Below are 111558 nucleotides of genomic sequence, written 5' to 3' on the forward strand. Positions count from 1 at the left end.
TCGCAAACCATTCTAAAAATCATTATTAAATCTTTATTTTTGCGACCGAAAAGCCGCAACTAACTAAGGCAACAACATCATGGTTAAAGATTTATTCGAAAGAATACAAAGCAATAAAGGCCCGTTGGGCAAATGGGCATCACAGGCCGAAGGATATTATGTGTTTCCGAAACTCGAAGGCGATTTGGGCCCGAGGATGCAATTCCACGGCAAGGAGATTTTGAACTGGAGCATCAACGATTACCTCGGTTTGGCCAACCATCCCGAAGTGCGTAAGGTAGATGCAGAAGCGGCAGCCGAATATGGCGCAGCCTATCCGATGGGCGCGCGTATGATGAGCGGCCACACGACTTTGCACGAACAATTGCAGAATGAACTCGCGGCTTTCGTACAGAAAGAATCGGCGTATTTGCTCAATTTCGGGTATCAGGGCATGGTGTCTACGATTGACGCTTTGGTCACGAAAAACGACGTGATTGTATACGATGTGGATTCGCACGCCTGTATCATCGACGGGGTTCGTTTGCACATGGGCAAGCGTTTCACATACAAACACAACGATGTGGAAAGCATCGAAAAGAACCTGCAGCGCGCCACCAAAATGGCCGAGGAAAACGGCGGTGGGATTTTGCTCATCACCGAAGGCGTTTTCGGGATGCGCGGACAGCAGGGCAAATTGAAAGAAATCGTTGAATTAAAGAAAAAATACAACTTCCGTTTGCTCGTGGACGATGCGCACGGTTTCGGTACGCTGGGTAAAACCGGTGCCGGGGCAGGCGAGGAGCAGGGCTGCCAGGATGGAATCGACGTGTACTTTTCGACCTTTGCCAAATCGATGGCTTCGATCGGGGCGTTTATCGCGGGAGACAAGGACGTGATCGATTATTTGAAATACAATTTGCGTTCGCAGATGTTCGCCAAATCGTTGCCGATGATCTTTACGATCGGTGCGCTCAAACGTCTCGAAATGCTGCGTTCGATGCCGGAACTCAAGAACAAGTTGTGGGAAAACGTCGATGCGTTGCAAAACGGCTTGAAGTCGAGAGGCTTTGACATTGGCGATACCAACACTTGCGTGACGCCGGTTTACCTGAACGGTTCCATCCCGGAAGCGATGATGCTCGTGAATGATTTGCGCGAGAATTACCACATCTTCCTGTCGATTGTCGTGTATCCGGTGATCCCGAAAGGCATCATTCTTTTGCGCATGATCCCGACGGCTTCGCATACTTTGCGCGACATCGAGGAAACCCTGGATGCTTTCGAGGCGGTACGCGAGAAATTGACCAACGGAACGTATCTCAAGATCGCTTCGGAGAAAACCGTGGACATGAGCGAGGAAAAATAATCGGCACAACGCTGATTTTGAAATAAAAGAAACCGCTTCTTGAGGAGGCGGTTTTTTTATTTTTAGCTATTTTGTGTTTTTTTCTTTTGCCAAAAGTACCTTTTCGGGAGATGCTTCTTAAGTTGTTGCTGGTATATTTTTTTGTAAGCCGCTTTATCGATGTTATCATTTTCAAAATTTCGATGGCTTTCCTTGAGTGCCTCGCTTATTTTTTGGTATTTCTCAAGCCGATTGGAGAATTCTTCGCTCAAATAATCCCGTTTAAGTGCCTTGCCGACTACTTTTCTGAAAGGTTTGGATGTAATCAGCGTTTCAATGAGGTAGCGTTCCCAGCTCTCAAATACCGGCCCTTGTTTGAAGTAGCCAAAATTCTTGAACACGCTCTCAAAATTGTTCAATTTATAGTAGCAGAAAGCTTCTACTTTGTCGTTGATCTCTTTATCCAAAGGAGCTTCAATGACCAGACTCGTACAGTTCGATAAGTCTACGGCGCCGTCGATCTGTAAAGCCTGTTCGTTGTCTTGGGCCGGAGTTATAATAACGCTTATTCCTTTTTTTAGGAAGAAAACCTTCTGTTTTTCTCCGTCAATGATAAAATCTTTTTCGCTCTTGATCACCGTTTCATCTGCTTCGCCGGTCACCGTGATTTCATTTTTAAACAAAATATTTTCGATTCCCTTTATGGACATTTTGGAATGGCCGTCAAGATTAAGGATGGGCTGGGAGTCGAGTTTTACTGCTTTGGTGTCATAGATTCGCCACAGTTGAGGGGTCGCTATCAATTGCTTGTCAACCTCGCTCAGGAAATCGAAGTTTTTGAATCTTCCGGTTCTCCTGAAATTGAGGAACAGCAACGGAAGTCCCACAAAGTTAATCAACAGCGAAATCCACTTGGTGTAGTCGATGCTTTCCTTTTCTTTCAATTTGGCCTCTATTTTAGCGATTGAATTGGGGTCTATGGAAATTTGGTTATTGCAATTTGCAATCGTTACAGTTATCGAATCTTGTTTGCAATTGCTGCAACGCGCAGTACATTGTTTGCATTGTTGCGCAAAACTAACCGCGCAGTACAATACAATCAGCAACAGTATAATTACTTTTTTCATATCGGGAATGTGGGGGGTGGGCCGGAAATGCTTTGCGAATGGCAAGTTGATGCATCTGCAAAGCCTTTACCGACCGGGTTGGTAACGGGTTTGGGCTTACTACACTAAATAAAGGCTGTATTATCGGGACATGTAGACCAAGACCAATCCCAAACCGGCCAAAAGCAAATGCAAAAAGGCCCAAAAATAATGCAATGGAAATTTACGGATGATCCAGAAAAACTTGGTGTTGTGTTGGTCTTTCCCGGATTGGCGGATGCCGTACAAATCGTCATCGAGTTTGCCTTCGAGTCGTTTTCGGTAGGCCGAGGCCACTTCCATATGGAACCGGAACTTTTCATATTGCTTGATGGTAAAAACACAGCCAAAAATCCCGATGATGATCAGGAAATAGGCCAACGGGCATTCTTCTTTGGCTACCCCGCCTTCGGCCAGGAATGCCAAAATTCCGCCAGTTACCACAATGAGGAAGTTGGCTACGTTGGTTCGCTCCATTTCATGCTGCTTGCCTTGGGCGATGTGCTCTTGGTACATGGCCCAAAGGAAATCCTTTGAATTTTCCATTTTTGTTTGGTTTTAATCGTTAGAAACTGGTGGGTTGTATAAAAGCCAACTGGCGAAATTGGTTTTTAGACTAAACTCGTGGAGCAGTATCATACCAGCCAATCAAATATATAAAAAATGCAGAATCTACAATGGCTTTGATATTAATTTAATCAGTATATTTTGTTGACTTACAGATGTTTGTGTAAATTCTGACAAGTATTTTTACTCTAGCCAGACGGCGCAGCGGTTAATGGCCGTTTCGTATTTTTCATCGTTTGTGCAATATCATAAAGTATTCATAAACCACCAGTCGATGCGTCCATCTTTGGTTGGCAAATTTCGAAAAGCACAACAGCGAAAGGACGATGAGTGTTATTTTTCCCGCCATTTCCAAATTGGGGTAGAAACACAAATACACGCAGAGCAGGCACAGCGAACGGAACAGTTTCGAATTGGCCTCGTATTTTTCCAATTCGCTTACCAACGAAGGCTGCTTGCTGCGCAGGTAGGCATCGGCAATCCTTAAAATGTCGGTATGTTCGGGCAATTCTTTGGCGATGGACTTCTCGGCGTCCTCGATAAAATGCAGGTGTTTCTTTTTCTTGCGGGCAAACACCGTCTTGTTGTATACCGGATTCAAAAGCAAGGCGCTGATGTGGTGGATGAAATGTCCGTAGATATACGAAAGCAACACAAAACACACCCAGCCAAAAGAGCTGATCTGGTCGTTGCCGATGATGGTAAGATAGTCGGGCACTTCGGCGTAGACAATTTTGGGAAGCGTCGCAAAGAGCAGCATCCCAGGAACGATAAAGGCCAGGAATTCGACCAATCCGAAAAAGAAATCATTGGGTTTTACGGTCATGATGGGTTAGTGGTTTGGTATTGGTAAAAGGATTCGTCAGTCTTTCAAAGGCGGTGTCAGGCCATGCCTGCTGTTGTCCCCGCCATCGCGGCGATGAGGTAGTTGGAAGCATAAACCCCCAGCAAAACAACCAAAAGCTCCTCGGGTTCCTTGTAATGCGTGATGTCGAAATGGCAATTGAATTTGCTCCAATTGAACCGCGGATGGAACTGAAAAAGGATTTCCTTCTCGCTGTTTTCAATCACATAACTGTTGTTCAGCAGCCCTTTGGGTTTGAGGACCAACTGCTGCTTGTTGGGAAAAGCAAATACAATTTGCCCACGCCAATTCATTTGCAGATTGGCTATTTCGGTTTTGTTTTGGGTTACGGTGATGCTGGTTCCAAACAGACCCACGGGTTTGATCTCGTAAGGCGTGGCATCGCCCAATGTGATCGTTGCCTTGAGGAAAAGCAAATTTTCATAGGCCAGTTCGCCCAGTATTTGTTCATTTTCCAAGAGTTGAAAGGTTCTCCGGTTGGTCGATTTGGCTTCCATATCATTTTGGTTTACAAGGTTAAGCGCGGCTTTTGATTGCCCAAGGTAAGCATTAATCGGCTGCGAATCCTCAAACAACACCCAAAAAATCGATGTAGGCACCGTGCAAAGGCGGTGGAATAAGCCATTTATTTGTCTATTTTCGCGGCAAAATCGACTGAACCTACTATGAAAAAAATGATTTTTATGGCTGCGGCCTCGTTGCTCGTCGCTTCTTGCGGAAGCGCGTTTTACACCAAAGAATTTACGCATCAAACCTCGGGCGTCGATTTCTCGAACGGCAAATGGCTACTCGGCGATATCCACATGGACGGCAATTACAAGGCCGAATTCACCAAAATGGTCATGGCCGATTTCGCCCAACACCTGCAGGGCAGGATCGTGAATTCGCTCGACCAGAAATCACTTTTGTTGTCGCAAACCGTGCCTTTAAATCCGAGCAAGTCGGTCATGGCCGATTTGAAAAAAGGAACGAATTACGATTACTACATCAACATCAAATGCGCCGACCAAAGGGTTCACTCGGACAAAGACCTCATTGAGAGCACTTACTACATCAAGAACATGACCTATGGCGTGGTGCAGTTGGAAATCTACGATTTGAACCAAGGTGTCATTGTTTATTCCCAAAGAGTTCATGGAAGATATGACGAACATGCAGGCGTGAGCTCCAAGCCTTCTCGCCAGTTGATTTTCGGATGTTATGGGCGGATCATCAACGACATCGATAAAAAATCCTGATCCATGTTGGATTTGTTGGGGTACAACAGCATTAAAAACGCCTCGATGGGCGGTTCGTTTGTTTAAGGCCGGATGCCCTTGCGCACCATGCGGACGATGTAAGTAGAGGTTGACAAGTGGTTTGACAAATATTCCATAAAGCCAAAAAACCACTCCAAATGAAGTAGTTGCATTTAAAATTTCATCGGCTTTTCATGGATGACACAATCGATGATAGCCTCCAATTTTTTATGGATGTTTGCTGATATGATCCATTTTTTCCAATCGATCATTTGTTTCGTGACTGTTTTCCAAATCTCATGGCTTTGGTTAAAATGGGTTGTACCCAATAAAAAAGTTGCTTCCCGATCTGCTGACGTCATCGAAGATTCTCGGTTTGGATTGTAAAATGGCGCGAGGTTTTTGGCGTCCTTTTCCATATCGATGCTCCAGTCGACGACAAGGCCGATGTCCTTTTCATCGGCTTTGTTGTAAACGAGAAGCAGCAGCAACGCATGGATAAAAAAGGCATTCACCGTAATTTCGTCAATGCAATAGCGGTCTTCTTCATCGGCCAAATACAACGCCAGCTCTTTTTTGTAATCGGATACAATGCGCCAAATAATCAATTCCTGCGCAGATTCAGTGGCGATTTCGAGTACAGTTAGGCTTTCAATCAATGTGGCCAATTCGGCATTTTGGTCGCCGATGGTTTCATGATCGGAAACTTCTTGCAGGATCAGCAACAAGGCCGAACTGAAGGCGCACACCAAATGTTCCTCGCGGTTGGCAGGTAAAATCCAGCGCGTCAATTCGAGGCATTCGGTCACGCCAAAATCGACCATTGATGGTAGTTGTTGGGAAGTTGCGATTCCTTTCAGAATTTTAAAATTGCCTTCCTCGCCATAACCGTAATCGGCCGCGGCAATCTTGCGCAGCATTTCATCGGTCATCAAAACCGACAATTCTGAAAGGATTTTTTCAAATCCAGAATCCAGTCTTTCCAATAGTTCCAATGGAATTTTTGGTGCGGGCATAAGGTCGTCTGGCTGATTCATATTCAGATAAAATGATAAAACGCGCTTCGTTTGGAGCGGTCTTTTAATGCAACCGATTTTTACCGCCCTTTTTTCATCGCTTTGGCTACTTTTTCTGCAAACCATTCGATGGTTTCCTGTGCTTTCGGCTCGTCGGCACCGATGACTTTCAAGGTCGAAAAAACATTGTCGTAGACATAATGAAAAGGTTCTTTTCGGGTAACGGCAATGAGATTGTCCAACAATGCGCCGGTATTTTCAGTGGTCCAAAACGGCTTGATGTGCGGCCAGGCTTTCTGCATCCGGAATACCGATGCGCCGTAATCGCGTGCATCCATACGCTTCAAATCGAGCACTGGGACCAGTTCGTCCTGCAGTTGCGAAACGGCCTCGGGATGTTGTGCCGACAGGTTTTCCATCAACGCGAATATGGGATAATAAGGTTTGAAATTGATGAACCTGCGCGACAATCCTTCTTTCATCGCCGCGACGAGCTGTGCGACGATTGCCTCGGAAAAGCCGCCCTGGTATTCGATGCGGTGCAATTTCGAAAAGGATTCATAGACCACATATTCGTCATTATCGTTAAGCTTGGCAATCCAAGGCAAAACCATTTCGGTTAGCCCGTATTTGGCCATGATCAGACCAGCTTTATAAGCAACCGGGCCGGTATATTTTTCGACGTAGATCTTCAACAGATGCTTGATGGATTGGTAAGTGGCATCGTCGAGGCCATCTGCCAGGTAGGAATCCAATATTTTTTTGAGCAGGTTGTCTTTTAGCCGGCGGTACTTATTTTGGTAGATTTCCATCCACTGGGCTTGCTTTTCGTTTCTCTTGTCGTTGGGGAGGTTTTTGTACGGATTTTTTTTGTCGTCGAGCGCGGGCAACAAGGCTTCCAGCCAATACCGTTTGTCGGCGTTGTTTTCGTTCAGGACATTTTGCAGGATGTCTGCTTGTGTAGTTAATTCTTCGACAGTAGAATCGATAAAAAGTTCCATAAATAATTAATTTAAATCTTCCGAATTAATTTCTTGCAGACCGTCGCGCGCGATCATATTGCCCACATTGATCGAACCGTCCGGCTCGTAAAATTCCTTGAACTTGATCATGCGCACCATGCGGTTGTATGGCAGCACGCATTTCGGCCAGGTTTCGTCGTGGTCGGCAGGGTAGAACAGCAGCGGCGTGTTGGGCGAGATCCACAGGATTTCGGTGAAATCGAACGCCTTGTCCATGATGTTGCGGAATTCGATGAACATGTAATCTTCGGTGGCCGCAGCGGCAAGGAAGAAATTGAATTCCTTCAAGACCTTCGACATGTTCGCCTTCTTGATCCATGATTTACTGATGACGAATTCGCCGATGTTGTACAAAATGCCTTTCATCATGTGGATGCAGATTTCGCCGTACCAACCCGAAGGATGTACGTCGACTTCCTCGTGGATGCCATTTTTTAACGCCTCGATCATTGGGAACAAAGACTTGCCGACTTCATTGAGTTCGCTCGTCGTCGCACAAAAATCGATGTATTCCTGCGGGTTGATGTGATTGGCCACGATCGAACCGATGATGTCAACGGCGTCCTTCGATTCGTCATGCGAAAAATAGACGAACTCCATTTTCTTGTCGTCGTCTACAAACACATCGTCGCGCGTTTTCTCGATGCGGTCTTCGGTGCCGAAAACGCTCGGGAAATCGGCCAAAGTCGCGTCTTCGTTGTTGAGTAAATTTTGGATGAGTTTGAGGTAACGCTTCCCGAGGCGTTGCTTCAATTCAGGGGATTTTTCGGCCTGTTGCAGGGCTTCGTTGATTCTGTCGAGATCGAATGATTCGAGCGCTTTCGAGAATCGGTTGCAATTGTTCTTTTTCCATTGGATAGTTATTATTTTTAGGCAAAATGCCACATGTTGTATGCGTTCGATTCCCATTGCATGCCTTCGCGCAACGGATGCAAAAGTCCGGGCGTGAGCACTTCGAACACCATCGTATGTGGTTTTTCTTTCGTGAAAGATACGACTTTAAAATGTTTGGCCGATTCTTCCCAAAATTCTTGGTATTTCGGGCGCAGCAATAGCATCGTCTGTCCGCCGAAACGGAAAATATTCGTCACTTTTTCGCCCTCGTATTTTTGCACATCGGGATAACCTTCGGCTTCGATGATCTTGCGGCCGCGTTTCATCCAATGCCAATCTTCAAGTGCTGCGGCCATCGGATGGTTGGCATTGTTGACTTCAGGGAAAGCGTTTTCCGATTGGATGAATTGGTGGAGTTCGACGAGATAGCCGAGGCAATATTGCTCGAGTCCACCGTCATCGGAAATATCGGGAATGTCGTCGCGCAATTTGTCGATGTGGAGCGTAACGGTATTACCGTCGATCTTGGTGCAGCTCAGTTTGTAATGGTTGCTCATGGTTTTAAGTTGGTTTTTGGGTTTTCGCAAAGCTATCGAAATGACTTTTTCAGCCGATACCATTCACAACATTTTTGGCACAAAAGTTCGGTCACAGCCAAAGCCACGTTTCCCATGTTTTGAACCTCGGTTTTGCGGCATAGGATTCATCTTTAAAAGAGCGAATGTATTGACTGGCGCGGTGTCGGGCCCAATCTTCATTGATGACATTGTTTTCGTTGTCCATGCGGAGCACGTTGCAGAAAATGGCCGTCAGCATTTCCATACTGTTGCCGTAATCGATGACTTCGTCTGCGTAATCAGATTGGTAATCTTTGAGCGGAATGGTGTCGAGTTTACGGTTGCCGAGATCGAGCATGAATCGCGTGATCACCGCGCGCCAGTTTTTGCTTTCGCGGATTTCTTTGATGCTAAAGGGAAGCATCGGTTTTTGGTTGTGGCTCTTGGCGTATTCCAAAATCGGATTGTCTGTTGTGGTTTGTTCCCTATGGTTTCCATCGGCCTCATACGAACCAAACAACTTGATGCCGAAAAGATGTCCGAGTGCCTCCGATTGTTCGTAAACGAAAGTCATGTCTTGCTCGCTCGGCAATAGCAAGGTTTCGTTTCCGATGTAATACCCAAAAAACCGTAAATCGGCGGTAATGTCGTGGGACAATTTTTTACCTTTTCGGGCGTCAAATGGTTTCATAATCAAATAAAATTCAAATTACAATCCGACTCAGTTCGGTATGATTGCCTACCCAGAGCGTACCGTCGGGACGAATGCCCATCATGCTGCAACCTTTGCCGATCTTTCCCCATTTGTAGGCGACCGGCGCTTCCATCGATTGCATAATCGAAAAATACCGTTCGCGTGCCCAATCAAACAAAATGATGCGGTCGCGCTTGACATCAATGATGGCCAACTCCGCGTCCTTGAAACCGCCTTTTTCCCCGAACAGGTATTCTTTGCCGTCTTCGAATTTCCCATCCTTGAGTTCATATTGGAACACACCGCCCCACCAACTGTCCATCCAACTGCCCTGTATATCCGAATCGCGATCGCAATACGGTTGCACCGTCGTCAGCACATTGTTGTGAAATGAAAGTGCAATGGGCGGATACTCGTCGACATCGCGTTCGAGCGGATAGAGTTGCACCTCTTTTACATCGTCGAGCGCAACAATTGCCACATCTTTATACGCTGCGATTACCAGATGCTGGTCGTTTACCGTGAGCGCGTCGACATATTTGGTAAACACAAATAGCGGCTCGAACTGATGGTTTTCGAGATTGTAGCGCAACACTTCCAGGGTTTGGTTGTTCCAAATGAAAATGGTCTGCAACTTGGGTGAAAACGCATACGGAATCGCGGTAAAGTTGCGGTCGGTTTGGTCGAACTTTCCTAGCAATGTGCCGTCGGCGGCAAAATGCAACACATGATAGCGGTAGGTTTCATGGATTGTAGTGCTGGTCTTTCCGGTCAAAAACAATGTGCCATCGTTGCAAATGTGTACGTCCTGACGGTAAAAATACTCGTCCGAAATCACATTGACATCAGCGGTGAAAATGGTGGCAATCGATTGGTCCTCGGGATAAAATTCGCATACGATCAAATCTTCGGCATAAACATGCGAAAAATAAAAAAGCAACCGGCCGTCGGCGGGCATCTTGAACCAGTTGATCCAAAAATCGAATTCCCACGGCATCCAGGCCGATTCGTTTTTGTACCGAACTTCGCCTTTTTTCGAAATGAATTGCTTGAAATCGTCGATGCCTTCAAAATAATCGTAGGCGTCAAATACTTTGGTCTGCTCCATGATTATTGCTTTTTGAGGTTGTCAATCCATTCGATCAGGTTCGGGAAATCGCTGCCGTTGCGGTTCATCCAGTTCAGGAAATCCTTTTTCTTTTTGCGTACCATGATGTTGTCGAAGTCACGCCCGATGTCGGCAATCGGTTCGGCGCCCATGATTTCGCATTGCTCGAGTTTGTTTTGGATGATCTGGAATTCGTTCATCAGCGCGAGGAATTCGGCGTCTTTTTCGGGTTCGAGTTCCTGGTAAATGCGTTCGTGGAATTCGGTACGCCAATATTCATACTCGTCGGGAATTTGCTTGGTCAATTGATACACTTTATAGTTGAGTTCGAACAATTTCATGTACAATTGCTCGAAACTGCCGAAACGTTCGTTGATCGCGGCAAAAACTTCGGGTTCGCTTTTTCTGAATTTGAGGTGGTTGAGTCCGTCCATGGTCAATCGGTTTTAAGCCATAAAATTTGTGTAGGCATCGGTTTTTTGAGCTGCGAAAAAGTACCGATGAATTCGGTTGGGGAAATCGCGGTCGTTGCTGAAATCAGCCATTCGATGGGCATTTTGGTGTCGATTTCCTGTAACAGTTTTCCGTCCTTATCGTACACGAAGTAGCTCCAATTTTTGTCTTTGTTCGCTCCGGCCGCCACGATTTTTCCGTCGGGCATTTGGACGAGTTCATTATAGAAATCGGGATATTGCCAATCGGGCACTTCGATTTTCGAGACGGTTTGCAAATACACATCGGTTTTTTCGAGCATGAAGAATTTCTCGTCGGGTGCGGTGTTATAGGCAAACCAATAGTTTCGGTCTTTGGTTAAGGCGAAATTCGTGAGGTTGAACCAATATTTATTTTTGAAATAGGGTTCGAAATTTTCCGAGGTCAGTTTGCCGTTTTTGAATTGGTACAAACGCATCGCCTCGGTCGTGCCTTGCCCAAACGGAAAAGTCGTCGCGCCGAAATACAAAATGCCATTGTCCAAGGTTGCCGAAGTCAATTCGGTATGGCAAGCCGAAGTGGTTGCTGCCGTTTCACTGATTAGAACCGGTGTTTTGAAAGTCGGCTGGAATTTGGTTTGGTGCATTTGCGTGGCGGAAAATTCAAAGACCACGGCAGTTTCCAATCTTTTTTCGAAACGTTGGCCGTTGTCTTTGATTGCGCTGACGACAAACTTTTTTCCGTCGAGCCATACATCGCTCAGGTGGCAACTGTAGTCGGTTTCGATCGGAAACAGCGGATGGGTTTTATTGTTCGCATCCACGCGGTACAAGGCCATCTGCCACGCACCGAACAAATCGGGGCGTTCCGGTCGGTATTCCTTTTGCGAACCGCCGATCCAAAAGACATCCTGCGCTGGATCGTACAGGACTTTGGAGGCGAAGAAATGGTTGTTTTTCCAATGCATCTTGACGTTGAGGTTTTCATCGGTCAGCAGCAGAATCGCAGTGTCGTATTTTTCCTTATCCGAAATCGAATCTTTCCCGGCGACTTTTTGCAAAAGCACCGTCGTGGCAAACAGGAAATTTCCTTTTCCGTCTTTGGCTACTGATTTTACACGCAGATTGTAGCCGTCAAATGCGAGTTTGCGCGGTGTCTGCGAAAGCGCGGCCATTGGAAACAACAGTAGGAGGAAAAGGAATTTTTTCATTATTGTAGCGTTGCGATTCTTTTTTCGAGTGCGGCGATGGGCTCGGCGTAGGCTTCGAATTGGCCGTAATCAGCTTTGAGTCTGTCGATGAGGTCACTTGAACCCGATTGTTGGAAATCTGCGGGTTTCATAAACGCCACATACCAATGATGGTAGTGGTCGAAATGAATGTAATACGTTAAAAATGTCTCGAGATCGAGATCAAGCGGCGCCAGAAACATCGAACCGTCGTAAAAATAGAAGCGATACGGTTGTTCGGCATCGTAAAAATCGACGAGGATGTGCTGGCCGCTTCCGGTAAAGAAAAGCAATTCTTTCAGGCGCGACAACAAGTTGAATGCGTCCCAGCCGTGTTGGTCCTGGGAATATTCCTCGAGCCAGGTTTGTTCATAGAATGCGTATTTCTTGGCGGTTTTATGGACGACTTCGGGGTTGTTTGCATTGAGCTCGGGATGGTTGGGCTTGAATTTATCGAACAGTCCCGACAGGTCGTTGAGTTTGCTGCGCCAACTGAAATTCTCGTTTGCCGAACACCGCACATTGCGGATGAAATAGTCCTTGAAATCCTGTGGCATCGGTTGGCCCAAAACGGTTTCGGCCTTTTCCATCCACTGTGTCATTTGTTTTCGGACGGCCGCGAAATCATCGGCGGTGTAAAAACTGGCTTTCCGGAATTTTGGGTCCATCTGCGCATTGAGTGTTTCGGCCAGTTGTTCAAATTTTTGGAGGTCGAGCATGGTTTGTTTTTTTAGGGTGTTGGAATTTGAAATTTAAGAAAAAGTACAGTTTTTCTAGAAGGGCAGTATTTTGGGAAATCGTATTTTGCTATTAATAGGGCAGGGGAATAGGGTTTATCCCTAGCAAACAATCCTCAGATTGCGATACAGTATTTCTGTACTTTTTGTTAAACTTCATGTGGGTTATTTCTTAAAATGGATTTCGGTTTGGTACGGCGCATCGTCATCCGAAAAATCGACGCCACGCAAATAATATTTCCCGTCGGATTGGATCAAATTCGGAAGCAAAGGCCCATCGTTGTTGCGGTAATCGACTTTGGCCACGGTTTCCCATTTTCCGTTTTGCAAACTGTACAGGAACAAATGCGCCATCGAACTCGTGAACCATCCGGGCACGAACAACAGTTCGGAAATCCCGTCATTGTTGAGGTCACCCGCGTTTTCGATCCGGCCCCAGACGCTGTTTTCAGAAGTGATTTCAGGGAGTTTGCACGAAAAAGCAATGCGGTTGAAGCAGTGGTTGTCCAAACAACCGAATTGGTATTGAATCTTACCTTTCGCATCAAACGAAGCCATCGTCGGCGGGGTGTAGATGAAAGCGGTATCGGCAATTTTATCGTTGTTGAGGTCACCCAGTGCAATCGTATCGGTCTGTGCCGCGAGCAACGAATCTTTGGCGGTTGATACGGTTGGGTTTTTATTGTCGATTTTTTTCGACTGCTGGCAACCGAAAACAAACATTAACCCGATAAGGAACCAATAGTTTTTCATCTAATATTTAAAATAGCGGATGCCGTTTAAAAGACAGGCATCGGGTTTGCTGCCGCGGTTTTCAAAGTCGAATTTGACACCGCTTTCCAAAACGATTTCATCGTATTCGTCCTTGTGGACGATTTCAAAATCGATCTGTTGTTGCGCCAAATAGTCCTTCAAATTTCCCAAAGTCAGCGGTTTGCCGAAATGCAGAAACGAAGTATCGACCGACACTTTTTCATTGATGGGATACGGCGCGTTTTCCTCAAACAGATAATACAGGTTGTCGTTTTGGATCGCGTACAATTGGTCGTCATCGGTTGAATAAAACAACTCGAAACCGTTATAAAATAGGACGGCGCTTCCACTTTTAAAATCATGGACTTGACCCGGATCGCCCAGCCAATGGATCACGTCATCTTTGGTCATGCCAATAACGACCGGACCGAAATTTCCGGTCAGCAAAAAATCCTTCAAGTCGATCGTTATTTTTTCCATTGTGCGAGTCCAGCCTTGGCAATTTTCGTTTCTTGTTTGGTTGTCAAATCTAAAATATAAATGTCGCTTTCCCAGGCTTCCAATTTGTTTTCTTCGGAATCCCTGCCGAAAAGGACGAACTTTCCATCGGCTGAAATCACCGGATGGGCAAAAATACCTTCCTTAACGATTTCAACCTTTTTGTCTTTCAAACCGATTTTGCGCAGCGAAGCGGGTTCTTTCTGAAATACCGGCACGAAAGTGTACAACACATAGCTGCCCGTCGGATCGAGCTGCGGTTGCAGGTTGCCGCCACCGAATCGCGGATCGAACGATGGATTTGGCAGCAAGATATCCGATTGGACGCCGTCGACATCGGTCATGTAATTAAGGCTGCCGTCGAGCGAATAGGCAATTTGGTGCCCGATGCGGTGCTCCGAATAAAAGTTAGGCTTGTTAAACTTGAGTCCGCGATAAGAATAAGTGTAGCCAAGGTAAGGCATCGTCGTATCCGAAACCACTTTCTGGCGGAATTCCAGGTCGATGTCGCATACTTTGATGTTGAGCGTTTTTTCCCATTCGAGCGCTTCGTATTTGACTTCGCGCGACACGCGGCTTTTACCCGTTTTCAAATCGACCGACACATAATAGTCGTGGTAATACAATCCTTTCGATTCTGAAGAAGTGCCCTGTTGGCCAACGATACCAAACGTGAGCGTGTCATTTTTCAAGGTATACGGCTCATCCAGAAAAATCTGGAAATCCTGGCATTTGTAAATCAGTTTTTCCTTGGCAGTCTGGAAATCATATTCATACAAACCGTCCTTGTCCTTGAACAAATATACCGATTGCTTGGGATTTTCGGCAGGAATCGATGGGCTGCAACTTTCAAAAAAGGTCAGTATCATTATTGCAAATAAAGGAACGTATTTTTTCATTTTACCACTTTTCTAAAAATTTTACGAACGATTTACTTTTGCGTCGGTTGAGCAGTTCGGAATCTTCCATCCACGGATGGTCGTCGTAGGCATCGTAGACTTTCCCGAATGTTTTCGACGAACGGTCGCAGCCGATCAAATAGTCGTGCTTGTCCGACCACGAGGCAAAATGCAGCCACATCGTATCAGACTTTTGGTTTTCGTTGTGCTTCCTGCGCCACAACAATTTTTGGTCGTACCAATTGTAATAATCGGGGAGATGGTCCAGGATTTTCTGTGCATCATACAACACTTCCCATTCGTGCGGGATTTGCAACGGCGCGGGGCAAAGCATCAGGAAAATCCTGAAATCTTCGGGCAAAGCGAAATTTTGTTCGACATAATCGGCGTCGAAATAGTTTGTAAAAATTGCTTTGACTTTTTCTTCAAATGTGTCGATTGACAACGGTTCATAATCGACCTGCCAGTGTATTCTTCCTTTGGCGGGAAAAGCCGCGAGTGCCTTTTCGATTCTTTGTTGAAGTGTGGTATCCATTTTAATATTCTCGGTGGTAATCGGTAATCCAGAGTGGTATTTCAGGTTCGTTGATGCGTAGCGTTTCAACCCATTTGCCGTTGTCCTTAATCCAGATATCATCTTCCACTTCCCTCGAATTGGAATGATACGTCCAAACCAACTGATTGTGTTGGTGCAGCATGTCAGAATCCAACAATCTTTTGCTCAGGATACACAGTTCGCCGTTGCAGAATCCTACCGCCACATTGGTATGATAGATCGTATCGTCTATAAGCACATGGTCGGAATCCAGGAAACAGCAGAAAATGATATCGTTGTCGGCCGTAATTCCCTTGGCGAACATCGCCCCTTCGTATTTTCGGATCAGGAAAATTTTCTTCTTTAATATTTTCTTGAGTTTCTTCTCGCTTTCTTCCCGCGAATCCATGTCGGTAAACCGCTCAAGAAAATGCGTGGTTTGTCCATAACGTTGGAACGGCGCATAAAACGTTTGCAGATGAGCTATGTTTTGTTTGTGCTGTTCGTAAGTAATGTCATGGTCGTGCAGTCCGATTTTGGCCAAGTACAACGCATCGGCATAATCAGAAATAAACTGTTGGACTTCTTCGATTGTTTTCATTGGAATGGATTGAATTGTGGCGGATTGAAATTCGGAAAAGTTTTCTTGAGCAAATCGTATTGCGGAACAAATTTTTCAGGATGCCCATAAAATTCCGGCTCATGCAAATGGTGGCGGAAATCATAAGTGCCGTAATACGCAAAAATCAATTCGACGTATTGCGCAATCGTGAGCGGAAGTTTCGGCAATTCCTTTGAACCGCCATGGTTTACGCCGTCATCGGGCACATAATACAGCGCATAATCATTGCCCTGGTCGAATAAAATCGTCGTGTAATAATCCATGCCCTCGAACGATTCAAAGATGCGGTGTTTCTTGATGGTTTCGATGTCATCTTCCTCGTACCAGTCGGCGTAGAGTTTGTCCTCGGTTTCATTGTCGAGCAGGCTTTCAAGTGAATGCAACTGGAAAAAACCGGACAGGTTTCCCGCCTCGGTTGCGAGACTCCAGCGGAAATCGAGTCCGTCGATCGAAGCGAACAATTCAAATAAATCGTCCGGGATCGAAAAATTTTCATCGTCGCGGTAATAGTCGCGCATGCCTTCGGTCATGGCCATTCCGGCATCTTCGTATTCAATCGTGGCGCCCGCATCGAGCAGTTCTTTTTTGAGGTTTTCGTATCGTTGCTTGAAAGTCATCGGTTTATTTTTTGGCGCAATTTAATGGTTTTCGGATGGTTTCCAAATGTATACGATTGGCTGTTTCGTTCGTTGCCGTTTATAACGTTTTTCGCACATTTAAGTTTATTATTGGCAGGGAAACATCGGGATGTGTATTTTTGTTCCAAATGTCTGCCCATGCGTTTGCGCCCTTTCTTTGTACCGTTGCTTTTGTTGTGCCAATTTGTTCTTGGCCAGCAGTTGCAATTCGAAAACCTCGGACAGCAATTGCATTTGCCTTCGCAGGAAACCTACAACATCATGCAGGATGGCAAGGGCTACATCTGGTTCAGTACGGAGCAGGGTTTTTGCCGCTACGATGGCGTCAATTTGAAAGTCTTCGACCGCAAGAACGGATTGCCCGAAGGGGCGGTGTATTCGGTGGCCGAAAATCCGAAAGGACGGCTTTGGCTGGCCACGAGCAAAGGCCGTATCCTGATTTGTGAAAACGGAATTTTGCGCGAGGCGCCTTTTTCAAAAGCGCTGGCCGAAATGCTCGAGCCAATGGGCACGGTACATGCGCTGCATTTTATCGGGGACCAACTTTACATCAACTTCATCAGCCAGACCTTTGTCGCCAACCTGAAAACGAACCGCGTTACCGAAATCCCCAAAAAGTTGAGCATGTCGTTTTCATTGCTCAAAAACGGCAGCCAATTCATTCCGCTCAGCGCTTTGCACAGCGCCGATTTCAAGACGGTCAGGGCCACCGAAAATGATCCGCTCACGCTCAACATCAATGATGGGAAAACAGTAGAAACCATCAAAGTTCCCCGAAATACGCTCGTACCTTATCCGCGCAATATTTGCAGCAATCCGGGCCAATATGGTGCTTTTTCGATGGCCAATTGGATCGTCAGCCATAAAAATAAAAATTACCACTTTCGCGAAATGCCGCAACGCATTTTGTCGGTGCATGTCGATCGGGACGGCGGACTTTGGGTGGGCACGCTCAAGGAAGGGCTGTATTATTTTCCGAACGGCGATTTATCGGAACCACCGATCATAAGCCTTGGCGATTATTCGATTACGGGTATTTTGGAAGATGCCGAAAAAAACATCTGGTGCACCTCGCTAGAAAAGGGATTGTTCTTGTGCAAGAACAAAAATGTCGTCAATTATTTCAACATTCCCGATTTGGCGCGCCCGGCGGATATGCTCAAAGCAATTGGTCCTAAAGTCTATGCGTCGCGGGGCATCCAAATGTTTACGTTTGAAAACGGATTGCCTGTGCAACAAGCCGTGAAGTATTATTCCAAAGAAAGTCTTTCCGATATTGTTGAATTTAAAGGGAATTTGTACCTCTGCGGACAAGAAATCATTGGGCGCACCAACAACAACTTTCATCCGATAACGATTATTCCGAAAGCCAATTCGATTTACATGGGCGCCATCAAAATGGAGCCGGTGGATGACGAGCTGTACCTGACTTTTCCCGGTGCCGTTGGACGCATCGACCATGGCTTTGTCAATCCGCTGGTCAGGATCCCGTCGCGTTCGCGTTGCCTCAAATCGTATGCGAAGGATAAATTTCTTGTGGGGTGCAGCGAAGGATTGTATGACGTGAACCTCAAGGACAGCATCGTGACCAAAATCCCAGGGATCATCCATATCGTCACGCAAATCCTGCAAACGGGGAATGTTTTTTGGATTACCACCAAAGGCGGCGGATTGTACCGGTATGACGGAAAAACAGCAACGTCGATGAACCGTCAACTTCAAATCCCATCGCTGATGGTGTTCGATGCCGTGGCTTACAAAAATGATATTTGGCTCGGAACCAATGAAGGTTTGGTAAAGCTTTCGCCTCAAAAAGACAGTTTCAAAACCGATATTTTCGAAACGGCACACGGATTACCGGCAAATGAAATTTACAAAATGGCCGTCAATGGGCAACGTATTTTTTTGTCGACCGTAGAAGGCGTTTGCACTTTCCAGCCCGATGTGCTGACACACAATATTCATGCGCCTCAAATTTATTTGCAATCCCTATGGATCAACGATGCAAAGGCAAGCGTCATAAAAAACCGCAAACTCGCTTACGACCAAAATTCGCTGCGGTTCATTTTTGACCGGCTGGCTTTTAAAGGCGAACCGAAATTGTCCGTAATGCTCAAAGGCCGCGACAAAGTTTTCCGCGAGCAGCAAGGCCATGAAGTGATTTTGGAAAACCTCGATCCAGGCCCATACCAATTGGTCGTCTATGCGGTCAACAGCGACGGATTGAAAAGCGCGCGGCCCGTGGTTTTCGATTTTGAAATCGGGAAACCGTTTTGGAAGGAACTTTGGTTTTTACTGATTGTTTTATTGATTTCGCTGTTGATCCTGTACGGCATCATCCGCAAGATCACACAGAAGGTCAAGGCGCGCGAAGCCGAGAAAACGCGCATCAACAAACTCATCGCCGACAGCCAGCTTACGGCCTTGCAGGCGCAGATGAATCCGCATTTTATTTTCAATGCGATCAACAGCATCCAGAATTACATCCTCAAGAAACAGGAAACCGAAGCCTATACTTATCTGGCCAAGTTCAGCAAACTCATCCGCTTGGTGCTGCACAATTCGCAGCAACAGATGTTGCCGTTGCACGAGGAACTCGAAACCATCAAATTGTACATCGAGCTCGAGCAACTGCGTTTCAGCGACAGTTTTGATTTTGAATGCGTCATTTCGGATGAAGTCGACGAATTCGAGACGATGGTACCGGCGATGATCATCCAACCGTATCTCGAGAACGCGATCTGGCATGGACTCATGAACCTCGATGGCCAACGGCGCGGAAAAATCAGCCTGCGGTTTGCAAAAGAAAATGAACTGCTGCGTATCGAGATCACCGACAACGGCATCGGACGCCAATTGTCCGAGCAATACCGCAAGGAAAATACGCACCAACCCGTGGCGATGAAAATCACCGAACAGCGCATCATGATCGTGAACCAGCAATACGAAAACCAACAGATCAATGTGGCGGTCACCGACCTATTCGATTCCCAGGGACTGCCGTCGGGAACGCAGGTGGTGCTGTGGCTTCCGCTTTCTAATTTCGAATGATATGAACGAAAAAATCAAGGTCCTTTTGGTGGACGATGAAAAAGACAGCCGCGAAGTGATGGCCAAGTTGCTTTCGCATTATTTTTCAGAGATCGAAATTGTCGGTCAGGCCAACAGCGCGGAAGCGGCTTACGCCTCGATTGTGGAATTAAAACCCGATTTGGTGTTCCTCGACATCCAGATGCCCAAGGCCAACGGTTTTTCGTTGCTCAAGCGGTTTGCCGAAATCCCGTTCGAGGTGATTTTCGTGACGAGTTTCGACCAGTATGCGGTCAACGCGATCAAGTTCAGCGCGCTCGATTATTTGCTCAAGCCCGTCGAAATCGCCGATTTGCGCGAAGCGGTGGCCAAGGCGATCAAGATCATCGGGAAGAAACAAAGCAGCAGCCTGCAGGTCATCAATTTGCTGCACGGGCTGGAAGACAATGTACAGGAAAAGAAAATTGCGGTGCATGCCGGCGACAAGGTGCGCTTTATCCCCTCGGGTGAAGTGGTCTACATCGAAGCCGATGGCCGCTACTGCCGTATTTTTACCAAAAGTGTAGAAACTTACGTCACGGCCAAATACCTCAAGGATTTTGAGGCTTATTTTGGCGATGATTCGGCTTTTGTACGCATCAGCAAAACGTATCTGCTCAATACGGCGCACATCGAATCCTACAGCAAGGGCGATCCGTGCATCATCCAGATGGTGACCGGAAATTGTTTTGAGGCGTCGCGCAGGAAAAAACAGGAAGTGCTTGAAAAACTGCAGGCCAAGTAATAGCTTTTGTTAGATAAAACTTACTTTAAAACCAGGCGACTGCTAATCACCGAATTATTTGGTATTTTGTCGAAAATTAAATGGGCATCCGCGTTGAAATAAATACATTTATTTGGGTTGTACAAAATACCACCAACCGATAATTCCTACATGCGGTACTGCTTTAGCCAGAAGCGACTGCACATAGGGGCTATCGGTTTTTTTTAGTTTCATTTAAATTGAAGATACGATGAAAAGCTTAACAGAAAAACGCAACAGGGGCGAAGACACCAAACGGATACTGGCACTAGATGGCGGCGGAATCCGTGGGATCCTTACGCTGGGCATGCTCAAGGAAATCGAAAATCAGGTCAAGGCCAAGGGGTATGACAAACTCTGCGATTATTATGATGTGATGAGTGGTACGAGCACGGGCGCCATCATCGCTTCGGCATTGAGCCTGGGTAAAACCGTCGATGAAGTCACCCAACTTTACCTCGATCTGGGAAAGGAAATTTTTGGCAAGGGAAGAAGAATGAAAATACTCAAAAGGAAATGGACCATTTCAAGGGCATTTTTGAAAGAAAATTATTCCTCCAAAAAAATTGAGCAATACCTCAAGGACAATTTGGGGGAAGACATCCTGATCAGTAACGACACCGACATCAAATGTGGGTTGATCATCAATACCAAACGCGCGGACACTTATAGTTTGTGGACAATCGGCAACCATCCCAATGCCACTTACGCCAAAGCCAACGCGCATTTCAAGCTCTGGGAATTGTGTCGTGCCTCCTCGGCTGCCCCGTATTATTTCATGCCCAAATTGCTGCATCCCAAAACAAGCAAGGGCGTTTCGCTCGATGCGGTGTACATCGACGGCGGACTCAGCCTGGCCAATTCGCCGGCCTGGCAAGCCTTTCTGGCCGTAACCGTTCCGTCTTTCGGATTCGATTGGAAATCGGGCAAAGATGCGATCTACATCACCAGCCTCGGGACAGGCAACGGGGTCAAGAAAGAGGACGTGAACAAACTGCTCAAGAGTTGGGGGGTCGAATGGTCGTCTAAATTGTCCGATTTGTTCATGGTGGATGCGCTCGAGATGAACCATGTCATTTTGGAAACGGTAGGCCACAATGCGGGCCCGAAACACATCACCGACAGCCAATATGGGGATTTGAGCAACTATAAAGTCATCAAGGACGAATGCAAATTATTCACGTTCGAAAGACACAATGTCAAGCTCACCGTCGATGACCTCAAAGGGCTGGGGATTAAAGTAACCCAGCAGCAGGTCGATTCGCTCAAGGAAATGGATTATTTTGAAAATATGGACCAACTGCTCGAGATCGGGAAAGCTTATGCCGCGCAGAACATCCACAGCATCCTTTAAAATAAATTGGATTTGGGATGTATCGAATACCCATTGGCAGACAAAACTCAAGATTGATTTTTGCAGGGATAAAAAAAAGGATTACATTTAAATCCTAAAAAATCAATCATCATGAATCAATCTACCAAAATGATTTTGATTTCGGGAATGTCTGCGCTCGGTCTCCTGTCCTGTAAAAAGGAAGCCGAAGCACCGAAATCTCCAGAAATCGCAGCCGAAATACCCGCCGTCGAGGAATGCTACAAGGGCATCCTCAAAGAAGACACCATTGCGATGACACTCGTGATCAAGGACAATGAAATCACCGATGGCCAACTCAGTTACCATCTTTTCGAAAAAGACAAAAACGACGGCACGCTCAAAGGCCAGATCAAGGGCGATACGATTTTCGCCGATTACACTTTCCAATCCGAAGGCCAGCAGTCGGTCAGGGAAGTGGCCTTCCTCAAACAGGGCAATGCCTACATCGAGGGCTATGGCCAAATGAAGGAACGCGGCGGCAAGATGATTTTCGTCGACGCCAAGCATTTGAAATTCGACAGCAAGACGATTTTATCCAAGGCGGAATGCCATAAATAAACGTCCAAGCCAATAAAAAAGAAAGCCTCTCCACAACCGGAAAGGCTTTCTTTTTTACAGGTGTTTGATATAGGTGCGCCGGCGTTTGTGGATCACCGGATTGAAATTCTTCCACAAATTCTGGATCGAATTGTTTTCTTCCAATTCAGGCGTACGGATGCAGGTTTCGATGCCGTTGGCCTTGAAGCTCTTGTAATATTCGGCCATGATGACCGCCGTTAGCCCTTTGTTCTGGTATTCGGGTTGTACGCCGATGAGGTAGAACAAGACTTCCTTCGTATGTTTTTTGGCCCACAGCAAATGCAGGAACCCGAATGGGAACAGCTTGCCTTTGGTTTTTTGCAATGCTTCGGAAAGCGACGGCATCACGATACAGAACGCGAGCATCTTGCCATTTTCATCCTCGACAAATTTGATGTATTCGGGATTGATCATGCCGATGTATTTCTTCTTGAAGTAGGCGATCTGCGTATCGGAAACCGCCACAAACGAGGAGAGCCGCGCATAGGTTTCGTTGAACAGTTCAAACATGCGGTCTACATAAGGCATGATGTCCTTGGTGTTCGTAAAATTGATGGCCTTGAGGTTGTAGCGTCTGCGAATCATTGCATCCGCCTTGAGAATCGGCGCAATCATTTCGTCGGTGGGCAGTTTGAATCGGCTTTCGAGCCATTCCTTTTCCTTGACGAATCCCAATTGCTCGAAATGGTCCTTGTAATACGGGTAATTGTACCAAGTGATCATCGTGCCGATTTCATCGAAACCCTCCGTGAGCACGCCCACCTTGTCGAGGTTTGAAAAACCCATCGGGCCTTCAATGTTGTCCAGGTTGTGCTTGCGTGCCATTTCATGGGCTTTTTCGAGCAAGGCCCGGGTCACTTCGATGTCGTCGATGACGTCGAACCAGCCAAAACGCACTTTGCGTTTGCCCAATTGGTTCACTTCGGCCCAATTGACGATGACCGCCGTACGGCCTACGATCTTTCCTTCTTTGCGGGCGAGAAAAAAATGCGCTTCCGCATGCTCGAAAGCCGGATTGACCGACGAGTCAAAGGATTCGAGTTCCTCGTTGATGATGGGCGGAATCCAATAGGGATTGCCCTTATACAAGCCAAAAGGGAATTGGACAAAATCGTTCATTTCCTTTTTGGTCTTGGCTTCTGTGATGGTAATCATAAATTAGTTGGATGGTGTCGGACTGCTGTTTTCTATTTCGTCGAGACGTTTCTTGGCCTTGTCTTTTTCCTTCTTTTTCTTTTTGTCTTCCTTGGTTTCTTTGCCTTTTTCTTTCGGGATGCGCAGGAATACTTCGCTGTACATTTCATCGAAACGCCATGAAATACCGATGTTTCCCGTCAGTACCGATGGTGTGCTTTTGACATTGGCGCCAATGGCCGCATCGATCTGCACGTTTTTCATCGGCAAGAAAGCGGCACCGCCGCGGAATACGGCATCCGAATAGAAATCGCTCATGTAACCCTGGTGTTCGATAAACCCGGACCATCTCGAATTGAATCCGTAAGTGACCGTGATGATGTAGTCAAACGATTCGCGCTGCGTGGCCAGTTTGTCGGCCAAGATGTTCATGACCAAAACGTACCTGCCGAATTGGTTCTGCGTCAAGATCCCAAGAGTCGGGCTGAATTTGTTTTCGTCGGGATAGGTCGGGCGGTCGTATTTGCCATCGGCAAACGACAAATTCCCCGCAGCATAAACGCCCACGGCCGGAATCAACTGCCGCCAGCTAAAACTGTGGTTGGCTTTCCAACTGTACAGGTTGGGCTTCTGCTCGTAATTCTTCCACGGGTCGTACACGAGGTATTTGGCTCCAATGGTGACCTCCCTGATACCGGAATTGCGCCGCGATTTGAGCGTATTGAGGTTTTTGTAGACTTCGTTCTGGTATTCGAGCGTGGCCATGAATTCGAGTTGTTCGAAAAAAGCGCCGTAACGCAAGGCCAGGTCGCTCGTGATGCCTTCTGCATTATATTTGGTCAGGTCGTGTTCCTCGCGGAAAACCCCCATCCCGAGTTCGGCCTGCAGTACTGTTTTGCCTACCGAGAAAGCCGCCATCGATTTGCCGGGGCGGTTCGAATTGATCACATCGGTGTACTGCGCATGGATAAAAGTCGTGGAAAATAAAAGTAACGTTAGTAGTAAAGGCTTGATTCTGGACATAGATCAGGTTTAAGTTTGAAAATGATAACGCAATTCAAATGTACTATATTTTATTATTTATTTAAGACGCAATTCGGACTGTTTTACTAATTTTGAAAAAAATATTCACCATGCACGAGGCATCATTTTCGGGTACTTTAAGAGTCATATTCTACATTGTTGCGTTTTATTATATCTTCAAATTTCTCGCAAGATTGTTCTTTCCGGTGCTGGTCAAAAAGGCAGTAGAGAAAGCCGCCGAGAATTTCGAGCAACAGCAACGTCAATACCAACAGGGCAGTTACCAAAGTACCCGCACTTCCAATAACGACGAGATCATCTACACCAATACCAAGTCCGACAAGCCGCGCGAAACCAAGAAAGTGGGTGAGTACATTGACTTTGAGGAGATTAAATAATTGGTCAATTAGAAAATTAGTCAATTAGATAATTGCAAATTTTACAGTCTCGATAATTTTCTCATTGCCGAATTGTCTCATTTTTTTGGCGTTCCCTTTCACGCCGGCCTATGCACCTGCTGGCTCCTCACTAAAACAGTCCACTGGACTGTTTCTTTACGTTCGGCCCTGGACCGGGCTATCGGCTGCACGCGGTGCTTGCCTCTATCCCTAACGCGGACTCAATAGGTGCTTTGCACGGAAGTATTTAGTTTCATTCAACATTTCATACCTGAAGCCCACCGGGCTTTTCTTCCGCTATCGCTCCAGACAATTCGACCTGCGGTCTCGAGTCTCCTTTTAATTTGCTGCGCCAGTTCGCTGCGCTCGGGTCAAATCTAACGCGGACTCAATAGGTGCTTTGCACGGAAGTATTTAGTTTCATTCAACATTTCATGCCTGAAGCCCACCGGGCTTTTCTTCCGCTATCGCTCCAGACAATTCGACCTGCGGTCTCGAGTCTCCTTTTAATTTGCTGCGCCAGTTCGCTGCGCTCGGGTCAAATCTAACGCGAACCCGAATCATCCAACATCTTCTCATTTTCCAGTTGCCCCATTTTCTCATTGGCTCATTTCCTAATTATCTAATTTTCTAATTGACCCATTTTCTAATTCCGAAAACCCGTTTTTTTACCTATTTTTGGTCTTTATTTACGGAACACGCCTTTCACATGAAAATACTCAACCGCATTTATCCCCATGCGCTGGCCATTCTTGGCTTTGTGCTCGTTTCCCTCATTTATTTTTATCCGGTGCTCCAGGGCAAGAAAATATTCCAGTCGGATATCGCCCAGTTTACCGGTATGGCCAAGGAACAAAACGATTTCCGCGCTGCCGAAAATGCCGAACCGTATTGGACCAATTCGGCTTTTGGCGGAATGCCGACCTACCAGCTTGGGGCCAATTACCCGAATGATTTTATCGGAAAACTCGACGATGCGTTGCGTTTCCTGCCGCGTCCTGCCGATTACCTTTGGTTGTATTTCATCGGGTTTTACATTCTGTTGTGTTCGCTGCGCATCAACATGCTCAAGTCGTTTTTCGGGGCGCTTGCCTTCGGATTGTCGACCTATTTGATCGTCATCCTCGGCGTGGGCCACAATGCCAAGGCACACGCGATCGCCTACATGCCGATGGTCATCGCTGGGGTAATCCTCGTGTTCCGACAGCGGTACGTAGCCGGTGGGTTGCTCACGATGGTCGCCGCTGCGCTCGAAATCAATGCGAATCACTTCCAGATGACCTATTATTTGCTGATCCTGCTGCTCGTGCTTTCGGTCTATTTCATCGTCGGATTGGTCAAGGAGAAAAACTTCAAGGCCATCGGTTTGGCTTTGGCGACTTTTGCTGTTGCCGGACTATTGGCCATCGGTTCCAATGCGACGAACATCATGGCGACTTCCGAATACGCCAAATGGAGCACACGCGACAAAAGCGAACTCACTTTTGACCCTGACGGCAAGCCGAGCCAGACGCAAAACGCGATGAGCAACGAATACATCACCCAGTACAGTTATGGGATTTCGGAAAGTCTGGACCTTGTTTTTCCAAGATTGTTTGGGGGTTCGAGCGAAAAACTGGGTGCCGACAGCAAGATGTATGAATTCATGGTCAGCCATGGTGTTCCGGCTGCCGATGCCAAAGATACGGCCTTGCCAACCTATTGGGGAGATCAACCGCAGGTGGCGGCGCCGGCCTATATTGGTGCAGTCGTATTTTTCCTTGCCGTTTTGTGTTTGTTCATGGACCGCCGCAAAATCAAATATGCTTTTTTAATCGGGGCGGTTGTTTCGTTGATGCTTTCGTGGGGTAAAAACCTGCCTACGCTCACGAATTTCTTTATCGATTGTGTCCCGATGTACAATAAATTCCGTGCAGTTTCTTCGATTCAGGTATTGCTCGAATTGTGCATGCCGGTTTTGGCCATCATGGGGTTGCAGGCGTTTTTCGCGCCGGTAATCGATGGCAAACCGCAAGACCGCCAGAAAGAATTATTTAAAGCATTGGGAACCTGTTTCGGAATTATTGCCGTGTTGTTCCTGGCCAAAGGTTCGTTCTCGTTTTCGGGGCCGTCCGATGAAATACTGATGCAGCAATACGGGCCTGTTTTTGTCGACAACCTCAAAGACGACAGGAAAAGTTTGTACTCGGCCGATTTGCTGCGTTCGGGATTTTTCTTTGCCGTGGCCGGGCTCGTACTTTGGCTGTACCTCAAGAACCGTCTCAAACAAATTCCCGCCATCGTACTGGTCGGGTTGCTGATGGTCGCCGATTTGTTCTTCATCGACAAGAATTACGTTGACAGTTCAGATTTTGTGAGCGCGAGCGAAGTCGATGTACCGTTTGCGCAAACCCAGGCCGATGCGTTGATCCAACAAGATACCACGCACTACCGCGTGTTTGAGGTCGAAGGCAATATGTCGAGCGCGCGCGCTTCGTATTTCCACAAATCATTGGGCGGATACCATGCGGCCAAACCGAGAAGAATGCAACAGATTTTCGATTACCAGATTGTCAAAAACAACATGGAAATCATCGACATGCTCAACATCAAATACATCATCCAGACCGATACGACCGGAATGCCATACCCAACACAAAATCCGCAGGCCAATGGCAATGCGTGGTTTGTCAAAAGGGTACAGTTCGTCGAATCGGCCGACAAGGAGATGAAAGCGCTCGACCACATCAAGACCAAAGAAGAAGCCGTGGTCAACAAGGCCGAATTTGGAAACAAGCTCCCGACGGGCAATTTCGTAAAGGACAGCCTGGCCAAGATTTCGGTGGTGACCTACAAGCCAAACTACCTCAAATACGTATCGAACAACAACCATGAAGGTTTGGCCGTATTTTCTGAAATGTATTACGCCAATGGCTGGAATGCGTTTATCGACGGCAAGAAAGCCGAGCACATCCGCGCCGATTATGTCTTGCGTGCCCTGTTGGTCCCGGCCGGAAAGCACACGATCGAATTCAAGTTCGAACCCGAAGTCGTCAAGAAAGGCAGCACGATTGCATTGGCGAGCGCAATCGGGATGTTGTTCCTGTTTGCGGGCGGTATTTACGTCGAACGCCGAAAACTGTGGTTTGCCAAAGAGCAGCAATCCTAAACTTTTATTGGCGCTAAACGAGCGGCTATGAAAAAAGTCCTGATCATTACGTATTATTTTCCCCCGGCGGGCGGTCCGGGCGTACAGCGCTGGCTCAAATTCGTCAAGTATTTGCCCGATTTTGGGATCCAACCCGTGGTGTATGTTCCCGAGAATCCGACCTATCCGATTGTGGACGAAAAATTGGTCGGCGAAATTTCGGATCAGGCCATCATTGTCAAAAGGAAAATATTCGAACCGTATGGACTGGCGTCGGTTTTCTCGAAAAACAAGACCAAAAAAATCAGTTCGGGCATCATCCCGAGCCAGAGAAAGCAAAGTTTCCTCGAGAAGATTTTTTTATGGATCCGCGGCAACCTGTTTATTCCCGATGCGCGTGTGTTTTGGGTCAAACCGTCGGTGGCTTTTCTGGAAAAATACATTGTAGAAAACGATATTGATACGATTATTACGTCGGGGCCGCCGCACAGCCTGCATTTGATCGGATTGGAATTAAAAAACCAATTAAAGTTGCGATGGATCGCCGATTTCCGTGATCCGTGGACGACGATTGGTTACCATAAATCGCTGCGTCTGTCCGGATCTTCGGCCCAAAAGCACAAAGATTTGGAACGCGAAGTTTTGAATGCGGCCGATACGATCCTGGTCACGAGCAAAACCACCAAAACCGAATTCGAAGCGATTACTTCCCAGCCCATCGAAGTCATTACCAATGGCTACGACGTAGAGAAAGTCGATAAGCAGCCGCTCGATGAAAAGTTTACGCTTGCACACATCGGTTCGTTTTTATCTGACCGGAATCCACGTATTTTGTGGAAATCGCTCAAGGAATTGATCAAAGAAAACAAAGACTTTGCGCGTGATTTCGAACTCAAATTGATCGGTGCGACGAGCAAGGAAATCCTCGACACTTTGGAAGAATTCCGTTTGACAAAATACGTGAACAACCTCGGTTACGTCTCGCACCAGGAAGCAATCGCACACCAGAGAAAATCACAGGTTTTGCTGCTCGTCGAAATCGATTCGGAGGATACCAAAAGCATCATCCCGGGCAAATTGTTCGAATACATGGTTTCCGAAAGACCGATTGTTGCGATTGGTCCCGAAGGTTCCGATTTTGCCGAAATCATCACGCAAACCAATACGGGCGTGTTTTTTACGTACGACGAAAAGGAAAAACTCAAAGGACAAATCCTGGGTTATTACGATCAGTTTTTACAAAAGCAATTGCGTTCGCATCCCGTCGGTTTGCAGCAGTATTCCAGAAAAAACCTGACCGCGCAACTGGCCAAACTCTTAAAGCAATAGCATGGGCATCGTCATCAACCAATCGATCAAGAATACGATCTGGACCTATGTCGGGTTTGGGATCGGTGCGGTCAATGCGTTGTTTTTGTACACGAATTTCCTCGGCAAAATGCATTATGGGATCACGACCTTTGTGCTTTCGGCAGCCAACATCATGATGCCGCTGATGGCCTTTGGCGTGCACAATACGTTGGTTCGTTTTTATACCAGGTGCAAGTCGGAAGCGGAACGTGAGGAATTCCTGAGTTTTATGCTGTGGATGCCGTTGCTGTTGATTGTCCCGATATTATTGCTTTGCGGTTTGTTTTTCGATGAACTCGCTGTGCATATCCTGGAGAAAAATCCATCGATCGAGCCGTATCTGTGGCTCATTCCGACCGTCGGGATTTGCATGGGGTATTTTGAGGTGTTTTACGCCTGGGTCAAAGTGCACATGCAGTCGGTTTTTGGGAATTTCATCAGTGAGATTTTGGTGCGCGTGATCGTTATGGTGTTGCTGTTCGGCGTGCATTGGGGCTGGATTTCGAAGGAACATTTCCTGTATGGCGCGACGGCAGCCTACGGTTTGCAACTGCTGGCGATGTTCGCCTATGCGATGTACGTCAAGACGCCCAAGCTGCATTTTTCGTTGCCGCACAACGTCAAGGATATTTTTGGCTATTCACTTTTCATCATCCTCTCGGGCAGTGTGGGCGTGATGCTGATCGATTTCGACAAGGTCATGATCCCGAATTACAAAGACATCGACAACAACGCCTATTATTCGGTGGCGATTTTTATCGCGACGGTGATTGCCGTGCCGAGCCGTGCGATGCTGCAGATCATTTATCCGATTACGGCCAAATTGATGAGCGAGGAAAAATACGATGAACTCAATGATCTGTACAAGAAATCGGCGATCAACCTGCAGGTTTTCGGCGGATTGATCATGCTCGGGATTTTTCTCAACATCCATGAACTGTACAAATTGCTGCCGGCCGAATACAGCGGCGGCGTGCTTGTGGTTTTCCTGATCGGGTTGTCGAAATTCTCCGACCTGATTCTCGGAAACAACAACGCAATCATTTTGAACACCAAATATTACCGTGCGGTTTTGCTGTTCGGCGCCTTGCTCGTCGTGATGATGATCGTGCTTAACATGGTGTTGATTCCTGCGTACGGCATTGTGGGTGCGGCCTTGGCGACACTCATTTCGATCGTTGTGTACAACATTGTAAAGTTGCTGTTCGTGATTAAGAAAATGGATTTGTATCCGTTTACGCGCCATACCATAAAATCGATGGGAATCATCAGCGGCGTATTCGTGCTGTTTTATTTTTGGGATTTTGGTTTCAATCCGATCATCAACATCGGTTTGAAGTCGATTTTGATTGCCGTGGTTTATTTGTATGCCAATTACAAACTCGCGATTTCACCCGAAATGAACCAGGTCATGGACGGTTTTTTGAATAGACTCAAACGCCGTTAAAAAGAAAATCCCGCCGGAAACCGACGGGACCTTCAAACAAACCAATTATCTAACCAACTTTGATACGGTTATTTCAATTGGTATGCCAAAACAATTTCGGTTACAAAACTTTAAGAATTTAATAATTAAATTATTGGATAATAATAACTTAAGTTTGCGGTAATTTTAAGAAAAGATGTGTTTACTTTGCCATCCCGAAGAAACCATTTTTGTATTTTTAGTAAAACTGATCCAATGAAAAACACCCTAACTGTTTTTTTACTGTTGCTACAAACCGTCGTTTTCGCCCAACAACTACCTGAAAAAGTAAACGACCAGAAGCGGTACAAGTCAGACAACCGCATGTTCTATGTCTGGAACGAAGGCAGGGACGCCTACGATTTGCGCGACACCGAGTTTGAGAATTCCGTGATCGACATCCGTGAAATCGGTTCCCGGAGCAACGGCTACATTTTGCTTGCGCTGACCGATGATGGCAATGTACGAACTTACCACGGCTCAATCATCCAATTCAATATCGATGACGAAGGCAATTCGACCTGGGTGCTGCGCTCCAAGAATGCGCGCGGCAAACTCGTGCTCGATCCCAAAAAGAAAACGCTGACCTATTCGTATGAAAGCAACGAAAAGCGATACGTCAAGATTTTTGTCTTCCACATCACCGATGACGACGACGAACGTGACAATTAAATAAAGAAGCCTGCAATCGCAGGCTTTTTTTACAGTTTATCCTTGAGGTATTTTCCGGTGATCGAATCTTTGTTCTGGACGATTTCCTCGGGTGTGCCGATGGCCAGGATCTGTCCGCCGTTCTCGCCGCCTTCGGGTCCGAGGTCGATGATGTGGTCGGCACATTTGATCAGATCGAGGTTGTGTTCGATGACAATGATCGAATGGCCTTTGTCGATGAGCGCGTCGAACGAAGCCAATAATTTGCGGATGTCGTGGAAATGCAAACCTGTAGTCGGTTCGTCGAATACAAACAACGCCTTGTCTTTCGTGCTTCCTTTGACCAGGAACGATGCCAATTTGATGCGCTGCGCCTCGCCGCCCGAAAGGGTAGAGGAAGACTGGCCGAGTTGCACATAACCCAAACCGACGTCTTGTAATGGTTGCAATTTCTGGACGATTTTGGTCTGTTTGTGTTCCTTGAAAAATGCGACGGCATCGTCAATGGTCATCGTCAAAATGTCGTCGATGTTTTTGCCTTCAAAATTCACTTCGAGGATTTCCTTCTTGAATCGCTTGCCGTTGCAGGTGTCGCATACCAATTGCACGTCGGCCATGAAGACCATTTCTACATTGATCGAACCTTCGCCTTTGCAGGTTTCGCAACGGCCGCCGTCAACATTGAACGAGAAATGTTTGGATTGGTAGCCACGGATTTTCGACAGTTTTTCCTTCGCATACAAATCGCGGATGTCGTCGTAGGCTTTGATGTAAGTCACCGGATTCGAACGCGAACTGCGCCCAATCGGGTTTTGGTCGACGTATTCGATGTGCTGGATTTTATGGTAATAGCCGCGCATTTCGGTAAACTGTCCGGCCTTTTCGCCCACGCCTTCGATTTTTTTCTGCATGGCCGGAAACAGGATTTTCTTGACAAGCGTACTTTTTCCACTGCCCGAAACGCCGGTGATGACGGTCAGGACTTCCAATGGGAACTTGACGTCTACATTTTGTAAATTGTTTTCACGCGCGCCGAGGATTTCGATGTAATTGCTCCATTTGCGTCTTTGGCGCGGTACCTTGATTTCCATCTTGCCGCTCAAATATTGCGAGGTCAATGAATCCGATTTCAATATTTCGGCATACGTGCCTTGGGCGACGAGATTCCCGCCATAGGTTCCGGCTTCGGGCCCGATGTCGATGATCATGTCGGCCGCGCGCATGATGTCTTCGTCGTGCTCGACGACAATGACGGTATTGCCAAGGTCGCGCAATGACAACAAAACGTTGATTAGACGTTCGGTGTCTTTCGGATGCAAACCAATGCTCGGTTCATCCAAAATATACATCGATCCCACAAGGCTACTGCCCAATGAAGTGGCGAGGTTGATGCGCTGCGATTCCCCGCCCGAAAGCGAAGCCGAATTTCGGTTCAACGTCAAATAATCCAAACCGACTTCCACGAGAAATCGGATGCGGTTTCTGATTTCGATGAGCAATCGTTTGCCGACTTTCTGGTCGAAATCGGACAGTTCGAGTTCGTTGAAGAATTGCGCCAATTTGCGGATCGGCATATCGACCAGATCCGAAATCGTCTTGCCGCCGATCTTGACATACGAAGCCTCGACACGCAGGCGTTTGCCTTTGCACGAATAACATTTCGTCTTGCCGCGGTAGCGCGACAGCATCACGCGGTTTTGGATTTTATAGTTCTTTTCCTCTAGTTCGCGGAAGAAGGCATTCAAGCCTTGGAAATATTCATTGCCGTCCCAAACCAGCGCTTTCTGTTCGTCGGTGAGCTGGAAAAACGGCTTGTGGATCGGGAAATCGAATTTATAGGCGTGCTTGACAAGTTCGTCACGGTACCAGCCCATGCTTTCGCCACGCCACGGATAGATTGCATTTTCATAGACCGATAAGGCCGTGTTGGGAATCACGAGTTCCTCATCGATACCGATGATGTTGCCGTAGCCTTCGCAGACCGGGCACGCGCCATACGGATTGTTGAAACTGAACAAATGCACGTTCGGTTCGAGGAACGTAATGCCGTCGAGTTCAAAATTGTTGCTGTAGTCGATGCGCTTGGCCGAACCGAGTTCGTGCAGGAAACAAAATCCTTTGCCTTCAAAAAAAGCAGTTTGCACCGCATCGGACAAACGGTTGTAGAATTCTTCCTCTTGCTTGACGATGATGCGGTCGATGATCAGCGAGACGGTTTTTCCATCCAAGTCGATGTCGCCCAATTCGTCGATGCGCAGCATTTCGCCATCGACAAAAATACGCGCGAAACCTTGCTGGAGCAGGACTTTGAGTTTTTCCTCGATGGTGCGTCCTTTTTCGGCGTAGACCGGGGCCAGGAGCAGCCATTTGCTGTCGGTTTCAAAGGTCTTGACATCGTTGATGACATCCGAAACCGTATCTTTCTTGACTTCGCGTCCCGAAACCGGCGAAAATGTCTTTCCGATCCGGGCGTATAAAAGTTTTAAGTAATCGTAAATTTCGGTCGAGGTGCCGACGGTCGAACGCGCATTGGTGGTGTTGACTTTCTGCTCGATTGCAATCGCGGGCGCAATGCCTTTGATGTATTCGACCTTGGGCTTGTCGAGACGTCCCAGGAATTGGCGTGCATATGAGGATAAGCTTTCTACGTAACGGCGTTGTCCTTCGGCGTATAAAGTATCGAATGCCAACGAGGACTTTCCCGAACCCGAAAGTCCGGTAATCACGACGAGTTTATTTCGCGGGATGGCTACGTCAAGGTTCTTGAGGTTGTGCACCTGCGCGCCTTTGATCAGGATGTTTTTTTTGGGTTCGAGCGTGGCGATATCGGGAGTTTTCATAACGGATAAGAATGTGTGCAAAGGTAATCAATTCTTGGCTCGTTTAAAGAGTCGCTCCAAGGCAAATTTTTGTTAATCTCGATGGAAATCAATACGGCATGGTGTCTTTTTTACCACAACCCAAGTTCTTTTTACCTATACATTACCACAATCGAAATCGATATAGTAGCCGGATTTGGGACTATTTTGCGCAGGCTGTTCATGGGGGAGGTTGTGAAACCAACGGTGGTTCGTAGTGGTATTCCTTCAAATTGACGGCTGTATGGTTTGTATGTACCGGAATTTTAATCGGTATTTGATGGCATTCGATACTTTTATCCCATTGCAAAATCATTTGAATCTAACGAATTAAAACATGAAAAAAATCATTCTATTGGTGTTGATCGGAACCCAAATCTGTTGGGCACAAACCAAACGAAAATTGGTCTGGGAAGAAAATTTCAACGGCAGCAAGCTCAACGAGAAAAACTGGAATTTTGAACTCGGCAATGGCTGCCCGAACATTTGCGGCTGGGGCAACAATGAACGCCAGGAATACACCAAGGACAACCATACGATCAGCAAAGGTAATCTGACGATCACGGCCAAGAATGAAAAACAGCGCTACACTTCCACGCGCATCACGACCAAAGGCAAAAAGGAATTCCAATACGGCCGCATTGAATGCCACGCGAAACTGCCGACGGGCATGGGCATCTGGCCGGCGTTTTGGATGCTGGGTTCGAATATTTCAACCGTGGGCTGGCCCAAAAGCGGCGAGATCGATATTCTGGAATACATCGGCAGACAGCCCGAGCATGTGTATACAACCTTGCATACGCAGGATGGGCATGGCGACAATGGGCATGGCAAGAAGACCGAAGTTTTGGGGATTGAGGACGGATTCCATCTCTTTGCCGTAGAATGGGACAAGGATCAAATGGATTTCTTTGTGGACGACCAAAAGGTATTTACGTACAATCCAGAAAGCAAGACCGAGCACAGTTGGCCGTTCGATCAACCGTTTTACATCATCGTCAATATGGCCATCGGTGGAAATTTCGGTGGGCCGGCGGTGGACGATGCGATCTTTCCGCAGCAATTTGTGGTGGATTACATCCGTGTTTATCAATAATGTAAGGTTTGATTCGATACGCTGTAAAAAAATCATAAAAATGGTTCATATTGTGCTATAACTGTTAAATTTTGGAACAATGTTTGCTTTGTAAAAATTAATTACCTTATATTTGGGTAAGAATTAAATAAACTTTAACAGGACGCCTATAATAAAAAACTACTTTTTAGAGAAAACGCTCAAAACTTAAATCAAAACTAAAAGGTAATTTTATGGCTAATGTTCAAACCCCAGACGCTTTATTGGTGAAGAACTATGTCGCAGGAGACGAAAGTGCTTTAGCTACATTGATCACCAGGCATGAATCCAAGATATATGGTTTCATCTATTCAAAGATAGCCGACCGTGATATCTCAGACGACATTTTCCAAGATACTTTTATCAAAGTAATCAAAACCCTGAAATCCAATTCATACAACGAGGAAGGGAAATTCCTGCCATGGGTGATGCGAATCGCACACAACCTGATCATTGACCATTTCCGCAAAAACAAAAAAATGCCGATGTTCAGGGAAACCGATGAGTTTTCTATTTTTTCGATCATGAGCGACAATTCCCTGACGATCGAAAACCAGATGATTTCGGACCAGGTCGAAATGGACCTCAAAAGACTCATCGAGGAATTGCCCGAAGACCAGAAAGAGGTGCTCATGATGCGTATCTATCAGGACCTCAGTTTCAAAGAAATCTCAGAATTGACAGGCGTTAGCATCAATACCGCACTCGGACGTATGCGTTATGCCCTGATGAATTTGCGCAAAGTCATTGAAAAACATCAAATTATTTTGACCAACTAAATAATATTTTGAGTAACTTCACGTTGTAGTTATACCTAACAATAAAAACTGCAGCATGGCAAAAATTTACTCTAAAGAAAAATTAGTTACCAATTCAATGAAACCTAAAAAAGAGACCGTTTCTTTTTTATTGAGTTACTCCAAAGCACTGAGCTTTATCAAAGTGGGTAAAATGAAAATTGAAAACATAGCTAATTAAAGAAACATCCCGATCCAATCGGGATGTTTTTTTTGCTGGCCACGAATTCTCGAATTAGAATCTATTAATTCGAGAATTGCTTCGCCAGTTCGCAAGTGCTCTAAAAAAATTATTTTCGAGGCTTGGCTAATTTATAATAGTCGTCCAAAACCGATTTTCTTCCGATTTCCTTCGTAATAATGTCGTTGTCAAGGTTCCAGCCGCGCGCCGGAGAATATTCGCGCCCGTAGTAAATGATCTGCAGATGCAAATCATTCCAGGTTTCTTTGGGAAACAATGCCTTGGCATCTTTCTCGGTCTGCACCACATTTTTTCCATCCGACAAGCCCCAGCGGTACATCAACCGGTGGATGTGCGTATCGACCGGAAAAGCCGGAACGCCAAACGCCTGGCTCATTACCACACTCGCCGTTTTGTGACCGACGGCAGGCAAGGCTTCCAAAGCCTCAAAACTCTGCGGCACTTGCCCGTTGTATTGCTCAATCAAAATTTCAGACAAACCATGGATGCCTTTCGATTTCATCGGCGAAAGCCCGCACGGCTTGATGATTTCCTTGATTTCCTCGATGCTCATCTTGACCATATCATACGGATTGTCGGCCTTGGCAAACAAGATCGGCGTGATTTGGTTCACACGTACATCGGTGCATTGCGCCGATAACAATACCGCAATCAGCAGCGTATATGCATCTTTGTGGTCGAGCGGGATCGGAACCGTCGGGTAAATTTCTTTGAGCGTCTGGATGACGAATTGGGCGCGTTCTTTTTTGGTCATTTATGCGTAAATTTGCAGCGTAAATATAATGGTTTTTTGGGCCTAATCCGGCTTTCCGCTCTATCTTTTCCCTGTTAAAGAAACAGGAAAAAGGATACCGCTTCACACGAGCGAAGCGACTGCCGAAGGAATCCGGGGCAGGAACCCAGTTCAATATTCGGCATTCGTTGTTCATTATTCGAAATTCAAAAAATGAAATTCAAAAATGTCGAATGTTGATTAACGAACAACGAATTTCGAAGTTTTATTCAATCCGCAAAAAATGACACACCTCAAACCCGGCGACAAAGCGCCCAATTTCAAAGCCCTCGACCAAGACGGCAAACTCCACCAACTTTCCGATTACAAAGGCAAAAAACTCGTCGTCTTTTTCTATCCCGCCGCCGATACGCCCAGTTGTACCAACGAAGCCTGTAACCTGCGCGACAATTATCAGACCTTTCAGGCGCAAGGTTATGAACTGCTTGGGGTGAGTGCCGACACGCAAAAGAAGCAGGCCAAGTTCATTACCAAATACAACTTGCCGTTTCCATTACTGGCCGACGAAGACAAATCGGTTATCAATGCGTTTGGCGTTTGGGGTCCGAAGAAATTCATGGGCCGCGAATACGACGGCATCCACCGCACCACTTTTGTCATCAACGAAAAAGGAATTTTGGAGGAGGTGATTGAGAAAGTCAAGACGAAGGAGCACGCTGCACAGATTTTGAAATAGACCGCTTTACTATTAGAGCCAAGACCGCTGCGCTGCAAGACCGCTTCGCTGAAAGAATCTAAAAAAGAAAAACCGTCTGGAATCCCAAACGGTTTTTTTATTTTCGAAACATCTTTTTATGATGTCTTGGTTCTTTGCTCTAGAAGCGCAGCGGTCTTGTTTCTAATTGGTTTTCTCCAAAATCCTGTTCGGGTCATAACCAAACAACTGGTGCTGTTTGATGATTTCGGCAATACCTTTCGGGAGCATTTCTTCCCAGCCCGGTTTGCCGTTGCCGATCATTTTGAGTACTTCGCGCGAGAATACTTCCAAAGTATGCGGATCGAAATCGTTGATGTCGACGACCTTGCCGTTGAACTTGAAGAATTTGTACAATTCCTTCATTCGCGGATGTACTTTCAAATTCTCCGAATTGATGATTTCGCCTTCTTCGCCCACCATCGGGTACAGGAACACTTTCAAATCGCGGTAGAACAATTTACCAAACGCTTCGAGGATTCCACCGCTCAAATGACGGTAATATTTCTCATCGAAAATGTCGACGAGGTTGTTCACGCCCATCGCCAATCCCATTCTCGCCTTGGTGTAGCTCGAGAAGTATTCGACCACTTTGTAGTATTCCTGGAAGTTCGAGATCATGACCGTTTGTCCCAGTGAGCACAGCAATTCGGCGCGGTCCATGAAGTCGCGTTCGTCGATTTCGCCTTCCGAACGCAAATTCGAAAGTGTAATCTCAAAAACGACCAATGTATTTTCCTTGCTGACCTTGCTTTCCTCGAGGAACATTTTCAACGATTTCTCGTACATGTCCATGTTCACTTTGGTTACCGGACGGAAACTGCCGCGCAAGGCCAAAATGTTTTTCTTGTATAAAATCGCAGCGGGTAAAATGTTCTTGCCGTCTGGGTCGAACATCACCGCGTCGGTCATGCCGTTCTTAACGAGCTGCAAACTCATGAGTCGGTTGTCGACATCGGCAAAACGCGGTCCCGAGAAATTGATCGTGTCGATTTCCAACTGGTCCTTGTCCAGATGGTCGTACAGGTAACGCAGCAATTTTTTCGGGTCGTTGTATTTGTAGAACGCACCGTAAATCAGGTTCACACCAAGTACGCCCAACGTTTCCTGTTGCAAACGCGCATCGGTTTCCTTGAAACGGATGTGTAAAGTAATTTCGTTATAATCTTCGTCAGGCTCGATTTGGTATTTGATCCCGACCCAGCCGTGGCCCTTGAACTGCTTGGCAAAGTCGATCGTTGCCACCGTATTGGCATAGCTGAAGAAAATCTTGTTGGGGTGTTTCTCACGGCTCAAACGTCTTTCAATGAGGTTGACTTCGTGCGTGAGCATTTTTTTGAGACGGCTTTCAGTCACATAACGGCCATCGCTCTCGACGCCATAAATCGCATCACTGAAATCCTTATCGTAGGCCGACATTGCCTTAGCAATCGTACCCGAAGAACCGCCCGAACGAAAGAAATGACGCACAGTTTCCTGTCCGGCACCAATTTCGGCGAAAGTTCCGTAAATGTTTTCGTTTAGGTTGATTCGCAGCGCCTTGTCCTTGACCGATGGAATCGTCTCAATGACTTTGTCGCCTTTTAATTTAATTTCAATATCCATTGTAATTGCTCTGTCAAAACAAGACAAAGTTAACAAATTGGGGCTTTAATAAAAGATATTAATGCTATTTTTGTAAAAAAATAACACAGTTGAACGTATATTTTTTAGGCACCGGAACTTCTCAGGGCATTCCCGTCATCGGGAGTCATCATCCGGTTTGCCTGAGCAGCGACCCCAAGGACAAAAGGTTACGGGTTTCGATTTGGATTTCGTGGGAAGGCCATTCTTTTGTGGTCGATTGCGGCCCCGATTTCCGCCAGCAGATGCTCACTTCGGGTTGCCAGCGCGTCGATGGTATCGTTTATACGCACGAACATTCCGACCATACCGCCGGTATGGACGACATCCGGCCGTTCAATTTCCGCCAAGGCGATATGCCGGTTTATGGGCACAAACGCGTCCTAGACAACCTGGCGCGCCGTTTCGACTATGTGTTCGAGACCGAAAACAAATACCCGGGTGCGCCTTCGGTGATTCCAATCGAAGTGGTCAACAACCAGCCGTTTGCGCTCGGCGACAAAACCGCGATTCCAATCAACGTCATGCATGGCAATTTACAGGTTTTCGGTTACCGTATCGACGATTTTGCCTACCTGACCGATGTGAAAACCATCGAGGCTTCCGAAATCGACAAACTCAAAGGCGTCAAAGTGCTTGTGGTGAATGCATTGCGCGAAGAAGCGCACCATTCGCATTTCAATTTGCAGGAAGCGCTCGATTTTATAACTTTGGTGCGGCCGGAAAGAACTTATCTCACGCACATCAGCCATACTTTCGGATTCCACGCCGAGATCCAGAGCAAGTTGCCCGAGAACGTTTTTGTGGCCTACGATAACCTAGCAATTACCATTTAAGATGAAAAAATCACTGTTCCTTTATTTGTTCATTCTCGCCGTGTTGATGAACGTGTTCACGTATGCCTATTTCAGCAAGGAAGCCAATTTCGAGAAAGGCCACAGCGGCGAAGTCAGCAAAAAATTGACCGACAGCATCGCAGCATTGACGGCCAAAATCGACGATGCGAATTACTTCGCGCTCGAGAACAACCAGAACGCACAGAATTACCTCGAAGTCAGCGCGACCAACGGCAAATTCATTCCGTACGACAAACTCATCCCACTGGTCACCGAAAAACTGCTCGATTACAACGAAGACCCGAAAGGCAATCCGTATACCGGACAGGAACAGATCGGGGCACAGAAATTCATCATCAACAAGATCAAGGTCGTCAACCACCGTTGGATTTTGGCCGACTACAGCGACGGTGAATACTGGGGAGAAGTGGTGCTCAAGTATTTCACCAACCCTGACGAATCGGTGAGTTTTGTGGTGGTGGATTCGTTTTTGTATCCGAAATCGACCAACTAAGAAGCAGCTTATTCAAATAAGGAAGCCGGAAATGCAATGTTTCCGGCTTTCTATTTTTAGGAGCTTAATCCTGCTTTCCGTTGCAATCTTTTATTCCGCTGTGCTGCATAAAAGGATTTACACTTCAATCAGGGCTAGGCTACCGAATTTTCAAGCCAATTCCTGAAATCATAGAAATTCTGCGGCGAAACGCCATGTCCGACCGGATATTCCTTGTAAACATTTTCAACATAGAGTTGGTCCAGAAAAGGTTTGGTCTTGCGTGCCCAATCCACCGGAATGACTTGGTCTACCGTACCGTGCGAGGCAAAAATACGTAGCTTGGAGAAATCGTTCTGTGCAAAATGGGCAACGGCCATTTCTGGATTCACATAACCGCTCATCGCCACGACCTGCTTGATTTTTTGCGGATAGGAAAGTGCCACGGCATAACTCAAGATCGACCCTTGGCTGAATCCAATCAAAGTGATGTTTTCGGCATCGATGGGATATTTCGCAACCAGTTCATCTATAAAATTGGCAATCAGATCACGCGATTCGATCGCTTGCCCGATGTCGGAAAACTTGTTCTCGTCGGCATCGAAATTGATCGCATACCAGGCGTAGCTGCCGTACATCAAGTCATAGGGTGCACGGGCCGAAATCACATAGGATTGTTCAGGGAGTTCGGAGGCGAACGAAAACAAATCTTCTTCATTGCTGCCATAACCGTGCAGCAGCAGCAAAAGTGGGTTTTTGTCTTTTTTGGTTTTGGGTTCGCGAACCAAATAATGTAACGGCATATTAGGGTATTTTAGGAAATGTATGTTAATAAAATATATATTTGGTAAAAATCAGCACAAATGTAAATTAAAAATACTGGCGAAAAAATAGCCGAACGCATTCGATTACTACTACAAATCCCTAAAAATCGAGCTCGTGAAACAAAAAACTTCTACACTTCTTGCCGCATTTCTTTTGTTGTGGCAGCTCGCCGCCTGGTCGCAATGCACCGAAATCGGGTGTAACGGCAATGCCGGTCTTTATTCGAATGACAATGCGGCCGATATCGAATACGACAATATGGGATCGGGTTTTCACGCCACCTATATCCAGCAACCCGATGCGCTGTGGAAGGTCTGGGGCGAAGACATGGATTCCGGCTGGAGTTTTTATTCCCCGGCTTTCATCGACAATACCAACTATCCGCAGTTGACCGGTACGGTTTATAAAGTAGGAATCGGCGGTGCCCAGCAAATGATCGTGCTCACCTCTACAGGTTTGTTTGCCATTGGTGGTCCGGGAGTCGTAGTCGATTATCAAATAGCCGATACCTATTTCAAAAAACTCACGGTCGCCGGAAAGACCGATGGGTTGCCGGCGGGTGTATCGCCGGAACAGGTAAAAATGCTTTTCGTGACTTCGGAGACCATCATTATAACGAGTTGTTCAGGAAACGTTTATGTACTGTCTATGAACGGCCCGGATGTCAGGGGCAATGGCGGAAACGGCAGCGCAACCCAATGGTCGCAAGTCATGACCGCCCCGAATGAACCGCTTACCGACATCATTGTAGCGCGCGGCAATGTTTCGGTGGGCTATGCCTTGAAATCGGATGGGACATTGTGGACCTGGGGAAGATCGGTTTATTTTGGTGATGGAACCCCGCCGCAAAACAGGAATTACGCCACGCAAATGGTTTTGCCCGAAGGATTGCCCGGCATCAAGATGATTGTATCGACCAACATCTATTCGGCCAATACGTCCTATTATATTTTGGGAACAGATAGAAAAGTGTATGGGTTGGGGCGCAACATGTTCGCGCAATTGGGCGACAACAGTACCTTTGAAAGGTTTAGTTGGGTGAAAGCCATGACCTTGGATTGGAACGAGGTTACCGATGCCACCTGGATTTCGGCCAACGAACATTTTGACGGCGCGCCCGGATTGGCCATCATCAGGCAGAACGGACAATTGCTTACTGCAGGGAATAACGACCGGTACATGCTGGGGCTTGATAACGAATTCGACGCCAATTACCTTAAAATACCCAATGGCATCCTGCCCACCGATGTCATTACGCAAGTGGAAGTGGGCGGGCATTCGACGGCCGTCGTCAAATTGGGCAGTCCCAGGTATGGATATGTCGGGCACCGTATTGAAGGTTCCATGGGAGATGGAAGTTTCAATGAAGCCACCCAGCAAACCTTCGATTTCATCACACCGCCCATCGTTTACATTTGCGGTTCGGTGTGCGCGCCACCCACGTTGACCGTACAAACCCCGATTTGTGCAGGCGAAAATGCCGTTTTTACGATCAATGCCGCCGCAGGAGATCAGATTACCTATGCCATCAATGACGGTGCACAGCAAACGGTCACCGTCGGGAGCAATGGTTCGGTCGTGGTTTCGGTCAATAATGCCAACGCCGACCAACAGATCGAACTGACGCACATCTTGGGCGTTGGTGGCAATTGTTCCAACCCGCTTTCGATTTCGGAAAGTATTGAAGTCTTGCCGATAACAAGCCCTACATTCGAACCCCTGCCGGGCATTTGCCGAGGAGAATCATTTGGTTTGCCGTTGGTTTCCTTGGAAGGCATCACAGGCCACTGGCAACCTGTTGAAAACAATATGCAAACCACATTGTATACTTTTTATCCTGATGGTTCCTGTGGCCGGCAAGCGACCATGCAGGTTGGGGTTTATGATGCATTTGACTTCGATATCAACAAATTTTGCAATGCCGGACAATTGTTTTTGCAGCCTGTCCCGATTGCCAATGGTTTTGATCCGCAAACGGCATCCTACGATTGGCAGTATGCAAACAACCAGGTATCGACTTCGAATGTGTTCAACGTGACGGCCTTTCAGCAATCCAATGCACAGGCTGCTTTACCGTTGTCGTTTTCGGTTACGGTGACTACCGCCGATGGCTGTTCACGCGACCACGACATTGTGCTCGAAAATACCTATTGCGACATCCAGCGTGGCGTTTCGCCCAACGGCGACGGTTCGAACGATTTCTTCGACCTGCGTTTGATGCAGGCGTCCGGAATCAAGATTTTCAACCGTTATGGGGTGCAGGTGTATGGCAAAAGCGATTACACCAACCAGTGGGTCGGACAAACCGATGACGGAAAGGAATTGCCTACCGGGGTCTATTATTACGTGATCGATTTCAAAAACGAGGCAACCAAAACCGGTTGGGTTTACCTCAATAAGTAATCAAACCGATTTGAAAAACTTTTGGAAGTATTGTCCCAGTACCGGGATTAGGTTCATTTTACCTTGGAGCATGCCCAAAAATCCGTACATCCACAACACAAAGTAAAAGATATAAAACGCCACCGAAGCGGTCCAACTGTCGATGTTTCCTACAAAATAACTGAGCAGGAAAAACGACAGGAAAATTCCCAGCGCCTGGCGAATGTGGAACGAAGCGAATTCATTCTTCTTGTCCTGGTTCATAAAAATGGCAGTTACCGCACCAATGATGGTCAGGTAAGCGACAATGGCCGTGGTTTTTCCTTCTTCGACGGTATTATTCATGCAACGATAATTTTCCTTGGTTGTAGATGCCGTAGGCGCGTCCGGTCATTTTGGTGTTCAAAAAAGCCGAATTTTTAGATTTGGATTGGATGTTTTCTTTGGTGAAGACCCAATTTCCTTCGGGGGTGAAAAGCGTCAGGCTGGCTTTTTCGCCTTCCGCAATGGCGTTGTTTTCCATTCCGAAAATCGATTTTCCGGCCGTGAGTTTTTCGACAATGGTTTCCAGCGGAAGTACGGTCATCAAAGCCCCAAAAGCGCTTTCCAAACCGATGGTGCCGTTTTTGGCCAAATCGAATTCCATTTTCTTGTGTTCGATGTCAATCGGGTTGTGGTCGGAGGTAACCATGTCAATCGTTCCGTCCTTGATGCCTTTGAGCAAAGCTTTTCGGTCGGCATCGGTGCGCAACGGCGGCGTCACTTTATATCGCGTGTCGAATCCGTCCAGTTTTCCATCGGTCAACACCAGATGATGTACCGAAACACTGCACGTGACTTGCAATCCCTTGGCTTTGGCTTCCTTGATCAATTGTACCGATTTGGCCGTTGAAATTGTCGGAATATGCATTTTACCGCCCGTGTATTCGAGTAAAAACAAGTTGCGTGCGACTACCAATTCCTCGGCGAGATTCGGGATGCCTTTCAATCCGAGACGGGTCGAAACGATGCCCTCGTTGGCCACGCCGTTTCCTTTGATATTCGAGTCTTGGGCATATGCAATCACGAGTCCGTCGAAATCCTGTGCATACTGCAGGGCAATCTTGAGCAGGTTCGCGTTTTCGAGATGCTTATTGTAATCGCCAAAGGCCACCGCCCCGGCATTTTTCATATCGTACAATTCGGCCAGGTCTTTGCCTTCCGAGTTCTTGGTCAGCGCCCCGATCGGGAACAATTGGGTCGCCGAACCATTTGCCCTCGACTGTACAAAATTGACCTGCGATTGGTTGTCGATGATGGGCAGCGAATTGGGTTGCAAAGCAATCGCGGTAAATCCGCTTTTGGCGGCCACATTCAGGCCATTGGCAATCGTTTCGCGGTCTTCAAAACCCGGTTCGCCCAATGACACGCTGCTGTCGAACCAGCCTTGCGAAACGTGTAGATTGTCTAGTTTGATTTCCTTGCGTTTGTCTGGGTTGGGCAACGTGGAGCCAATCTTGAGTATCGTCCCGTTTTCAATGTGCAAATCGACTGTTTTGTCGTGAAACTTACTTTGGGGATCGATGATCTTGGCGGCTCTGATGATTAGGTTCATTTGACCAGTTTTTGGATGAGTATTTCGGTAATTAAGAATAACAATGCAAAAATAACAAACCATTTCCAGATTTGGTTGTCGGTGCGGTTGGTTTGCAAAAGGTTGAAAACATGGTCGGCGTTTTCGGCCGTTTTGTAGTCGGAGATCGCATCGGGGTTGGCCAGATTGAGGTCGCTTTCGGTGCGGGCGTAATTGAAACTGATGTTTCTAAGCAGTTCGTCTTGTTTGAAAATGCCAAAATTTCCAGCCTGTTCGGGATAATCGTTGAAGGTGAGCTTGACTTTGTTGTTGAGGATCTGCTGCACCGGAATGAACTTTTCCCCCGAGGCATCGGCCACATCCTTGACCGAAACGATTTCGTCTTTCGACAACAAGGCATCGACAAAAAACAGTTTGTTTTCACCGATGGTCATCGCAATGATGCCCGTTTTTCTGCTGCTTTGCGCCATGTTGTAAAAGGTCGGGACAATCAAGGGCGAATTCTGGAAATTCGAATTGGCCTTGTCGATCGGGGCCGTAAAAACATAGACCGCCGAAACCGGATTCTGGATGCCGACCAAAAACGCGCTCTGGTCTTCATAGGTCAACGCCGCCGGAGCATTGGTACCGATCGGGAAACCGATTTTGGTTTCGGGATATTGGAAATTGTCGATTTTTTTCTCGAAAACCGAACGAAACAGCGGATGGTTGAAGTTGATTTTCGTCACCAATTTTTTCGTCGGTTGCGCCGTCTTGAATTGGATCGCGCCAAACGAAGACAAAAAGGCATTGAGGTTCGAAACCGGGCTGTCGGCCGCTGGAATCACCACCAAATTGCCGCCTTTCTCCACAAACGATTTGAGCGTCGTTTGCAAAGCCTGCGGGATTTCCTTGAGCTGGTTGACCACGATGGCATCCTGTTTCTCGAGCAGGTTGTAGTCGAGTGCGCCCGGCGTGAAACTGTTGTAATTGAATTCGTCGTTGGTGTAGATGCGCGCCAGGAACGCATTTTTATCGGCTTCCCCTATGGCAATGACGTTGGTTTTTTCGGGTTTGGAAATGCTGAAAAACAGTTTGTTGTCGTATTCGAGCCCGTTGTCTGTGATCGAAACATAACCGTTGAAATCTTCTTTCGGAATCGTAAACCCGATCGATTTTTGTTTGTTGTCGAATGGCACGAGCGTCTTGGCAACGAGCTTGTTTTTGTTGTACAGCGCTATCGGAATGTCGTTCGAAAGTTCACCGTACAATTTCAGGTCGATGCCGATGTCATAGAAATTGTCGAGCGTCTGCTTGATGTAGACGCTGTCGATGGCCACATTGTTTTTCTGCTCGGCTTTTGGGAGGATGAAATAGGTATTCGATTTGGGATCGAGGTTTTTGAGTTGGTTTTGTTGCAATCCGACCGCATCGGTGATCACAATGATGTCTTTGTCAAAGACCGACGGACGCGACTTGATCTTGGCGATCTGTTGGTCGAGTTGGAACGGGGCGGCCGAATAGTTCAAATTCTGCAAATCGTTGCGGATCGACTTGATGTCGGTGTTCCAAAAATTCTCCGAGTTCGTAATCAGCGAAAATGGCATGTTTTCGGGCGCGCTTTCGAGTAAATCCTGTACCGCGCGTTTGAGCAGTTCGCCCTTCTGTCCTTTGGCCTGCATACTGAACGAATTGTCGAGGATGATGAACATTTCGTTGGTCGCATTGTTGGCATCCTTGGCCTTGAAAAAAGGTTGGGCAAAAGCCAATATCACACAGGCGAGCAACAGCAATCGCGTGGCCAGCAGCAGGTATTTCTTGAGTTTCGAGCTTTTGCGCGTTTGGATCGACAATTCCTTGAGGAAACGCACATTGGTGAAATATTCTTTCTTGAAACGCCGCAATTGGAACAGATGCACCAGAATGGGAATGGCCAGTAAAAAAAGGAAGTAAAGGATTTCCGGGTGCTTGAACTGCATTCTGTTTGCGAATTTACTTTGCCGTCAGGTTTGGTTTGGCTTTTTCACGGCTGTCAAAAATACCATTTTTTTCATTTTGAACCGTGTTAATTCCATTTTAAATTTATAAAGATTTACATTTACATCAATCAAAATCCATCCATGAAAAAATATTTTCCCCTTGTTGCATCGATTGTCTTTTTTGCGAGCGCCCATGCCCAAAAGCATTACAATTTATTGATCGGGACCTATACCAACAATTGCAAAAGCGACGGCATCTACACTTACGATTTCAATGCGGAAACCGCCGACAGCAAATTGAAAAGCCAATCCGACAAAGTGTCCAATCCCAGTTTCCTGTCGGTTTCACCCGACCAAAAAATGATTTACAGCGTCAACGAAAGCGGCAAGGAAAGTACCGTGAGTGCGTTTGCATACGATGCCAAATCGGGAAAAATAGTTTTGGTGAACAAATTGTCGTCCGAAGGCGCTGATCCATGCCACATCATCAACGACGATACAAATGTGCTGGTCGCCAATTATTCGGGTGGATCGATTGCCGTTTTCAAGAAAAGCGATGATGGCAGTTTACTCAAGGCCAAGCAAGTCATTCAGCACCGCGGTAAAAGCACCACCAAACGCCAGGAAAGCCCGCACGTGCACCAATTGCAGTTTTCGCCCGACAAACAATTCGTTTTGGCGAACGACCTTGGCACCGACCGCATTTATTTGTACCGATACCAACCCGAATCTGAAAACGAAATCCTCAAATTCAAGGACACCATCGCCATCAAAACAGGAAGCGGACCGCGGCATTTGACCTTTTCGCCCAACGGCAAATTCATCTACTTGTTGCAGGAACTTGACGGTACTTTGACAGTTTTCGCCTATGAAAACGCCAAGCTGCGCAGGGTTCAGGAAACGACGATCGTGACCAAGGATTTTACAGGTGAAACCAGTGCGGCCGACATCCATATTTCGCCCGACGGGAAATTTTTATATGCGACCAATAGGGGAGAAGCCAATACGATTGCGGTGTTCGCCATCGATTCCAACGGCAAGCTCACACGCAAACAGAGCATCCCCACGCAAGGAAAAGAGCCGCGTAATTTTGTTATCGACCCGACTGGGAAATACGTGCTCGTCGCGCACCAGTATACCAATGATGTGGTGATTTTTGAACGGAATGCCCAAACGGGAATGTTGACCGACACTGGTAAAAGAATCGAATTGTGTTCGCCGGTTTGTCTGGTTTTTGTGGAGTAGATTTTCAGATTTTCGGATTTTTCAGATTTTCAGATTCTGACGATCCGATAATCTGAAAATCCGACGATCTAAAATCACTTTTTTTTATTGCGCTTTTTATTCTGCTCACGCAACAGATTTCGGTTGACCGAACCCGTTTTCTTTTTGGTTTTCCCGGGGCCGCCAAGATTCACTTTTTTATTCTTGGCCGATTTTTCATGAAAGGCGCCGCTGTCGCTGATTTTCGGCTTTTTCATCAGGAACTTGACTTTTTCCTTTTCCTTTTCAGGGCCGATCAGTTGGGTGGAGATTTCGATATCTTCAGGCAAATCCATGGTGTCGATTTCCTGGTTCATGAGCATTTCTGCTTCGATTTTCATTTCTTCCTCGCGTGGCGTCACAAAACTGATTGCGATCCCGGTGGCGTCGGCACGGCCGGTTCGTCCAATTCTGTGGATGTATTGTTCGGGCAATTCGGGCATCTCGAAATTAATCACATGCGAAATGTTCGAAATGTCGAGTCCGCGCGCCATGACATCGGTCGTGATGATGCCGCGCAAATTCCCTTGCTGGAATTCGGCCATCGTATTGAGACGGTAATTCTGTGATTTATTCGAATGGATCACGCCAAATTGTTCGGAAAAATCGGCGTCGATGCGCTCATGCAGCATGTCGGCGATTTTCTTGTTGTTGACAAAAACCAGGATGCGTTCCATCGATTCGTCTTGGTTGAGCAACTGTTTGAGCAGGTTGATCTTGGTATTGAAATTCGGGACGGAATAAACCGATTGTGCAATTTTTTCAAGCGGTGTTCCCGAGGCGGCAAGCGTGACTTCTTCGGGGAAATCGAAATAATCTTCGAGCATTTCATCGACCTCGTCGGTCATCGTAGCCGAGAACAGGATGTTTTGTCTTTTGGGTTTCATCATCGCCAGGATCGAGGTAATCTGCGGACGGAACCCGAGGTTGAGCATTTCGTCGAATTCGTCGATGACGAGTTTTTGCGTCTCGTCGAATCGGATCACGTTATCGAGCGCGAGGTCCATCACACGGCCCGGGGTGCCAACCAATACGTCAATCCCTTCGTAGACAGAGGTTTTTTGGGTATTGATGTTGACGCCGCCGTAAATCCCCAAGGTGCGCACCGACATGTATTTGGTCAGTTTTTCGACTTCTTCCACGACCTGTACGACGAGTTCGCGCGTAGGGACGAGGATGACGATTTTTGGGGTTTCGGTAGGTGTGAACTTGTACAATTTGAACAGCGGCAGCAAGTAGGCAAACGTTTTTCCGGTTCCGGTTTGTGCAATGCCCATCATGTCACGGCCCGACATGATCACGGAAAAAGACTTCTGCTGGATGGGCGTAGGGTTTTGGAATCCCAAGTCGTCCATCGCTTTTTGCAATGATTTTGGGAGGTTGAACTGTTCGAACGTACTCATTTTGCGGTGATTTTGGGCAAAGGTACACAAACTTGATTTTAATCGAAATGATTTAAATTAAATATAATTTAACAGTTTGGCAAGAATAATTCTAAATACATAATATTTAACTATTATAATTGTGATTGTAATGAATAAAAATGTTAATTTTCATAGGAATAAACATTCTTAAATTGAACCCCCGATGAAACAAAGCAACATCAGCAACAATTTACTGTTTACGCAAGAACATTTCGATTTGCTGACCAAATTGTACAAATCGTCGTTGCGCGATTATGACTCACTCGAAGACATTTACAAAGTCATCACCGAAACGGTTGCCGCCGGATTACAGATCGACCGTGTGGGTTTCTGGAAAATTCTAGAAGACAAATTGGTCTGCCTGGATTTGTATGACAACCAATCGGGGGAACACCGCACCGACAAGGATTTGCTTGCCTCGGAACTGCCCAATTATTTCAACGCGCTCAAGGAAGGGATCGCTATCGTGGCGCACGATGCCGTTTCGAATCCGTATACCAAAGAACTCACCCAGAGTTATCTCTCGCCGCGTCGCATTACCGATATGCTCGATCTGCCGATCCGCGAAAACGGCCATCTCATTGGCGTGCTGTGCTGCGAAAACTGCGACCACCAGCGCAATTGGTCCGAAGCCGATTTGGCTTTTGCCCGTGCCGCCGGCGACATCATGACCTTGCTCGTCGAGCAATACGCGCACCGCGAAACCGAACGCGAATTTGAGAAATTGTATGAAGTGGCCAAAAAGCTCAACGAGAAACTGCTCGATTTTACTTACATCATATCGCACAACATCCGTTCGAACACGAGCAATATGTCGATGATCATCGACCTGATCGACGATACCAACGACGAAACCGAGAAATGCGAATATTTCCAACTGCTCAAGGAAAGCAACAACAAGCTGTGCGAGACGATCCATTACCTCAATGAAACGATCAACATCCAGCTCGGGTCGAAGGAAAGCAAGGTCAGGCTCAACCTCAAATCGGAAATCGAGAAAACGCTGCACGGTGTCAACGGCATCATCAAAAAGGAAAATACCGCCATCACCATTGCCGTTCCCGATGATATGGAAATCAAGACGATTCCGTCTTATTTCGAAAGCATCATGTTCAACCTGATCACCAACGCGATCAAATACAAATCGCCCGAACGCAATCCAGAGATTGAAATCAGCGCCAAGAAAAGCAATTCGAAAACCGAAATCCTGGTCAAGGACAACGGCCGTGGCATCGATTTGTTCCGGAACCGCAACAAAATTTTCGGCATGTACAAAACTTTCCACGGCAATGAAGATGCGGTCGGGCTCGGGTTGTTCATGAGCAAGAACCACGTAGAGGCGCTCGGCGGAACCATTGAGGTGGAAAGCCAGCCCGGCCAAGGCTCTATTTTTAAAGTCGTTTTGTGATGCAAAAGTTTGCCCTGACTTATGTGATCGACGACGACGAAATCTTTGTGTTTGTGCTCCGGAAATTGCTACAGAAAACCCAGCATTTCGAAGAAGTCGTCAACATCAGCAACGGTTCCGACGCGATCGAAGTTTTGGTCAACCAATTTGCCAAGGACGAAACCGTGCCCAGCCTGATTTTCCTCGATCTGAATATGCCCGTGCTCGACGGCTGGCAATTTCTCGATGAAGTCGAAAAGTTGCCGTTCAAGGACCGATTGCGCATCTACATCATATCTTCCTCGATCGATGCGCGCGAAATTGAAAAGGCCAAGGAATATTCCACTGTCAAAAGTTTCGTTTCAAAACCCGTCACGCTCGACTGGCTCCATTCGATCCGGTAATCAGAATTTTTCAAAAACACCCAGTCCGAACAACGCAAAATCATATTTGACCGGATCGGTCGGGTCGAGTTTCCTTAAGACAGTATCGAGTTCGGCCAATGCTTTGGCGTCGTTCTGTTTTCGATTCAGCAAACCCAATTTGCGCGCGACATTTCCCGAATGCACATCGAGCGGACACGAAAGCAGCGCGGGCGAAATGCTGTTCCAGATGCCAAGGTCAACGCCTTTTTTGTCGTTGCGCACCATCCAGCGCAGGAACATGTTGAGGCGTTTGGCCGCCGAATTGTTCATCGGGTCCGAGACGTGTTTCTGGGTGCGGTTTTGGTGTTCGATTTCAAAAAAAGCCTTCTTGAATTCGGAAATGCTGTGTTGCAGGCTGCCGTCTTGTTGGTTCTTGCTGAAGATGCGCTCCAGTCCGCCGTGGTTTTGATAAATGTGTTTGAGACCTTTGATGAAGGTCGAAAAGTCACCTCCGTTGAACGTGCGGTGGACGAAATGTTCCAGCCGTTCCAAATCGGTTTCCGAGTGCGACATCACAAAATCATAAGGCGCGTTGCCGAGCAAATCCATCATTTTGTGCGCGTTGTTGATGATCATCTTGCGGTTGCCCCACGCAATCGAGGCGCTCAGGAATCCGGCAATTTCGATGTCTTCCTTGGCAGAAAACAAATGCGGGATTTGTATCGGGTCGCTTTCGATAAAATTCGGGTTGTTGTACAAGTCGGCTTTCTCGTTGAGGAAAGATTGCAGTTCAGGAAAATCCATGTTTTTGATCGGTGGAAAATTAACCGTTGCTGATGAGCCCATCGACCATCACCAATTTGCGATCGGCCATGTTGGCGAGGTCTTCATTGTGCGTGACGATCACAAACGTCTGCCCGAATTCATCGCGCAATTTGAAGAACAATTGGTGCAGGTTTTCGGCGGAAGCCGTGTCGAGATTCCCAGAAGGTTCGTCGGCAAAAATGACCGCCGGTTTGTTGATCAAGGCGCGTGCGACCGCTACGCGTTGCTGTTCCCCGCCCGAGAGTTCGCCCGGTTTGTGGTCCATGCGGTGCGAGAGCCCGAGGTAGTGCAGCAATCTTTTGGCTTCGGTTTCCACGTCGTATTTCGGTCGGTGTGCGATAAAGGCCGGCAGGCATACATTTTCCAAGGCGGTAAATTCGGGCAGCAATTGGTGGAACTGGAAGATGAACCCGAGGTTGAGGTTGCGGAATTTAGACAAGGTCTTGTCGTTCATGTGCAATACATCTTCGTCATTGATGCGCAATTCCATCGCCTGTCCAGAAGTCGGCTTGTCCAAAGTACCGAGGATCTGCAGCAAGGTCGTTTTGCCCGCACCCGAAGCGCCGACGATCGAAACGATTTCACCTTTTTTAATCAGCAAATCCACGCCTTTGAGGACGTGCAATTGGTCGTAATATTTATTGATGTTTTTGGCTTGGATCATCTTTGGAACAGTTTCTACAAAGAAACGAACATTTTGGCTCGTTTAAACCCAACGGGATTGATAAATTTACGTTAACTGTAATAATGCAGGCTGGATTATTGGCTAATTTTGTACTTCATTTTAACACCACAAACAGATGAACACAACTGAAATAGCCACATTTGCCGGCGGTTGCTTCTGGTGTACCGAAGCCGTTTTCCTTGAAATGGAAGGCGTCCAATCGGTGCGCTCGGGTTACATCGGCGGCGCCAGACCCAATCCAACCTATGAACAAGTCAGCAGTGGCGCGACCGGTCACGCCGAAGCGATTGAAATCGTCTTCGATCCGAACCAGGTCAAATACGAAGACTTGCTTCGCGTATTTTTTGCCACGCACGACCCGACGACATTGAACCGCCAGGGCAACGACATCGGCACGCAATACCGCAGCGAAATTTTTTACCACAACGAACGCCAAAAAGAACTGGCACAGGATTACATCGACCTGCTCAATACGGCCAATACCTACGGCGCAAGATTGGTGACGGCCTTGTCGCCGGCCACGACTTTCTATGTAGCCGAAGATTACCACCAGAACTACTACAACCGCAACAAGAATGCGGGGTATTGCGCCTATGTGATTACGCCGAAACTCGAAAAGGCGAGAACGGTATTTGAAAAGATCAAGAAATAATTGGCATCCGATTTGTAAGCCGGGCTGCAAAATTTTTTGGAAATGGAAAACAAGATTCAAATCAACCGCAGCGAGGAAAAAAAAGCCAACCTGCTCAAAGGGTTGCTGTTCGACGGTATCGGGATGCTCAGCTTTACGATTCCGGGCATCGGTGAATTTGGCGACGTGGTTTGGGCTCCGATTGCGGCTTACCTGATGACCAAGATGTACAAAGGCGTTGGCGGAAAAGCGGCCGGTGCCTTTACTTTTTTGGAAGAAATCTTTCCGTTTACCGATTTTGTCCCGTCGTTTACGATGATGTGGATTTACACTTACCTGATTAAGGGAGAAAAATAATCCGCTGCAGCTCAATAAATTTTAACCGCAAAGAGCACAGAGATTTTACGCAAAGAAGACAAAGCTTTCAAATCTTTGCGTAAAACTTGGCATCCTTTACTTCGTCGGTTCGCTTCGCTCGTGTGCGGTTATTTTCTTGCAGGTAAATTTTATTGTTTAAAAAGCAAACCGAAACTTAATCGGTTCAGCATTTTCTTTCCGAATTTGAAGAAGAATTCCGATTGTCCGAACAGCCATCCCACAACCATCAAAAGCAACGGATAAAGCGGCAGGATCAAGATACAGGCAATCGTGTAGAACAAAACCGGATGCAGCGTTTCTTTGGTCCAGCCGATACAATTCATCAGGAAAATCCCGATTTTGGCCGAAGCCGAACCGTTGATCGCAAAGACGATAAAGATGATGACGAGCTGGAAATTAGATCGGATTCCCCAGCGTTGTTTGAGTTTCTGCATATTTTTGAGCTTGCTACAAATATAGCAATTGGGTGCAATTTATAACAAGTTTAAATAAGAAATATAAGTCTAGCGCAGCTTTTGCCTGTATTCCTGTTGGAAAAACAGGAAGTAATTGTAGAGCAAGTAATTGACTTCATAGCCATACCGGATGTTCGACTGGTAATCGATGCGCAATTCATACAGGTTCGGATTGTAGCGCATCGGCTCCAGGACGCGGCGGTTCCATTCACTGACGAGCCAAAGGTTGCGGTTCTCGAGGAAAGCGATCCCGTAATAATTTCGAGGTCTTGCACGGCTGGTGAGCCAGGCGTTGAATTTCGGGTCGATGATGACAATTTCGTATTCAAGCGAATCGTTGGCAATGCGGATGGTGTCATTGGTCGCGATGTCATTTTTCGGGTTCATCCTCGCATGGGCCTGTGCCGAGGAACCAGTCGTAAACAAGACGAAAAGGAGCAGTGAAAGTACAAACGTTTTCATGACTTTAAATTTACCTTAAAGGTAACAAAATCAAAGGAAAAGGTTGGAAAGCAAATCCCAATTAACACAAAAACAAAAAAACAACCGCACACGAGCGAAGCGAACCGACGAAGTAAAGGATGCCAGGTTTTATGCAAACAAAAGAAGCCTTTAAATCTTTGCGCAAAACTTAGCGTCCTTTGCGTTAAAAAAGATCAACCGCAAAGTTTACAAAGTTCCCGCAAAGGAAACAAAGCTTCCAATCCTTGCGCAATACTTAGCTTCCTTTGCGGTAAAAATAAAACCTTGTCGTAAAAGTAAAACGCTATGATTCAGTCCTGAGCAAACTGATGACCTGTTCGGCGAGTTCAGTCCCGATGCGGTCCTGCGCTTCCAGGGTCGCCGCCCCAATGTGCGGGGTGAGCGAAATTTGCGGATGCATGAGTACCTGAATGGCCGGGGTCGGTTCTTGCTCGAACACATCGAGTCCGGCAAACATCACCTTGCCCGAATCCAAAGCCTCGATCAAAGCGACTTCATCGATGACGCCGCCACGTGAACAATTCACGATGCCCACACCGTCTTTCATCGAAGCCAATTCATCGGCACCGATGACATAGCCGTCCTGCGCCGGAACGTGCAGCGTGATGAAATCCGAATGCTTGAAAATGTCTTCCATCGGTTCGGTCACAATATCCACATTGATGAACTGTCCGTTGTAGAAACTCACCTTGATTTCGGCATTGCCCACGAACTTATCCGAAGCGATCACACGCATCCCGAGCCCGAGCCCGATTTTAGCGACCGCTTTGCCGATACGCCCAAAACCGATGATGCCCAACGTCTTGCCGCGCAACTCGATTCCATTGGCATAGGCTTTCTTCAAGCCTTCAAAATTCGTATCGCCTTCGAGCGGCATGTTGCGGTTGGCGTCCTGCAAAAAACGAACACCCGTAAACAAATGGGCAAACACCAATTCGGCCACCGATTCACTCGAAGAAGCCGGCGTATTGATGACATGGATGCCTTTCGAACGCGCATAATCGACATCGATATTGTCCATGCCCACGCCGCCGCGCCCGATGATCTTGAGGCTAGGGCAGGCGTCGATAATGTCTTGGCGTACCTTGGTCGCCGATCGTACGAGCAGCACCGAAATGCCGTGGTTGTTGATGTAATTGGCCACTTGTTCCTGTGCGACTTTGGTTGTAATGACTTCAAATCCGCCTTTTTCAAACGCCTTGATGCCGCTTTTGGAGATGCCGTCGTTGGCTAGTATTTTCATTTTGTTGAATCGTTTAACTGTTTAATCGTGTAATCTTTTTTGGGCGGGCAATTCGCGCTGTCCGCTTTATCTTTTTCTTCGTAAACTACGAAAAAGGATGCCGCTTCCATCACGGCCGCGGTCTGTCTTAACTGGAAATTTTTGTTTCAAAATCACGCATCACATCCACCAAAACCTGCACGCTTTCGAGCGGCAACGCGTTATACATCGACGCGCGGTAACCGCCCACCGAACGGTGTCCGTTCAGGCCGGAAATGCCTGCGGCTTTCCACATTTCGTCGAAAATAGCCGTATGCGATTCGTCTTCCAAAAGGAAAGTGGCGTTCATCACGCTGCGGTCTTCCTTGGCGGCCGTTCCCTTAAAATAAGGGTTGCGGTCGATTTCGGCATACAGCAATTCGGCTTTGGCGTTGTTGATTTTTTCAATCGCAGGAATACCTCCAAGGTTTTTGAGCCATTGCAAAGTCAGCAAAGAAGCATAGACCGCAAAAACGGGCGGCGTATTGTACATGCTTTCCTTTTCGATGTGCTGCTGCAAATTGAGCATGTTCGGGATGGTTCTTCCGGTTTTACCCAAGACGCTTTCTTTGACTACAACCAGCGTGACGCCGGCCGGGCCCATATTTTTCTGCGCGCCTGCATAAATCAAATCGAATTTCGAAAAATCGATTACGCGTGAGAAAATATCCGAACTCATGTCGCACACCATCGGAATTTCGGTTTCAGGAAACGATTTCATCTGGGTGCCGAAAATCGTATTGTTCGAGGTGCAATGGAAATAATCGGCATCGGCCGGAATCGTATATTGCTTTGGGATGTGCGAGAAATTATCGGCTTTGGAGGAAGCCACGACCACGGTCTCGCCAAAAGCTTTGGCTTCCTTGATCGCGCCAACCGCCCAGGTTCCCGTTTCGAGATAAGCCGCTTTTCCGGCTTTGGTCATCAAATTATAAGGGGTCATGAGAAACTCGAGGCTTGCACCGCCATGCAGGAACAAGGCTTGGTAGCCTTTGCCTGTCAGTCCCAATAAATCGAGTACCAATGCGCGCGCTTCTTCCATCACGGCGACGAAATCCTTGCTGCGGTGTGAGATTTCCAAAATCGACAAACCCGAATTATTGAAATTGAGGATGGCCTCGGCCGATTTTTCAAAAACTTCCTGTGGCAAAATGCACGGTCCCGCGCTGTAATTGTGTTTCTTCATGGTATTTGGTCGAAAAATGAGCGACAAATTTCGGAAATCCAAGATGAAACGTTAACAGTTTTTGCAAAGATTTATGCGATGTTATTAACAAAAACGATGTAGTTAACAATCAAGCGAAGGTTAATTTTTGATTATTTTAATGATTGATTTCCGGATGATGAAAACTAAATCCGACTTAAAAAAGCAAGAGTGTCTACATTGTCGGCATAATCCCAAAGCTCGGGCTTTTGCGTTTTTCCAAACGGGATGCTTTCGGGAACCAAATTATTGGAAACGATGCATTGGATCGAATCGGTGTCACTTTCCAATCGGGTTTGGACGCTTGGCAATTGGTCGTAAAACTCATAAAATACGCTTGTGATGGGCGAGGCGTAACTCGAATCTTCCTTGATGGTCAAAAAGCCGTTGTCGAGCAGTTTGAAATTGCTCATCAGGAACACCGCCTTATTGTAGTCGTAATTGTTCGCGTACTTCTCGTATTGGATGACATCCTGGTAATCGAACATGGCTTGGAAGAATGCGTCGAAATTGTACCCTTTCGGGACAAATAATTTGGAAACATTGCGGCAGCCCAAACCAAAATAACGGAAAATATCTTCGCCCAACGCGACCAGTTGTTCGTGCGTTTCGTTGCCGTCCAACACGGCAACCGAATTGCGGTTCTTGCGGATAATGGCCGGTTTGTCCTTGAAATAATATTCAAAATAACGCGAAGTGTTGTTGCTTCCGGTGGCGATGACGGCATCGAAATTTTCGAGTTTGCCTTCAGTGAAGTTGACGAAGTTTTTCAATTCGGGGTCGATTGCCATCATGTAATCAACCAGGAAAGGCAACAATTTTTGATCGTTCGAAGAAGTCTTGACCAACGCCTTGTGGCCCGAAACCAGTACCGAGAGCAAGTCGTGAAACCCAACCAAAGGGATGTTTCCGGCCAAAATCAACCCCACTGTTTTTGGATGGGTGTTTTCCAGATTGTAAGCCGAAAGCCATTGGTCGAGGTTGTCCTTGGTCAACGCATCAGCCCACGAACGAATCGAAAAATACACTTGTTCGGGCGTGAACCAGCCGTTGTGCGATTGCGAGAGTTCAATCAGGTCAAGGAAACGGTCGAAGAACAATTCATTGTGCAAAACATCCGCGCGTTTTTGGCTTGCTTGTTCCGAAAATTGGCTGAGGAATTTGCCTAGTTCGATAAAAATATTTTTTCTGGCTTCAACTGACTTCATTTTGATTTGCGTATGAATTGTTTTGGACGTAATTTTGCTGCAAAAATAAGGATTTCAGATTTAAGATTAGAATTTAGATTCAAACCCAATCGCACCAATCTGAAATCATAAATCTAAAATCAAAAATTAGCCATGGCGATCATCATAACAGACGAATGCATCAACTGCGGGGCTTGCGAACCCGAGTGCCCGAACACGGCCATCTATGAAGGCGCCGACGATTGGCGTTACAAAGACGGAACTTCCTTGCGTGGAACGGTTGTTTTGCCTTCGGGCGAAGAAATCGATGCCGAAGCGCCGCAAATCCCGATTTCAGACGACATCTATTACATTGTTCCATCGAAATGCACCGAGTGCAAAGGCTTCCACGACGAGCCGCAATGCGCTGCCGTTTGCCCGGTAGATTGCTGTGTGCCCGATGATGCGCATGTCGAAAGCGACGAGACTTTACTCAACAGGCAGGCTTTCCTGCACAATGAATAGCTTTCAGCGGTTCTGCGAATTGCGCGTCAAGACGCGTGTGTTTTATATTTTTATTGCGGTGTTTGCCGTTCATTTCGCCGTCAAATGGAATGAGCTGGATGATTATTCCATCCGCGAAGGCAAAGTAATCAGGTTCGATGCCGTTCGCATGGTAGAGCGTGACTATTCCATTACATCGCGTTCAAGAACGAGTTATTACGTGTTGCGCGTGACGCCCATCATCGAATATTATTCAGGCCGGGATACCATTGTTTATGACGAAGGCAAACGCACGTTGCTTTCTTACTTTTCGCTCAATGATTCGACTTTTTATAAAACCGGTGAAAAGCTCAAGGTTTTGGAACGCAAGAGCGATCCGGAAAGCGTGAGGCCGTTTACGTTTTTCCATTATTGGCTTTACACGTATGAACTCATTTACATTTGCCTGATTTCATTTGTGGTTTTTGGCATTACGCAATATTTCAAAAAATAAAATCCCAGGCGTAAACCCGGGATTCTTCTTTTTCATAGCAATTTTTTTTATTTCACACGGGTGAATTTTTCCACTTTCACCTTGTCTGATTTGTCATCATACGTTTCGAGTACAAAATCGCCTTTGGTATCGAAATACCCGACTGCGGTTTGGTCTTTCGAGCGGTAGATATAGCTGTTGGTCGAAGTCATGCGCAGCAAGGCTGGTTTTTTCAATGACTCCGAAGTCACACGGTAGCCCATCGGATCGAGTGCCATCGTGTATTTTTGTCCCGATTCGGAAGTGTACACGGCAGAACGGTCCACATTTACGGTTCGAGTAGAACCATCCGGATTGGTGATTTGTGTCGTGGTGGTGACCTGTGTCGGCGTGTTGGCCATTTCCTTGTTCAACGGATCGCCTTGGGTGTCCTTGAATTTGATGTCCTGCGCCTCGGTGGTTTTTTGCTCCTTGACGACTTGTTTTTCACCGTCTGAATCTTTGACAGTGGTGACGGTCGTTTTGGAAGTTTCGGTCACGTTCGTATTCTGGGCTTGGGCCGAAAAGGCAAACAAAATGGCCGCGGCACCTAAAATTAATCTTTTCATGATTCGCTGATTTTGGTTATTGAAGCAAAGTTAAGTAGGCGGTTCATTTTAACATTTATACAATTATTCTGAAGTGTTACATAATTCTTCCTCAAAAGAAATTAAGCCGTATATTTGCACACTTTTAAAAACAAATAAAGCCGCCAAGCGGTACGAAATATTATGAAAGCAGGAATCGTCGGATTGCCGAATGTCGGAAAATCAACCTTGTTCAACTGTTTGTCCAACGCCAAAGCGCAGAGTGCCAACTTCCCGTTCTGTACGATCGAGCCGAACATCGGGGTGGTCAACGTACCCGATCCGCGCATCAATAAACTCGAAGAACTGGTCAAGCCAGAACGCGTCGTGATGGCTACCGTGGACATCGTCGACATCGCCGGATTGGTTAAAGGTGCTTCCAAAGGCGAAGGATTAGGGAACCAATTCCTCGGCAACATCCGCGAATGCAACGCGATCATCCACGTATTGCGCTGCTTCGACAACGACAACATCGTGCACGTAGACGGCAACGTCAACCCGATCCGTGACAAGGAAACCATCGATATCGAGCTCCAACTCAAAGATTTGGAAACGATCGAAAAACGTTTGGAGAAAGTCAACCGCGCCGCCAAAACCGGCAATAAAGAAGCGCAGGTCGAACAAGCATTGTTGAACCGAATCAAAGACGCGTTGCTGCAAGCCAAATCGGCCAGAACCATTAAGCCGAACAACCAAGACGAAGAAGAACTGATGGAAGCGTTCCAACTCATCACGACCAAGCCGGTATTGTACGTGTGCAACGTCGATGAAGCTTCTGCTGTCAATGGAAACAAATATGTAGACCAAGTCAGAGAATTGGTAAAAGATGAAGATGCAGAAGTTATCGTATTGTCAGTGGGCGCCGAAGCCGACATCACCGAACTCGAAAGCTACGAAGAACGCCAGGTGTTCCTCGAAGACATGGGGCTTTCCGAACCGGGTGCCTCGGTTTTGATCCGCGCGGCCTATAAATTATTGAAGCAACAAACCTATTTCACGGCGGGCGTCAAGGAAGTCCGCGCCTGGACAATCAACATCGGGGCGACTGCGCCACAAGCCGCGGGCGTCATCCACACCGATTTCGAGAAAGGATTCATCCGCGCCGAAGTCATCGCTTATGACGATTACGTGCATTTCGGAAACGAAGCCAAAGTCAAGGAAGCCGGGAAACTGCGCGTGGAAGGCAAGGAATATATTGTGAAGGACGGCGATGTGATGCATTTCCGTTTTAACGTGTAATTTAGAAATTGAAAGATTTAAATATTTAAAGATTGAAAGATCCGCTTTTTGGCGGATTTTTATTTTTTATGGCGTTTGGCGGCTCACAAAAAGCTGGTCGCATTTTGCTCACCACCACCGCGCTATTCGCTTCAAGTCCGCGCTCGTTCCTCGCTGTGGGCTTTCCGCTGCTATCGCTAACGCAATTTACACTTACGGATGCCAATTTCATGTGATTAGTACAATTTCTCCCTTGGATAAACGTGCTGATAACAAGAGCAAACTTCGTAACTTTACTCCCGAACCCAGAACATACACCACATGAAAATCATCGCTTTCGGCGCAAGCCCATCCACCAAATCCATCAACAAAGGTTTAGCGACCTATGCGACTTCCTTATTCCAAAATGCCGAAGTCGAAATTCTCGATCTCAACGATTTCGAAATGCCGCTGTTCAGCGTGGACCGCGAAATGACGATCGGGCAGCATCCGCTCGCGCAACAATTTCTCGATAAAATCGCCGGAGCCGATGCTTTGGTGGTTTCGATGGCCGAAAACAACGGGAATTATTCGGCGGCATTCAAAAATACATTCGATTGGGCTTCGCGCATCAACGTCAAGGTCTTTCAAGAAAAACCGATGATCTTGATGGCGACTTCACCCGGCGGACGTGGCGGTGCATCGGTTTTGGGAATCGCCGAAACCTTGTTCCCGCGATACGGCGGCAACATCAAGGCGACTTTTTCACTGCCATCGTTCTACCAGAATTTCGACATCGAAACGGGCAAAATCTCGAACCCTGAATTCGATCAGAAATTGCGCGCAATCGTCCAACAATTCGAAAGTGAAAACGGTTAAGAAAGGTTTTCGGATATTGTTCAAGACACTTTTGTTTGTCATTGGATTTATTGTGGCTTACAGTCTTGTCATTTTAATTTTGTCACGAATTACCGTCAACAGCGAAGATGCTGACCCAAATGAAGACATCGCGATTTACATCAAGAGCAACGGCGTACACACCGATATCGTCGTTCCGGTGGTCAATGAAATCAAGGATTGGCGCAGCGAAATCCCGTTTGAGCATACGGCTTCCAGAGACACGACTTTTCACTATGTAGGGTTTGGCTGGGGCGACAAAGGGTTTTACCTCCATACGCCCGAATGGTCCGATCTCAAGGTTTCGACGGCTTGCAATGCGATGTTTTACCTAGGCACTTCGGCCATGCATACAACTTTTTTCCATCAACTAGCGGAAAATGAACGATGCGTCAAAGTCAATATTTCAAACGCGGAATATGAAAGGCTTGTGGCGTACATTGGGCAAGGATTTTCAAAAAACAGTACCAGACCCATAGTCATTCCCAATGCTTATTACGGAAAGAATGACAGTTTCTATGAAGGCAGTGGCAGATACAGTTTGTTGTATACCTGCAATTCCTGGGCGAACAATGCGCTCAAGACGGCCGGGCAAAAAGCTGCGGTTTGGACGCTTTCGGATACCGGTATTTTGTGCCATTACCAATAAATGATTTAATAGCGCGTTAACAGCTTATGGCAGGATTATTGCCAAGCGACGCGCATGAAAAAAACAATTGCAACCCAGTCAAAAGCATTGTGTTTGCTGCTTTTACTTTTTGGCAACACGCTATTTGCACAAGACTATTCCAAAGTCGATAACCTTGTCAAAACCTACCCGAAATCATTTTCGAATCCCAACAAACTCGCCGAAAAAATCAACGCCGATTTCAAGACCGACGAAGAAAAGGTACGCGCAGCCTTTACCTGGATCGCGTTGCATGTGAATTACGACCTCAAGGCTTATCAATCGGGTGGCAACATGATTGCTTATACTTATTCTGGCGAAGCCGACCGTTTGGCCAAGGAAAAACAATACCGCCTCGAATACGCAGAGAAAACCCTGCGCACCAAAAAGGGCGTTTGCCAGGATTATTCGGCATTGTTTCATGTGGTTTGCGATGCCATCGGGGTCAAATGCATCGACATCATCGGGACTTCTAAGGCGCATCCGTCGCACATCGGCAAATTGCCCAAAGCCAATGACCACGAATGGAACGCGGTCAAGATTGACGACCAATGGAAATTCATCGATGTGACCTGGGCTTCGGGCAGCGTTGACCTGCAAACCGGCAAATTTAAATCGGAATTCAACGACGGTTACTTTTTTACCGAACCAGAGGTGTTTTTCCTGAACCATTTTCCGCAGGACAAACGTTTGCTCATGATCCAAAAAAGCGAGCAGCAATTCGCAGAATTGCCTTTGTTTTATGGGGCTTACATCAAAGCCGGTTATGAAATTGCCACACCCGAAAAGGGAATTATTTCTGCCTCTACGGCCCCTATTTTATTCCAGGTCATTGATTTTCCGGGAGGCGATCTTTCGTATGATTTTTCAAGCGAAGGAATTTTTCATGAAATCCAGTCCATCCAAAAAGGCAATGCCACCGAATTCAGTATTCCGATGACCAGTCGCAGCCGTGGTTTCTTGACGGTTTATGTGAACCAACAGGCGGTGGTGACGTATAAGATAGAGCGCTAACGCTGAAAGACCGCTTTGCTACAAGAGCCAAGACCGCTTCGCTGCTGGATTACTCGTCGACTGCGTGAGCGATGGGAGCAAGGTACCGTGTCCCGAAGCATCGGGACGGACAGCGCGATGGCGTTTTGAGGAATTAGATCGGATGAAAATCGTTCTACGCCGGCACGCCCACTCAAGACCGAAAGCCGAACTGAGTGTAGCTAAATCTAAAATTTGAAATCTAAAATCCAAAATTTCCTTGTCAATATCGTATTAATAACTTTCCCTTCACCGCCTTTCAAATCTAGGTTCCGTACCTTATATTAGCGGAAAATCGCGAACTTCAAAATGGCAGAAAATCAATACACCGAAGACAACATACGCTCGCTCGACTGGAAGGAACACATCCGCATGCGTCCCGGGATGTACATCGGGAAGCTCGGTGACGGTTCGTCTCCCGACGACGGTATCTACATTCTGCTCAAGGAAGTCATCGACAACTGTATCGACGAATTCGTCATGGGTGCGGGCAAGACGATCGAAGTGACGATCAAGGACCGCACGGTTTCGGTACGCGATTACGGCCGTGGAATTCCGCTCGGCAAGGTTGTCGATGTGGTGTCGAAAATGAACACGGGCGGCAAGTACGACTCGCTCGCGTTTAAAAAATCGGTCGGCTTGAATGGAGTAGGTACCAAAGCGGTCAATGCCTTGTCGAACTACTTCCGCGTTGAATCGGTACGCGACGACAAGCAAAAAGCAGCCGAATTCTCTGCCGGAAACCTGACTTTGGAAGAAGACGTCATCGATACGACCAAACGCAAGGGAACGAAAGTCATTTTCGTGCCCGATGATACGATTTTCAAGAACTACAAATTCCGCAACGAATACATCGTCAAGATGCTCAAGAACTATTGTTATTTGAACAATGGGCTCACGATCATCTACAACGGCGAAAAATACTATTCCGAGAATGGTTTGAAGGACTTATTGGCCGAGACCATCCACGTCGAAGACCAGGAATACCCAATCATCCACCTCAAGGGCGACGACATCGAGATTGCGATGACGCACTCCAAAACGCAATACAGCGAAGAATATTATTCGTTCGTCAACGGACAGAATACTACGCAGGGCGGTACACATTTGGGGGCCTTTCGCGAGGCGGCGGTCAAGACCATCCGTGAATTTTACAACAAACCATTTGAAGGTTCCGATATCAGGAAATCGATCGTCAGCGCGATTTCGATCAAGGTCATGGAGCCGGTTTTTGAATCGCAGACCAAAACCAAACTGGGGTCGACCGAAATGGGGCCGGGACTCACGACGGTGCGTACCTTCATCAACGATTTCGTCAAAACCAATCTCGACAACTTTCTGCACAAAAATCCAGAAGTCGCCGACGCATTGCTGCGCAAGATCTTACAGGCCGAACGCGAGCGCAAGGAACTCTCGGGCATCCGAAAACTCGCCCGGGACCGCGCCAAAAAAGCATCGCTCCACAACAAAAAATTGCGCGATTGCCGGGTGCACCTGACCGATACCAAAAACCCGAAATCGCTCGAAAGCACGTTGTTCATCACCGAAGGGGATTCGGCTTCGGGCTCGATCACCAAATCGCGCGACGTCAACACCCAGGCGGTATTTTCCTTGCGGGGCAAGCCGCTCAATTCCTACGGCATGACCAAAAAAATCGTCTACGAAAACGAAGAGTTCAACCTGTTGCAGGCCGCGCTCGACATCGAGGACGAAATGGAAAACCTGCGCTATAACAACATCGTGATCGCAACCGATGCCGATGTCGACGGCATGCACATCCGCTTATTGCTGATCACCTTTTTCCTGCAGTTCTTCCCCGAACTGATCAAGGAAAACCACCTGTACATTTTGCAAACACCGCTGTTCCGCGTCCGCAATAAAAAAGAAACGATTTATTGTTATTCCGAGGAGGAACGCGTCGCCGCGATAGAAAAATTAAAACCAAAACCCGAAATCACGCGATTCAAAGGACTTGGGGAAATCTCGCCCGACGAGTTCGTGCATTTCATCGGCGACGACATCCGCCTCGATCCGGTCATGCTCGACAGCGCGACCTCGATCGAAACGCTGCTCGAGTTTTACATGGGCAAGAACACGCCCGACCGCCAGGAATTCATCATCAATAACCTGAAGGTAGAAATCGACGCAGTCGAGAGTTAAATAATAAGGGCAGACAATTCCGGCTCTGCGCTATATCTTTCACGGCCCGTCCCGAAACGTCGGGACTCGGCCGCAAAAGGATACCGCTTCGATCCGGGCTGCAGACCATCATAAACCAGACAATTTGTCTTTCACATGAGTGAGGAAGAAGAAGATTTGAACTTGAACGAAAACGAAAATGAATTGCCGACCGAAGGTGAAACTTCCGGCGGCGATCATTTTTACGAGCATGACGAAATCAATCCCGAGGATACGATTACCAAGGTAACCGGCATGTACAAGGATTGGTTCCTCGACTATGCATCCTATGTCATTCTCGAGCGTGCCGTACCTGCCATCGAGGATGGTTTCAAACCCGTACAGCGCCGCATTATGCACTCGCTCAAGGAACTCGACGACGGCCGTTACAACAAAGTCGCGAACGTGGTCGGGCATACGATGCAGTACCATCCGCACGGTGACGCGAGTATCGGCGACGCGATGGTGCAGATCGGGCAGAAGGATTTGCTCATCGACACCCAGGGAAACTGGGGCAACATCCTGACCGGCGACGGTGCGGCGGCCCCGCGTTACATCGAGGCGCGTTTGTCCAAATTCGCGCTTGAAGTTTTGTACAGCCCCAAAATCACCGAATGGGGATTGTCCTATGACGGCCGTAAAGCCGAACCGATCAACCTGCCGGTCAAGTTCCCGTTGCTGCTCGCACAGGGCGCCGAGGGAATTGCCGTCGGTTTATCGACCAAAGTGTTGCCGCACAACTTTAATGAACTCATCGATGCATCGATCAGAATATTGAAAGGCAAATCGTTCCAGTTGTTTCCGGATTTCCAAACCGCAGGAATCGCCGACGTGACCAATTACAATGACGGGATGCGCGGTGGACGCGTGCGTGTACGCGCCAAAATCGCACAGCTCGACAAATCGACGCTTGTGATTTCACAGATTCCGTTTTCGACCAATACGACTTCGCTCATCGATTCGATCCTCAAAGCCAACGACAAAGGCAAAATCAAGATCAAGAAAATCGAAGACAATACCGCTGCTGAGGTCGAAATCCTGATCCATTTGTATCCAGGCGTTTCGCCCGATAAAACAATCGATGCGTTGTTTGCCTTTACCGGCTGTGAAACCTCGGTGGCACCGTTGGGTTGCGTTATTGAAGACAACAAACCACGTTTTGTCGGCGTGTCCGAAATGTTGCGCATTTCGACCATGCGAACCAAGGATTTGCTGCGCCAGGAACTCGAAATCCAGCTCAACGAACTCGAGGAACAATGGCATTTCTTATCGTTGGAACGGATCTTCATCGAAAATAAAATCTACCGATTGATCGAGGAAGAAAGTACACGCGAAGGGGTCATCAAAGCCGTAGACGATGGTTTGAAGCCGCACATCAAACACCTCAAACGCGCTGTTACCGAAGACGACATCTTGCGTTTGCTCGACATCCGCATCATGCGTATTTCCAAATACGACAGCAACAAGGCGCAGGACAAAATCGAGGCACTCGAAGGCGACATCGAACAGGTCAAGCACGACCTCGAGCATTTGACCGATTACGCGATTGCCTACTTCACCAGATTGAAAGAGAAATACGGCAAGGGCCGCGAACGCCAAACCGAATTGCGTATTTTCGATACGATCGAGGCGACGAAAGTCGTTTTGCGCAATACCAAATTGTACGTCAACCGCGAGGAAGGTTTCATCGGAACGGGCTTGAAGAAAGATGAATTCGTGACCGAATGTTCCGACATCGACGACGTGATCGTATTCCTGCGCGACGGCAGCATGCAGGTCACCAAGGTTTCGGACAAGACGTTCGTAGGCAAGGACATCATCCATGTCGCGGTATTCGACAAGAGCGACAAGCGCACGATCTACAATATGATTTACCGCGATGGCAAATCGGGGCCGGCTTACATCAAGCGTTTCAATGTTTCGGGCATCACGCGCGACAAGTCGTACGATTTGACCAATGAAAATAAAGGCTCGCAGGTGTTGTATTTTTCGGCCAATCCGAACGGGGAAGCCGAAGTCATTACGATCCTGTTGCGCCAAATCGGCAACATCAAGAAACTCAAATGGGATGTCGATTTCGCCGATATGGCCATCAAGGGCCGCGGATCGAAAGGCAACCTGATCAGCAAATACCCGATCAAGAAAATCGAGCTCAAGGAAAAAGGCATTTCGACCCTGAAGCCGCGCAAAATCTGGTTCGACGACACGGTTCAGAAACTCAATGTAGACGCACGCGGCGAATTGCTCGGTGAATTCCGTCCGAACGACAAATTGCTCGTCATTTCGCAAGCCGGAAAGGCCAAAGTGATCATCCCCGAACTCACGACGCATTTCGACGAAGACATGGTCGTGCTCCAGAAATGGATCCCGAACAAACCGATTTCTGCCATTTACTACGACGGCGAAAAGGAAAAATATTTCGTCAAGCGTTTCCTGATCGAGAATGAGGCGAAAGAGGAAAGTTTCATCACCGAACACCCAAATTCGCAGCTCGAAATTGTCTTCACCGATTACCGCCCGATGGCCGAAGTTGTTTTTGCCAAAGTCAAAGGCAACCAGAAGGAAAACCTGACCATCGACCTCGAAGCATTCATCGCCGTCAAAGGATTCAAGGCATTGGGCAACCAACTCACCAGTGACAAGATCAAACAAGTCAACCCGCTCGAACCGTTGCCGTATGAAGCACCCGAGGAAGTCGTTCCGGAAGAAATTGAAGTTTCGGGAAATACAATGGTTTCAGACGATTCCGATGTCGATTTACAGATCGACGACGACGGACAAGTGACGTTGTTTTAAATTTTTTACGCGACAATTCTAAAAATAAAAGGCCACGAATTCTCGAATGATTAGTCCAATCTTATTTGGAAAATTCGAGAATTCGTGGCTTTATTAAACCAGCGTATTCTTACTTCTGTGCTTCTTTTCTCTTTTTTTCCGAATCGATGATCGCGCCTGTACCGGCACCGACACCACCGCCGGCCAATCCACCGATGACGGCACCACGGCCCGGTTTGTCCTTGTCGATCAAGGCACCCGAAACGGCTCCCACACCGGCCCCGATCACGGCACCTTTAGCCGCGCCACTCCAGCCTTTTTTCTTTTGTTCGGCAGTTGTGGCTGCAGGCGCAGTATTGTTGACGATCACGGGACGCTGTTTCGCGGCTTTGGCTTCGGCCACGGCGTTCATCGAATCGATCGTTTTCTGTTTGGCCATTTCGGCTTTTTGTTTTTCCATTTCCATTTTGAGCGAATCGATGGTCGCTTGTTGCGGATCACCCGCTACACCGGCTTCATTCGCGGTGTTCTTGCAGGCAAACGAAAAAATGGCTGCGAAAAGGAGTACTGCAATTTTTTTACTCTGTGATTTCATGGCTTTGCTTTTTAGAATTTAAGCCAAATTACCAAAAGTAGCAGTGGAGCGGGTTACAGCATTTCCGATGATTTTTACATCTTTTTGAAAATGAATGGCCACGAATGCACGAATTAAATTTTTAAAATTTGTGCATTCGCGGCCAAAAAAGATAGCATATAATTGTGCTTATTTCTTCTTTTTGCTGATTTTCATATTGAGGAATTCCACCAACAACGAGAACGCAATGGCAAAATACAGATAGGCTTTAGGCAATGGCGTGACGTGTTCGCCAAAAATGACGGCATTCGACAAATGCGCCGATTCGGTGATCAGCATCAAACCGATCAGGATCAGGAACGACAAGCCCAAAATCTGGATCGACGGATGGCGGTTCACGAAATTCCCGACCGGAACGGCAAACTGCATCATGATCATCACCGAAATCACGACCGCCGCAATCATGATGTACAAGGCACCTTCGACCCCATTGGTCATCCCGACGGCCGTCAGGATGCTGTCGAAAGAAAACACCAGGTCAATCAGAATGATCTGGAAAATCACGCTGCTGAACTTCGTCTTGGCCGATTGGCCGAGTTCTTTTTCCTCTTCGCCTTTTTCATCGACCTTTTCGTGGATTTCCTTGGTGCTCTTGTAGATCAGGAACAACCCGCCCAGCAGCAATACCAGTGCTTGTCCGGAAACGCCTGCCTTGATAAAGCCCCAGTCAAAACTGAACCACGGTTTTTTCATCGCAATGAGCAGGGTAATCCCAAAAAGCAGCGCAATGCGCATGAACATCGCGAGGAACATCCCGATTTTGGTTGCGCGTTTGCGTTGTTCGGGCGGTAGTTTTCCGGTCGTGATCGAGATAAAAATAATGTTGTCAATCCCCAGGACGATTTCTAAAAAGGTCAGGGTCAACAAAGCAACCCAGGCGCTCGGATTCGATAAGATTTCCATTTAAAATGCTTTAATTGATTCGTGTGGCAGTGCCTTTTTGCTTCTGGTTGCTGCCCACGGTTCCAAATTCAAAAGTATAGGTTTTTTCGGTAGTGGTCAAAATTTTGATCGCAATCGCTTTTTGTTCCTTCATGTTCTTCGGGTTGATTTTGCGCAGCACATATTCGCAATCGTTGACCCACCGGATCGAGGAGGTATCGGTTTTGCCTTTGTAGGTTTCGATCACGAGCGAATCGGTGCGGATCGTCACGGTTTCGTGTTTGACGCCATCGATGGTGATTTCCGATTGGAATTTCCCGGTTTTGAAATCTTTGCAATTGCGCTCGACATGGTAGCATGACGTGAGGAAAAGTATTGGAGCCAGTAATAGGAATTTTTGCATTTTGAAGTATTTGTTAACCATTTTATTTTTTGAAGCTGTTCCCGCTTTCCGTTGCAATCTTTTACGGCCTCCGCTGCGCTGCGGCCGCAAAAGATTGCAACGGAAAGCGGGGCTAGGGTCTATCATTCTATTTTAAATTTGTAATAATCAATGCACCGCGCCGCCAGGCTCCATCGCTAAAACAGTCCACCGGACTGTTTTTTAACGCTCGGCCCTATCCGGGCTAGGGTATTGGGTACTATTTACTATTGTCTTTTAATTTATCCAATTCATCATCGGTAAAATGTTTGATGATTTTGTCTTTTGAAAATTTATCGGCGTTGTAACTTTTCGATTTGTTTTTCGGGATCGACAAACTGTCCCATTCCGTGTTTTTGAGCTGTTTGGCATAAAACACGATCTGTCCCACATGGTACGGATAGTGTGCCAACTGCCGGTTGATCGCCTCCACGACCGTATGGCCTTCATTGCGGATGTAAATGATCTGCATCATCTGTTCGGGCTTTAAATCGTTGAGCGCGGCAAACAAACACTGCCAGCCTTTTTCCCACAAGGCCAAAACTTCTTCCTTGGTTTGGAGCGTATTTTCAAACTCGGCATCGCGGTCGCGCCATTGCTTTTCACCATCAGAGGTCAGGAAATCGGTCCAACGCGACAGCATATTCCCGGCGATGTGATTGACGATGACGGCAATGCTGTTGGTGTCATCATTGACCGCAACGAACAATTGTTCGGGCTCGAGCTGCGCGATCGCTTTTTCGCCCAAGGTTTTGTAATACACGAATTGTTTTTTCGCGCTGTCCAGGAAAGAGGCATTGGCTTCCATATTATTCAATTTTGATGTCGTATTTGTCAAGCAAGCCCGGAATTCCATTGACCGAGAACTTCGCTTTCTTCATCGGGTTGAATTCCGGATCGATGCGGAAATGGTAGGCCGTGGTCAAATCGGCACCGGCCAAAATGGTCTCGTGAAACACCGCGTCTTCAAGGTTGCAATTGTCGAATGTAGCCGAAGTCAGGTCGCAGCCTTCAAAATTGACGCCTTTGAGTGAAGTGTTGGCGAATGTTGTCTTTTGCATTTTCTTACGCGAAAACCACGAATAATCAAGGATGCAATCGGTAAAATGGACGCCGAATAAAAAATCCAGTGCTTCGTCAAACCGGATGCCCAACAATTTGCATTGTTCAAAAGCGACCGTTTGTAAAGCCGTTGCGGGCAATTTGGCCATCGCCAGGTTGCAGTCGATGAACGTGCAATCGATGAAACGGCATTCCGAAAACACCGTGTTCGAAAAATCGCAGTGGCGGAACACGCAGCCGTCAAATTCTCGATTGCTGAGCTTTTGTCCGAAGAAAATTGTTTTCTCAAACGTTTGGTCGATGTGGATGAATTCTTCTGTCATTTCCCAAAAAGGCTTTTCATGATTTGGCTCAATCCTTTGAACATAAAGAAAACGGCGAAGAAACAGATCGCGATACCGAGTGCCAGGACCAGATAATGCCAGCCAGTGTGTTGGTTCTGGAAGGCGTTGTAAATCACGCTCGGCCCGATGAAGAACATCGGCAGCGCCCAGGCGAGGTATTTGATTCCTTTGTTTAAAAATTCGCGGTTGGTGTGCATGTGTTTTTTGGTCACGAATTCACAAATTTTTCAAAAACAATTTGAGATAGGATTGGTGAATTCGGGGCTTATTTTTAAAGATTAAATTTTTCTGCATTGTAATTGTCAACCGATTTGCGCACGCTGCCGAAACGTTCGAGCAATTCGGCAGCTTCCTCGTACGAAACCGGGATTTCGCCCATAATCATGCGCACGCCGCGGTCGACGAGTTTGTTGTTGCTCAGTTGCATGTCGACCATCTTGTTGCCTTTGACGCGACCCAATTGAATCATTGTTGCGGTCGAGATCATGTTTAAAATCAGTTTTTGTGCGGTGCCGGCTTTCATGCGCGAACTGCCCGTCACGAATTCCGGGCCAACAACTGCCACGATCGGGAATTGTGCGGTCAGGGCGAGCGGGCTGCCTTCGTTGCAAGTGATGCAACCCGTGATGATGTTGTTTGCATTGCATTTTTCGAGTCCGCCAATCACATAAGGCGTCGTGCCCGAAGCGGCGATGCCAATGACAACGTCTTTAGTATTGATATTGAATTCGGACAAATCGTTCCAGGCTTGGCTTGCATCGTCTTCGGCGTTTTCGACTGCGCGTCGGATGGCCTTGTCGCCACCGGCAATGATGCCGTTGACCAAATCGAAAGGCACACCAAACGTTGGCGGACATTCCGAGGCATCGACAATACCGAGCCGACCCGAAGTTCCCGCACCGATGTAGAACAATCTTCCGCCGTTTTTGAGTTTGGCCACGACCTGAAAGACCAAAGCCTCGATCTGCGGCAACGCTTTTTCGACGGCCAGCGGTACGGTTTTGTCTTCGTTGTTGATGTTGGTCAACAGCTCGGCGATGGGCATTTGTTCGAGCGCTTCGTATTTGGAGGATTGTTCGGTGGTTTTGGTGAAGTTCATTTTGGAGTTGAAAAGATTCAAAGTCTCAAAGTTACAAAGTTTGTGCGTGGTTTCCACTTCGAAATTCGTTAATCATTATTCGAAATTCGACATTTTTTGAACCGAAGAATATTGAATGTCGAATAGGGAACGTTGAAGTTAGGTACGCGTTAGCGATGGGAGCAAGGCACCATGTGCCGCGGACAGCGCGGGCCAGGGCCGAGCGTAAAGAAACAGTCCGATGGACTGTTTTAGTGAGGAGCCAGCAGGTGCGCAGGCCGGTGTGAAAGGCAACGCCCAAATGATTCAACGCAAAGACGCTAAGCTTTATACACTTTGCGGGAACTTTGTGTCTTTGAGGTAAAAAAAATCAAACGAAACACGCCAACACAATCCCCAAAATAATCATCGAAACCTTCGCGATGTTGAATTTATGGCCTTCGCTGGTCTCAAAAATAATCGTCGATGAAATGTGGAACAGGATGCCGATGACGACCGCGGTGATTTGCGTGTAGTATTCGCTTAGCATTGGCAAGTATTCCGAAGCGACGGTGCCGAGCGGTGTCATGATGGCAAATGCGAGCATGAAAAAGAAGATGGTGCTTTTGCCCAGTTTGGCGTTGAGGAAAAATACCGTCAGGATGATCGCGATCGGCAAGTGGTGGATCGCGATACCGATCGCAAGGTTTTCATGATGGCTGACGGGAAAACCTTCCAAAAAAGCGTGCAGGCACAAGCTGATGAACAGCGACCATGGCATGGATTGCATCTCGTCGTGGCTGTGCACGTGTCCGTGTTCGGCGCCCTTGGAGAAAAATTCGAGGATGATCTGGAACAAGATTCCGGCCATGATGAAAATCCCGATTGCGCTGGAATGCTCATGCCCGTGGTGTGCATGGTCGGCTTCGTAGACCTCGGGCAGCAAGTGCATGACCGTGAGCGACAGCAGGAACGCCCCGCTGAAGGCGAGCAACAGCTTGAGGTTCTTTTTCTTGGTCGGTTTGAGGAACAACGCGATTCCGTAACCGATCAGTACCGAAAATAAAGGCAGCAAATAGTTCATTATTTAAAAATCATGATCAGACGTTCGCTTTCGGTCTTGTGGAATTTCTTGAGCTTGTAATCGCCAAAGGTATCGAGCAGGTAAATGCCCGCTTCGTTCATGAGTTCCTGGAAACATTGGAGCGTGAGCGCCTTGACCTTTTCGGTGAAATGGAATTGCTGGCCCTTGTCTTCAAAATCGATTTCCTTGTAAATGTGGTCGTCGATGTAATAGCGCTTGATGTGGAAATCGATGCCATCGACATGCTTGGTTTCTTCAGGGACGAGGTTCGCGATGACGTGGTTGACGTTCATGAAATCGATCGCGGCAAAACCGTATTCGGACAAACTTTCCTTGATGGCGATCAGTGTCTTGAGGTTGTCGTCGTCGTTTTCGAAATAACCGAAGCTCGTGAACAGGTTGAAAATCGCGTCGAATTTTTCATCGAACGGTTCGCGCATGTCGTGCACACAGAAATGCAAATACTGGTTGGTGTTCTTTTGCGCCTCGCGGATGTTGTTCTCCGACAAATCGGCACCGGTCACATCAAACCCAAGCTGGCTCAAATAAATCGCATGACGGCCTTTGCCGCACGCCAGATCGAGCACTTTGGCCTTTTCGGGCAAATTGAGGTAATGCGTGAGGTTGTCCATGAAAACCTGCGCTTCGCGGTAATTGCGCTCTTTGTAAAGGATGTGGTAATAAGGCGTGTCAAACCACGAGGCAAACCAATTATTGGCTTCTTTTTGCATAGTCATTCTTTAGCGACCACAAATTTAGTGTATTTTTGCACCGAATACCGGATTTTACGATGGAAAATAATTTTAAGATGATAGCCAAAACCTTTTTTGGTTTCGAGGAAATACTGGCCAAGGAACTGCAACAGCTCGGCGCACAGGACGTGCAAATGGGCACGCGTATGGTCAGTTTCAGGGGAGATAAGGGATTTATGTACAAGGCGAATTTGTCGCTGCGTACGGCGCTCAAAATCCTCAAGCCGATTTACCACTTCCGCGTATTCAACGAAGACAGCCTGTACAAAGGGATTCATGCGATCGATTGGTCGAAATACATGAATGAAAACCAGACGTTCGTGATCGATTCGACCGTGCATTCGGAGAAATTCAACCATTCCGAATTTGTGTCACAGAAAGCCAAGGATGCAATCGTAGACCAATTTCGAACCCGCACCGGCCAGCGTCCGAGCATCGATAAAACGCATCCCGATTTGCGCATCAATGTCCACATCGACCGCGACCAATGTTCGGTTTCGCTCGATACTTCGGGGGCTTCGTTGCATCATCGTGGCTACAGGACCGCGACGAACATCGCGCCAATCAACGAAGTGTTGGCTGCCGGAATGCTTTTGCTTTCGGGATGGGACGGGCAGGGCGATTTCCTGGACCCGATGTGCGGCAGCGGCACCATTTTGACCGAAGCGGCGATGATTGCGTGCAACGTACCCGCTAATCTCAATAGAAAAGAGTTTGCGTTTGAAAAATGGAACGACTGGGACGAGGAACTGTTCGATACCATCATGGATTCCCAACTCAAGAAAGTACGCGAGTTCCATTACAACATCGTCGGTTATGACAAGGCGCCTTCTGCGGTCATGAAAGCCAAGGACAACATCAAGAACGCCAACCTTTCGGAATACATCACGGTCGAGGAACGCAATTTCTTCGATACCGAAAAAGAAACCAAAGGCCCGTTGCACATGGTGTTCAATCCGCCTTATGGGGAACGGCTCGACATCCATCTCGAACGTTTTTACCGCGAACTCGGCGATACGCTCAAGCAAAGTTATCCCGGGACGAATGCGTGGTTTATTACGGCCAATCTCGAAGCCTTGAAATTTGTCGGACTCAAGCCATCGCGAAAAATCAAATTGTTCAATGGAAGTCTCGAAGCGCGTCTCGTGAAATATGAAATGTACGAAGGCAGCAAACGCACCAAGTTCCAGAACAAAGAATAAAGACCGCTGCGCTGCAAGAACCAAGATCGCTTCGCTGCAAGACTAAAAAAAATAAAATGAGCAAACTTCAAATCAAAGCCCTCGTGTACCAACTGCTGTGTTTCGCAGCCTTGTTTTTCCTGACGCGGTACATCGTTGATGCATTCACGAATGTAAGCGGCGTGTGGATTCCGGTCACGGCATTTGTGGTCGGTACTTTACTGTCACCGAAATTTCAAGCCGTCAGAACCAAAGATGGAGAAAAGATGTTTATGTCGTGGTTGTTTGTGAAAGGCATCCGCGAAGTGAAGTAATTAGAGAATGTGCCAATTAGAAAATTAGATAATTAGCTGCGAATCAAAATTATCGAATTGCTTCACCAGTTCAGCTAATGCCTCGTGCGACGAATTATCTAATTGACTCATTATCTAATTGTCTAATTATTTCTTCACCGCCACTTTCTGCTTCGTCTTGTAAATCGGAATGAAATACGAAACCGTATAATTGAATCCTACGCCAAAATCGCCGTCATACGTACGGTTGAATCCCGGGATGTACAAATTGTCGAAGTTGTCGGGTTTGTTGTTCGAGAACAATTTGTTGAAGCGTACGCTGAATCCGACATAAATGTTGTTGAACACTTTTGCATTCACACCAGCGACAAATTCGCCCCAGTGCGCCGAAAGTCCGCTGTATTTTTGACCTGAAACCACTTCGGGCTGGTCCCCGAAATAATGGTCGCGGTTGTACACCGTGTAATGGTTCAACGTCTGGCTGAAGCTACTCACCCCATAGCGCAATCCCACATACACCAAGTTTTCCATATCGAGCCAGTTTTCGTAGGCGTTGTAGTTGAAACCGGCTTTGATGTAGGTGCCTTTGGTCGTGAAGTTGAGTTGCTCGTCATCGACCGTTTTGTTCTCGTTCCCGATTTCGGCCGCGATGTAATAATTTTTCGCAATGCGGTAATCGCCCACGATTTCCAATCCTTTATAGTCTTTCTCCCAAAACGCACGCGACAATTTGAGCGCATCGATGCCCACGCGCAAACCGTAACGGCTCGTCTTGATGCTGTCGGTGGCTGGAGTTGTCGCTTTTGTTTCCTGTGCACGCAATCCAAACGAGCACAGCAGCACGAAAAGGCTAAAAGTAAATCTTAAGGTGTGTCTCATTTTCAGAAATCAGGGAATAATTTTCGACATCGATGTCTTTGATCCAGGCTTCGGGACTGTCCGGCGAATTGTCGTTGAGGATGTAGGCCGGATTGTCGGTGCCCTGGTTCAGCAGAAAAAAGATGCTGTAACCGCAAGCCCTCGAAATGTAAATGTTGTTGCGCGAATAATTGAACTGCAACGTATCGGTATTGGTAAACGTTTCATTGCCGTCATTGTTCGTGAAATAAAATTTGACTGCGTCGGTCGACACATTGAGCGGAATCTTGATCGTACTTTCACTCGTGCGGTAGCGTCCTTCGCCAACGGCCGTGGTAAAAAACACAATGGGTTCATCCTGGCCATCGGCAATCACGCGCAAATTGGTCACTTTTTTGAGTGTTTGCCGGCTCGCGGCATCATAAAAACTGATGACCAGGCGCGGCGTCGTATTTTGGCTTTCATCGCAAATGTCGTCCTTTTCACAACCCGGAAGCGTGAAGGCGATCAATAAAAGCAAGGCGAATATTTTCTTCATTTATTTTTTCTGGGCGTTGCCGCGCATTTGGTTTTTCCTTCTATTCAAAATTGTTGGCGCGGCCGGGCTTTCCGCGGTGCATGGCACCTTGCTTCAATCCCTAACGCAACTGTCGAATGTCGAACGTCAAATGACAAACGAGTTTTCGTTCGACGGTTGACTATCTTTTGGTCAAAAGTACAACATTTTCCACATGGTGCGTCTGCGGAAACATATCCACCGGACGCACGCGCGTCACCTTGTACTTTTCGTCCATCAACGCCAAATCGCGCGCCTGTGTCGCCGAATTGCAGCTCACATAGACGATGCGCTCGGGCGCAATCTTTAAAATCTGTTCCACGACATCCTTGTGCATGCCGTCGCGCGGCGGATCGGTGATGATCACGTCCGGGTGGCCGTGCTGGGCGATGAAGGCATCGTTGAACACGTTTTTCATGTCGCCCACAAAGAATTCGCAGTTGGTAATATTGTTTCTCTCGGCGTTGGCCTTGGCGTCCTCGATCGCTTCGGGAACACTTTCCACACCGATGACTTTTTTGGCTTTTCGCGAGACGAATTGTGCGATCGTCCCGGTGCCGGTGTACAAATCATAGACGAGTTCGTTTCCGGTCAGTCCCGCGAAATCGCGCGTAATCTTGTACAATTCATACGCCTGCTCCGAATTGGTCTGGTAAAAAGACTTGGCATTGATGCTAAAAGTCAAGCCTTCCATTTCCTCGAGGATGTAATCGCGGCCTTTGTAGGTTTCGATTTGCTGGTCATAAATCGTGTCGTTGGCCTTTTGGTTCACGACGTATTGCAGCGAAGTGATTTCCGGGAACTTTGCCGCCAGATGGTCGAGCAGCAGTTCGCGTTGTTTTTTGTTGTCGTCAAAGAACTGGATCAAAACCATAATCTCGCCGGTCGAAACCGTACGGACCATGAGCGTGCGCAGCAAACCTTCGCGGTTTCTCGGGTCGAAAAAGGCGAGGTTGTTTTGGTTGGCAAAATCGCGCACTTCATTGCGGATAGCATTCGACGGGTCTTGCTGCAGGTAACATTTATGGATGTCCAAAATCTTGTCCCACATTTTCGGGATGTGGAAGCCTACGGCATTGCGGTTGTCGAGTTCGCCGTTGTTCGCGATTTCGGCTTCGGTGAGCCAGCGCGAATTCGAGAACCCGAACTCCATTTTGTTGCGGTAGAAAAACTGTTTTTCGGAACCCAAAATCGGTTCGAACTCGGGCAAGTCAACTTTTCCGATGCGTTGCAAATGGTTCTTGACTTCATTGTGCTTGAAGGCCAATTGCTGCTGGTAGTTCATGTTCTGCCATTTGCAGCCGCCGCACACGCCAAAATGCGCGCAAACGGGATCGACGCGGTATTCAGATAGTTCGTGGAATTTGACTGCTTTCCCTTCGTAATACGCCTTGCGTTTCTTGAACGTCTGTACATCGACGACATCGCCGGGAACCACGTTGGGGATAAAGATCACTTTGCCATCGGGTGCCTTGGCCACCGATACGCCTTTGGCGCCGGCATCGAGTACCTTGATGTGCTCGAAGGTGATTCTGTCGGTATTTTTTCTTGCCATGGCGCAAAAATAATCGATTGTGTTGATTGCGTTCGTCTTTTTATGATTTTATTTTTTGGTTTCGGCACGGGAGATTAAAAAAAGCGGGCTTTGTGGGCCCGCTTCGTGCATTAGCTATTCGCAATAAAAGGCGATTTCCGGATGTAAGTCCCGGATTGCAATTGTTCGATCAGAAATACGGCCAGATCGGTGGCGCTTATTTTTTCCCCGGGACAATCTTCAAGACTGACGTTTGTCTCGTTCCTTAGTAGCGTCTGTTCGATCAAGGGCAGCCTGACCAAGGTCCAATCCAGTTGGCTGCTGGAAAGCAATTCGTATTCTTTTTGTTTGTCGGCGGTCGTCTCTGGAAAATGCATTTTCATCCAGTCGGTTCCTTGTTGGGTATGCGTGCCTTTGTGGTCAAACGGCGTGTCGACATTTAATCCGGTAATCACAATATAGCGTTTGATGCCCAATTGTTCCATCGCTTTCAGGATATGGCCGGTCGCGGTGGAGAAGATGTTTTTTTCGCTATGGGGTTGCCCTAGGCCCAGCGTGCTGATGATCGCCCCGCAATTTTGCAGCAAAGATTTGACGTCGTCGTACTTGTTGGCATTGCCCACGAGGGTTTCGATCAATGGATGTTCGATTGGCAAACGATCGGGATTTCTGAGCAGCAGTTTGACGGGGAAGCCCTGTGCCAATAATTCTTGGACGAGGTATTTTCCGGCTTTGCCGGTGCCGCCGATGACGGCTATTTTAGGATGTTTCATTTTTCTATGTGTAAAATATTAATAAGAAGTGGCACCGGCCGCGATGACCGATGCGGTTTTCCCAAGCCATTAGGTTGGAGAATCGTAATATTTTACAAATAGATTTTGATGGGGCAAATATAGCAAAAGAACTTGTCCGTTAAACTTTGAATAGGTCTTTATGGAACACAAATGTTTGGCTGTGGGTGCGATAGGGATGGAAGCGGCATCCTTTTGCGATGTGCAACGAGCAAAAGATAGAGCGGACAGCCCGGGCCGAAGGTATCGCCATAAAAAATAACCTTCTCCTTACAATCTTGATTTTAAAAGCCGTAACTTTATAGCTTGTCTAACTAAAAATTACAGCACATGAAAAGATCAGCATCGGCCGTATGGCAAGGCTCACTCAGGGAAGGCGCGGGGAAATTGACCACGCAAAGCAAAACCCTCGACAACACCCAGTATTCGTTCAAGACGCGTTTTGAGGACGGCGTGGGTACCAATCCCGAAGAACTCGTGGCGGCGGCGCATGCGGGCTGTTTTACAATGCAATTGTCGGCGTTTATCGGCGAGGCGGGATTTGAGATCCAGAGTTTGGAAACAAATTGCGTGATTACGATGGAGAACTTCACGATCACGAATTCGGATCTGACCGTCGTGGGAAAAGTGGCCGGACTCGGCAACGACCAGTTCCAGGAATTGGTGACCAAAGCCGAACAGAATTGCCCGATTTCGAAATTGCTCAACGCCAAGATCAGTTCGACGGCGACATTGGGTTAAAAAAATCCCCACTTTTCGGTGGGGATTTTTTTTAGTCATAAAGTCTTAAAGGCGTGTAGTTCCATTGTCTTGTAGCGGAAGCGGTCTTGGCTCTTTCAGCACAGCGGTCTTTCTTCTTAATAAGTGATGTCGAACGATCCGTTTTGCAATTGGATGGTTTCGCCTCCGTCAAAGTTTCCGAGCGTGCCTGAAAAAGTACCGATGATGCGGTTTCCGGCATTTACCGTTACGTTGGCATTGAATTCGCCGTCGTGGTCGGTGTCGAATTCGGTGCCGTTGTAATAGTAGAAATAATAGATCGTTTCTGGGCCGGGTACATTTTTCTCGAGACTGAAGGTGAATTCTTTGGTGTCGTCGCCCACAATCGTGGCAGTGACCGTCATATCTACATAGGTGTAGTCGGGTTCTACGACGGTGGTTTCCTGTACGGTAAATTTATTGAAATTGTATACAGTGCCGCCAATGGTCACTTTTAAAAAGCTAGGGACGGTTGGGATGGGCGTAATTTCTGGCGCCTTGTCGTCGTCTTTGGAGCACGAAAGCAATAAGAAGAAGGCCAGGACGGGCAATACAAGTTTCTTGCTGAGGGTAGCAATTTTTCTAGGCATGGATTGGTGTTTTTGTTTCATTAGGATTTTTATTGGTTGTTCCAAAAATATATTTTTCTTACAGTTAATGCAATCCCGGCGCCGACTTTAACATATAAAGAACTTTTGCGAAATCGATTGATATTGAAGAATATTCATTAATTTTGGAAAAAATTGGGTGATTTCTCTCCACAAGAAGGAATTGTAAAAAATTATTTAAAAAATAGTGGAAATGTCAGTTTTAGAAAAGATTAGTTCTTCGGCCCTTATTGCTTTGGAAGACAGGTATGGTGCGCACAATTACCATCCGTTGCCGGTTGTTTTGAGCAAGGGAGAAGGCGTGTATGTTTGGGATGTTGAAGGGAAAAAGTATTATGATTTCTTGTCGGCTTATTCGGCCGTCAATCAAGGTCATTGTCATCCAAGAATCATCGATGCTTTGGTCAACCAGGCCAAGACATTGACGTTGACTTCGCGTGCGTTTTACAACGACCAGCTCGGTCCGTACGAGGAATTTTTGACCAAATATTTCGGTTTTGACAAAGTATTGCCGATGAATACCGGCGCCGAAGCTGTCGAGACCGCGCTCAAGTTATGCCGCAAATGGGCTTATGAAGTCAAGGGCATCGACGAGCAGCAGGCGCAAATCATCGTTTGTGAGGGTAATTTCCACGGAAGAACCACCACGATCATCTCATTTTCGAACGATGAAAATGCGCGCAAGAATTTCGGACCGTATACGGCCGGATTCATCAAAATCGCTTATGATGACCTCGATGCACTCGAAAAGGCATTGGCGTCCAGCAAAAATATCGCAGGTTTCTTAGTGGAGCCGATTCAAGGTGAAGCAGGCGTTTATGTGCCTTCGGAAGGATATTTGGCCAAAGCCAAGGCGCTTTGCGAGAAACACAATGTTTTGTTCATCGCCGATGAAGTGCAAACCGGAATCGCGCGTACAGGGAAATTGCTCGCTGTGAATCATGAGAACGTCCAACCGGATGTTTTGATCCTGGGCAAGGCGATTTCAGGAGGCGTTTATCCGGTGTCTGCGGTATTGGCCAACGACAACATCATGCATGTCATCAAGCCGGGACAGCACGGTTCCACTTTTGGCGGAAACCCGATTGCTGCGGCTGTAGCCGTTGCGGCCTTGCAAGTGGTAACCGATGAGAAGTTGGCGCAAAATGCGGAATATCTGGGTCAGATTTTCAGAAATAAAATCGGCGAGTACATCCAAAATTCGAACATCGCGACGCTGGTGCGCGGCAAAGGATTGCTCAATGCCATCGTGATCAATGATTCCGAAGACAGTTCGACGGCCTGGGATATTTGTATGGCTTTGCGCGACAATGGTTTGCTGGCCAAGCCCACGCATGGGAACATCATCCGTTTCGCGCCCCCTTTGGTCATGAACGAGGAGCAGCTTTTGGATTGCGTTTCGATCATCATCAAGACGCTCAAACAGTTTGAAAGATAAAACAAGAATCCGCCTCAGGGCGGATTTTTTATGGTTTTTTCTTTCGCCATTTACTTTTCCGGCTTAAATTGCCGACATGAAAAAACTGATTATTCCAATCATGGTCGTTGCCATTTTGGTGGCTTTTTATGCGCAGGGGCAAGGCGAATCGAGCCGCTGGATCATGGTCATTGCCATTGCCGTATTTATGTTCGGGATGATGTGGCTCAGCAGTAAAACCCCCAGTAAAAACAAAGAAGACGATGAACGAGACGTTTAAAAAAGGCGATAAGGTTTCGGTGCTCGATGAAGCGATCGACGGTGTGGTGCTGTCGGTCCAAGGCAACCAGGTTTCAATCGAATCGAACGAAGGATTTATGATGACATTTTTTGTCAATGAAATAATTAAAATAAACGATGCCAGTAATTTAGAATTTGGAACCGGAAGTCATCATTTAAATAAGGTCAAACAGGAGAAAGAAATTCCCAAACCCAGGAGTTTTGTCAAGGAGAAAAAATCTTCCAAGGAAATTCCCGTGCCGGAATTCGATTTGCACATCGAAAAACTCGTCAAGAATTTCCGGCAGATGAGCAATTACGACATCCTGACCTTACAAACAGAAACCGCCAAAAGGCATATTGATTTCGCCATTAAAAACCGCATTCCCAAAATCGTTTTTATCCATGGTGTCGGGGAAGGAATCCTCAAAGCCGAACTCGATTTTTTGATGGGGCGTTACGACAACATCATCTTCCGCGACGCCAATTACCAAAAATATGGTTTGGGCGCGACCGAAGTTTTGGTCAAACAAAACCAGAAATAATTTTAATTGGTAGTCAACAATTCGCCGATTGGCATGTCAATCCCATAAAAGAAGGTGCTGTTGTTGTCTTTTTTCTTGAAAGTCACATTCTTGAGACGGAAACTGTGCTTGAATCCGTTGCTCGTCGTGGTCGTGATCACTTCAATGATACCGCTTGAACCCACGACTCCATTGAGCCCCTGCCATTGTTCCCGGACGCCAACGACCAAATTTCCGCAGAAGAAATTTTGGTTTTCGCCGGCCGGAATGTTGCCTTCGAACAGGCGGTAGATCAAAATGTTCTCGGTGCTTCCGACCAAGGCCGTTTTTGGCGTGTTGAGGATGGAGGAGTCGAGCAGGGCAGGACTGATGTTTTCGATCGAAAGCCCTTCGCTGGCAATGTTCTGGGCGTTGTAGACTTTATTCGTGGACGAACATATTTTCAGTTCATCGGCTTCTTCAAAATCCAAGGCCAGATCGGTTGGCGTGGTCAGGTAATTGCCCAACGGATAATCGCCCAAAACCTGTGTAGTACCATCGCTCTTGGTCAGTTCAAGGTTCTTGAGTACGACCGCGTGTCGGTAATTGGCAATCTCGATTTGTCCCGTTTCCGGATTGGGTTCTTTGGGAATGATGGTCGTTATGATTTCCATGGTGCCGCGTGCGGCAGGCCATTCGAGGATTGCTACCGGCGTCAAAGGAGCAGGATTTGAGCAAAGGGTTTGCGAATTCAATGCGCCGCTGTAAACGCGGTAACTGACCGAAAGACCGCTGCCTACATTCACCGTACGCGCACCGGGATCATTCTGGAAGGGCTGCGGATTGACACCCGAACCCAAACGAAGAATCATCACACGGTTTTCGGTGATCTTGAAAAAGAGGTTCTGGTCATTGGTGCATGAAGCGATGTTGCTGTCGTCGAAAGTAATTTGCTCTACGCTAGCGTCGCCATGATCACAGCCGTTCAATAAGAAAACCAAAAACAATAACCCCAAAAACTTTTTCATGTGCGTCTAATTTGAAGCAAAAATAGGATTTTAATTTGCAACCGCCAACCCATTTGTTTAGCATTAACAAGCAGAAAATCCTTACCTTTGCACCGATGAAAAAAGTATACCTCGACAATGCCGCAACCACTGCGATCCGTCCCGAAGTCATTTCAGAAATGGCGATGGTGATGCAACAGGAATTCGGCAACCCTTCGTCGACCCACAGTTTCGGAAGAAGTTCCAAAAGCATCCTTGAACTTTCAAGGAAAACCATAGCCAAACAACTCCATGCCGCTGCACAGGAAATCATTTTTACCTCTTGCGGCACCGAGTCCAACAACTGGATTTTGAGAAGCGCGATCAGGGATTTGAAAGTGCAACGCATCATTTCGAGCAAAATCGAGCACCATGCCGTTTTGCATACGCTCGAGGAATTGCAAAAGGAATTTGCCCTCGCCGTGGATTATGTAAAGATCAAGCGTGACGGCTCAGTCGATATGACGCATTTGTCCGAATTGCTTTCGCAGAACAAACCGACGCTGGTTTCGCTCATGCACGTCAATAACGAAACCGGAAATGTACTCGATCTGGACAAAACCGCCCGAATCTGCAAGCAATACGGCGCCTATTTTCATACCGATGCGGTACAATCGGTCGGGAAAACGGAAATCGATTTGCAGCAAATCCCCATCGACTTTTTATCGGCCAGTGCGCACAAATTCCACGGCCCTAAAGGCGTCGGTTTTGCCTTTGTCAGAAAAGGGATTGTCCTGCAACCGATGATTTTCGGGGGCGAACAGGAGAAAGGCTTGCGCGCCGGCACCGAAGCGATCCACAACATTGCAGGAATGGCGAAGGCTTTGAAACTTTCGTACCAGCATCTTGAGACCGAAAGAAACATAATTACCGAACTCAAAAGCTATTTGATCGAGCAAATCGGTATCCATTTTCCGGGCTATAAAATCAACGGCTGTGGCGAAGGATTTTACAACATCGCCAATATCTTGTTGCCATTCGACGAGCAGAAAACCATCATGATCTTGTTCAACCTCGACATGAAAGGCATCGCAGTTTCACGCGGAAGCGCTTGTCAGTCGGGCAGTGTCAAGCCATCGCATGTATTGGCGGAAATCCTGGACGAGAGCGACATCAGGAAACCATCGCTTCGCATTTCACTGAGTCATTACAACACCAAGGACGAGATCGATTATTTGATCGAATCGCTGAAGACGGTCTAAGCGCTGTCTTCATTTTTCTTTCCCGATAGCAAGGCGTAGATTGTCATGGCGTGTCCGTGCCCGATATCGAAATCTGCTTTGAGCCAGTTTACAATTTGCTTTGCCAGTTCGCTAACGCTCGTGCCGCCTGCTTTGGTTTTTTCGTCAAACCCTTTGGCCGCGGCGAGTTTACGAAAATCGGATGCCGTTTTTCCTTTTTTTCTGGATGTTCTTGAGGTAGGCTTGGAATGATTTTTTGTATTGTTTTTCTGATAAAATTATTCTAAGTTCGCGGAAAAAATTGCAATGAAAAAAATATTGATGGCTATTTTACTGGCTTCGCAGTTCGGCCTGGCGCAGAAAGGGAAATTTGAATTCGGTTTGGTGGGCGGTTATAATACTGCCAGTGTTTCTTCGATACAGGCACCGTTTTCAGATCAGGATGTAAGTTCGAGAGCGGGTGTTAATATCGGGTTGTCTTCCGAGTATCATTTTGCAGAAAATTGGAGCGTCAACCTCAAAGTGTTGTATGACCAAAAAGGTTTGGATGGTTACAATGTTTCTTTTGATTTGACTCCGGAATCGGGATACAATCAGTTTGGCTCTTTTTCTGATTTTGATTTAAAGTACTTGACATTTCCGGTAACGGCACATTGGAACTTTGGTAAAAAAGTCAATTTTTCGATTGGCGCGGGCGGTTATGTAGGTTATTTGCTCGATTCGAATGCCGATGATATTAACAGAATCTCTTTTGATCCTTTGGACCTAAACGGGAATAGCACGTTAAATCCTTTGGATTTTGAAGAAATGGATTATGGCGCGGTGGTTTCGGCCGGAGCCAAATATCCGTTGACCGAGGCGTTCCGGATTGGCTTCGAATACGAATTCCAACAGGGTTTTTCGGAAGTGCTCCAACCCAATATTTACCGTGACAAGCACACCAATTCGCGCCACAGTTTTAACCTGGGTGTCTATTACCGCTTATAATTTTATTGTTGTTTGACCAAAACGAGATATTTCCAAGGCGCCAATGTAAATGCATCGGCGCCTTTGATTTTATAATCGGTTTGGTTGAACCATTCCTTGTAATTTCCCTTTTGGTATTTCGAATCCAAAATAACCGTTGTCGGTTGCGCACTGAAATTGACGATCGAAAGAATCTGGTCGCCGTTTTTCTCACGTGAAAACGAAATGACCTGTTGTGGTTTGTCATTGAAGATACGGATCATTTCGCCTCCATTTGCGCCATTCCACAACGCTTGGTTTTGGTGTTTGAGTTCGAAAAGTTTCTGGTACATTCCCGCAAACGGATGTTGTTTCCATTCAATCAAATCCTTGTCGAAAAATTGCAACGAACGGTTGAGCCCCGCTTCCTGGCCGCTGTACACGAGCGGCATCCCGTTGACGGTTCCGGCCAGCACCATCGCCGCTTCGAGTCCGTCGCCGAAATTCGAATACTGGTTGCCTTCCCATGAATTCTTGTCGTGGTTGTCGGTAAAGGTCATTCGGTAGGCGTTGCGCGGAAAGGTGCTCACATCGTGCGCCATGTATTCTACGAGCCCCGCCAATGGTTTGTGGTCGCGCGTGACGGCGGTCATCTTTTCCCACAAACTCCACGAATAGGTCATGTCGAAGGCTTTTTTGTGCAGGTCGCGCGATTCCCATTCGCCAAGCATAAATACCGGTTTGATCTGGTCGAGTTCGTAGCGCACATTTTCCCAGAAATCCACCGGGATAAAACCCGCCACATCGCAGCGATAACCGTCGATGTCGAAATCCTTGACCCAATATTTGAGTGCGCCGGTCATGTATTTGCGCAGTTCGGGATTGTCGTAGTCGAAATCGATCACATCGTCCCAATCGTACCAGGGCGTAGGCTGGAAATGGCCTTCGGGTGTTTTCGAATACCAGTCGGGATGGTCTTTCGCCAGTGGGTTGTCCCACGAGGAATGGTTCGCGACCCAATCGACAATGACGTGCATGCCCATCGAATGGATTTTGTCGACGAGGTGTTTGAAATCTTCCTTGGTTCCAAATTCGGGATTGATGCCATAATAATCCTTGACCGAATAATAACTGCCCAATTTTCCTTTGCGTTTCTCGACACCAATCGGGTTGATCGGCATGAGCCAGATGATGTCGATGCCCATTTGTTTGAGCCGGGGCAGATGCGATTCGAACGCCTTGAAGGTGCCTTCGGGCGTGAATTGGCGGACGTTGACTTCGTAGATCGTTGCGTTTTTGCTCCAGTCGGGATGCTTGAGCGCGACGTATTCTTTGGGCTGGTAGGGCGAATCGTCTGTGGTTCGAGTAACTGTTGTTTCGGTTTTGCTGCACGAGAAAACGGAAATCGCAACGAGAATGGCCATCGCGCTTTGGGAAAGTATATTCATAACGAAAGGATTTGAGTTAAAGATAACGAATTATCGGTTCTTTTAACCCCAGTAGTTTTACATATCAGAATGAGCTTTTTTGGTGATTTTCGATTGTCGTTTGCTGCAAGAAATACCTTTCCTTTTTCGCGCGTTGGTGTTGCTGACGCGCGAATTTCGGACGCCGATTTGGATCCTTTGGATAGACGACTGTTTGGCTTTTTGGATTCTTTTTGATGCAAATGGTTGATGGTTAGCGCTAAAAGTGCAATATGGAAACCTGCGTCAATTCTAGGATTTCAAAAAAAGGGTGTATTTTTTTAATACATAATTTGCAAATACATAATTTTCTTATGTATGTTTGCGTTGTTGATTTGAATGATGAATTGCGAACGAAGTCTGCGTTAGGGATTGAAGCTGGGTGCCGTGCACCGCGAAAAGCCCGGCCGCGCCGATAACTTAAATTAAAACGGAATTGCCCTTCGCGGCAACGCCATAAAATATAAACAATGATCTATTCCTCAGAATTAATAAAAGGCACGCTCAAAACGATAGTGCTCAAGCAACTCGAAACCAACAAACGCATGTATGGTTACGAAATCACGCAACGTGTCAAGGAGTTGACATTTAGCAAAATACAAATTACAGAAGGCGCGCTGTATCCCACCTTGCACGCACTCGAAGCCGAAGGTTTGGTGACGACCGAAACCGAGTACATCGGCAAGCGTGTGCGCAAATACTACAGCCTGAGTCCCGAAGGCCAATCGAAAATCAATGAAAAGATCAGTGAGCTCGCTGATTTTATGAACACGATGAAGTTCCTGCTCGACATCGAGCCGGGCGGCCAGCTTTCGGTGGTAGGGCAATAGTTTAAGTTTCAATCAAAAAAAATCAAAAGCGAACAAATGTATTGCATCAGTGACGCACAAATAGATTTTATTCTCGATGACATCAGTGCACGTGGCGTCGGGATGGTCAGCCTGCAGCAAGACCTGTTGGATCATATTTGCTGTATCATTGAGCAGAACCTCGAGGAGGATGGGGATTTCGAGCGTTTCTATCAACAGACGGTTTCGACCTTTTACCAGTCGGAACTCAAGGAGATCGAGACGGAAACCATCCATTTATTAATCCATAAAAATTACTACATCATGAAAAAAATAATGTTAATCAGCGGTGGTGTTTCGACCGCGGTGCTGTTCCTCGGACTACTTTTCAAATTCATGCACTGGCCCGGTGCCGCAGTCATGCTCGTTTTTGGCGTGACGATTTTAAGCCTGGTGTTCCTGCCACTGATGTTTACGCTCAAGATCAAGGAAGAAAAGCACGTCAAAGACAAGGTCGTTATCGGAATCGGTACGTTTTCGGCGATCTTGATCAGTCTTGGAATTCTTTTCAAGGTCATGCATTGGCCGGGTGCGAATGTCATGGTCAGTTCGGCCTTCCTGATTCTGGTATTGTTTTTCCTGCCGATTTATTTCTTCGCGGGAATCCGGAATCCGGAGACGAAGGTCAACACCGTGGTGTCTTCGGTGCTTATTTTCGCCGGTTGCGGATTGTTGCTGACCTTGATGCGATCGCCGGCCGGAAACCGCAAGGAATATTCGATGGAAACCAATCATTTCCTGCGCAACGAACAGATCGTCAAGACCGAAGCGCGCCAGATCGGGATGCTTTCACAAGCCCCGATCGACCCCGAACTGGCCAAGGAAGGCGAGCAAATCGCAGAATTGTGCCGTGAGATCAAGGCATTCTTGCTCAAGAGCGAAACGGGCTTCGATTCGATCGGCGATGATTTTGAAAGCAAAAATGCGTACATCAGCGATACCTACGTGCACGATTACCTGGGCCATTCGAAGGACGCGATGCAAAAAGTGGGCAATCTCAAAAGCCTTATCGCAACCTACAACCAAAAAGCGACAGGAAAGGTACAGTCGATTCCACAGCAGGCGCCCCTTTTTGAAACCGATGGCCGTGTCAAGACGGCGCTCAACGACCTGATCCAGATCCAGATGGTCGTCTTGCAAAACCAACGCGAATTGTTGGCCTCGCGATAAATGAAACTGTCTTTGAAACACAAAATTGGGGTCTGTTTTCTAACGGGCCTCAATGCCTGCTATGGTCTTCATGAAGTGGCGCGCCTACCATTTCGGGAACAGCAGGACATTTTGGGAATCATTTGCTTGGTCGTTTTTATCGCTTCGATGGGATTTGTGCCGATTTGGCATTGGAAGGAAAAACGCGGCATGGATTCGGCAACGGTATTGGGTTTTTTCCAGTCGGGCTTGTGCTATTTCATCGCGTTGGATTTGTGCATGTTCGCGTGGCGCAAGATTTTCCACCTGCAGTTTTACGCTCCCGACGGATTGCTCGACAAAACCATCAGCAGCCTGAGCGGGGAAATGTTTACGATCGCTTATTTTTCGTATTCGTATACTTTCGGGCTAATCATTGCCGCGATGCAAATCGTTGGCAGCTTGTTGTTGCTGTTTCGGAAAGCCCGGCTTTTGGGTATTTTCGTTTTGTTTCCGGTCGTGTCCAACATCATCCTGATCGATGTTTTTTATGAAGTCGAAACGGGCGCTTTGATCCAGGCCATGGTGATTTTAGCCGGATTGGTTTATCTGATGGGAATCGAAAGGAAAAAAATCGCCGCTTTCTTTTTGGACAAAATTACGGCCTTTCGAAAAAGCGCGTTCGAATCGAAAATGATGAAAAACACGATTCGGATCTCGGCCATTTTTCTTCCGATGTCGGCTTGCATTTATTTGTACGATTATCCCAATCGGCATCCCGAAATCACCGGAAAGTATGAAGTGAAAGAATTGTTGGTCAACCGCCGCCCAATCGATTTGACCAATTGCGCCGACAGCATGATCACCAAAGTGTACATCGACAACAACCACGACCTGGTGTTCGAACGCAACAGTCTAAACCGTTGGCAGGTGGGCCGTTTCACCTACGACAAAACCAAACGAAAGATGAAAGTCGTCTGGCGTTATCCCCAAACGCTCCACGATACCTTGGATGCTTCCCTTTCGGAAAAATCAAATCAACAGATGACGCTGTCCGGAATTATGGGACGCGATACGATAAAGGCATTGCTGGTGCAAAAGTAATGGCCTCCACTTGAACCCGAAAATCCGCTGACGAGCGGATTTTTATTTTCGGATGCGGATTGTAAATCTGTATTGTTCAATTTCAGTTGATTGCTTTGACGAAAGTTTCCACTTGGCTTTTTTGGTAAAATGCTTCGTAATCCTGGATGTGCAAGAGGTCATAAATGGCCTGTTTTTTATCGGAAGCGTTTTCATAATAGGCTTTCGAGATCAGGTAACCCGCCCAGTATAGGGCATTTCGCGGTCGTTTGTCGCTGGCCTGGATCCATTCGCTGTACAAATCCTGTTGCCTCTCGTTCTTGAAATCCTGCCAGATTTGTTGCTCGCGGCCTTTGAAAGCGGTGTAATCGCCATCGGTTTCACCGGTGATGAGTGCCGCAACGAATTCGGCAGAGCCTTCGATCATCGCATAGCACAGCAAACTGTTTTCGCGTTTCATCCCATCCTGGTTGAAGTGCACGAGTTCATGCGCCACGGTCACGGGAATGTGGCTGAAATCCATGATCCATTCGCGTTGCCATGCGTTCCAATTCGAGGTGTCGGTATCGGGCGTCTTGCTCATTTGTTCGGTGCCGATGAGTAGGCCGTTGTCCGAAATCGTCCCATTAGAATTGAATTTACCGATCAAAAAATACACATCCGGGAAGACCGCCTGCGGGTACAAATCTTCGAAAACTGCGGCATTTTTGTAAACCGGCCCTTTGATTGCGGTCGTCTGCAATACGGTGTGCCTGGCCTTGGCGTAAAAATCCTTGTATTTGAAAATGGTTTTGACGAATTGGTCCTCGTCCCTGATTTTAGTGACAAAAAAATCCTGCAAACCGTCACTGCCCTTGACGAAATATTCTTTGCGGAAGATGGTTTTGGCTTTGGCCGAATCTTTCAGGGCCAGATCAAAAGCCCGGTAAAAGTTGGCGAGATCGGCGGTGATGAATTTGGCATTGTGCGGACTATCGCCAAAACGTCTTTTGACCGCGTTGATTAGTTTGGGCCAGCGGGCATCGGTGTGCAAGGTGGCCAAATCTTGATCAGCTTCCAACTGCGCCTTGTTGGCATAGCCATTCGAGACGAGCAGGTTCAGGTTTTCGAAGGCTTTTTCGGTATCATGGGCCAGCGCAAAACTGCAGGCCGCGTTGTAATAACCGTTTTTTTTCAGGGCTTTCATCCAACCGAGATCGCCTGATTTTTGGTAATATTTCCCTGCCTCGATGAACGATTTCGCCCGGTACAGGCTGTCGGCTTTTTGGGTCTCGAACACTTGGGCGATTGCCGGTGAAAAAACCAGTAGCAAAATCCACAGCGCGCCGTTTCTGCCGATTGAAAACAGTCTATTGCAATTCATGGCGCAGTGTTTTTTCGATTCGGAACGCATGGCTCGATCCCATCGATATGAATACTTTTTGGCCTTTGTTGACCTGCTCGATGATGGCCGAACACATGTGGATGTCACGGATCTGGTTGGTCAGCGAAAAGATTTCGGACAGGTAACCCTTGGGCCAGCCGTATTGGTCGCTGGTGTCCCGCCAATCTTTGAGCCCCGGGAAATCTTTCTTCCAGATGCTATCGACTTGGGCCACCAATCGGATTTGATTCCGGATGCCGTCGACATCGGTTCGGCTGCCGATGTATTCTTCCAATTTTTGTTCAGGATTTTGGGGTTTTCCAAACCTGAAGTCGCTGAAATAAGGTCTCAACGAATAGAACAATGCCACTTGCTGCGGGTTGTATTTTTGAAGCAAGATCTTGACTTCATCGTTTTTTTGCGATTCCCAGGAAAAACAAGGAATCCCATTGGATTGGGCCAGTGAAAATGTTTTTCCGCCTTCGCCATGCTGGGTTACGGGATCCTGCAAACCGTTAAACAGGAAGCCCAATCGGCCTTCGACAAATGCAATATCGGGTTGAAAACTGTTCCACAGCATTTCCATTTTTTTGATCTGTGCGTCGTTGGGATCCTTCGTGTGCTCGATGCCCAACACATAAACGGCCCCGGCCCCTTTGGAAATTTGGTAAATGTATGGCCGCGGATGATTGCCCAAAGTGTCATAGGCCGCCATATCCATAATGGGAACACTAAAATCTTTTTCCGTTTTAACGGGATAAAATTTTGGAGAACGCCAAATGATTCCGCTATACAGCAGCAGCACAAATGTCCCGGTCAGCAGCCCAATCGCTGCAAAACCAATCTTGATCGCCTTTTTCATTTTCTACGATTACGACAGTGAAATGGCGTTGTCATCCGCATGCGGATAAACGGCAAATTGTTTTTTACGTGTAAAATCGAAAAGGATCCTCAAGCGATGGGAACCGAAATAGAATAGGGAATAGAGGGCCAGGAGCGGCATCAGTGCGATGAGGCTGATTGCAAATACTGATTTCATTTTGATTGATTTTGTCCGATGTGCTCCGTACAATTTGCTAAAGCAGATGTAACAGTGCCCCGGGTGATGATTGATTGACCCGTAAGTCGACACAGATGGGGAAATGTTACAGCGTTTGGAAATTTTCTTTGTCGATGCGGTAAATCACGCCGCCATGCCCGCGGTAAAAATCGAATTCGCTCTCGAAGGCCATCCCGAGTTTTTCAAGCACTTTGATCGAGGCGGTATTTTCCTTCATCGCACGACCCACGATGGTTTGCTGGTTGTACAATCCAAATCCCAAAATCAGGCTCGCCGAGGCCGATTCGGTTGCAAAACCCTTGTTCCAGTGTTTCCTAAAAAAGCGGAAACCAATATCGGTTTGGTCGATATTGGGGTCATATTTGAGGCCGCACCAGCCCAGAAATGCGCCCGACATTTTCTCGGTCACGGCCCAACGCCCAAAACCATATTTCTGGTATTGGTTGTAATTTTCGAGGAAACTGCGCGCCTCTGACGTATTTTTAAAGGCCGGGTCACCGGTGTATTTGATGACCTCGGGATCGCTGTTGAGCAGGAACATTTGTTCGGCATCGTCGACGCTGAACTGTCTGAGGATCAATCTTTGGGTTTCGGCAACTTTCATTTTTTGGGTTTGCGTAAAGGTAGCAAATTCTATTGCCCGGCCAACTTTTGCCGGATCGATGTAATCTTGGCCTGTCTTTCGGCCGAAAAAATACGGTCGGCCTTATCGATGTGCTCGTAGATCAGCAGGCATTTGCGGAGCAATTTGTTTCGCTTGGCATCGTCCGTCCGTTTTTCCTGCCACAGCAACAAATCGGCGAACGATTCGAGATTGGCCGAGTTGAACTTGCCCGTGGCCAACAACGTTTCGATCCACTGTGTTTCGGGAATCTCAAGTAAATCGTCGGTGTCCCATCCGAGTTCCTTTTGCAGCACTGCATTTACACAATCGGTCGCTTCGGAACTCCTGTTCTTGAATCCGATCGCTTCCGACAGCAACTGGGCCAACACCCGGCCGAGCTGTTCGATTTGTTGGTCAAGATAATCCCTGCGTTGCATCGTTTGTTGTTTGTGGATAACCCATGAGATAGGTTACCTGCATCCCGAATTTATTTTTGCGTTGGCCCGCGTGCCATTCATAATTGTCGATTCCGGCATTTTGTGCGATGGCCAACAGTTCGTCGGGACGGTACAATCGCAGAATCGAAATGATCCCGTCCCAAATCGTACACAACGGAATAATGGGAACCAGGTAAGTGAAAAAAATACGCGAGAACCGGAACGGCCTGAAAAAAGGCGTCAGGAAAAAGAAAAGCAACGGATGGACCAAAATGATCCCCAAAATCGGCAGCAGATTTTTATCGCCTCCGTCAAAAATACCAATGCCGCTGCGGCTTTCGGCGGCATTCGCTAAAATGGCGGTGATTGTTTTTTCATCGAGGTGGTGTACGGCCGAAAAGACCGTACGAAATCCTTTCAAATCAGAAGGAAGATGCGCCGCATCCATCGAAGTTTCTATAAAACCGATATGGGGATGCTTGCGTTGCAGCATTTTCCAGGCGCTCGTATTGGGAAATTTGTCGGTCAGCGTCATGTGGACATTGGTGTTTGGTTTGGCCAATCCCGAAAGGATTTCTGCCGCCGGGCCACCGCCACCCGAACACAAATCGACTAGCTGTGTCGTCTTTGAGCGTTGCATTCCTTCGCGGATCAAGGGCAGGACGGGAGCATAGAAATGGGTAATCCGCAGCAGATGGCACAAAAAATCGGTCATGCTTTCCCGGATCGTATGCGGGAACCAGTTGAGGTCCTCAAACTCAAAAAGCCATCGGGGTCCAGACATATCTTTGGTTTTTCACAAGTTCTTTGGCGAATCCTTTTGCTAGCATAATTTTTAGAGCGTTTTGGCCATCACCTTGTTTTCATATTTGTTGGTTTCCATCTGGAACGAGGCGTTGCCAATGGTCACATAATCTTGCCGTTTGTAGAATTCGATGGCGCGGTGGTTCGATTCCAGTACCCAAAGCCACATTTGGGTTTCGCCTTGGTCGCGCGCGGTTTTTTCGGCAAATTCAAGCAGGCGGGAACCGATGCCTTTTCCGCAGAACCACTCGAGAATGTAGAGTTTGTTGAGTTCGGGGGCAGTAATGTTGCCCACCGGGCTTGGCTTGGCAAACGCGATTTCGCAAACGCCGACCAGGTTGCCCTGGTATTGGGCGACAATGAGCGCCTCGGGTTGGTTTTGGATCAGGTTCGAGATGCGTTCGACAGAAAACTGTTTCGCGATAAAATTGGCAAACTCATCCGAAACGCCCTCCACGCCATAGGTCTGGATGTAAACGACCTTGAACAGCACCGACAGCTTTACCGCATCGTCGGGTCGCGCATTCCGGTATTGGATTCCTGAAGCCATGGGTTAAATTTAAATGTTTTTCGGCGCTGATTTAGAAGCCACAAGGATCAAATCGGTCGTGGGTTTGTTGTGGTGTTCATAACTGATGCGTTGGCAATCGATAATTTCAAATCCGTTGTCCCCCAGCGCCTGTTTCAGGTAACCGGATTCATGGTAGTGCATGAACATACTGTCGCCGGAACTTGAAAATTCAATCCCCGATTTGGCGTAATCGTCCTCCATGGTGCTCAGGTAAAAAATCCCGCCGGGCCTGACAATGGTGGCTGCATCTACGATCAATTGCAAGGCTTCTTCCTTGGAGAGATAAGGCAGGCAGAAACCACACATCAAGGCATCGTACTGTTTCTGGATCCGATTGATTTGCCTGCAATCCATGATTTCGAATTGGGCCGAAGCATTGTTTGCCCGCGCCAAGGCAATCATGTTGGGCGCCAAATCGGTACCGAGGATTTTCAGATCGGGGCGTTTATTCAAAAGATATTGCGTAATGTTGCCCGGACCGCAGGCGAGTTCCAGGACCTGTGCGTCGGCCTTGGCCTGTCGGCAGAACAAATCGAGCGAATCGGCATACAGGCTTACGTCCATGTACTTGGATTGGTAAACATCGGCAAGTTTGTCGAAAACGGCCGCGGCTGCGGTAGATTTGTCCATGTTCCGGTTATTTGATTTTGATCAGTTTGCCGCGGTTGAGCGTCATCGATAAGTCGCGTTTGCTTTTGAGCGTAAACTTGATCGTGTCTTTTCCGATTTCGCGGTTGTCGATCTCGATCGGGTCGTCCTCCTTATTCTGACGGATGGTCGCCTTGAATTTGCTGTATTCGATTTTGCCTTTATACGTGATGGCATCGGGCATTTTCTTGACGAAAGTACTGTCGTTGAAAGTGATCTGGTAAGCAGGCTGACCGTTTTTTTTATCGAATTCGATGCGGAAATGACCGTTTAATTTAGGAGTTTCCTGTGGCAAGAGCCAAATGAAAGCCGCAGCTATAAGGACAAATATCGTTTTCATGGGATTGATTTTTGTTTTGATCCTGACGAAGTTAAGAAAATCTGCCGAAATCTGCCGAACGATTTAACGGTAACGCACGCGATCCACCATCAGGTAATCGTCCACAGTCGGATCGATCGCGATGACCTCCCGGGTTTGTTGGTTCTTGACCAGGACAAAATCATGGTCTTTCCAAAACGCCGAAGGAGAAAGCCTGTGGATGTTGAAACCCAGGACATACAATTGCCCTTTTTGGTGTTCGGCGATCCATTTTCCCTGCAGTCCGTTTTTGTGGATCAATTGGTTGCAACAGCTCGTGAAAAATGCGGCATAACCCACGCAATGAGCAGCTTTGCTTTGGACAAGCGCATTGGGATCGGTGCCGCATTTGGCGGTACTGAAGTGCAAATGTTCGGCGGTAATCGATAAGGAAAGCGATACAATCTGGTCGATGTCGTTGGTTTGTGTTTCGGCACGCTCATCGATCATTTTTTGGAGTCCGGCGCCCGCGGCAACAGGGTTCCGCTGCCCGATTGTACGGTAATCAATTAATTGCCTGTAAAGCCATCCGCGACAAATAAAAACCGACAGCAACAACGCCGAAACAATCAGCAACAAGCGTTTTTGACGATTCATTTTTTCGCGCATTTGATGCGTTCGGTGCGCAAATATTCAGCGATATTGCCCGTAGAATAATAGATTTTGCCCACCTCGCAGCGACAGCTTTCGTTTTCAAGAACCATCGTTCGGATGCGGCGTCCCTGCAACGGAAAATTGGCGGTGGAAACATTTTTAAATTGAAAACCGCGTAATTGGAGCTTGTCGGCCAGGATCGAGTGGTCGTCTTTTTCCTCGGGGACCAAACGCGCGGGCTCGGGATACAATTCGGGCAGTTCGATGTATTGGCTGCTGTAGCTTTCAATGGCAAAATTGACGACACGATCGGCAAAATCGGCATCGGGATAAGGGCTGGTTTTCTTTTCGGTACAGCAAACCGCCAACAACAATAACGGGGAGATTTTGACCAATAGTTTCATCGCTTTGGGATTAGAGTTAAAAATATAACGCAATCCAAAGGCAAAAGTTGCCTCATCTGGATCGGACGGTTTCGAGCAATTCGCTTTCAAAAATGGCGGCCGGCGAAATCACGGTTTCATTTTTTGGGATCCGGTTGCCGTAACGCGCTTTCATCTTGGCCTGGACTGCTTTGCTGCTGAGGTCGAAATCCTTCAACTTTTGGAGCCGGCCGACTTCGATTCCGGCGGCGCGCTGGTAAATTTTCCAGACCAGTTCGGAGCAATAGATTCTGTCATCCGACCATTCAAAGGTAAGGTCATAGTTTTTTCCGGCGAATCGTTTGCCGATCTGTTGCATTTTGGCCAACACTTCTGGCGTCAGTACCTTTTCGTCCTTCAATCTTTTGACGACGTATGTCCCATTTTTTCCACGTTTGACCCATTGTGCAAAAGGGGTTTTCTGCACCGGTTGTATGGCTTCGAAAACATACAGTTGGTTGTTTTCGCGAAACAGCAAACCACAGTGCGAATATTTCGAATGTGTGGCCAATTGGATGGCCCGGCTTTGCGAAGAAGTCGATGTCTGGAAAATGATGTCGCCATTTTTGAACGCCTGCGTATCGTCCACGGAAAATTGCTCCCTGGCGTAAAGAACACCGGCCAAAACCAACAAAACCAACAAGAAAATTTTAATTTTTTTCATCACCCAAAGTTTGACGGTTCAATACATTAACGGCAAACCTTCGCGGATTAGTCTCTTGTTGAATGTAAACCGCAGCGACAAACGGTGCTGGCTGGCATTTTGGATGTGATCGTTGGCCAATATAAATCCGTAACCGTAGGTCAGGTTGGCGAATCCGCCGAAGGACAACCCAATTTCGGGCACCAGCCGCAATTCCGAATTTCCATCCTGAAAATAATTGATGGCCGAAAGCCGTACCGAAGCAATGGTCATATCCGATTCAATCCCGATTTTGGGTGCGACCGTAAATTCGTGACCGCTTTTGAAATTGGTTTCCAGACCTGCGGTAATCCCTGACATGCCGACCATGGCTTTTTCAATGATGACTTTTCCGACCAAAACATTGGCCTCGGCAAATATTTCGTCTTGCCACAAGATGCCGGGGGAAAAAGCGAATTCGCGTTTTTTGGAGGCTTCCTGTCCATAGTTTTTTAAGGCGAAGAACAGCACAAGAAAGAGCAGCGCATTTTTCATGGGAAGTCTTTAAGTTGGTCGGCGATCAGTTGTTCATTTTCTTCATCAAAGCACACGAAAATGACTTTTGCGGGTTTTTGATGGATGGCCAGGAATTCGCGTACGGTTTGCACGGCGATTTGGGCCGCCTGGTCTTTGGGAAAACGATACACTCCGGTGCTGATGCTCGGAAATGCCACCGAATCGCATTGATTGGCTACGGCCAGCTCGAGTGAATGGCGGTAACAATTGGCCAATTTTTCGCGTTCCTTGCTGTTGCCGCCATTCCAGATTGGCCCAACGGTATGGATTACATATTGGGCCGGGAGGTTTCCGGCTGTCGTGATGACCGCTTCGCCGGTTTTGCATTTGCCTTGGCGGTTGACGATTTTCATGCAATCTTCAAGAATCGCCTTGCCGCCCGCGCGGTGGATCGCACCATCGACACCGCCGCCGCCCATCAGCGAGGAATTGGCCGCGTTGACAATCGCATCAACGCAAATTTTGGTAATGTCTTCCCGGATGACTTCAATCATGGCTTTGCGGGTTGTGTTGGCTGGCATCGAATTTCTCGGTCTTGATTCCTTGTTTGGCGATCATTTTACGGTGGTGCTTGGTGATTTCGTCGAGTTGTTCCCAATAGTCTTTGTGCGTATCCCAAAACACCGTATCGATGCTGAATACGCTGCTGAGCAAATCACCCGGATACAAATCGCCTTCGGCGAAAAGATCAAGCGACAGTACCTCAATCGCCATTGGGATCAGGTATTCGAGCCCGATTTCCTGCCTGATCATGATGCGCAGGTCTTCGGTGGTAAAATCCTTGAGTTGTTTTTTGCGCAAGGCCAGACAGGTAGTGATCAGGTGCGACTCGCCTTGGTCGGCGGGCCAAATTTTTTTCTCGAGGCTTTCGAGCGTTTTGTGTGGCCAGTTTTTTTCGAATTTCATTTTTTTATTGGGTATGGACTTGGACATCGCCCGTGATGTTCACCGATGCGGGGACATTGCGCACAAACGTAAATCCGTCCTCATACAGTTTAAAATTGCCGGTGTATTGGATCGTATAATTGTTGGGCCCGTTGACCGTGATGGTCACATTGCCGCTCGGGTTGTTCGCGTGCAATTGGTCGCCGCCCATGTTCTGGAAAACCACACCGGCCGAGGTCCAGCCTTCGCACGAACGGTCGCGGCCTTCCATGTATTGTTCATAATTTTCTTCGCCTTCGATGTCGTCGTAGATTTCATAGGTACCGGCAATCGACATATTGGATTTGTAATACAGATCGAAAGAAACGGTCGCGGTGGTCGTAAACCCGATCATGCCGATGAGGGTCACCTGCGAACGCGTGTAGGCAATCCCGTTGAACGTGTACACGCCCTCCATCTTGGCTTCGGTAATGCCTTGAAAGGCGAGCAATGAATAATTGTTGTTGTCCAGTGAAAAATTCTGCGGTACCGATTGCGGCATATCGGTTGAATTGTCGTCGTCGCTGCCACAGCCCGTCAAAAATAAAAACAAGCCGGCAACCAAAAGGAGTAGTTTTTTCATGATACGTTTTGTTTTTGTGATGAGGTTGAAAACGAGATTGGGGCCCGGTCGGTTAAAGATAAACTTTTTTTGGATTGAAAAACAAGGTGTTAGGCTTCAATCTCATTTTCGTTTTCGAGCTGCAATCTTTTGAGTTCGTCGCGTTCGGATTCGGTCACGACCCAGGTTTTCGACCATTTGTCATGCCAGCCATAGCTGTATTTGTCGCCGAGACAAGACAAGGCTTCAAATGGAACGACCCGAAGTGCGTTGCGCAAGAGCAATATCCCCAATTCGGGTTTGTTGCCGTATTCGTCGATGACGACTGTTTTGGTCAGGAATTTTCCGGGCGACCGCTGGAACAGCAATTCGGTAATCGCATAATAGCCGATATACAATACCAGAAACGAAGGCAGGTTGATGAAACCCAGCATGAATAGTCCAATCTTTCCCGCAATGATCTCGCCGACCGACTCGATGCCGAAAAAGACACTTTGGATGATGAAATTGTCGACCACGTAATGCAGGAAACGCTTTGGGGATTCGATGGTTTTGACTTGTCTTGTAAAGATCCATTCTTCGGCGTCGCGCTCGCGGTTGCCGTAGGCGTCGGTGTTGTAAACCGTTCGCAGCCTGGTTTCGGTCAATTCGGTGATTTTTTTCATGGTGTTTGTTTGGTGGTGTTTTCTTATTTGGCCTGTTTCAATAGGGCCTCGAGTTTTTCATAATCGCCGCCTTCTCCGAAAGTCGAAGTGTCGTAGCGCGAACCCACAATCTCATCGGTACCGCAGTCGAAACAGATTTTGGCCACACCGACGACCTTGTCTTTTTGCCGGAACACCAACACGTCGCGATAAACCGAAATACAGGACACGGCTTCAGGCTTTACATTTTCACGGACGCGGAACAAATCGGCGAACTGCGGATTGAACTTGGGGTCGATGTCGTGTTTTTCGAAACGAAGGATGTCCATGTTGTTGATGAACAAGGTATCGCGTGTGTTGACCGGGACATTGCCGTTGATGATCTGCAGCAAGGCTTGTTCTTTGCGGGTTTTGTCTTGTTTGATGCTCATTTCGGTGGCTTCTTCTTCCGAAATACCGATGTGGTAATAATCGATTTCGTCAAAATGGAAAAAGGGCAGCGGGCCGGTCGGTTTTTTGTCGTTGCACGAAACCAACAGCAGGCACAGGGCGAGGGTGATCAAAGTTTTCATTTTTTTAAATTTTATGTTATTCGATGTTGAGGTAAAACACATTTGAGGCGGCCGCATTGGCCGTATTGAAATCCTTGCAGGTTTTTTGTTCGATGCTCGTGGGGCAATTCCCGATGATGATCATTTCCTTTCCTTTTTTTACCGCCTTGAACACCATCGTCAATTTCCCGCCCGCACCCATGTAGCCCAGTTTGGATCGGAGTCCGCGATCATACCGCTGGCTTACTTTTTCCACGGCAAAAGCGGTATTTTGATTGATCCAACAATGCTGGTGGCCCGTCGATGGGTTTTCATCGAACTTGACCGATACGGTTTGGCCCACTTTTAAATCAAAGTGGTCGTTTTCCCCCAATTCGTAATAATTGTAGGTATCGGTATAATACAAAGAAGCGAATGTCACTGCAAGGACACCCATACTGGCCAGCAAGATTTTCAGGATTTTCATGGTCGGTCGAATGTTTGGGCATAAGCCGTATCTAAAATTTCGTAAGCATCCATCTTGAAATAAAGGGCGCCTTTGTCATATTTGGCGATGCTTCCCTTTACGCGGTATTTTCGGCCCCAGTTTTTCCAACTGATGGTATCGCCCCATAATTTCTTGAAATCGGTTGGATCCTCAAAATACAAGTCTATGGCGTTGAGTTTGGTTCGTGCGTTCCCTTTTTTGCTGTCTTTGGCCAAATGGAGCTCGATTTGACGCAATATTTTTGCGGTGATGAATACGGTGCCGCTGTCGACCAAAAGGTCCTTGCATTCGGTGCATTCCATGTGTTCGACGACCAAAGTGCTCACGCAGCTATCACAAAATTGGGCTGTCTTTCCGTACGAAATCATGTCGAGGCGCTTTTGCCCATCCGCGGTTGTAGTCCGTTTTCCAGATGGGTTTCTTTGGCAACCCGCCAGAAAAGACAAGGCAAAGAACAATAGCAAGACCGTCCGCAAGATGATTATGGACCGGCTGTGCTTGAAAAAATAGGTCAGTACCAACAGCAAGCCCAGGAAAACGGGCAGCGCTGTTTTCAGGTTGGTCAAATCCCAAGCCCATCCCACAGTTTTGTTGAGTCCCCAGGTTCCCACATCGGCTTGGCTGATCAGGATTAGGATCAATAGTACGAAGCCGATAAAGAACCATTTGCTTTGCAGGATGTTTGCGATTGCCTTCATTCTTCTAAAATGTATTTTTCAAATTCTTCGTAATCTACCGTCGTCATCTGGGATTTGGACGGATAGGAATGTCCCCAAAGTCCCATAAATAATGGAATTGGGTTTTGTACGGGTTTGCCAACCGGATCGACTTTGAGTGCTGCCGGCTCCAATTTTTGGCGGTTGACGTGGATGCTGAAATCCGACCAGCCAAACTCGTACACCGATCCACATTTCTTGCAGGTCCATTTTTCATTCCGGTTTTCATCGGTTCGTGTGCTTTCCCCGATGTCAAAGAAAGGCTTTGATTTCGAGATCAACAGATCGGTTTCATAACAAACGAAAGAATTCCCACTTTTGGTACAATTGATCCCGGTTAACTGCAAATACCTTGGAAAGGCGCAAGGGCAGGAGATTGCGTTGTATTTTTCGATGGCCTTGTCGAGTAATAGGCGCAATCGGTCGTATTTTTTTTGTGCTTCGTTTTGTTCCATGTCCGGTTGTGGTTAATCTTTCCAGTTATCGAAATCGTTTTGTGTTACGGGCTGGCCGTAGCACCAATTGTTGTTGAAATATGTACCGTCTTTTTTGGCCCCTGCAAAAAGAGCATTTTCCACCGATACGTTTTCAAAATGCGCATCGGTCAAGTCGGCTTCGCGAAAATCGCAGGTCTTGAGGTTGCCATTGATGAACTTGGCGCCGCTGAGGTTCGCCCTGCTGAAACTCGAATATAGAAAACAATTTTCGAAAACAATCCCTTCCAGATGTTGTCCTTCGAAATTTCCATTGTCCAGATCGAGGCCCGAAAAATAACGCTGCTCTTTTTGGTATTGTTCGATGATGTCTTTGCTTTCCATGTTTGCTGTGGGATGTCGATGAATTCAGCCGGATACCGAAGATAAAATTTTTAGCCGAATTGGGGCAAAAAAAAAAATCCGCCCTGATGGTTCAGGACGGATGGTATCAATAAGGACGGATTATTTAGGCCAGAGCGTTTGTTCCTTTTGGATTTGGTCCGTATTGGTTGTCAACGGCATCGCCTTCTTTGGCCAACAGCACCAGCAGCCAAATGCTACCGATGACCGGAATCAGGCAGACCAATATAAACCATCCGCTTTTGCCCACGTCGTGCAGCCTTCTTACTGCCACGGCAATCGACGGAACGATCATCGCCAACAGATAGGCCACAGTGATGTAACCGTAAGGCGAGGGGCCAATGTTGATGCCGAGGCCGCCATCAATCATGGTGGCGACAACCATAAAAATACAGTAGAAAAGGACGAACATCCAATATTCTTTCCTTCTTGCACGACCGTTGAAATCGGCGAATTGTTTTAAAACTTTCAAATACCAGTTCATTGTTAAGTTGGGTTTTTATTCCGCTGCAACTGATTTGATTGCCGAATGTCCACTGGACATGTCTCTATTGATCAAATACCCCGGATTGGTTGGTCCTACTCGTATGGCTTTTCGGTTACGCCACCGCTTTTGGATCGCGGATTTTGTGCTAAGGTCCAAATATCCAAAAAGTTACAACTGTCTTTGATACCGTTTAAAACATAAATTTCACCTTAAAGCAAAAAAAAATCCGTTGGGGTTGGCCAACGGATTTCTTATTGTTGAATGATTATCTTACAAGTGGATGACTTCGCCGTACGCATCGGCTGCGGCTTCCATGACGGCTTCGCTCATGGTCGGGTGCGGGTGTACCGACTTGATGATCTCGTGTCCGGTGGTTTCGAGTTTGCGCGCCACGACCGCTTCGGCGATCATATCGGTCACGCCGGCGCCAATCATGTGGCAGCCGAGCCATTCGCCGTATTTCGCGTCAAAAATGACTTTGACGAATCCGTCCGGTGTACCGGCCGCTTTGGCTTTTCCGGAAGCCGAGAACGGGAATTTCCCGATCTTGAGTTCGTATCCTTTTTCCTTGGCTTGTTTTTCGGTCAAGCCGACAGAAGCGATTTCGGGCGTCGCATACGTACAACCCGGAATGTTTCCGTAGTCGATTTTGTCCACGTGCAAACCTGCGATTTTCTCGACGCAAGTGATGCCTTCGGCCGAAGCCACGTGCGCCAAGGCTGGTCCGGGAACCACATCGCCAATGGCGTAATAACCCGGAATGTTGGTTTGGTAGAAATCGTTGACCAGGATTTTATCGCGGTCGGTTGCGATGCCGCATTCCTCGAGTCCGATGTTTTCGATGTTGCTTTTGATGCCAACGGCAGAAAGCAGGATGTCGGCTTCCAACACTTCTTCGCCTTTGGCTGTTTTAACGAACGCTTTTACGCCGTTTCCGGTGGTATCGATGCGTTCAACAGAAGAATTCGTCATGACCTTGATGCCCGATTTCTTGATCGAACGCTCGAATTGTTTCGATACGTCCTCGTCTTCGATCGGAACGACGTTTGGCATGAATTCCACAATCGTGACTTCGGTGCCCATGCTGTGGTAGAAGCTCGCGAATTCAACGCCGATCGCGCCCGAACCGACAACGATCATCGATTTCGGTTGGCTCGGCAAATTCATCGCTTGTCTGTAACCGATTACTTTTACACCGTCTTGTGGCAGGTTCGGCAATTCGCGTGAACGTGCGCCAGTAGCGATGATGATATGGTCGGCTGAATATTCGGTCGTGTTGCCGTCTGCGGCTTTGACGTCTAATTTTTTACCGGGTTTGAGTTTTCCGGTTCCTTCGATCACATCAATCTTGTTCTTTTTCATCAGGAACTGGATGCCTTTGCTCATGCCGTCGGCTACGCCACGCGAACGCGCGATGACAGCACCGAAATCTTTGTCGTAAGCATTTACCGTAAGTCCGTAATCGGAAGCGTGCTTGAGGTAATCGAAAACCTGCGCCGATTTCAACAGCGCTTTGGTCGGGATACAACCCCAGTTGAGGCAGATGCCGCCCAAGTTTTCCTTTTCAATAACAGCGGTTTTGAAACCCAACTGTGCCGCCCTGATGGCAGCAACATAGCCGCCCGGGCCACTTCCTAAAACTATAACATCGTATTTCATTTTTAGTATGTTTATTTATTTTTTGTAAAAATGGAATTCGCAAAAGCTCATTTCATATACAGATTGATTTGATCAGAATTGTTCTTAAAAATTACGCGTACGAAATTAGGGATTTATTTGCTCCCAGAAAAGTTTCGTGGGAAAGTTTCACACATTCCCAACAAAATTCCGGATCCGCTTTACAACGGCTCGTGGATGTGGAAGATTTTCTTCGTGATGGAAACGATTGTCGTCGCCAGAATGGCTCCTGAAAACGCGAGAAAGATGTCCTTTTGCGCATCCCAGATATCGCCTTGCGTGCCCAGATAAGCGGCGCCCTGTGCCTCAAAGAATACATCGGCGACGGCCCATTCGATGAGTTCGTAGAATCCGCTGATCGACAACGTGATTTCGATCGGCAAGGTCCATGCGACCCAGGCCGGGAATTGGAACCATTTGAGGAACATCTCGCGCATCGGGTAGGCGAGCAGGAAACCGAAACTGAAATGCACGATGCGGTCGTAGTGGTTGCGCGACAAATCGAGCGCGTCCTTGAGCCAATACCCGAACGGGTTTTCGGCATAAGTGTATTTCGAACCGTAAACATGCAGACACAAATACACGCAAATGAGCAAATAACTCAAATCGCTGAACTGGTAGCGTTTGTAGGTGTAAGTCAGGAAACCGAGAAAGAGAAAAACGAGCGTGTTTTCGAGAAACCAATTCGCATCGTCGGTGTTGCCGATGTAGGAGTTGGCCCAGCAAACCACGAAAACGGCAATAAAAATTTTAAGCCAATGATTTTGTTTTAAACCAGATCGTTCTTTGGAAATTGCAAGGGTGAAAGCCATGGGTTTGTTGTTGGTTACGCCTGCAAGATATACATTTTGGGAATTAGTTGGAATGGGCTGCCGCGGGTTTATCGTTTGAAGCGGATCGACCGGACATTTTCCTTCAATAAAAAAACAGCCGAACCGACAAAGACAACCCAAAAAGCGCAGGTGCCCCAACCCAAATCCATCGGGAACACAATGGACAAAGCAAAGACGAGGCCCAGCAAAAGCAGTACAGTATTACAAATCGCTAACAACCGTGTCAATTTCCCCGCATACGGCAATGCAACCAAACCCGCCACATTCCATACGACAAATAAACAAATCAGATAATGCGCTGTGGTAAATTGGGCGTCTTGTTTCGTGCCCAATGACATCATCAAAACGAACAACAATAAACCTGTCAGCACAATGCCGTAAAGGGTCAAGGCTATGGGATAAGACGTTTTCATCGGACGGTTAGCCTCTTTCCTCGACCAAAAACTGTGAGTAATACAAATTCTTGTAATAGCCTTCGGTGCGGTTCAGTAATTCGGCATGCGAACCCTGTTCTACAATCAATCCCTTGTCCATCACGACAATCTTGTCGGCGTTGACAATCGTCGCGAGTCGGTGGGCGATGACAATCGAGGTTCGGCCCTGCGTAATGGTTTCGGTCGCACGCTGGATCAATTCCTCCGAATAGGTGTCGATCGAAGAAGTCGCCTCATCCAAAATCAAGATACTCGGATTGGAAACATAAGCACGCAAAAATGCGATCAATTGGCGCTGGCCTGACGATAACATGACGCCGCGTTCCTTGACGTTGTAATGGTAACCGTTGGGCAAGGTCATGATGAAATCGTGTACGCCGATGCGTTTGGCGGCCGTCACGACATCTTCCATCGTGATGTTTGGGTTGTTGAGCGTGATGTTGTTCAGGATCGTATCGGCAAACAAAAACACATCCTGCAACACCACCGCAATCTGGCGGCGGATCGAACCCAAGGTATATTCGTTGATGTTCTTGCCATCGATGCAAATCGTCCCGGCGTTGATCTCGTAAAAACGGTTGAGCAAGTTGATGATGGTCGATTTCCCGGCGCCTGTCGAACCGACGATTGCCACCGTTTCGCCGGCCTTGACATCGAGCGAAATGCCCTTGATGACTTCCTCGTTTTCGATGTAGGCAAAATGTACGTCTTTAAACTGAATATTACCTTCGAAATCCGGTGCTTCATGCGTTCCCGTATCCTGGATCTGGTCCTGCGTATCGAGAATCTCGAACACGCGGTTGGCCGCAATCATCCCCATCTGCATCTCGTTGAATTTGTCCGCAATCTGGCGCAACGGGTTGAACAACATTCCGATGAACATCGTATAGGAGAACAAATCCCCAAAAGTCGTAAGCGTATCGCCGTGCAAGATGTTGATGCCGCCGTACAAAACGACAAATCCCAAAGTAAACGACGAAATAATATCGGCAATCGGGAAGAAAATCGAGTTGTACAAAATCGTCTTGATCCACGCCTTGTTGTGCTTGGCGTTGATTTCGGCAAACTTTTCGGCCTCGATGTCCTCGCGGTTAAAGAGCTGGACGATTTTCATTCCGGTTACGCGTTCCTGAACAAATGTGTTCATCGCGGCAATCTGCGTACGCACTTCTTCAAAGGCGAGTTGCATTTTCTTTTGGAAAATCCGCGTCACATAAACCAATATCGGCATCGCGATGATCACGATCCAAGTGAGTTTCCAGTTCATGTAGAACATGAAAATGAGCACGACGACCATTTTCATCAAATCGCTGATGATCATGAACAATCCTTGGCTGAAGATGCGCGCAATCGCCTCGATATCCGAAACCGAACGCGTCACCAATTGTCCCACCGGCGCATTGTCGTAATAGCGCATCCTGAAACTGAGCATGTGCCGGAACAATTTGTTGCGGATGTCTTTGATGATGTCCTGCCCCAGCCAATTGGCCCAGAATACAAAGTAAAACTGCGAGAACACCTCGGCGAGCAACACCACGGCCATGAAAATAATGTACATCAAAAGCCCGTGGCTGTCGCGGTTGGTCACATAGTTGTCGATCGTTTCCTTGAGCAGGTACGGCCGCAAGGCCGCAAAAATCGACAGCGAAATCGCAAACGCGATCACGGCATAATAGCGCGATTGATACGGTTTGGTGTATTCGAGGATGCGTTTGAATATTTGGGTGTCGAATGCTTTTGCTTTCACTCGTTAATTTTTATTTGTTTTTTAATGGTCTCGTGCAGTCGCTTCGCTCGTGTCATTTTGGAGTGCCTGAGTTTTTTTCAAGAGCTCTTTCCCGCTTTCCGCTGCAATCTTTTGTTCGTTCCTCACAAAAGGATTTTCGCTGCAATCGGGGCTATGGGCGTCGATATAGTCATAAACGATTTCGGTCAGATACAAACCATGCGCGGGTACCGAAAACCCGGCCTCGCAACGGTCTTTGCTCTCGATGATGCGTTTGACATCGTCGAGCGATTTTTTGCCCAATCCCACATCGATCAACGTCCCGACGATGGCACGTACCATGTTGCGCAGGAAACGGTCGGCGGTGATCTTGAACAGCAGTTTGCCATTGTTCTCAGTCCATTGCGCTTCATAAATCTGGCAGATGAAGGTGCCCACATCGGTTTTGACTTTCGAAAAGCATTCAAAATCGGTGTAGTCGAACAACAAAGCCGCGGCGGCATTCATTTTGGCTACATCGAGCCGGTACAAATACTGGAAACTGAAATCGTTCAGGAACGGATCCTTGAACTGGTGGATGTGGTATTCGTAACTGCGCTTCTTCGCATCGAAACGCGCGTGGGCCTCGTCGTGCACCGCATGCAAATTCTTAATCGCGATGGCTTTGGGCAAGCACGCATTCAATCCGTAGGTAAACTTTCTGGAATCGAGTGTACCGTCGTAATCGAAATGCGCAAACTGTTGGCTGGCGTGAACACCGGCATCGGTACGGCCTGCGCCTACGAGCTGGATTTCGGTGCGCAACACCATCGATAATTTCTGCTCGAGCACGCCCTGTACCGTGACGGCGTCGGGTTGCTTTTGCCAGCCGTGGTAGGCCGCTCCGTTATAGGCGAATTCGATGAAATAGCGCAAGTTGTTTGTGTTTTTGGACGGACAAAGATAGGGATTAAATGGTGTAAGAAAATGTTAATTTGTTTGAAGTACCTGAGTGCCTGAGTAGCTGAGCGCCTCAGTTTTTTTGTTGGGATGAAATGCCTAATTTTACGACGAGCCCTAGCCCTGATAGTAACGAAAATCCTTTTGCGGAGCCTGCGAAGCAAAAGATTGCAGTGGATAGCAGGAAAAAGCTCCTAACAATTAATGGCCAAAGTTTGATTGCTCAGGCACTCAGGCGCTCGGCTACTCAGGCATTCCAATGAAAAAAATCCTGCTGCTTTCCGATACACACAGTCATA

General features: G+C 47.3%; 125 protein-coding genes and 1 pseudogene (1 of these 126 only partly in view). 44 read left to right on the forward strand and 82 right to left on the reverse strand.

What is annotated here, in order from left to right:
- Positions 1-79: 79 nt before the first annotated feature.
- Positions 80-1348 carry an aminotransferase class I/II-fold pyridoxal phosphate-dependent enzyme gene (locus QM717_RS00005; protein ID WP_415033551.1) on the forward strand — a complete coding sequence of 423 codons (1269 nt, stop codon included), beginning with the start codon at positions 80-82 and terminating at the stop codon, positions 1346-1348.
- 62 nt (positions 1349-1410) lie between these two features.
- Here the strand turns inward: QM717_RS00005 and QM717_RS00010 are convergent, their stop codons facing one another.
- From QM717_RS00010 to QM717_RS00025, 4 genes are all read right to left on the reverse strand, one after another.
- A complete protein-coding gene (locus tag QM717_RS00010; RefSeq protein ID WP_415033553.1) occupies positions 1411-2271 on the reverse strand; it encodes a hypothetical protein in 861 nt (286 codons plus the stop codon).
- A gap of 303 nt (positions 2272-2574) precedes the next feature.
- Positions 2575-3018 (reverse strand): hypothetical protein, encoded by a 444-nt coding sequence (locus QM717_RS00015; protein ID WP_415033555.1) that lies wholly within the window; start codon positions 3016-3018, stop codon positions 2575-2577.
- Positions 3019-3268: 250 nt separating this feature from the next.
- Entirely contained in the window at positions 3269-3865 is a 597-nt protein-coding gene (locus QM717_RS00020) for a hypothetical protein (protein ID WP_415033557.1), read from the reverse strand.
- A gap of 56 nt (positions 3866-3921) precedes the next feature.
- The gene (locus QM717_RS00025) at positions 3922-4401 is read right to left on the reverse strand and encodes a hypothetical protein (protein WP_415033559.1); all 480 of its coding nucleotides are present in this window, start codon (positions 4399-4401) and stop codon (positions 3922-3924) included.
- Between the two features lie 168 nt (positions 4402-4569).
- Here QM717_RS00025 and QM717_RS00030 point away from each other — a divergent pair, with 168 nt between their 5' ends.
- Positions 4570-5142 (forward strand): hypothetical protein, encoded by a 573-nt coding sequence (locus QM717_RS00030; RefSeq protein WP_415033561.1) that lies wholly within the window; start codon positions 4570-4572, stop codon positions 5140-5142.
- A 173-nt stretch (positions 5143-5315) separates the two neighbouring features.
- On the opposite strand, the gene QM717_RS00035 is transcribed toward QM717_RS00030, so the two are convergent.
- The 15 genes from QM717_RS00035 to QM717_RS00105 all read right to left on the reverse strand — a co-directional run bounded on the left by QM717_RS00035 (position 5316) and on the right by QM717_RS00105 (position 16694).
- Positions 5316-6128 carry a hypothetical protein gene (locus tag QM717_RS00035; RefSeq protein ID WP_415033563.1) on the reverse strand — a complete coding sequence of 271 codons (813 nt, stop codon included), beginning with the start codon at positions 6126-6128 and terminating at the stop codon, positions 5316-5318.
- A 110-nt stretch (positions 6129-6238) separates the two neighbouring features.
- Complete coding sequence (locus tag QM717_RS00040; RefSeq protein ID WP_415033565.1) at positions 6239-7159, reverse strand: hypothetical protein; 921 nt, start codon at positions 7157-7159, stop codon at positions 6239-6241.
- A gap of 6 nt (positions 7160-7165) precedes the next feature.
- Positions 7166-8065, reverse strand: a complete 900-nt coding sequence (locus QM717_RS00045; protein ID WP_415033567.1) for a hypothetical protein — start codon at positions 8063-8065, stop codon at positions 7166-7168.
- A complete protein-coding gene (locus tag QM717_RS00050; RefSeq protein ID WP_415033568.1) occupies positions 8050-8571 on the reverse strand; it encodes a hypothetical protein in 522 nt (173 codons plus the stop codon). The genes QM717_RS00045 and QM717_RS00050 overlap by 16 nt, the downstream gene beginning before the upstream one ends.
- Before the next feature lie 91 nt (positions 8572-8662).
- The gene (locus QM717_RS00055) at positions 8663-9262 is read right to left on the reverse strand and encodes a hypothetical protein (RefSeq protein ID WP_415033570.1); all 600 of its coding nucleotides are present in this window, start codon (positions 9260-9262) and stop codon (positions 8663-8665) included.
- Between the two features lie 13 nt (positions 9263-9275).
- Positions 9276-10373, reverse strand: coding sequence for a hypothetical protein (locus tag QM717_RS00060; RefSeq protein WP_415033572.1), 1098 nt, complete (start codon positions 10371-10373; stop codon positions 9276-9278).
- A gap of 2 nt (positions 10374-10375) precedes the next feature.
- Positions 10376-10807, reverse strand: coding sequence for a hypothetical protein (locus QM717_RS00065; RefSeq protein WP_415033574.1), 432 nt, complete (start codon positions 10805-10807; stop codon positions 10376-10378).
- A 2-nt stretch (positions 10808-10809) separates the two neighbouring features.
- A complete protein-coding gene (locus QM717_RS00070) occupies positions 10810-12015 on the reverse strand; it encodes a hypothetical protein (RefSeq protein WP_415033576.1) in 1206 nt (401 codons plus the stop codon).
- Positions 12015-12752 (reverse strand): hypothetical protein, encoded by a 738-nt coding sequence (locus tag QM717_RS00075; RefSeq protein WP_415033578.1) that lies wholly within the window; start codon positions 12750-12752, stop codon positions 12015-12017. Before QM717_RS00075 ends, QM717_RS00070 begins: the two co-directional genes overlap by 1 nt.
- Before the next feature lie 183 nt (positions 12753-12935).
- Positions 12936-13523, reverse strand: coding sequence for a hypothetical protein (locus tag QM717_RS00080; protein ID WP_415033580.1), 588 nt, complete (start codon positions 13521-13523; stop codon positions 12936-12938).
- A complete protein-coding gene (locus QM717_RS00085; protein ID WP_415033582.1) occupies positions 13524-14003 on the reverse strand; it encodes a hypothetical protein in 480 nt (159 codons plus the stop codon). It abuts the gene before it with no gap.
- Positions 13991-14890: a hypothetical protein gene (locus QM717_RS00090; RefSeq protein ID WP_415033584.1), complete on the reverse strand. Its 900-nt coding sequence runs from the start codon at positions 14888-14890 to the stop codon at positions 13991-13993. Before QM717_RS00090 ends, QM717_RS00085 begins: the two co-directional genes overlap by 13 nt.
- 31 nt (positions 14891-14921) lie before the next feature.
- Positions 14922-15455 (reverse strand): hypothetical protein, encoded by a 534-nt coding sequence (locus QM717_RS00095; protein WP_415033586.1) that lies wholly within the window; start codon positions 15453-15455, stop codon positions 14922-14924.
- A 1-nt stretch (position 15456) separates the two neighbouring features.
- Positions 15457-16056 carry a hypothetical protein gene (locus tag QM717_RS00100; protein WP_415033588.1) on the reverse strand — a complete coding sequence of 200 codons (600 nt, stop codon included), beginning with the start codon at positions 16054-16056 and terminating at the stop codon, positions 15457-15459.
- A complete protein-coding gene (locus QM717_RS00105; RefSeq protein WP_415033590.1) occupies positions 16053-16694 on the reverse strand; it encodes a hypothetical protein in 642 nt (213 codons plus the stop codon). Before QM717_RS00105 ends, QM717_RS00100 begins: the two co-directional genes overlap by 4 nt.
- Positions 16695-16853: 159 nt before the next feature.
- Here QM717_RS00105 and QM717_RS00110 point away from each other — a divergent pair, with 159 nt between their 5' ends.
- From QM717_RS00110 to QM717_RS00125, 4 genes are all read left to right on the forward strand, one after another.
- The gene (locus QM717_RS00110; protein ID WP_415033592.1) at positions 16854-19766 is read left to right on the forward strand and encodes a sensor histidine kinase; all 2913 of its coding nucleotides are present in this window, start codon (positions 16854-16856) and stop codon (positions 19764-19766) included.
- Between the two features lies 1 nt (position 19767).
- Positions 19768-20529 carry a LytR/AlgR family response regulator transcription factor gene (locus tag QM717_RS00115; RefSeq protein ID WP_415033594.1) on the forward strand — a complete coding sequence of 254 codons (762 nt, stop codon included), beginning with the start codon at positions 19768-19770 and terminating at the stop codon, positions 20527-20529.
- A gap of 229 nt (positions 20530-20758) precedes the next feature.
- Positions 20759-21901, forward strand: coding sequence for a patatin-like phospholipase family protein (locus tag QM717_RS00120; RefSeq protein ID WP_415033596.1), 1143 nt, complete (start codon positions 20759-20761; stop codon positions 21899-21901).
- Positions 21902-22012: 111 nt separating this feature from the next.
- A complete protein-coding gene (locus QM717_RS00125; protein ID WP_415033598.1) occupies positions 22013-22480 on the forward strand; it encodes a hypothetical protein in 468 nt (155 codons plus the stop codon).
- Positions 22481-22534: 54 nt separating this feature from the next.
- On the opposite strand, the gene QM717_RS00130 is transcribed toward QM717_RS00125, so the two are convergent.
- Positions 22535-23656, reverse strand: coding sequence for a GTP cyclohydrolase (locus QM717_RS00130; protein ID WP_415033600.1), 1122 nt, complete (start codon positions 23654-23656; stop codon positions 22535-22537).
- 3 nt (positions 23657-23659) lie between these two features.
- The gene (locus QM717_RS00135) at positions 23660-24658 is read right to left on the reverse strand and encodes a transporter (protein WP_415033602.1); all 999 of its coding nucleotides are present in this window, start codon (positions 24656-24658) and stop codon (positions 23660-23662) included.
- Positions 24659-24750: 92 nt separating this feature from the next.
- On the opposite strand from QM717_RS00135, the gene QM717_RS00140 reads away from it, so the two are divergent.
- The 5 genes from QM717_RS00140 to QM717_RS00160 all read left to right on the forward strand — a co-directional run bounded on the left by QM717_RS00140 (position 24751) and on the right by QM717_RS00160 (position 31670).
- Positions 24751-25056 (forward strand): DUF4834 family protein, encoded by a 306-nt coding sequence (locus tag QM717_RS00140; protein WP_415033604.1) that lies wholly within the window; start codon positions 24751-24753, stop codon positions 25054-25056.
- Between the two features lie 709 nt (positions 25057-25765).
- Positions 25766-28204: a YfhO family protein gene (locus QM717_RS00145; protein ID WP_415033606.1), complete on the forward strand. Its 2439-nt coding sequence runs from the start codon at positions 25766-25768 to the stop codon at positions 28202-28204.
- Between the two features lie 27 nt (positions 28205-28231).
- Positions 28232-29512, forward strand: coding sequence for a glycosyltransferase family 4 protein (locus tag QM717_RS00150; RefSeq protein ID WP_415033608.1), 1281 nt, complete (start codon positions 28232-28234; stop codon positions 29510-29512).
- A gap of 1 nt (position 29513) precedes the next feature.
- Positions 29514-30980: an oligosaccharide flippase family protein gene (locus tag QM717_RS00155; RefSeq protein WP_415033610.1), complete on the forward strand. Its 1467-nt coding sequence runs from the start codon at positions 29514-29516 to the stop codon at positions 30978-30980.
- 234 nt (positions 30981-31214) lie between these two features.
- Positions 31215-31670, forward strand: a complete 456-nt coding sequence (locus tag QM717_RS00160; protein WP_415033612.1) for a hypothetical protein — start codon at positions 31215-31217, stop codon at positions 31668-31670.
- Positions 31671-31699: 29 nt separating this feature from the next.
- Here QM717_RS00160 and uvrA read toward each other — a convergent pair whose 3' ends face one another.
- Entirely contained in the window at positions 31700-34489 is a 2790-nt protein-coding gene (gene uvrA / locus QM717_RS00165) for an excinuclease ABC subunit UvrA (protein WP_415033614.1), read from the reverse strand.
- Positions 34490-34844: 355 nt separating this feature from the next.
- On the opposite strand from uvrA, the gene QM717_RS00170 reads away from it, so the two are divergent.
- The 3 genes from QM717_RS00170 (at position 34845) to QM717_RS00180 (ending at position 36599) form a co-directional block, all read left to right on the forward strand.
- Positions 34845-35603: a family 16 glycosylhydrolase gene (locus QM717_RS00170; protein WP_415033616.1), complete on the forward strand. Its 759-nt coding sequence runs from the start codon at positions 34845-34847 to the stop codon at positions 35601-35603.
- Between the two features lie 212 nt (positions 35604-35815).
- A complete protein-coding gene (locus QM717_RS00175) occupies positions 35816-36400 on the forward strand; it encodes an RNA polymerase sigma factor (protein WP_415033618.1) in 585 nt (194 codons plus the stop codon).
- Between the two features lie 55 nt (positions 36401-36455).
- On the forward strand, positions 36456-36599 hold the full coding sequence (locus tag QM717_RS00180) for a hypothetical protein (protein WP_415033620.1): 144 nt from the start codon (positions 36456-36458) through the stop codon (positions 36597-36599).
- Between the two features lie 109 nt (positions 36600-36708).
- Here QM717_RS00180 and QM717_RS00185 read toward each other — a convergent pair whose 3' ends face one another.
- Positions 36709-37374 (reverse strand): endonuclease III domain-containing protein, encoded by a 666-nt coding sequence (locus QM717_RS00185; RefSeq protein WP_415033622.1) that lies wholly within the window; start codon positions 37372-37374, stop codon positions 36709-36711.
- 262 nt (positions 37375-37636) lie between these two features.
- On the opposite strand from QM717_RS00185, the gene bcp reads away from it, so the two are divergent.
- Positions 37637-38089 carry a thioredoxin-dependent thiol peroxidase gene (gene bcp / locus QM717_RS00190; protein ID WP_415033624.1) on the forward strand — a complete coding sequence of 151 codons (453 nt, stop codon included), beginning with the start codon at positions 37637-37639 and terminating at the stop codon, positions 38087-38089.
- A 162-nt stretch (positions 38090-38251) separates the two neighbouring features.
- Here the strand turns inward: bcp and QM717_RS00195 are convergent, their stop codons facing one another.
- The gene (locus QM717_RS00195; protein WP_415033626.1) at positions 38252-39712 is read right to left on the reverse strand and encodes a TonB-dependent receptor; all 1461 of its coding nucleotides are present in this window, start codon (positions 39710-39712) and stop codon (positions 38252-38254) included.
- An 89-nt stretch (positions 39713-39801) separates the two neighbouring features.
- On the opposite strand from QM717_RS00195, the gene QM717_RS00200 reads away from it, so the two are divergent.
- Together QM717_RS00200 and QM717_RS00205 are read left to right on the forward strand one after the other, a co-directional pair.
- Entirely contained in the window at positions 39802-40566 is a 765-nt protein-coding gene (locus tag QM717_RS00200; protein WP_415033628.1) for an MBL fold metallo-hydrolase, read from the forward strand.
- A 1-nt stretch (position 40567) separates the two neighbouring features.
- Complete coding sequence (locus QM717_RS00205; protein ID WP_415033630.1) at positions 40568-41080, forward strand: hypothetical protein; 513 nt, start codon at positions 40568-40570, stop codon at positions 41078-41080.
- 134 nt (positions 41081-41214) lie between these two features.
- Here the strand turns inward: QM717_RS00205 and QM717_RS00210 are convergent, their stop codons facing one another.
- The gene (locus QM717_RS00210; protein WP_415033632.1) at positions 41215-41862 is read right to left on the reverse strand and encodes an alpha/beta hydrolase; all 648 of its coding nucleotides are present in this window, start codon (positions 41860-41862) and stop codon (positions 41215-41217) included.
- Between the two features lie 136 nt (positions 41863-41998).
- Here QM717_RS00210 and QM717_RS00215 point away from each other — a divergent pair, with 136 nt between their 5' ends.
- Positions 41999-44287, forward strand: coding sequence for a gliding motility-associated C-terminal domain-containing protein (locus QM717_RS00215; RefSeq protein WP_415033634.1), 2289 nt, complete (start codon positions 41999-42001; stop codon positions 44285-44287).
- Here QM717_RS00215 and QM717_RS00220 read toward each other — a convergent pair whose 3' ends face one another.
- The 3 genes from QM717_RS00220 to QM717_RS00230 are packed head-to-tail and all read right to left on the reverse strand — an operon-like array spanning position 44288 to position 47797.
- On the reverse strand, positions 44288-44611 hold the full coding sequence (locus tag QM717_RS00220; protein ID WP_415033636.1) for a hypothetical protein: 324 nt from the start codon (positions 44609-44611) through the stop codon (positions 44288-44290).
- Positions 44604-45860: a dihydroorotase gene (locus QM717_RS00225; RefSeq protein WP_415033638.1), complete on the reverse strand. Its 1257-nt coding sequence runs from the start codon at positions 45858-45860 to the stop codon at positions 44604-44606. The genes QM717_RS00220 and QM717_RS00225 overlap by 8 nt, the downstream gene beginning before the upstream one ends.
- The gene (locus QM717_RS00230; protein ID WP_415033640.1) at positions 45857-47797 is read right to left on the reverse strand and encodes a vWA domain-containing protein; all 1941 of its coding nucleotides are present in this window, start codon (positions 47795-47797) and stop codon (positions 45857-45859) included. The genes QM717_RS00225 and QM717_RS00230 overlap by 4 nt, the downstream gene beginning before the upstream one ends.
- A 141-nt stretch (positions 47798-47938) precedes the next feature.
- Here QM717_RS00230 and QM717_RS00235 point away from each other — a divergent pair, with 141 nt between their 5' ends.
- Entirely contained in the window at positions 47939-49042 is a 1104-nt protein-coding gene (locus tag QM717_RS00235; protein ID WP_415033642.1) for a lactonase family protein, read from the forward strand.
- 74 nt (positions 49043-49116) lie between these two features.
- Here QM717_RS00235 and QM717_RS00240 read toward each other — a convergent pair whose 3' ends face one another.
- Positions 49117-50463: a DEAD/DEAH box helicase gene (locus QM717_RS00240; protein WP_415033644.1), complete on the reverse strand. Its 1347-nt coding sequence runs from the start codon at positions 50461-50463 to the stop codon at positions 49117-49119.
- Between the two features lie 184 nt (positions 50464-50647).
- On the opposite strand from QM717_RS00240, the gene QM717_RS00245 reads away from it, so the two are divergent.
- Both QM717_RS00245 and QM717_RS00250 read left to right on the forward strand, forming a co-directional pair.
- Positions 50648-51892: an ATP-binding protein gene (locus QM717_RS00245; RefSeq protein WP_415033646.1), complete on the forward strand. Its 1245-nt coding sequence runs from the start codon at positions 50648-50650 to the stop codon at positions 51890-51892.
- Positions 51892-52275: a response regulator gene (locus QM717_RS00250; RefSeq protein ID WP_415033648.1), complete on the forward strand. Its 384-nt coding sequence runs from the start codon at positions 51892-51894 to the stop codon at positions 52273-52275. Before QM717_RS00245 ends, QM717_RS00250 begins: the two co-directional genes overlap by 1 nt.
- Here QM717_RS00250 and QM717_RS00255 read toward each other — a convergent pair whose 3' ends face one another.
- On the reverse strand, positions 52276-53040 hold the full coding sequence (locus QM717_RS00255; protein ID WP_415033650.1) for a TIGR02757 family protein: 765 nt from the start codon (positions 53038-53040) through the stop codon (positions 52276-52278).
- A gap of 19 nt (positions 53041-53059) precedes the next feature.
- Entirely contained in the window at positions 53060-53725 is a 666-nt protein-coding gene (locus QM717_RS00260; RefSeq protein ID WP_415033652.1) for an ABC transporter ATP-binding protein, read from the reverse strand.
- 136 nt (positions 53726-53861) lie between these two features.
- Between QM717_RS00260 and msrA the strand changes: the two genes are divergently transcribed.
- Positions 53862-54398 (forward strand): peptide-methionine (S)-S-oxide reductase MsrA, encoded by a 537-nt coding sequence (gene msrA / locus QM717_RS00265; protein ID WP_415033654.1) that lies wholly within the window; start codon positions 53862-53864, stop codon positions 54396-54398.
- Positions 54399-54440: 42 nt separating this feature from the next.
- Positions 54441-54734 (forward strand): hypothetical protein, encoded by a 294-nt coding sequence (locus QM717_RS00270; protein ID WP_415033656.1) that lies wholly within the window; start codon positions 54441-54443, stop codon positions 54732-54734.
- Positions 54735-54883: 149 nt separating this feature from the next.
- Here the strand turns inward: QM717_RS00270 and QM717_RS00275 are convergent, their stop codons facing one another.
- The 5 genes from QM717_RS00275 to QM717_RS00295 form a co-directional block, all read right to left on the reverse strand.
- A complete protein-coding gene (locus tag QM717_RS00275; RefSeq protein WP_415033658.1) occupies positions 54884-55189 on the reverse strand; it encodes a DUF6787 family protein in 306 nt (101 codons plus the stop codon).
- 69 nt (positions 55190-55258) lie between these two features.
- Positions 55259-55672, reverse strand: a complete 414-nt coding sequence (locus tag QM717_RS00280; protein WP_415033660.1) for a DUF6146 family protein — start codon at positions 55670-55672, stop codon at positions 55259-55261.
- A gap of 304 nt (positions 55673-55976) precedes the next feature.
- Positions 55977-56936, reverse strand: a complete 960-nt coding sequence (locus QM717_RS00285) for a D-2-hydroxyacid dehydrogenase (RefSeq protein ID WP_415033662.1) — start codon at positions 56934-56936, stop codon at positions 55977-55979.
- A 127-nt stretch (positions 56937-57063) separates the two neighbouring features.
- Positions 57064-58140 (reverse strand): 3-phosphoserine/phosphohydroxythreonine transaminase, encoded by a 1077-nt coding sequence (gene serC / locus QM717_RS00290; RefSeq protein WP_415033664.1) that lies wholly within the window; start codon positions 58138-58140, stop codon positions 57064-57066.
- A 164-nt stretch (positions 58141-58304) separates the two neighbouring features.
- Complete coding sequence (locus tag QM717_RS00295; protein ID WP_415033666.1) at positions 58305-59366, reverse strand: acyl-CoA reductase; 1062 nt, start codon at positions 59364-59366, stop codon at positions 58305-58307.
- A 132-nt stretch (positions 59367-59498) separates the two neighbouring features.
- Between QM717_RS00295 and QM717_RS00300 the strand changes: the two genes are divergently transcribed.
- Together QM717_RS00300 and QM717_RS00305 are read left to right on the forward strand one after the other, a co-directional pair.
- Positions 59499-59849: a 4Fe-4S dicluster domain-containing protein gene (locus QM717_RS00300; protein ID WP_415033668.1), complete on the forward strand. Its 351-nt coding sequence runs from the start codon at positions 59499-59501 to the stop codon at positions 59847-59849.
- On the forward strand, positions 59842-60321 hold the full coding sequence (locus tag QM717_RS00305) for a hypothetical protein (protein WP_415033670.1): 480 nt from the start codon (positions 59842-59844) through the stop codon (positions 60319-60321). The genes QM717_RS00300 and QM717_RS00305 overlap by 8 nt, the downstream gene beginning before the upstream one ends.
- Positions 60322-60368: 47 nt before the next feature.
- Here QM717_RS00305 and QM717_RS00310 read toward each other — a convergent pair whose 3' ends face one another.
- Positions 60369-60908, reverse strand: coding sequence for a hypothetical protein (locus QM717_RS00310; RefSeq protein WP_415033672.1), 540 nt, complete (start codon positions 60906-60908; stop codon positions 60369-60371).
- A gap of 162 nt (positions 60909-61070) precedes the next feature.
- Between QM717_RS00310 and ychF the strand changes: the two genes are divergently transcribed.
- The 7 genes from ychF (at position 61071) to QM717_RS00345 (ending at position 69693) form a co-directional block, all read left to right on the forward strand.
- Positions 61071-62165 carry a redox-regulated ATPase YchF gene (gene ychF, locus QM717_RS00315; RefSeq protein WP_415033674.1) on the forward strand — a complete coding sequence of 365 codons (1095 nt, stop codon included), beginning with the start codon at positions 61071-61073 and terminating at the stop codon, positions 62163-62165.
- Positions 62166-62197: 32 nt separating this feature from the next.
- Entirely contained in the window at positions 62198-62380 is a 183-nt protein-coding gene (locus QM717_RS00320; RefSeq protein WP_415033676.1) for a hypothetical protein, read from the forward strand.
- A gap of 85 nt (positions 62381-62465) precedes the next feature.
- Positions 62466-63002, forward strand: a complete 537-nt coding sequence (locus QM717_RS00325; protein ID WP_415033678.1) for an NADPH-dependent FMN reductase — start codon at positions 62466-62468, stop codon at positions 63000-63002.
- Between the two features lie 52 nt (positions 63003-63054).
- Entirely contained in the window at positions 63055-63669 is a 615-nt protein-coding gene (locus tag QM717_RS00330) for a TIGR02117 family protein (protein WP_415033936.1), read from the forward strand.
- Positions 63670-63723: 54 nt separating this feature from the next.
- Entirely contained in the window at positions 63724-64701 is a 978-nt protein-coding gene (locus tag QM717_RS00335; protein WP_415033680.1) for a transglutaminase domain-containing protein, read from the forward strand.
- 327 nt (positions 64702-65028) lie between these two features.
- Complete coding sequence (locus QM717_RS00340) at positions 65029-66879, forward strand: DNA topoisomerase IV subunit B (protein WP_415033682.1); 1851 nt, start codon at positions 65029-65031, stop codon at positions 66877-66879.
- Positions 66880-67014: 135 nt separating this feature from the next.
- Complete coding sequence (locus QM717_RS00345) at positions 67015-69693, forward strand: DNA gyrase/topoisomerase IV subunit A (RefSeq protein WP_415033684.1); 2679 nt, start codon at positions 67015-67017, stop codon at positions 69691-69693.
- Between the two features lie 109 nt (positions 69694-69802).
- Here the strand turns inward: QM717_RS00345 and QM717_RS00350 are convergent, their stop codons facing one another.
- The 9 genes from QM717_RS00350 to QM717_RS00390 all read right to left on the reverse strand — a co-directional run bounded on the left by QM717_RS00350 (position 69803) and on the right by QM717_RS00390 (position 75887).
- Positions 69803-70267, reverse strand: coding sequence for a YMGG-like glycine zipper-containing protein (locus QM717_RS00350; protein ID WP_415033686.1), 465 nt, complete (start codon positions 70265-70267; stop codon positions 69803-69805).
- 168 nt (positions 70268-70435) lie between these two features.
- Positions 70436-71209, reverse strand: coding sequence for a TerC family protein (locus QM717_RS00355; protein WP_415033688.1), 774 nt, complete (start codon positions 71207-71209; stop codon positions 70436-70438).
- A gap of 10 nt (positions 71210-71219) precedes the next feature.
- A complete protein-coding gene (locus QM717_RS00360; protein ID WP_415033690.1) occupies positions 71220-71591 on the reverse strand; it encodes a DNA topoisomerase IV in 372 nt (123 codons plus the stop codon).
- Between the two features lie 238 nt (positions 71592-71829).
- A complete protein-coding gene (locus QM717_RS00365) occupies positions 71830-72417 on the reverse strand; it encodes a DUF1572 family protein (protein ID WP_415033692.1) in 588 nt (195 codons plus the stop codon).
- Between the two features lies 1 nt (position 72418).
- Positions 72419-72994 carry a pentapeptide repeat-containing protein gene (locus tag QM717_RS00370; RefSeq protein ID WP_415033694.1) on the reverse strand — a complete coding sequence of 192 codons (576 nt, stop codon included), beginning with the start codon at positions 72992-72994 and terminating at the stop codon, positions 72419-72421.
- The gene (locus QM717_RS00375) at positions 72991-73227 is read right to left on the reverse strand and encodes a DUF6095 family protein (protein WP_415033696.1); all 237 of its coding nucleotides are present in this window, start codon (positions 73225-73227) and stop codon (positions 72991-72993) included. The genes QM717_RS00370 and QM717_RS00375 overlap by 4 nt, the downstream gene beginning before the upstream one ends.
- 59 nt (positions 73228-73286) lie before the next feature.
- Complete coding sequence (gene murQ / locus QM717_RS00380) at positions 73287-74114, reverse strand: N-acetylmuramic acid 6-phosphate etherase (protein WP_415033698.1); 828 nt, start codon at positions 74112-74114, stop codon at positions 73287-73289.
- A gap of 349 nt (positions 74115-74463) precedes the next feature.
- Complete coding sequence (locus QM717_RS00385) at positions 74464-75156, reverse strand: ZIP family metal transporter (protein WP_415033700.1); 693 nt, start codon at positions 75154-75156, stop codon at positions 74464-74466.
- On the reverse strand, positions 75156-75887 hold the full coding sequence (locus tag QM717_RS00390) for a class I SAM-dependent methyltransferase (protein ID WP_415033702.1): 732 nt from the start codon (positions 75885-75887) through the stop codon (positions 75156-75158). Before QM717_RS00390 ends, QM717_RS00385 begins: the two co-directional genes overlap by 1 nt.
- Before the next feature lie 59 nt (positions 75888-75946).
- Between QM717_RS00390 and QM717_RS00395 the strand changes: the two genes are divergently transcribed.
- Both QM717_RS00395 and QM717_RS00400 read left to right on the forward strand, forming a co-directional pair.
- Entirely contained in the window at positions 75947-77110 is a 1164-nt protein-coding gene (locus QM717_RS00395) for a THUMP domain-containing class I SAM-dependent RNA methyltransferase (protein WP_415033704.1), read from the forward strand.
- Positions 77111-77166: 56 nt separating this feature from the next.
- Entirely contained in the window at positions 77167-77403 is a 237-nt protein-coding gene (locus tag QM717_RS00400) for a hypothetical protein (protein ID WP_415033706.1), read from the forward strand.
- Between the two features lie 126 nt (positions 77404-77529).
- Here QM717_RS00400 and QM717_RS00405 read toward each other — a convergent pair whose 3' ends face one another.
- From QM717_RS00405 to QM717_RS00420, 4 genes are all read right to left on the reverse strand, one after another.
- On the reverse strand, positions 77530-78261 hold the full coding sequence (locus QM717_RS00405; RefSeq protein WP_415033708.1) for a DUF6048 family protein: 732 nt from the start codon (positions 78259-78261) through the stop codon (positions 77530-77532).
- Positions 78233-78778 carry a DUF6452 family protein gene (locus QM717_RS00410; protein WP_415033710.1) on the reverse strand — a complete coding sequence of 182 codons (546 nt, stop codon included), beginning with the start codon at positions 78776-78778 and terminating at the stop codon, positions 78233-78235. Before QM717_RS00410 ends, QM717_RS00405 begins: the two co-directional genes overlap by 29 nt.
- Positions 78779-78938: 160 nt before the next feature.
- Positions 78939-80351: a 23S rRNA (uracil(1939)-C(5))-methyltransferase RlmD gene (rlmD, locus tag QM717_RS00415; protein WP_415033712.1), complete on the reverse strand. Its 1413-nt coding sequence runs from the start codon at positions 80349-80351 to the stop codon at positions 78939-78941.
- A gap of 110 nt (positions 80352-80461) precedes the next feature.
- Positions 80462-81103: an NAD(P)-dependent oxidoreductase gene (locus tag QM717_RS00420; RefSeq protein ID WP_415033714.1), complete on the reverse strand. Its 642-nt coding sequence runs from the start codon at positions 81101-81103 to the stop codon at positions 80462-80464.
- Positions 81104-81451: 348 nt separating this feature from the next.
- Between QM717_RS00420 and QM717_RS00425 the strand changes: the two genes are divergently transcribed.
- A complete protein-coding gene (locus QM717_RS00425; RefSeq protein WP_415033716.1) occupies positions 81452-81862 on the forward strand; it encodes an OsmC family protein in 411 nt (136 codons plus the stop codon).
- Positions 81863-81978: 116 nt separating this feature from the next.
- Here the strand turns inward: QM717_RS00425 and QM717_RS00430 are convergent, their stop codons facing one another.
- A complete protein-coding gene (locus QM717_RS00430; protein WP_415033718.1) occupies positions 81979-82470 on the reverse strand; it encodes a hypothetical protein in 492 nt (163 codons plus the stop codon).
- A gap of 211 nt (positions 82471-82681) precedes the next feature.
- On the opposite strand from QM717_RS00430, the gene rocD reads away from it, so the two are divergent.
- From rocD to QM717_RS00445, 3 genes are all read left to right on the forward strand, one after another.
- Entirely contained in the window at positions 82682-83926 is a 1245-nt protein-coding gene (rocD, locus tag QM717_RS00435) for an ornithine--oxo-acid transaminase (RefSeq protein ID WP_415033720.1), read from the forward strand.
- 76 nt (positions 83927-84002) lie between these two features.
- Positions 84003-84185, forward strand: a complete 183-nt coding sequence (locus QM717_RS00440; protein WP_415033722.1) for a hypothetical protein — start codon at positions 84003-84005, stop codon at positions 84183-84185.
- A complete protein-coding gene (locus QM717_RS00445) occupies positions 84169-84729 on the forward strand; it encodes a Smr/MutS family protein (protein ID WP_415033724.1) in 561 nt (186 codons plus the stop codon). Before QM717_RS00440 ends, QM717_RS00445 begins: the two co-directional genes overlap by 17 nt.
- Positions 84730-84731: 2 nt before the next feature.
- Here the strand turns inward: QM717_RS00445 and QM717_RS00450 are convergent, their stop codons facing one another.
- Entirely contained in the window at positions 84732-85715 is a 984-nt protein-coding gene (locus tag QM717_RS00450; protein ID WP_415033726.1) for a hypothetical protein, read from the reverse strand.
- Positions 85716-85810: 95 nt separating this feature from the next.
- Between QM717_RS00450 and QM717_RS00455 the strand changes: the two genes are divergently transcribed.
- On the forward strand, positions 85811-86935 hold the full coding sequence (locus QM717_RS00455; protein WP_415033728.1) for a cysteine desulfurase family protein: 1125 nt from the start codon (positions 85811-85813) through the stop codon (positions 86933-86935).
- On the opposite strand, the pseudogene QM717_RS00460 reads toward QM717_RS00455, so the two are convergent.
- Positions 86932-87081, reverse strand: a pseudogene (locus QM717_RS00460) (DUF4287 domain-containing protein); the annotation flags it as partial. The gene QM717_RS00455 and the pseudogene QM717_RS00460 overlap by 4 nt on opposite strands.
- 139 nt (positions 87082-87220) lie before the next feature.
- Between QM717_RS00460 and QM717_RS00465 the strand changes: the two are divergent.
- On the forward strand, positions 87221-87901 hold the full coding sequence (locus tag QM717_RS00465; RefSeq protein WP_415033730.1) for a porin family protein: 681 nt from the start codon (positions 87221-87223) through the stop codon (positions 87899-87901).
- A gap of 2 nt (positions 87902-87903) precedes the next feature.
- On the opposite strand, the gene QM717_RS00470 is transcribed toward QM717_RS00465, so the two are convergent.
- Complete coding sequence (locus QM717_RS00470; protein WP_415033732.1) at positions 87904-89307, reverse strand: alpha-amylase family glycosyl hydrolase; 1404 nt, start codon at positions 89305-89307, stop codon at positions 87904-87906.
- 488 nt (positions 89308-89795) lie between these two features.
- Here QM717_RS00470 and QM717_RS00475 point away from each other — a divergent pair, with 488 nt between their 5' ends.
- The 3 genes from QM717_RS00475 to QM717_RS00485 are packed head-to-tail and all read left to right on the forward strand — an operon-like array spanning position 89796 to position 92405.
- Entirely contained in the window at positions 89796-90155 is a 360-nt protein-coding gene (locus tag QM717_RS00475) for a PadR family transcriptional regulator (protein ID WP_415033734.1), read from the forward strand.
- Between the two features lie 36 nt (positions 90156-90191).
- A complete protein-coding gene (locus QM717_RS00480; RefSeq protein ID WP_415033736.1) occupies positions 90192-91343 on the forward strand; it encodes a GldL-related protein in 1152 nt (383 codons plus the stop codon).
- 12 nt (positions 91344-91355) lie between these two features.
- A complete protein-coding gene (locus QM717_RS00485) occupies positions 91356-92405 on the forward strand; it encodes a hypothetical protein (RefSeq protein WP_415033738.1) in 1050 nt (349 codons plus the stop codon).
- Between the two features lie 82 nt (positions 92406-92487).
- Here the strand turns inward: QM717_RS00485 and QM717_RS00490 are convergent, their stop codons facing one another.
- The 28 genes from QM717_RS00490 to truA form a co-directional block, all read right to left on the reverse strand.
- Positions 92488-93747 carry a TPR end-of-group domain-containing protein gene (locus tag QM717_RS00490; protein WP_415033740.1) on the reverse strand — a complete coding sequence of 420 codons (1260 nt, stop codon included), beginning with the start codon at positions 93745-93747 and terminating at the stop codon, positions 92488-92490.
- The gene (locus QM717_RS00495) at positions 93734-94609 is read right to left on the reverse strand and encodes a hypothetical protein (protein ID WP_415033742.1); all 876 of its coding nucleotides are present in this window, start codon (positions 94607-94609) and stop codon (positions 93734-93736) included. The genes QM717_RS00490 and QM717_RS00495 overlap by 14 nt, the downstream gene beginning before the upstream one ends.
- A 9-nt stretch (positions 94610-94618) precedes the next feature.
- The gene (locus QM717_RS00500; RefSeq protein WP_415033744.1) at positions 94619-94786 is read right to left on the reverse strand and encodes a hypothetical protein; all 168 of its coding nucleotides are present in this window, start codon (positions 94784-94786) and stop codon (positions 94619-94621) included.
- A gap of 106 nt (positions 94787-94892) precedes the next feature.
- Entirely contained in the window at positions 94893-95411 is a 519-nt protein-coding gene (locus QM717_RS00505) for a GNAT family N-acetyltransferase (RefSeq protein WP_415033746.1), read from the reverse strand.
- A gap of 29 nt (positions 95412-95440) precedes the next feature.
- On the reverse strand, positions 95441-95848 hold the full coding sequence (locus tag QM717_RS00510; protein WP_415033748.1) for a hypothetical protein: 408 nt from the start codon (positions 95846-95848) through the stop codon (positions 95441-95443).
- A complete protein-coding gene (locus QM717_RS00515) occupies positions 95826-96632 on the reverse strand; it encodes a hypothetical protein (RefSeq protein ID WP_415033750.1) in 807 nt (268 codons plus the stop codon). Before QM717_RS00515 ends, QM717_RS00510 begins: the two co-directional genes overlap by 23 nt.
- A 51-nt stretch (positions 96633-96683) precedes the next feature.
- Positions 96684-97202 carry a GNAT family N-acetyltransferase gene (locus QM717_RS00520; protein ID WP_415033752.1) on the reverse strand — a complete coding sequence of 173 codons (519 nt, stop codon included), beginning with the start codon at positions 97200-97202 and terminating at the stop codon, positions 96684-96686.
- Positions 97203-97211: 9 nt separating this feature from the next.
- Positions 97212-97853, reverse strand: coding sequence for a class I SAM-dependent methyltransferase (locus QM717_RS00525; protein WP_415033754.1), 642 nt, complete (start codon positions 97851-97853; stop codon positions 97212-97214).
- A 7-nt stretch (positions 97854-97860) separates the two neighbouring features.
- Positions 97861-98211: a hypothetical protein gene (locus tag QM717_RS00530; protein ID WP_415033756.1), complete on the reverse strand. Its 351-nt coding sequence runs from the start codon at positions 98209-98211 to the stop codon at positions 97861-97863.
- A 63-nt stretch (positions 98212-98274) separates the two neighbouring features.
- A complete protein-coding gene (locus tag QM717_RS00535; RefSeq protein WP_415033758.1) occupies positions 98275-98826 on the reverse strand; it encodes a hypothetical protein in 552 nt (183 codons plus the stop codon).
- Complete coding sequence (locus QM717_RS00540; RefSeq protein WP_415033760.1) at positions 98823-99227, reverse strand: hypothetical protein; 405 nt, start codon at positions 99225-99227, stop codon at positions 98823-98825. The genes QM717_RS00535 and QM717_RS00540 overlap by 4 nt, the downstream gene beginning before the upstream one ends.
- 52 nt (positions 99228-99279) lie before the next feature.
- Positions 99280-99909, reverse strand: coding sequence for a YiiX family permuted papain-like enzyme (locus QM717_RS00545; protein ID WP_415033762.1), 630 nt, complete (start codon positions 99907-99909; stop codon positions 99280-99282).
- Positions 99910-99927: 18 nt separating this feature from the next.
- Entirely contained in the window at positions 99928-100422 is a 495-nt protein-coding gene (locus QM717_RS00550; protein ID WP_415033764.1) for a hypothetical protein, read from the reverse strand.
- Positions 100419-100937 (reverse strand): O-acetyl-ADP-ribose deacetylase, encoded by a 519-nt coding sequence (locus tag QM717_RS00555; RefSeq protein ID WP_415033766.1) that lies wholly within the window; start codon positions 100935-100937, stop codon positions 100419-100421. The genes QM717_RS00550 and QM717_RS00555 overlap by 4 nt, the downstream gene beginning before the upstream one ends.
- On the reverse strand, positions 100930-101349 hold the full coding sequence (locus QM717_RS00560; protein WP_415033768.1) for a contact-dependent growth inhibition system immunity protein: 420 nt from the start codon (positions 101347-101349) through the stop codon (positions 100930-100932). Before QM717_RS00560 ends, QM717_RS00555 begins: the two co-directional genes overlap by 8 nt.
- A gap of 4 nt (positions 101350-101353) precedes the next feature.
- Positions 101354-101950 (reverse strand): hypothetical protein, encoded by a 597-nt coding sequence (locus QM717_RS00565; RefSeq protein WP_415033770.1) that lies wholly within the window; start codon positions 101948-101950, stop codon positions 101354-101356.
- An 89-nt stretch (positions 101951-102039) separates the two neighbouring features.
- Positions 102040-102594, reverse strand: coding sequence for an RDD family protein (locus QM717_RS00570; protein ID WP_415033772.1), 555 nt, complete (start codon positions 102592-102594; stop codon positions 102040-102042).
- 23 nt (positions 102595-102617) lie between these two features.
- A complete protein-coding gene (locus QM717_RS00575; RefSeq protein WP_415033773.1) occupies positions 102618-103145 on the reverse strand; it encodes a hypothetical protein in 528 nt (175 codons plus the stop codon).
- Between the two features lie 16 nt (positions 103146-103161).
- A complete protein-coding gene (locus tag QM717_RS00580; RefSeq protein WP_415033774.1) occupies positions 103162-103590 on the reverse strand; it encodes a protease inhibitor I42 family protein in 429 nt (142 codons plus the stop codon).
- Positions 103587-104309: a hypothetical protein gene (locus tag QM717_RS00585; protein WP_415033776.1), complete on the reverse strand. Its 723-nt coding sequence runs from the start codon at positions 104307-104309 to the stop codon at positions 103587-103589. Before QM717_RS00585 ends, QM717_RS00580 begins: the two co-directional genes overlap by 4 nt.
- Entirely contained in the window at positions 104306-104782 is a 477-nt protein-coding gene (locus tag QM717_RS00590; RefSeq protein WP_415033778.1) for a hypothetical protein, read from the reverse strand. The genes QM717_RS00585 and QM717_RS00590 overlap by 4 nt, the downstream gene beginning before the upstream one ends.
- 12 nt (positions 104783-104794) lie before the next feature.
- Positions 104795-105145, reverse strand: a complete 351-nt coding sequence (locus QM717_RS00595) for a pentapeptide repeat-containing protein (RefSeq protein ID WP_415033780.1) — start codon at positions 105143-105145, stop codon at positions 104795-104797.
- Between the two features lie 124 nt (positions 105146-105269).
- Positions 105270-105647 carry a DUF805 domain-containing protein gene (locus QM717_RS00600; RefSeq protein ID WP_415033782.1) on the reverse strand — a complete coding sequence of 126 codons (378 nt, stop codon included), beginning with the start codon at positions 105645-105647 and terminating at the stop codon, positions 105270-105272.
- A gap of 273 nt (positions 105648-105920) precedes the next feature.
- Positions 105921-107309, reverse strand: a complete 1389-nt coding sequence (lpdA, locus tag QM717_RS00605) for a dihydrolipoyl dehydrogenase (protein WP_415033784.1) — start codon at positions 107307-107309, stop codon at positions 105921-105923.
- Positions 107310-107488: 179 nt separating this feature from the next.
- Complete coding sequence (locus QM717_RS00610) at positions 107489-108058, reverse strand: DUF2238 domain-containing protein (RefSeq protein WP_415033786.1); 570 nt, start codon at positions 108056-108058, stop codon at positions 107489-107491.
- A 149-nt stretch (positions 108059-108207) separates the two neighbouring features.
- Complete coding sequence (locus QM717_RS00615; protein WP_415033788.1) at positions 108208-108573, reverse strand: hypothetical protein; 366 nt, start codon at positions 108571-108573, stop codon at positions 108208-108210.
- 7 nt (positions 108574-108580) lie between these two features.
- Positions 108581-110341 (reverse strand): ABC transporter ATP-binding protein, encoded by a 1761-nt coding sequence (locus QM717_RS00620; protein WP_415033790.1) that lies wholly within the window; start codon positions 110339-110341, stop codon positions 108581-108583.
- Between the two features lie 21 nt (positions 110342-110362).
- Positions 110363-111235, reverse strand: a complete 873-nt coding sequence (gene truA / locus QM717_RS00625) for a tRNA pseudouridine(38-40) synthase TruA (RefSeq protein WP_415033792.1) — start codon at positions 111233-111235, stop codon at positions 110363-110365.
- 283 nt (positions 111236-111518) lie between these two features.
- Here truA and QM717_RS00630 point away from each other — a divergent pair, with 283 nt between their 5' ends.
- On the forward strand, positions 111519-111558 hold the start of the coding sequence (locus QM717_RS00630) for a metallophosphoesterase family protein (RefSeq protein ID WP_415033794.1). 458 nt of this gene lie beyond the right edge of the window; only the first 40 of its 498 coding nucleotides appear in the window; the start codon lies at positions 111519-111521; its stop codon lies beyond the right edge, outside the window.

The sequence above is a fragment of the Flavobacterium sp. genome (assembly GCF_047602195.1).
Classification (GTDB): domain Bacteria; phylum Bacteroidota; class Bacteroidia; order Flavobacteriales; family Flavobacteriaceae; genus Flavobacterium.

What these genes read in the sequence shown, in the direction of transcription:
- QM717_RS00005 (WP_415033551.1), top strand. Translation starts at nt 80, where the DNA reads ATGGTTAAAGATTTATTCGAAAGAATACAAAGCAATAAAGGCCCGTTG.
- QM717_RS00015 (WP_415033555.1), bottom strand. Translation starts at nt 3,018, where the DNA reads ATGGAAAATTCAAAGGATTTCCTTTGGGCCATGTACCAAGAGCACATC.
- QM717_RS00020 (WP_415033557.1), bottom strand. Translation starts at nt 3,865, where the DNA reads ATGACCGTAAAACCCAATGATTTCTTTTTCGGATTGGTCGAATTCCTG.
- QM717_RS00025 (WP_415033559.1), bottom strand. Translation starts at nt 4,401, where the DNA reads ATGGAAGCCAAATCGACCAACCGGAGAACCTTTCAACTCTTGGAAAAT.
- QM717_RS00030 (WP_415033561.1), top strand. Translation starts at nt 4,570, where the DNA reads ATGAAAAAAATGATTTTTATGGCTGCGGCCTCGTTGCTCGTCGCTTCT.
- QM717_RS00040 (WP_415033565.1), bottom strand. Translation starts at nt 7,159, where the DNA reads ATGGAACTTTTTATCGATTCTACTGTCGAAGAATTAACTACACAAGCA.
- QM717_RS00050 (WP_415033568.1), bottom strand. Translation starts at nt 8,571, where the DNA reads ATGAGCAACCATTACAAACTGAGCTGCACCAAGATCGACGGTAATACC.
- QM717_RS00055 (WP_415033570.1), bottom strand. Translation starts at nt 9,262, where the DNA reads ATGAAACCATTTGACGCCCGAAAAGGTAAAAAATTGTCCCACGACATT.
- QM717_RS00060 (WP_415033572.1), bottom strand. Translation starts at nt 10,373, where the DNA reads ATGGAGCAGACCAAAGTATTTGACGCCTACGATTATTTTGAAGGCATC.
- QM717_RS00065 (WP_415033574.1), bottom strand. Translation starts at nt 10,807, where the DNA reads ATGGACGGACTCAACCACCTCAAATTCAGAAAAAGCGAACCCGAAGTT.
- QM717_RS00070 (WP_415033576.1), bottom strand. Translation starts at nt 12,015, where the DNA reads ATGAAAAAATTCCTTTTCCTCCTACTGTTGTTTCCAATGGCCGCGCTT.
- QM717_RS00075 (WP_415033578.1), bottom strand. Translation starts at nt 12,752, where the DNA reads ATGCTCGACCTCCAAAAATTTGAACAACTGGCCGAAACACTCAATGCG.
- QM717_RS00080 (WP_415033580.1), bottom strand. Translation starts at nt 13,523, where the DNA reads ATGAAAAACTATTGGTTCCTTATCGGGTTAATGTTTGTTTTCGGTTGC.
- QM717_RS00085 (WP_415033582.1), bottom strand. Translation starts at nt 14,003, where the DNA reads ATGGAAAAAATAACGATCGACTTGAAGGATTTTTTGCTGACCGGAAAT.
- QM717_RS00090 (WP_415033584.1), bottom strand. Translation starts at nt 14,890, where the DNA reads ATGATACTGACCTTTTTTGAAAGTTGCAGCCCATCGATTCCTGCCGAA.
- QM717_RS00095 (WP_415033586.1), bottom strand. Translation starts at nt 15,455, where the DNA reads ATGGATACCACACTTCAACAAAGAATCGAAAAGGCACTCGCGGCTTTT.
- QM717_RS00100 (WP_415033588.1), bottom strand. Translation starts at nt 16,056, where the DNA reads ATGAAAACAATCGAAGAAGTCCAACAGTTTATTTCTGATTATGCCGAT.
- QM717_RS00105 (WP_415033590.1), bottom strand. Translation starts at nt 16,694, where the DNA reads ATGACTTTCAAGCAACGATACGAAAACCTCAAAAAAGAACTGCTCGAT.
- QM717_RS00110 (WP_415033592.1), top strand. Translation starts at nt 16,854, where the DNA reads ATGCGTTTGCGCCCTTTCTTTGTACCGTTGCTTTTGTTGTGCCAATTT.
- QM717_RS00115 (WP_415033594.1), top strand. Translation starts at nt 19,768, where the DNA reads ATGAACGAAAAAATCAAGGTCCTTTTGGTGGACGATGAAAAAGACAGC.
- QM717_RS00120 (WP_415033596.1), top strand. Translation starts at nt 20,759, where the DNA reads ATGAAAAGCTTAACAGAAAAACGCAACAGGGGCGAAGACACCAAACGG.
- QM717_RS00125 (WP_415033598.1), top strand. Translation starts at nt 22,013, where the DNA reads ATGAATCAATCTACCAAAATGATTTTGATTTCGGGAATGTCTGCGCTC.
- QM717_RS00130 (WP_415033600.1), bottom strand. Translation starts at nt 23,656, where the DNA reads ATGATTACCATCACAGAAGCCAAGACCAAAAAGGAAATGAACGATTTT.
- QM717_RS00135 (WP_415033602.1), bottom strand. Translation starts at nt 24,658, where the DNA reads ATGTCCAGAATCAAGCCTTTACTACTAACGTTACTTTTATTTTCCACG.
- QM717_RS00145 (WP_415033606.1), top strand. Translation starts at nt 25,766, where the DNA reads ATGAAAATACTCAACCGCATTTATCCCCATGCGCTGGCCATTCTTGGC.
- QM717_RS00150 (WP_415033608.1), top strand. Translation starts at nt 28,232, where the DNA reads ATGAAAAAAGTCCTGATCATTACGTATTATTTTCCCCCGGCGGGCGGT.
- QM717_RS00155 (WP_415033610.1), top strand. Translation starts at nt 29,514, where the DNA reads ATGGGCATCGTCATCAACCAATCGATCAAGAATACGATCTGGACCTAT.
- QM717_RS00160 (WP_415033612.1), top strand. Translation starts at nt 31,215, where the DNA reads ATGAAAAACACCCTAACTGTTTTTTTACTGTTGCTACAAACCGTCGTT.
- uvrA (WP_415033614.1), bottom strand. Translation starts at nt 34,489, where the DNA reads ATGAAAACTCCCGATATCGCCACGCTCGAACCCAAAAAAAACATCCTG.
- QM717_RS00170 (WP_415033616.1), top strand. Translation starts at nt 34,845, where the DNA reads ATGAAAAAAATCATTCTATTGGTGTTGATCGGAACCCAAATCTGTTGG.
- QM717_RS00175 (WP_415033618.1), top strand. Translation starts at nt 35,816, where the DNA reads ATGGCTAATGTTCAAACCCCAGACGCTTTATTGGTGAAGAACTATGTC.
- QM717_RS00180 (WP_415033620.1), top strand. Translation starts at nt 36,456, where the DNA reads ATGGCAAAAATTTACTCTAAAGAAAAATTAGTTACCAATTCAATGAAA.
- QM717_RS00185 (WP_415033622.1), bottom strand. Translation starts at nt 37,374, where the DNA reads ATGACCAAAAAAGAACGCGCCCAATTCGTCATCCAGACGCTCAAAGAA.
- bcp (WP_415033624.1), top strand. Translation starts at nt 37,637, where the DNA reads ATGACACACCTCAAACCCGGCGACAAAGCGCCCAATTTCAAAGCCCTC.
- QM717_RS00195 (WP_415033626.1), bottom strand. Translation starts at nt 39,712, where the DNA reads ATGGATATTGAAATTAAATTAAAAGGCGACAAAGTCATTGAGACGATT.
- QM717_RS00205 (WP_415033630.1), top strand. Translation starts at nt 40,568, where the DNA reads ATGAAAAAATCACTGTTCCTTTATTTGTTCATTCTCGCCGTGTTGATG.
- QM717_RS00210 (WP_415033632.1), bottom strand. Translation starts at nt 41,862, where the DNA reads ATGCCGTTACATTATTTGGTTCGCGAACCCAAAACCAAAAAAGACAAA.
- QM717_RS00220 (WP_415033636.1), bottom strand. Translation starts at nt 44,611, where the DNA reads ATGAATAATACCGTCGAAGAAGGAAAAACCACGGCCATTGTCGCTTAC.
- QM717_RS00225 (WP_415033638.1), bottom strand. Translation starts at nt 45,860, where the DNA reads ATGAACCTAATCATCAGAGCCGCCAAGATCATCGATCCCCAAAGTAAG.
- QM717_RS00230 (WP_415033640.1), bottom strand. Translation starts at nt 47,797, where the DNA reads ATGCAGTTCAAGCACCCGGAAATCCTTTACTTCCTTTTTTTACTGGCC.
- QM717_RS00235 (WP_415033642.1), top strand. Translation starts at nt 47,939, where the DNA reads ATGAAAAAATATTTTCCCCTTGTTGCATCGATTGTCTTTTTTGCGAGC.
- QM717_RS00240 (WP_415033644.1), bottom strand. Translation starts at nt 50,463, where the DNA reads ATGAGTACGTTCGAACAGTTCAACCTCCCAAAATCATTGCAAAAAGCG.
- QM717_RS00245 (WP_415033646.1), top strand. Translation starts at nt 50,648, where the DNA reads ATGAAACAAAGCAACATCAGCAACAATTTACTGTTTACGCAAGAACAT.
- QM717_RS00250 (WP_415033648.1), top strand. Translation starts at nt 51,892, where the DNA reads ATGCAAAAGTTTGCCCTGACTTATGTGATCGACGACGACGAAATCTTT.
- QM717_RS00255 (WP_415033650.1), bottom strand. Translation starts at nt 53,040, where the DNA reads ATGGATTTTCCTGAACTGCAATCTTTCCTCAACGAGAAAGCCGACTTG.
- QM717_RS00260 (WP_415033652.1), bottom strand. Translation starts at nt 53,725, where the DNA reads ATGATCCAAGCCAAAAACATCAATAAATATTACGACCAATTGCACGTC.
- msrA (WP_415033654.1), top strand. Translation starts at nt 53,862, where the DNA reads ATGAACACAACTGAAATAGCCACATTTGCCGGCGGTTGCTTCTGGTGT.
- QM717_RS00270 (WP_415033656.1), top strand. Translation starts at nt 54,441, where the DNA reads ATGGAAAACAAGATTCAAATCAACCGCAGCGAGGAAAAAAAAGCCAAC.
- QM717_RS00275 (WP_415033658.1), bottom strand. Translation starts at nt 55,189, where the DNA reads ATGCAGAAACTCAAACAACGCTGGGGAATCCGATCTAATTTCCAGCTC.
- QM717_RS00280 (WP_415033660.1), bottom strand. Translation starts at nt 55,672, where the DNA reads ATGAAAACGTTTGTACTTTCACTGCTCCTTTTCGTCTTGTTTACGACT.
- QM717_RS00285 (WP_415033662.1), bottom strand. Translation starts at nt 56,936, where the DNA reads ATGAAAATACTAGCCAACGACGGCATCTCCAAAAGCGGCATCAAGGCG.
- serC (WP_415033664.1), bottom strand. Translation starts at nt 58,140, where the DNA reads ATGAAGAAACACAATTACAGCGCGGGACCGTGCATTTTGCCACAGGAA.
- QM717_RS00295 (WP_415033666.1), bottom strand. Translation starts at nt 59,366, where the DNA reads ATGAAGTCAGTTGAAGCCAGAAAAAATATTTTTATCGAACTAGGCAAA.
- QM717_RS00300 (WP_415033668.1), top strand. Translation starts at nt 59,499, where the DNA reads ATGGCGATCATCATAACAGACGAATGCATCAACTGCGGGGCTTGCGAA.
- QM717_RS00305 (WP_415033670.1), top strand. Translation starts at nt 59,842, where the DNA reads ATGAATAGCTTTCAGCGGTTCTGCGAATTGCGCGTCAAGACGCGTGTG.
- QM717_RS00310 (WP_415033672.1), bottom strand. Translation starts at nt 60,908, where the DNA reads ATGAAAAGATTAATTTTAGGTGCCGCGGCCATTTTGTTTGCCTTTTCG.
- ychF (WP_415033674.1), top strand. Translation starts at nt 61,071, where the DNA reads ATGAAAGCAGGAATCGTCGGATTGCCGAATGTCGGAAAATCAACCTTG.
- QM717_RS00325 (WP_415033678.1), top strand. Translation starts at nt 62,466, where the DNA reads ATGAAAATCATCGCTTTCGGCGCAAGCCCATCCACCAAATCCATCAAC.
- QM717_RS00335 (WP_415033680.1), top strand. Translation starts at nt 63,724, where the DNA reads ATGAAAAAAACAATTGCAACCCAGTCAAAAGCATTGTGTTTGCTGCTT.
- QM717_RS00340 (WP_415033682.1), top strand. Translation starts at nt 65,029, where the DNA reads ATGGCAGAAAATCAATACACCGAAGACAACATACGCTCGCTCGACTGG.
- QM717_RS00345 (WP_415033684.1), top strand. Translation starts at nt 67,015, where the DNA reads ATGAGTGAGGAAGAAGAAGATTTGAACTTGAACGAAAACGAAAATGAA.
- QM717_RS00350 (WP_415033686.1), bottom strand. Translation starts at nt 70,267, where the DNA reads ATGAAATCACAGAGTAAAAAAATTGCAGTACTCCTTTTCGCAGCCATT.
- QM717_RS00355 (WP_415033688.1), bottom strand. Translation starts at nt 71,209, where the DNA reads ATGGAAATCTTATCGAATCCGAGCGCCTGGGTTGCTTTGTTGACCCTG.
- QM717_RS00360 (WP_415033690.1), bottom strand. Translation starts at nt 71,591, where the DNA reads ATGCAAAAATTCCTATTACTGGCTCCAATACTTTTCCTCACGTCATGC.
- QM717_RS00365 (WP_415033692.1), bottom strand. Translation starts at nt 72,417, where the DNA reads ATGGAAGCCAATGCCTCTTTCCTGGACAGCGCGAAAAAACAATTCGTG.
- QM717_RS00370 (WP_415033694.1), bottom strand. Translation starts at nt 72,994, where the DNA reads ATGACAGAAGAATTCATCCACATCGACCAAACGTTTGAGAAAACAATT.
- murQ (WP_415033698.1), bottom strand. Translation starts at nt 74,114, where the DNA reads ATGAACTTCACCAAAACCACCGAACAATCCTCCAAATACGAAGCGCTC.
- QM717_RS00385 (WP_415033700.1), bottom strand. Translation starts at nt 75,156, where the DNA reads ATGAACTATTTGCTGCCTTTATTTTCGGTACTGATCGGTTACGGAATC.
- QM717_RS00390 (WP_415033702.1), bottom strand. Translation starts at nt 75,887, where the DNA reads ATGCAAAAAGAAGCCAATAATTGGTTTGCCTCGTGGTTTGACACGCCT.
- QM717_RS00395 (WP_415033704.1), top strand. Translation starts at nt 75,947, where the DNA reads ATGGAAAATAATTTTAAGATGATAGCCAAAACCTTTTTTGGTTTCGAG.
- QM717_RS00400 (WP_415033706.1), top strand. Translation starts at nt 77,167, where the DNA reads ATGAGCAAACTTCAAATCAAAGCCCTCGTGTACCAACTGCTGTGTTTC.
- QM717_RS00405 (WP_415033708.1), bottom strand. Translation starts at nt 78,261, where the DNA reads ATGAGACACACCTTAAGATTTACTTTTAGCCTTTTCGTGCTGCTGTGC.
- QM717_RS00410 (WP_415033710.1), bottom strand. Translation starts at nt 78,778, where the DNA reads ATGAAGAAAATATTCGCCTTGCTTTTATTGATCGCCTTCACGCTTCCG.
- rlmD (WP_415033712.1), bottom strand. Translation starts at nt 80,351, where the DNA reads ATGGCAAGAAAAAATACCGACAGAATCACCTTCGAGCACATCAAGGTA.
- QM717_RS00420 (WP_415033714.1), bottom strand. Translation starts at nt 81,103, where the DNA reads ATGAAACATCCTAAAATAGCCGTCATCGGCGGCACCGGCAAAGCCGGA.
- QM717_RS00425 (WP_415033716.1), top strand. Translation starts at nt 81,452, where the DNA reads ATGAAAAGATCAGCATCGGCCGTATGGCAAGGCTCACTCAGGGAAGGC.
- QM717_RS00430 (WP_415033718.1), bottom strand. Translation starts at nt 82,470, where the DNA reads ATGCCTAGAAAAATTGCTACCCTCAGCAAGAAACTTGTATTGCCCGTC.
- rocD (WP_415033720.1), top strand. Translation starts at nt 82,682, where the DNA reads ATGTCAGTTTTAGAAAAGATTAGTTCTTCGGCCCTTATTGCTTTGGAA.
- QM717_RS00440 (WP_415033722.1), top strand. Translation starts at nt 84,003, where the DNA reads ATGAAAAAACTGATTATTCCAATCATGGTCGTTGCCATTTTGGTGGCT.
- QM717_RS00445 (WP_415033724.1), top strand. Translation starts at nt 84,169, where the DNA reads ATGAACGAGACGTTTAAAAAAGGCGATAAGGTTTCGGTGCTCGATGAA.
- QM717_RS00450 (WP_415033726.1), bottom strand. Translation starts at nt 85,715, where the DNA reads ATGAAAAAGTTTTTGGGGTTATTGTTTTTGGTTTTCTTATTGAACGGC.
- QM717_RS00455 (WP_415033728.1), top strand. Translation starts at nt 85,811, where the DNA reads ATGAAAAAAGTATACCTCGACAATGCCGCAACCACTGCGATCCGTCCC.
- QM717_RS00465 (WP_415033730.1), top strand. Translation starts at nt 87,221, where the DNA reads ATGAAAAAAATATTGATGGCTATTTTACTGGCTTCGCAGTTCGGCCTG.
- QM717_RS00470 (WP_415033732.1), bottom strand. Translation starts at nt 89,307, where the DNA reads ATGAATATACTTTCCCAAAGCGCGATGGCCATTCTCGTTGCGATTTCC.
- QM717_RS00475 (WP_415033734.1), top strand. Translation starts at nt 89,796, where the DNA reads ATGATCTATTCCTCAGAATTAATAAAAGGCACGCTCAAAACGATAGTG.
- QM717_RS00480 (WP_415033736.1), top strand. Translation starts at nt 90,192, where the DNA reads ATGTATTGCATCAGTGACGCACAAATAGATTTTATTCTCGATGACATC.
- QM717_RS00490 (WP_415033740.1), bottom strand. Translation starts at nt 93,747, where the DNA reads ATGAATTGCAATAGACTGTTTTCAATCGGCAGAAACGGCGCGCTGTGG.
- QM717_RS00495 (WP_415033742.1), bottom strand. Translation starts at nt 94,609, where the DNA reads ATGAAAAAGGCGATCAAGATTGGTTTTGCAGCGATTGGGCTGCTGACC.
- QM717_RS00500 (WP_415033744.1), bottom strand. Translation starts at nt 94,786, where the DNA reads ATGAAATCAGTATTTGCAATCAGCCTCATCGCACTGATGCCGCTCCTG.
- QM717_RS00505 (WP_415033746.1), bottom strand. Translation starts at nt 95,411, where the DNA reads ATGAAAGTTGCCGAAACCCAAAGATTGATCCTCAGACAGTTCAGCGTC.
- QM717_RS00510 (WP_415033748.1), bottom strand. Translation starts at nt 95,848, where the DNA reads ATGCAACGCAGGGATTATCTTGACCAACAAATCGAACAGCTCGGCCGG.
- QM717_RS00515 (WP_415033750.1), bottom strand. Translation starts at nt 96,632, where the DNA reads ATGTCTGGACCCCGATGGCTTTTTGAGTTTGAGGACCTCAACTGGTTC.
- QM717_RS00520 (WP_415033752.1), bottom strand. Translation starts at nt 97,202, where the DNA reads ATGGCTTCAGGAATCCAATACCGGAATGCGCGACCCGACGATGCGGTA.
- QM717_RS00525 (WP_415033754.1), bottom strand. Translation starts at nt 97,853, where the DNA reads ATGGACAAATCTACCGCAGCCGCGGCCGTTTTCGACAAACTTGCCGAT.
- QM717_RS00530 (WP_415033756.1), bottom strand. Translation starts at nt 98,211, where the DNA reads ATGAAAACGATATTTGTCCTTATAGCTGCGGCTTTCATTTGGCTCTTG.
- QM717_RS00535 (WP_415033758.1), bottom strand. Translation starts at nt 98,826, where the DNA reads ATGAATCGTCAAAAACGCTTGTTGCTGATTGTTTCGGCGTTGTTGCTG.
- QM717_RS00540 (WP_415033760.1), bottom strand. Translation starts at nt 99,227, where the DNA reads ATGAAACTATTGGTCAAAATCTCCCCGTTATTGTTGTTGGCGGTTTGC.
- QM717_RS00545 (WP_415033762.1), bottom strand. Translation starts at nt 99,909, where the DNA reads ATGAAAAAAATTAAAATTTTCTTGTTGGTTTTGTTGGTTTTGGCCGGT.
- QM717_RS00550 (WP_415033764.1), bottom strand. Translation starts at nt 100,422, where the DNA reads ATGAAAAATGCGCTGCTCTTTCTTGTGCTGTTCTTCGCCTTAAAAAAC.
- QM717_RS00555 (WP_415033766.1), bottom strand. Translation starts at nt 100,937, where the DNA reads ATGATTGAAGTCATCCGGGAAGACATTACCAAAATTTGCGTTGATGCG.
- QM717_RS00560 (WP_415033768.1), bottom strand. Translation starts at nt 101,349, where the DNA reads ATGAAATTCGAAAAAAACTGGCCACACAAAACGCTCGAAAGCCTCGAG.
- QM717_RS00565 (WP_415033770.1), bottom strand. Translation starts at nt 101,950, where the DNA reads ATGAAAAAACTACTCCTTTTGGTTGCCGGCTTGTTTTTATTTTTGACG.
- QM717_RS00570 (WP_415033772.1), bottom strand. Translation starts at nt 102,594, where the DNA reads ATGAAAAAAATCACCGAATTGACCGAAACCAGGCTGCGAACGGTTTAC.
- QM717_RS00575 (WP_415033773.1), bottom strand. Translation starts at nt 103,145, where the DNA reads ATGAAAACTTTGATCACCCTCGCCCTGTGCCTGCTGTTGGTTTCGTGC.
- QM717_RS00580 (WP_415033774.1), bottom strand. Translation starts at nt 103,590, where the DNA reads ATGAAAATCCTGAAAATCTTGCTGGCCAGTATGGGTGTCCTTGCAGTG.
- QM717_RS00585 (WP_415033776.1), bottom strand. Translation starts at nt 104,309, where the DNA reads ATGAAGGCAATCGCAAACATCCTGCAAAGCAAATGGTTCTTTATCGGC.
- QM717_RS00590 (WP_415033778.1), bottom strand. Translation starts at nt 104,782, where the DNA reads ATGGAACAAAACGAAGCACAAAAAAAATACGACCGATTGCGCCTATTA.
- QM717_RS00595 (WP_415033780.1), bottom strand. Translation starts at nt 105,145, where the DNA reads ATGGAAAGCAAAGACATCATCGAACAATACCAAAAAGAGCAGCGTTAT.
- QM717_RS00600 (WP_415033782.1), bottom strand. Translation starts at nt 105,647, where the DNA reads ATGAACTGGTATTTGAAAGTTTTAAAACAATTCGCCGATTTCAACGGT.
- lpdA (WP_415033784.1), bottom strand. Translation starts at nt 107,309, where the DNA reads ATGAAATACGATGTTATAGTTTTAGGAAGTGGCCCGGGCGGCTATGTT.
- QM717_RS00615 (WP_415033788.1), bottom strand. Translation starts at nt 108,573, where the DNA reads ATGAAAACGTCTTATCCCATAGCCTTGACCCTTTACGGCATTGTGCTG.